This is a genomic window from Shouchella miscanthi (genome assembly GCF_007725405.1).
Taxonomy (GTDB): Bacteria; Bacillota; Bacilli; order Bacillales; family Bacillaceae_D; genus Shouchella; species Shouchella hunanensis.
In genome coordinates, this window is the sequence record NZ_CP042163.1 from 3968622 (window position 1) to 4083964 (window position 115343).

At 40.8% G+C, this 115343-nt stretch carries 112 protein-coding genes (2 of these 112 cut by a window edge); 35 read left to right on the plus strand and 77 right to left on the minus strand.

Translation table 11 applies throughout. From position 1 onward, the window contains the following. The 7 genes from FPV17_RS20265 to prfA form a co-directional block, all read right to left on the minus strand. Positions 1-264: the 5' portion of a manganese efflux pump MntP gene (locus FPV17_RS20265; RefSeq protein ID WP_144560242.1), read on the minus strand. The gene continues 279 nt to the left of window position 1, outside the view; the window shows 264 of its 543 coding nt (coding positions 1-264); it begins with the start codon at positions 262-264; the stop codon falls past the left edge of the window. 148 nt (positions 265-412) lie between these two features. Further along, a complete protein-coding gene (locus FPV17_RS20270; RefSeq protein WP_144560243.1) occupies positions 413-1216 on the minus strand; it encodes a ribonuclease E inhibitor RraB in 804 nt (267 codons plus the stop codon). A gap of 206 nt (positions 1217-1422) precedes the next feature. Then, positions 1423-2445, minus strand: a complete 1023-nt coding sequence (locus FPV17_RS20275; RefSeq protein ID WP_144560244.1) for an L-threonylcarbamoyladenylate synthase — start codon at positions 2443-2445, stop codon at positions 1423-1425. 223 nt (positions 2446-2668) lie between these two features. Beyond that, positions 2669-3115: a GNAT family N-acetyltransferase gene (locus FPV17_RS20280; protein ID WP_035394283.1), complete on the minus strand. Its 447-nt coding sequence runs from the start codon at positions 3113-3115 to the stop codon at positions 2669-2671. Positions 3116-3170: 55 nt separating this feature from the next. Then, a complete protein-coding gene (spoIIR, locus tag FPV17_RS20285; RefSeq protein WP_035394336.1) occupies positions 3171-3776 on the minus strand; it encodes a stage II sporulation protein R in 606 nt (201 codons plus the stop codon). A gap of 79 nt (positions 3777-3855) precedes the next feature. Further along, positions 3856-4695, minus strand: coding sequence for a peptide chain release factor N(5)-glutamine methyltransferase (gene prmC / locus FPV17_RS20290; RefSeq protein ID WP_144560245.1), 840 nt, complete (start codon positions 4693-4695; stop codon positions 3856-3858). Beyond that, positions 4695-5765, minus strand: a complete 1071-nt coding sequence (prfA, locus tag FPV17_RS20295; protein ID WP_035394280.1) for a peptide chain release factor 1 — start codon at positions 5763-5765, stop codon at positions 4695-4697. The genes prmC and prfA overlap by 1 nt, the downstream gene beginning before the upstream one ends. A gap of 156 nt (positions 5766-5921) precedes the next feature. Between prfA and FPV17_RS20300 the strand changes: the two genes are divergently transcribed. Beyond that, complete coding sequence (locus FPV17_RS20300) at positions 5922-7241, plus strand: FAD-dependent oxidoreductase (RefSeq protein WP_144560246.1); 1320 nt, start codon at positions 5922-5924, stop codon at positions 7239-7241. A 46-nt stretch (positions 7242-7287) separates the two neighbouring features. Here FPV17_RS20300 and FPV17_RS20305 read toward each other — a convergent pair whose 3' ends face one another. The 9 genes from FPV17_RS20305 to FPV17_RS20345 form a co-directional block, all read right to left on the minus strand. Continuing rightward, a complete protein-coding gene (locus FPV17_RS20305; protein WP_035394278.1) occupies positions 7288-7713 on the minus strand; it encodes a hypothetical protein in 426 nt (141 codons plus the stop codon). A gap of 83 nt (positions 7714-7796) precedes the next feature. After that, entirely contained in the window at positions 7797-8369 is a 573-nt protein-coding gene (locus FPV17_RS20310; RefSeq protein WP_144560247.1) for a thymidine kinase, read from the minus strand. A 66-nt stretch (positions 8370-8435) separates the two neighbouring features. Continuing rightward, entirely contained in the window at positions 8436-8678 is a 243-nt protein-coding gene (locus FPV17_RS20315) for a type B 50S ribosomal protein L31 (RefSeq protein WP_035394274.1), read from the minus strand. Between the two features lie 99 nt (positions 8679-8777). Continuing rightward, positions 8778-10046, minus strand: a complete 1269-nt coding sequence (gene rho, locus FPV17_RS20320) for a transcription termination factor Rho (RefSeq protein ID WP_035394271.1) — start codon at positions 10044-10046, stop codon at positions 8778-8780. Positions 10047-10316: 270 nt separating this feature from the next. Continuing rightward, a complete protein-coding gene (gene glpX / locus FPV17_RS20325; protein WP_035394268.1) occupies positions 10317-11282 on the minus strand; it encodes a class II fructose-bisphosphatase in 966 nt (321 codons plus the stop codon). Between the two features lie 29 nt (positions 11283-11311). Beyond that, complete coding sequence (gene murA / locus FPV17_RS20330) at positions 11312-12598, minus strand: UDP-N-acetylglucosamine 1-carboxyvinyltransferase (RefSeq protein ID WP_144560248.1); 1287 nt, start codon at positions 12596-12598, stop codon at positions 11312-11314. Positions 12599-12682: 84 nt separating this feature from the next. Further along, on the minus strand, positions 12683-13318 hold the full coding sequence (gene fsa, locus FPV17_RS20335; protein WP_035394265.1) for a fructose-6-phosphate aldolase: 636 nt from the start codon (positions 13316-13318) through the stop codon (positions 12683-12685). Positions 13319-13404: 86 nt separating this feature from the next. Further along, entirely contained in the window at positions 13405-14268 is an 864-nt protein-coding gene (fba, locus tag FPV17_RS20340) for a class II fructose-1,6-bisphosphate aldolase (RefSeq protein ID WP_144560249.1), read from the minus strand. 229 nt (positions 14269-14497) lie between these two features. Then, positions 14498-14854, minus strand: a complete 357-nt coding sequence (locus FPV17_RS20345; RefSeq protein ID WP_060704444.1) for a response regulator — start codon at positions 14852-14854, stop codon at positions 14498-14500. Between the two features lie 132 nt (positions 14855-14986). On the opposite strand from FPV17_RS20345, the gene FPV17_RS20350 reads away from it, so the two are divergent. Continuing rightward, complete coding sequence (locus FPV17_RS20350) at positions 14987-15499, plus strand: DUF2529 family protein (protein WP_035394263.1); 513 nt, start codon at positions 14987-14989, stop codon at positions 15497-15499. 186 nt (positions 15500-15685) lie between these two features. Here the strand turns inward: FPV17_RS20350 and pyrG are convergent, their stop codons facing one another. From pyrG to FPV17_RS20385, 7 genes are all read right to left on the minus strand, one after another. Further along, on the minus strand, positions 15686-17296 hold the full coding sequence (gene pyrG, locus FPV17_RS20355; RefSeq protein ID WP_060704442.1) for a CTP synthase: 1611 nt from the start codon (positions 17294-17296) through the stop codon (positions 15686-15688). Positions 17297-17483: 187 nt separating this feature from the next. Then, positions 17484-18002: a DNA-directed RNA polymerase subunit delta gene (gene rpoE / locus FPV17_RS20360; protein WP_035394261.1), complete on the minus strand. Its 519-nt coding sequence runs from the start codon at positions 18000-18002 to the stop codon at positions 17484-17486. Positions 18003-18142: 140 nt separating this feature from the next. Then, entirely contained in the window at positions 18143-18748 is a 606-nt protein-coding gene (locus FPV17_RS20365) for a TetR/AcrR family transcriptional regulator (RefSeq protein WP_035394334.1), read from the minus strand. Positions 18749-18839: 91 nt separating this feature from the next. Beyond that, positions 18840-19982 carry an acyl-CoA dehydrogenase gene (locus tag FPV17_RS20370; RefSeq protein WP_035394258.1) on the minus strand — a complete coding sequence of 381 codons (1143 nt, stop codon included), beginning with the start codon at positions 19980-19982 and terminating at the stop codon, positions 18840-18842. Further along, positions 19975-20826: a 3-hydroxybutyryl-CoA dehydrogenase gene (locus FPV17_RS20375; protein WP_144560250.1), complete on the minus strand. Its 852-nt coding sequence runs from the start codon at positions 20824-20826 to the stop codon at positions 19975-19977. The genes FPV17_RS20370 and FPV17_RS20375 overlap by 8 nt, the downstream gene beginning before the upstream one ends. Next, positions 20826-22013: an acetyl-CoA C-acetyltransferase gene (gene mmgA / locus FPV17_RS20380; protein WP_144560251.1), complete on the minus strand. Its 1188-nt coding sequence runs from the start codon at positions 22011-22013 to the stop codon at positions 20826-20828. The genes FPV17_RS20375 and mmgA overlap by 1 nt, the downstream gene beginning before the upstream one ends. A 73-nt stretch (positions 22014-22086) precedes the next feature. After that, complete coding sequence (locus FPV17_RS20385) at positions 22087-24177, minus strand: (Fe-S)-binding protein (RefSeq protein WP_144560252.1); 2091 nt, start codon at positions 24175-24177, stop codon at positions 22087-22089. Between the two features lie 142 nt (positions 24178-24319). Between FPV17_RS20385 and cls the strand changes: the two genes are divergently transcribed. Continuing rightward, positions 24320-25513 (plus strand): cardiolipin synthase, encoded by a 1194-nt coding sequence (gene cls / locus FPV17_RS20390; protein ID WP_035394256.1) that lies wholly within the window; start codon positions 24320-24322, stop codon positions 25511-25513. Between the two features lie 63 nt (positions 25514-25576). Here cls and FPV17_RS20395 read toward each other — a convergent pair whose 3' ends face one another. From FPV17_RS20395 to speE, 5 genes are all read right to left on the minus strand, one after another. Then, positions 25577-26059, minus strand: coding sequence for a DUF456 domain-containing protein (locus FPV17_RS20395; protein ID WP_060704439.1), 483 nt, complete (start codon positions 26057-26059; stop codon positions 25577-25579). A gap of 2 nt (positions 26060-26061) precedes the next feature. Continuing rightward, entirely contained in the window at positions 26062-27732 is a 1671-nt protein-coding gene (gene argS, locus FPV17_RS20400) for an arginine--tRNA ligase (RefSeq protein ID WP_144560254.1), read from the minus strand. A gap of 70 nt (positions 27733-27802) precedes the next feature. Then, the gene (locus FPV17_RS20405; protein WP_035394252.1) at positions 27803-28237 is read right to left on the minus strand and encodes a YwiB family protein; all 435 of its coding nucleotides are present in this window, start codon (positions 28235-28237) and stop codon (positions 27803-27805) included. 181 nt (positions 28238-28418) lie between these two features. Further along, complete coding sequence (speB, locus tag FPV17_RS20410; RefSeq protein ID WP_038484162.1) at positions 28419-29297, minus strand: agmatinase; 879 nt, start codon at positions 29295-29297, stop codon at positions 28419-28421. Between the two features lie 12 nt (positions 29298-29309). Continuing rightward, positions 29310-30137, minus strand: coding sequence for a spermidine synthase (speE, locus tag FPV17_RS20415; RefSeq protein WP_035394249.1), 828 nt, complete (start codon positions 30135-30137; stop codon positions 29310-29312). Between the two features lie 141 nt (positions 30138-30278). Here speE and FPV17_RS20420 point away from each other — a divergent pair, with 141 nt between their 5' ends. Further along, entirely contained in the window at positions 30279-32381 is a 2103-nt protein-coding gene (locus FPV17_RS20420) for a transglycosylase domain-containing protein (RefSeq protein WP_246117079.1), read from the plus strand. A gap of 44 nt (positions 32382-32425) precedes the next feature. Here the strand turns inward: FPV17_RS20420 and FPV17_RS20425 are convergent, their stop codons facing one another. Further along, positions 32426-33247 carry a GNAT family N-acetyltransferase gene (locus FPV17_RS20425; protein WP_144560255.1) on the minus strand — a complete coding sequence of 274 codons (822 nt, stop codon included), beginning with the start codon at positions 33245-33247 and terminating at the stop codon, positions 32426-32428. Between the two features lie 848 nt (positions 33248-34095). Here FPV17_RS20425 and pepF point away from each other — a divergent pair. Beyond that, positions 34096-35883, plus strand: a complete 1788-nt coding sequence (gene pepF / locus FPV17_RS20430; protein ID WP_144560256.1) for an oligoendopeptidase F — start codon at positions 34096-34098, stop codon at positions 35881-35883. A gap of 115 nt (positions 35884-35998) precedes the next feature. Here the strand turns inward: pepF and FPV17_RS20435 are convergent, their stop codons facing one another. Beyond that, positions 35999-36544 carry a YwhD family protein gene (locus tag FPV17_RS20435; protein ID WP_055735458.1) on the minus strand — a complete coding sequence of 182 codons (546 nt, stop codon included), beginning with the start codon at positions 36542-36544 and terminating at the stop codon, positions 35999-36001. A gap of 240 nt (positions 36545-36784) precedes the next feature. Between FPV17_RS20435 and FPV17_RS20440 the strand changes: the two genes are divergently transcribed. The 3 genes from FPV17_RS20440 to thmT are packed head-to-tail and all read left to right on the plus strand — an operon-like array spanning position 36785 to position 38792. After that, positions 36785-37870, plus strand: a complete 1086-nt coding sequence (locus FPV17_RS20440) for a processed acidic surface protein (RefSeq protein WP_144560257.1) — start codon at positions 36785-36787, stop codon at positions 37868-37870. Positions 37871-37873: 3 nt separating this feature from the next. Beyond that, entirely contained in the window at positions 37874-38551 is a 678-nt protein-coding gene (gene srtD, locus FPV17_RS20445) for a class D sortase, LPxTATN-specific (protein WP_246117080.1), read from the plus strand. 55 nt (positions 38552-38606) lie between these two features. After that, on the plus strand, positions 38607-38792 hold the full coding sequence (gene thmT, locus FPV17_RS20450) for a 2-hydroxymuconate tautomerase (RefSeq protein ID WP_035394240.1): 186 nt from the start codon (positions 38607-38609) through the stop codon (positions 38790-38792). 310 nt (positions 38793-39102) lie between these two features. Here the strand turns inward: thmT and FPV17_RS20455 are convergent, their stop codons facing one another. From FPV17_RS20455 to FPV17_RS20465, 3 genes are all read right to left on the minus strand, one after another. Continuing rightward, positions 39103-39603 (minus strand): YwgA family protein, encoded by a 501-nt coding sequence (locus tag FPV17_RS20455; protein ID WP_144560258.1) that lies wholly within the window; start codon positions 39601-39603, stop codon positions 39103-39105. An 11-nt stretch (positions 39604-39614) separates the two neighbouring features. Further along, positions 39615-40895: an HD domain-containing protein gene (locus tag FPV17_RS20460; protein ID WP_186370679.1), complete on the minus strand. Its 1281-nt coding sequence runs from the start codon at positions 40893-40895 to the stop codon at positions 39615-39617. A gap of 113 nt (positions 40896-41008) precedes the next feature. Further along, positions 41009-42244, minus strand: a complete 1236-nt coding sequence (locus tag FPV17_RS20465) for a dicarboxylate/amino acid:cation symporter (protein ID WP_144560260.1) — start codon at positions 42242-42244, stop codon at positions 41009-41011. Positions 42245-42442: 198 nt separating this feature from the next. On the opposite strand from FPV17_RS20465, the gene FPV17_RS20470 reads away from it, so the two are divergent. Beyond that, positions 42443-43270, plus strand: a complete 828-nt coding sequence (locus FPV17_RS20470) for a lipoate--protein ligase family protein (RefSeq protein WP_246117081.1) — start codon at positions 42443-42445, stop codon at positions 43268-43270. Positions 43271-43308: 38 nt separating this feature from the next. Here FPV17_RS20470 and pta read toward each other — a convergent pair whose 3' ends face one another. After that, entirely contained in the window at positions 43309-44304 is a 996-nt protein-coding gene (pta, locus tag FPV17_RS20475; RefSeq protein WP_035394234.1) for a phosphate acetyltransferase, read from the minus strand. Positions 44305-44490: 186 nt separating this feature from the next. Between pta and FPV17_RS20480 the strand changes: the two genes are divergently transcribed. Beyond that, positions 44491-45240 carry an enoyl-CoA hydratase/isomerase family protein gene (locus FPV17_RS20480; protein ID WP_144560262.1) on the plus strand — a complete coding sequence of 250 codons (750 nt, stop codon included), beginning with the start codon at positions 44491-44493 and terminating at the stop codon, positions 45238-45240. Between the two features lie 72 nt (positions 45241-45312). Continuing rightward, entirely contained in the window at positions 45313-46062 is a 750-nt protein-coding gene (hemQ, locus tag FPV17_RS20485) for a hydrogen peroxide-dependent heme synthase (RefSeq protein WP_144560263.1), read from the plus strand. Positions 46063-46100: 38 nt separating this feature from the next. Here hemQ and yidC read toward each other — a convergent pair whose 3' ends face one another. From yidC to FPV17_RS20505, 4 genes are all read right to left on the minus strand, one after another. Beyond that, positions 46101-46895, minus strand: coding sequence for a membrane protein insertase YidC (yidC, locus tag FPV17_RS20490; RefSeq protein WP_060704433.1), 795 nt, complete (start codon positions 46893-46895; stop codon positions 46101-46103). A gap of 44 nt (positions 46896-46939) precedes the next feature. Then, on the minus strand, positions 46940-47200 hold the full coding sequence (locus tag FPV17_RS20495) for a hypothetical protein (RefSeq protein ID WP_035394232.1): 261 nt from the start codon (positions 47198-47200) through the stop codon (positions 46940-46942). A gap of 84 nt (positions 47201-47284) precedes the next feature. Next, positions 47285-48538, minus strand: coding sequence for an ABC transporter permease (locus FPV17_RS20500; protein ID WP_144560264.1), 1254 nt, complete (start codon positions 48536-48538; stop codon positions 47285-47287). After that, entirely contained in the window at positions 48531-49433 is a 903-nt protein-coding gene (locus FPV17_RS20505) for an ABC transporter ATP-binding protein (protein ID WP_144560265.1), read from the minus strand. The genes FPV17_RS20500 and FPV17_RS20505 overlap by 8 nt, the downstream gene beginning before the upstream one ends. Positions 49434-49780: 347 nt before the next feature. Between FPV17_RS20505 and FPV17_RS20510 the strand changes: the two genes are divergently transcribed. Both FPV17_RS20510 and gerQ read left to right on the plus strand, forming a co-directional pair. Next, positions 49781-50212, plus strand: coding sequence for a cell wall hydrolase (locus FPV17_RS20510; protein WP_035394225.1), 432 nt, complete (start codon positions 49781-49783; stop codon positions 50210-50212). A gap of 20 nt (positions 50213-50232) precedes the next feature. Then, entirely contained in the window at positions 50233-50739 is a 507-nt protein-coding gene (gerQ, locus tag FPV17_RS20515; RefSeq protein ID WP_060704429.1) for a spore coat protein GerQ, read from the plus strand. A gap of 47 nt (positions 50740-50786) precedes the next feature. Here the strand turns inward: gerQ and FPV17_RS20520 are convergent, their stop codons facing one another. Beyond that, positions 50787-51161, minus strand: coding sequence for a DUF423 domain-containing protein (locus FPV17_RS20520; protein ID WP_035394220.1), 375 nt, complete (start codon positions 51159-51161; stop codon positions 50787-50789). A 108-nt stretch (positions 51162-51269) separates the two neighbouring features. Between FPV17_RS20520 and FPV17_RS20525 the strand changes: the two genes are divergently transcribed. Further along, entirely contained in the window at positions 51270-51875 is a 606-nt protein-coding gene (locus FPV17_RS20525; protein WP_060704428.1) for a GNAT family N-acetyltransferase, read from the plus strand. Between the two features lie 69 nt (positions 51876-51944). Here the strand turns inward: FPV17_RS20525 and FPV17_RS20530 are convergent, their stop codons facing one another. The 4 genes from FPV17_RS20530 to FPV17_RS20545 all read right to left on the minus strand — a co-directional run bounded on the left by FPV17_RS20530 (position 51945) and on the right by FPV17_RS20545 (position 55205). Further along, positions 51945-52238: a YwdI family protein gene (locus tag FPV17_RS20530; RefSeq protein ID WP_035394215.1), complete on the minus strand. Its 294-nt coding sequence runs from the start codon at positions 52236-52238 to the stop codon at positions 51945-51947. 64 nt (positions 52239-52302) lie between these two features. Continuing rightward, a complete protein-coding gene (locus FPV17_RS20535; protein WP_035394212.1) occupies positions 52303-53016 on the minus strand; it encodes an exonuclease domain-containing protein in 714 nt (237 codons plus the stop codon). Between the two features lie 12 nt (positions 53017-53028). Beyond that, complete coding sequence (locus FPV17_RS20540) at positions 53029-53904, minus strand: DUF294 nucleotidyltransferase-like domain-containing protein (RefSeq protein WP_186370680.1); 876 nt, start codon at positions 53902-53904, stop codon at positions 53029-53031. A gap of 20 nt (positions 53905-53924) precedes the next feature. Continuing rightward, positions 53925-55205 (minus strand): ammonium transporter, encoded by a 1281-nt coding sequence (locus FPV17_RS20545; protein WP_035394210.1) that lies wholly within the window; start codon positions 55203-55205, stop codon positions 53925-53927. Between the two features lie 185 nt (positions 55206-55390). On the opposite strand from FPV17_RS20545, the gene FPV17_RS20550 reads away from it, so the two are divergent. Further along, on the plus strand, positions 55391-56029 hold the full coding sequence (locus FPV17_RS20550; RefSeq protein ID WP_035394206.1) for a spore coat protein: 639 nt from the start codon (positions 55391-55393) through the stop codon (positions 56027-56029). Between the two features lie 38 nt (positions 56030-56067). Here FPV17_RS20550 and FPV17_RS20555 read toward each other — a convergent pair whose 3' ends face one another. The 4 genes from FPV17_RS20555 to FPV17_RS20570 form a co-directional block, all read right to left on the minus strand. Beyond that, positions 56068-57102, minus strand: a complete 1035-nt coding sequence (locus FPV17_RS20555) for an AbrB family transcriptional regulator (RefSeq protein ID WP_035394202.1) — start codon at positions 57100-57102, stop codon at positions 56068-56070. Then, positions 57092-57793, minus strand: a complete 702-nt coding sequence (locus tag FPV17_RS20560) for a uracil-DNA glycosylase (RefSeq protein WP_144560267.1) — start codon at positions 57791-57793, stop codon at positions 57092-57094. Before FPV17_RS20560 ends, FPV17_RS20555 begins: the two co-directional genes overlap by 11 nt. A 98-nt stretch (positions 57794-57891) precedes the next feature. Then, on the minus strand, positions 57892-59244 hold the full coding sequence (locus FPV17_RS20565) for a YjiH family protein (protein ID WP_035394199.1): 1353 nt from the start codon (positions 59242-59244) through the stop codon (positions 57892-57894). A 60-nt stretch (positions 59245-59304) separates the two neighbouring features. Continuing rightward, a complete protein-coding gene (locus FPV17_RS20570; RefSeq protein ID WP_186370681.1) occupies positions 59305-60693 on the minus strand; it encodes a methyl-accepting chemotaxis protein in 1389 nt (462 codons plus the stop codon). Between the two features lie 138 nt (positions 60694-60831). Between FPV17_RS20570 and pdxK the strand changes: the two genes are divergently transcribed. Beyond that, a complete protein-coding gene (gene pdxK / locus FPV17_RS20575; protein ID WP_060704421.1) occupies positions 60832-61641 on the plus strand; it encodes a pyridoxine/pyridoxal/pyridoxamine kinase in 810 nt (269 codons plus the stop codon). A gap of 26 nt (positions 61642-61667) precedes the next feature. On the opposite strand, the gene hutH is transcribed toward pdxK, so the two are convergent. Then, on the minus strand, positions 61668-63155 hold the full coding sequence (hutH, locus tag FPV17_RS20580) for a histidine ammonia-lyase (protein WP_144560268.1): 1488 nt from the start codon (positions 63153-63155) through the stop codon (positions 61668-61670). Between the two features lie 212 nt (positions 63156-63367). Here hutH and FPV17_RS20585 point away from each other — a divergent pair, with 212 nt between their 5' ends. Further along, positions 63368-64195, plus strand: a complete 828-nt coding sequence (locus tag FPV17_RS20585) for a hypothetical protein (RefSeq protein WP_144560269.1) — start codon at positions 63368-63370, stop codon at positions 64193-64195. 40 nt (positions 64196-64235) lie between these two features. On the opposite strand, the gene glnA is transcribed toward FPV17_RS20585, so the two are convergent. From glnA to FPV17_RS20610, 5 genes are all read right to left on the minus strand, one after another. Further along, entirely contained in the window at positions 64236-65594 is a 1359-nt protein-coding gene (gene glnA, locus FPV17_RS20590; protein ID WP_035396494.1) for a type I glutamate--ammonia ligase, read from the minus strand. A 370-nt stretch (positions 65595-65964) separates the two neighbouring features. After that, positions 65965-66438 (minus strand): DUF4064 domain-containing protein, encoded by a 474-nt coding sequence (locus FPV17_RS20595; protein WP_186370682.1) that lies wholly within the window; start codon positions 66436-66438, stop codon positions 65965-65967. A 127-nt stretch (positions 66439-66565) separates the two neighbouring features. Further along, a complete protein-coding gene (gene cshA / locus FPV17_RS20600) occupies positions 66566-68053 on the minus strand; it encodes a degradosome RNA helicase CshA (protein WP_038484257.1) in 1488 nt (495 codons plus the stop codon). A 457-nt stretch (positions 68054-68510) separates the two neighbouring features. Then, on the minus strand, positions 68511-68984 hold the full coding sequence (locus FPV17_RS20605; RefSeq protein ID WP_035396491.1) for a thioredoxin family protein: 474 nt from the start codon (positions 68982-68984) through the stop codon (positions 68511-68513). Further along, positions 68981-69409, minus strand: a complete 429-nt coding sequence (locus FPV17_RS20610; RefSeq protein ID WP_035396518.1) for a disulfide oxidoreductase — start codon at positions 69407-69409, stop codon at positions 68981-68983. The genes FPV17_RS20605 and FPV17_RS20610 overlap by 4 nt, the downstream gene beginning before the upstream one ends. 186 nt (positions 69410-69595) lie before the next feature. Here FPV17_RS20610 and FPV17_RS20615 point away from each other — a divergent pair, with 186 nt between their 5' ends. From FPV17_RS20615 to FPV17_RS20630, 4 genes are all read left to right on the plus strand, one after another. After that, positions 69596-71113, plus strand: a complete 1518-nt coding sequence (locus FPV17_RS20615) for an FAD-dependent oxidoreductase (RefSeq protein WP_144560272.1) — start codon at positions 69596-69598, stop codon at positions 71111-71113. Positions 71114-71447: 334 nt separating this feature from the next. Next, entirely contained in the window at positions 71448-72023 is a 576-nt protein-coding gene (locus FPV17_RS20620) for a histidine phosphatase family protein (RefSeq protein ID WP_144560273.1), read from the plus strand. A 126-nt stretch (positions 72024-72149) separates the two neighbouring features. Further along, positions 72150-73079 (plus strand): hypothetical protein, encoded by a 930-nt coding sequence (locus FPV17_RS20625; protein WP_144560274.1) that lies wholly within the window; start codon positions 72150-72152, stop codon positions 73077-73079. Positions 73080-73221: 142 nt separating this feature from the next. After that, on the plus strand, positions 73222-74235 hold the full coding sequence (locus FPV17_RS20630) for a serine hydrolase domain-containing protein (protein WP_052008120.1): 1014 nt from the start codon (positions 73222-73224) through the stop codon (positions 74233-74235). A 72-nt stretch (positions 74236-74307) separates the two neighbouring features. On the opposite strand, the gene FPV17_RS20635 is transcribed toward FPV17_RS20630, so the two are convergent. From FPV17_RS20635 to FPV17_RS20645, 3 genes are read right to left on the minus strand one after another with little or no spacing between them, the layout of a single operon-like run. After that, positions 74308-74571, minus strand: a complete 264-nt coding sequence (locus tag FPV17_RS20635) for a YciI family protein (protein ID WP_035396483.1) — start codon at positions 74569-74571, stop codon at positions 74308-74310. A 48-nt stretch (positions 74572-74619) separates the two neighbouring features. Beyond that, positions 74620-75309 (minus strand): RraA family protein, encoded by a 690-nt coding sequence (locus FPV17_RS20640; RefSeq protein WP_186370683.1) that lies wholly within the window; start codon positions 75307-75309, stop codon positions 74620-74622. Positions 75310-75323: 14 nt separating this feature from the next. Beyond that, a complete protein-coding gene (locus FPV17_RS20645) occupies positions 75324-76253 on the minus strand; it encodes a hydroxyacid dehydrogenase (RefSeq protein ID WP_144560276.1) in 930 nt (309 codons plus the stop codon). A 121-nt stretch (positions 76254-76374) separates the two neighbouring features. Between FPV17_RS20645 and FPV17_RS20650 the strand changes: the two genes are divergently transcribed. After that, on the plus strand, positions 76375-77265 hold the full coding sequence (locus FPV17_RS20650) for a LysR family transcriptional regulator (protein ID WP_144560277.1): 891 nt from the start codon (positions 76375-76377) through the stop codon (positions 77263-77265). A gap of 40 nt (positions 77266-77305) precedes the next feature. Here FPV17_RS20650 and FPV17_RS20655 read toward each other — a convergent pair whose 3' ends face one another. Together FPV17_RS20655 and FPV17_RS20660 are read right to left on the minus strand one after the other, a co-directional pair. Next, the gene (locus FPV17_RS20655; RefSeq protein ID WP_051667688.1) at positions 77306-78625 is read right to left on the minus strand and encodes a 2-hydroxycarboxylate transporter family protein; all 1320 of its coding nucleotides are present in this window, start codon (positions 78623-78625) and stop codon (positions 77306-77308) included. Positions 78626-79098: 473 nt separating this feature from the next. Next, positions 79099-80199, minus strand: coding sequence for a response regulator aspartate phosphatase (locus FPV17_RS20660; protein ID WP_144560278.1), 1101 nt, complete (start codon positions 80197-80199; stop codon positions 79099-79101). Between the two features lie 346 nt (positions 80200-80545). Here FPV17_RS20660 and FPV17_RS20665 point away from each other — a divergent pair, with 346 nt between their 5' ends. The 6 genes from FPV17_RS20665 (at position 80546) to floT (ending at position 85544) form a co-directional block, all read left to right on the plus strand. Further along, positions 80546-81256: an adenine nucleotide alpha hydrolase family protein gene (locus FPV17_RS20665; RefSeq protein ID WP_035396477.1), complete on the plus strand. Its 711-nt coding sequence runs from the start codon at positions 80546-80548 to the stop codon at positions 81254-81256. Beyond that, on the plus strand, positions 81253-81645 hold the full coding sequence (locus FPV17_RS20670; protein WP_052008114.1) for an NUDIX hydrolase: 393 nt from the start codon (positions 81253-81255) through the stop codon (positions 81643-81645). The genes FPV17_RS20665 and FPV17_RS20670 overlap by 4 nt, the downstream gene beginning before the upstream one ends. Then, a complete protein-coding gene (locus FPV17_RS22640; protein WP_144560279.1) occupies positions 81635-82540 on the plus strand; it encodes a DMT family transporter in 906 nt (301 codons plus the stop codon). Before FPV17_RS20670 ends, FPV17_RS22640 begins: the two co-directional genes overlap by 11 nt. Before the next feature lie 11 nt (positions 82541-82551). Then, a complete protein-coding gene (locus FPV17_RS20680) occupies positions 82552-83280 on the plus strand; it encodes an HAD family hydrolase (protein ID WP_052008113.1) in 729 nt (242 codons plus the stop codon). Between the two features lie 271 nt (positions 83281-83551). Continuing rightward, complete coding sequence (locus FPV17_RS20685; protein WP_060704406.1) at positions 83552-84070, plus strand: NfeD family membrane protein; 519 nt, start codon at positions 83552-83554, stop codon at positions 84068-84070. 19 nt (positions 84071-84089) lie between these two features. Next, positions 84090-85544 carry a flotillin lipid rafts scaffold protein FloT gene (gene floT / locus FPV17_RS20690; protein WP_038484289.1) on the plus strand — a complete coding sequence of 485 codons (1455 nt, stop codon included), beginning with the start codon at positions 84090-84092 and terminating at the stop codon, positions 85542-85544. A gap of 44 nt (positions 85545-85588) precedes the next feature. Here the strand turns inward: floT and FPV17_RS20695 are convergent, their stop codons facing one another. From FPV17_RS20695 to FPV17_RS20705, 3 genes are all read right to left on the minus strand, one after another. Continuing rightward, a complete protein-coding gene (locus tag FPV17_RS20695) occupies positions 85589-86920 on the minus strand; it encodes an alkaline phosphatase (RefSeq protein ID WP_144560280.1) in 1332 nt (443 codons plus the stop codon). Positions 86921-87066: 146 nt separating this feature from the next. Further along, positions 87067-89247, minus strand: a complete 2181-nt coding sequence (locus tag FPV17_RS20700; protein ID WP_144560281.1) for a DNA topoisomerase III — start codon at positions 89245-89247, stop codon at positions 87067-87069. A gap of 14 nt (positions 89248-89261) precedes the next feature. Continuing rightward, positions 89262-90458, minus strand: coding sequence for a class I SAM-dependent rRNA methyltransferase (locus FPV17_RS20705; RefSeq protein ID WP_144560282.1), 1197 nt, complete (start codon positions 90456-90458; stop codon positions 89262-89264). Between the two features lie 148 nt (positions 90459-90606). On the opposite strand from FPV17_RS20705, the gene FPV17_RS22115 reads away from it, so the two are divergent. The 4 genes from FPV17_RS22115 to FPV17_RS20720 all read left to right on the plus strand — a co-directional run bounded on the left by FPV17_RS22115 (position 90607) and on the right by FPV17_RS20720 (position 92289). Continuing rightward, positions 90607-90777 carry a hypothetical protein gene (locus FPV17_RS22115; RefSeq protein ID WP_186370684.1) on the plus strand — a complete coding sequence of 57 codons (171 nt, stop codon included), beginning with the start codon at positions 90607-90609 and terminating at the stop codon, positions 90775-90777. A gap of 108 nt (positions 90778-90885) precedes the next feature. Further along, a complete protein-coding gene (locus FPV17_RS20710; protein ID WP_060704402.1) occupies positions 90886-91173 on the plus strand; it encodes a DUF3817 domain-containing protein in 288 nt (95 codons plus the stop codon). A 141-nt stretch (positions 91174-91314) separates the two neighbouring features. Continuing rightward, complete coding sequence (locus FPV17_RS20715) at positions 91315-91659, plus strand: YflT domain-containing protein (RefSeq protein WP_060704401.1); 345 nt, start codon at positions 91315-91317, stop codon at positions 91657-91659. An 84-nt stretch (positions 91660-91743) separates the two neighbouring features. Next, a complete protein-coding gene (locus FPV17_RS20720; RefSeq protein ID WP_035396470.1) occupies positions 91744-92289 on the plus strand; it encodes a YpiB family protein in 546 nt (181 codons plus the stop codon). Positions 92290-92305: 16 nt separating this feature from the next. On the opposite strand, the gene FPV17_RS20725 is transcribed toward FPV17_RS20720, so the two are convergent. From FPV17_RS20725 to FPV17_RS20750, 6 genes are all read right to left on the minus strand, one after another. Next, the gene (locus FPV17_RS20725) at positions 92306-93196 is read right to left on the minus strand and encodes a metal ABC transporter permease (protein ID WP_035396506.1); all 891 of its coding nucleotides are present in this window, start codon (positions 93194-93196) and stop codon (positions 92306-92308) included. Further along, on the minus strand, positions 93196-94119 hold the full coding sequence (locus FPV17_RS20730; RefSeq protein WP_144560283.1) for a metal ABC transporter permease: 924 nt from the start codon (positions 94117-94119) through the stop codon (positions 93196-93198). Before FPV17_RS20730 ends, FPV17_RS20725 begins: the two co-directional genes overlap by 1 nt. Then, the gene (locus tag FPV17_RS20735; protein WP_144560284.1) at positions 94097-94855 is read right to left on the minus strand and encodes a metal ABC transporter ATP-binding protein; all 759 of its coding nucleotides are present in this window, start codon (positions 94853-94855) and stop codon (positions 94097-94099) included. Before FPV17_RS20735 ends, FPV17_RS20730 begins: the two co-directional genes overlap by 23 nt. Positions 94856-94895: 40 nt before the next feature. Continuing rightward, positions 94896-95837, minus strand: a complete 942-nt coding sequence (locus FPV17_RS20740; protein WP_144560285.1) for a metal ABC transporter solute-binding protein, Zn/Mn family — start codon at positions 95835-95837, stop codon at positions 94896-94898. A gap of 238 nt (positions 95838-96075) precedes the next feature. Further along, positions 96076-96870: a Cof-type HAD-IIB family hydrolase gene (locus FPV17_RS20745; protein WP_144560286.1), complete on the minus strand. Its 795-nt coding sequence runs from the start codon at positions 96868-96870 to the stop codon at positions 96076-96078. Positions 96871-97020: 150 nt separating this feature from the next. Beyond that, a complete protein-coding gene (locus tag FPV17_RS20750; protein WP_060704399.1) occupies positions 97021-98397 on the minus strand; it encodes a dipeptidase in 1377 nt (458 codons plus the stop codon). A 97-nt stretch (positions 98398-98494) separates the two neighbouring features. Here FPV17_RS20750 and FPV17_RS20755 point away from each other — a divergent pair, with 97 nt between their 5' ends. Beyond that, on the plus strand, positions 98495-99649 hold the full coding sequence (locus FPV17_RS20755; RefSeq protein ID WP_144560287.1) for a GNAT family N-acetyltransferase: 1155 nt from the start codon (positions 98495-98497) through the stop codon (positions 99647-99649). Positions 99650-99696: 47 nt separating this feature from the next. Here the strand turns inward: FPV17_RS20755 and FPV17_RS20760 are convergent, their stop codons facing one another. Together FPV17_RS20760 and FPV17_RS20765 are read right to left on the minus strand one after the other, a co-directional pair. Beyond that, positions 99697-99981 (minus strand): hypothetical protein, encoded by a 285-nt coding sequence (locus FPV17_RS20760; protein ID WP_144560288.1) that lies wholly within the window; start codon positions 99979-99981, stop codon positions 99697-99699. A gap of 85 nt (positions 99982-100066) precedes the next feature. Further along, positions 100067-102067: a methyl-accepting chemotaxis protein gene (locus FPV17_RS20765; protein WP_144560289.1), complete on the minus strand. Its 2001-nt coding sequence runs from the start codon at positions 102065-102067 to the stop codon at positions 100067-100069. A gap of 136 nt (positions 102068-102203) precedes the next feature. On the opposite strand from FPV17_RS20765, the gene FPV17_RS20770 reads away from it, so the two are divergent. Next, positions 102204-103967 (plus strand): S9 family peptidase, encoded by a 1764-nt coding sequence (locus FPV17_RS20770; protein WP_144560290.1) that lies wholly within the window; start codon positions 102204-102206, stop codon positions 103965-103967. Positions 103968-104011: 44 nt separating this feature from the next. Here the strand turns inward: FPV17_RS20770 and FPV17_RS20775 are convergent, their stop codons facing one another. Continuing rightward, positions 104012-105679 carry a nicotinate phosphoribosyltransferase gene (locus FPV17_RS20775; RefSeq protein ID WP_246117082.1) on the minus strand — a complete coding sequence of 556 codons (1668 nt, stop codon included), beginning with the start codon at positions 105677-105679 and terminating at the stop codon, positions 104012-104014. A gap of 149 nt (positions 105680-105828) precedes the next feature. Then, on the minus strand, positions 105829-107022 hold the full coding sequence (locus tag FPV17_RS20780) for an ornithine--oxo-acid transaminase (RefSeq protein ID WP_437183303.1): 1194 nt from the start codon (positions 107020-107022) through the stop codon (positions 105829-105831). A 118-nt stretch (positions 107023-107140) separates the two neighbouring features. Here FPV17_RS20780 and FPV17_RS20785 point away from each other — a divergent pair, with 118 nt between their 5' ends. After that, entirely contained in the window at positions 107141-108364 is a 1224-nt protein-coding gene (locus FPV17_RS20785; protein ID WP_144560292.1) for an MFS transporter, read from the plus strand. Between the two features lie 20 nt (positions 108365-108384). On the opposite strand, the gene FPV17_RS20790 is transcribed toward FPV17_RS20785, so the two are convergent. The 6 genes in view from FPV17_RS20790 to FPV17_RS20815 are tightly spaced (at most 31 nt apart) and all read right to left on the minus strand, a layout consistent with a single transcriptional unit that may run on beyond the window. Beyond that, the gene (locus FPV17_RS20790; protein WP_144560293.1) at positions 108385-109437 is read right to left on the minus strand and encodes a hypothetical protein; all 1053 of its coding nucleotides are present in this window, start codon (positions 109435-109437) and stop codon (positions 108385-108387) included. A 24-nt stretch (positions 109438-109461) separates the two neighbouring features. Continuing rightward, the gene (locus FPV17_RS20795) at positions 109462-112305 is read right to left on the minus strand and encodes a glycosyl hydrolase family 18 protein (protein WP_144560553.1); all 2844 of its coding nucleotides are present in this window, start codon (positions 112303-112305) and stop codon (positions 109462-109464) included. A gap of 2 nt (positions 112306-112307) precedes the next feature. Beyond that, positions 112308-113207, minus strand: coding sequence for a hypothetical protein (locus tag FPV17_RS20800; RefSeq protein ID WP_246117083.1), 900 nt, complete (start codon positions 113205-113207; stop codon positions 112308-112310). Continuing rightward, positions 113146-113331: a hypothetical protein gene (locus FPV17_RS20805; protein ID WP_035398992.1), complete on the minus strand. Its 186-nt coding sequence runs from the start codon at positions 113329-113331 to the stop codon at positions 113146-113148. The genes FPV17_RS20800 and FPV17_RS20805 overlap by 62 nt, the downstream gene beginning before the upstream one ends. Before the next feature lie 31 nt (positions 113332-113362). After that, complete coding sequence (locus FPV17_RS20810; protein ID WP_144560295.1) at positions 113363-114856, minus strand: phage tail spike protein; 1494 nt, start codon at positions 114854-114856, stop codon at positions 113363-113365. Positions 114857-114865: 9 nt separating this feature from the next. Then, a protein-coding gene (locus tag FPV17_RS20815; protein WP_060704390.1) for a distal tail protein Dit crosses the window boundary here: on the minus strand, positions 114866-115343 show its 3' portion. It continues 272 nt past the right edge of the window; only the last 478 of its 750 coding nucleotides appear in the window; its start codon lies off the right edge, out of view; the stop codon is at positions 114866-114868.

A 115343-nucleotide genomic window follows, 5' to 3' on the forward strand; every position in this document is an offset into this window, starting at 1 on the left:
AAAAGAAGCTAACAGCATTTGCACACCTATAACCAGGAGAAGACCTCCACCTATGTAGGTTGCGATAACATCATACTTACCAGAAAGCCATTGACCCGTAATCATACCGAGTAACGGCATAAAGACGTGAAAAGCACCGATCGTAAGACCAATGCGGAACACTTGCTTTCCCGTAAGACCAAGCATCCCCATTCCTAAGGTTACTGAAAAGGCATCCATTCCTAAAGCTGCTGCCATAATCATTATCGTCACAATCTCGTGCATTGTTTAACTCCTCCCGCAAAAACATGCTATTCGAATGTATGCACGTCCGAGAGATTTTAGACAGGCTAATAGGCATGGTCATAAAAATGGTAACAGCAAAGAACCTCCCATTCGTAAAATGAGAGGTTCCATCTATAGCTAGGTAGCCTTAATCCACCATTGCTCCCCAGCCGTCTATTTTCACTTCGTATTTCGCCGTTATTTCTTCTAAATCGTGTTGTTGCTTCACAATTTCAGCATGAGTGAGAGAAATCACTTTTTTGCACACCAGAACAAATTCCTCATGTCCTTCATCTTCGTCAACGTCAACTACATACCCTTCAAGTTCAACCAACTTCGCTACTTTTCGAGCAATTCGTCGATTAGGACAAAGCAAAATAAACTCCACTTCCCGTGGCTTACTCATATCAACACCAGAGTCTTTTAAACTCTGCAAAACAGCGCCATCATCATCATTAGGGAAATCAACAGGGGTAATATAGGTTACATTGTAAAAGTAAAATGATTGCTGTTCTTCTTCTGAAGAAAGCATTTCTTCAAATCCTAATTCTTCTAGAATCATGCAAAAACGTTCACTTTCAGCTTGTTTATGAGAGACGATAAAGCCAATATCTTTCACATTGGAAAGATAGAAATAGCGCTGCCATTGCTGTAACCAATCTGCAAATGATTCCATCCGAATAATGTCATCACGCATTTGAGGAAACACGACAACGGTATCGAGTAAACGATCGGATTCCGTATAAAAAAACTCAAGCATTCCCAATAAATCATTAACACCGGGCTTGTCTGCAAAAGAATCCTCGTCTACTGCGAATACTTCATCCGATATTAAGTAATATGGAACATCCATCGCTTTTCGATCCGTCATAATCGTTACATGGCCATAAATGATTTCTGTTTCCGGATCCACTTCTGTTTTATAAGAAAACACTTGTTTTGAACGCTCCATTTTCCGCTCCTTTTCATCATAATGTCGTCGTTTTTCTTCATGCAGATTCAGTTGCGTGTGCAACTAAACAGGGAGGCTATCTAATCATTCTTTTCTTTCTTGTTATCGGCAAAAACAGGCTTGTTTGTTAAGGTGTGAAAGCCAGCCTTCTCTACACTATTCACCTTGTCCTTAAACCATTCCTGTTAAGTCCATACTCTTTTTCTTTATAGACGCTTGCCACCCGCTGCTTTTTCGAGTCGATTCATTATAGCGGCTCCAACACCTAGTGTCGGAACTGCTTCTACGAAAATGACCGTTACTGCTTTTTCATCAAATAAACGAAGCGTATAATAGAACGTCTGAGCTAAGTCATAAAGGGAGTGGACCACAATCGATTCATGTGCTTCTTTATAACTCTCGCTCGCCAATACACCTACCCGTAATCCACTTGCTTTTGCCCTTTGAATAGCGGAATGAAAATGCTTTGGCTCCTCCACAATATACACGTCGGCTTCAGGTGCATAATGCGTATACTTCATTCCTGGTGATTTAGGTTGTTCATTTGTGCTTACTAACGCTTTATCCACACCAATTGGTCCAACAACCCCTTCAATTTCTTCTTTCGTCACACCTCCAGGCCGATAAAGTACAGGGGTATCTTCAACGATGCTTAATACCGTCGATTCTAAACCAATGCCTGTTTGTCCCCCGTCAATCACGCCATCGATCCTTCCGTTCAGATCCTGTAACACATGGGCTGCTGTTGTAGGTGATGGGCGGCCTGATTGATTTGCACTAGGAGCGGCAATGGGCAGTTGGCACGCTTTTAAAAACGCTCTTGCCACCGGATTAGACGGCATCCGTATACCTACCGTTTCTAAGCCCGCTGTTACATGGGTCGACAAGACCGGCTTCGCTTTAAAAATTAACGTAAGTGCTCCTGGCCAAAAGGCCTCCATTAAACGATCCGCAACTTCAGGAATGTCTGCTACTAATTCATTCAGCTGTGTTTTATCTCCTATGTGGACAATCAGTGGATTGTCACTCGGTCTTCCTTTTGCATAAAAGATTTTGCTGACTGCTTCATCAGATAATGCGTTCGCCCCTAAGCCGTACACCGTTTCAGTAGGGAACGCAATGAGCTTATTGTCCCTTATCCACATTGTCGGTTCTTGTAATAATAAGGGTTCTCCCTTCTCTATATCATTGTTATCCACATTCCAAACCTTCGTCTGTTTATAACTCACGATCTGTTCGCCTCTTTCATTCTAACGAAACTTTTTTCTTCAAATCTTCAAATGCCTATCCTATAAGGGTTCACTCTATTTTATCAGACTAATCTATCGATTGCACCAAAAGAAAAAACAGTTTATCCACGGCTGTGGATAAACTGTTTATAAGTTGATAAATTCAGCTATAATTGAACTTTTCCGCGCTTATACACAAAACTTATACACAAATCCACAGGTCTTACACAATATGCGAACAGTTATAAGACCATGCAATCGTGTCATCTATGCTCGTTATATGTTGATAATGCTCTAATTGCTTGATTTCTTCAGGAATCGACTGTTTTGATACTTGTTCAAAACCTAATGGCTCAAATAAAGACGCCTTTCCACTACTCAATGCATACACATGGTTTACACCTTCAGAATGAGCAAACGCCAATGCTAATTGAATGAATTCAACTGCTGCCATGGCATGGGTTTTTTCGCTATCAATGACAAGTGTGCGTAACAGCCCTAGATCTAACACTTTGTCTAACCCGACTGTTCCCACTAACATTCCTTCTTCATTCTCGACGACAACAAAGCTATCTATTTGATTCGGCGTTTTAGCAGAGCCAACCCGTGCAAATAAATGTTGAACTGCCAATACATCCGTTTCTTCCATTTTTCGAACCGTTAATGACATATGAGACGTCCTCCTTTTTGTTCATTCTATGAGGAGGCTTGTACATATATGACTATTATCCAAATAACCGATCCCATACAGATTCAAACATATCAACTATAAAAAAAGATGTTTCGACTTCAGGATCTTCTTCGTTGGATTCTGATTCTACCTCTTTCGCTTCTGCATTGTCCATATCTAGAAAACATAATGGTGGAAATAGTACACACCACCAGTTTTCGCCTTCCCCTTCTCCAAGTGTTACAAGAACGGCTTGATAGGCTCCTGCGGGGTAAACAAGGTTACCGTAAAGCTTTGTCGGAAACGCAACCTCTTCGTTAAATTCAACGGTATAGTCTTGATTCTTGTTGTATTTGCTCAACTCACGCGCAACGATCGCTTCCATTTCATCCATGTTGCTTTCAATGATTGCTACTGCTTCCTCAAACGTTTTCACTTCTTGAACCCATTTTGTAATTTCTGCATTTATTTCATCACGGATATCCCGTTTTAACATTTGGTCACTAACGGAATCACTGTTTGCTAAAATGCGTAAGCGAATTGCCTCTTCTTCATTTACTTCTTGATGAAACTGACTAACTGCTTGTGCATTTTGTGATTCCCAACTCATTAGTCCTACAAATAAAGAGATTAATAGATAAATAATTGCTTTTGCCTTCATTACGAGCACCGCCCCTTCCCTCCTAGCATGGTCAGGGCAAGCACCGTTTAAACACAAAATCGTTCGACATTCTCTTTAGCTATAATCGAACATCAATCAATACAATTCGATCTTTTTCATTAATATCAAAACGGACTTCAATAGTGGCTTTTGGAAATTGTTTCTGAAATAACTGCTTGACCGCGCTTCCCTGTCCTGCTCCGATTTCAAGAGCGATGAGTGATCCATCATGGACATACTCATGAAGTTCAAGCGCTAAACGACGATAAACAGCTAGTCCGTCATCTCCGGCAAATAAAGCGAGCTCAGGCTCATATTCCCTTACTTGTTCAGCTAATGAAGCACGATCTCCTACCGGTATATAAGGAGGATTTGACACAATGACGTCGAAATACTCCGCTTTAACGGGTCTACATAAATCACCTAGTTTAAACCGGACCTTCGCACCTAATGTTTTTGCGTTTTCCTTGGCAACGTTTAAAGCCTTTTCTGATACATCGACCGCCGTCACTTCTGTATGTGGAGATTCTAATTGTAGAGTAATAGCAATAGCTCCACTTCCCGTACCTATGTCAACAATTCGTTCCGTTCCCTTTAGCCTCTCAAGAACCGCTTGAACCAGTTCCTCAGTCTCTGGTCGAGGAATGAGCACATCCCCTGATACGTTAAATATGCGTCCATAAAACGATTCAGAGCCAATGATATGCTGCACCGGTATACCTGAAGTTAACGTCTCGACATCTGCTTTAAAAGCTAGCCAAACGTCATCACGCACTTCATCGTGAAAACTGGCTAATAGGGCGGCACGATTTTTGTTCAGATGGTGACGTAGCAACCACTCTCCTGCCGGCTCCTCAAGACCATGACTTCGTAAAAAAGACGAAGCCCAGTTCAGAGCTTCGTATACCGTCTTCTTCATTACGATTCCGCATTCTTCATTGCTTCAGATTGCTCTTCCACAATAAGTGCATCAATAATTTCATCGAGTTGACCTTGCAAGATTTGCTCAAGCTTTTGAATCGTCAAGCCAATGCGGTGATCCGTTACGCGACTTTGAGGGAAATTATAGGTACGAATCCGCTCAGAACGATCGCCAGTGCCGATTGCGGTTTTACGTGCATCTGCGTATTCCGCCTGCGCTTCTTGCTGCACTTTATCGAAAATACGCGCTCGAAGCACTTTCATTGCTTTTTCTTTGTTTTTAATTTGTGATTTTTCATCTTGGCACGAAACAACTGTATTCGTAGGTAAATGAGTTAAACGAACGGCTGACATCGTCGTATTTACACTTTGCCCACCAGGACCACTTGAAGTGAACGTATCCACTCGAATGTCTTTTTCATGAATGTCAATTTCCACTTCTTCGGCTTCAGGCAATACAGCCACCGTTGCAGTAGACGTATGAATACGTCCGCCAGATTCTGTCTTTGGTACACGCTGTACACGGTGAGCACCGTTTTCGTATTTGAGTTTTGAGTAAGCCCCTGTTCCATTGACCATAAAGATGACTTCTTTATAGCCGCCAATTTCATTTGCCTGGGCTTCAATAATCTCTGTTTTCCATCCTTGCATCTCAGCAAAACGATAGTACATTTTAAATAGGTCCGATGCGAAGAGCTGAGCTTCGTCTCCGCCAGCAGCTCCACGAATTTCAACAATAACGTTCTTGTCGTCATTCGGATCTTTCGGTAAAAGCAAAATCTTCAAACGAGCTTCCAATTCTTCTTTTCGACTTGAAAGCTCATCCAGCTCTTCTTTTACCATTTGGTACATCTCATCGTCTAATTTATCTTCAAGCATGGCTTTCGCTTCATTTAATTGTTCGTGAACTTCTTTATAGTCACGGTATGCTTGCACGGTTTCCTCTATTTGTGCTTGTTCCTTTGAGTACTCACGTAATTTATTGGTATCACTAATTACATCTGGATCACTTAGTTGTTCGTTTAAAAAATCATAACGATCTTCAACAGATTGTAAACGATCTAACACGACGTCACCTCATCTTTATTTCCGCTACATATCCTTACTATTATAGTATATGGCACTTCTAATGGTCAATGCACCCTATTCGAACGGTTTGCACGCACTTCCTGTTGGGAATACTACATAGAATAGATTTGAGTTTTCTAAAAAGGCGGGATAAAGGTGAACTATGTCATTATAGGCGGTGATGCCGCAGGAATGAGTGCAGCGATGCAGCTTGTTCGAAACGACGCACAAGCCGACATTACAGTGCTCGAAAAAGGGCTTTATTATTCATATGCACAATGCGGTCTTCCTTATTGGATTGGTGGCGATATTGAAAAGGAAGAAAAGCTCGTTGCCAGAGATGCAGATACGTATCGGATTAAGCACGGCATTGACGCCAGAACAGAGCACGAAGTAACATCAATCGATGTGAACGAAAAGCGTGTCATCGGAAAGAATTTTGAGATTGACTATGATAAATTATTGATCGCTTCTGGCGCTAGACCTTTCGTACCTGATTGGAACAACAACCACCTTAAAGGAATCTATACATTAAAAACAATTCCTGACGCAAAGAAAATTATTCAGCGACTAAAGGGGAAACGACGAAATATTACCGTTATTGGCGGCGGTTCCATTGGGCTTGAAATTGCTGAAAATGTATGTAAAGCAGGTCATAAAGTTCGAATTCTTGAACGTTCAGCTCGACTTGCAATGAACTTTGATAAGGAAATGACCGATCATATCCACGAAAAAGCGATTGAAGAAGGGATTCAACTTGATTTAAATCATGACATTATCGGTTTTGAAGGAGATGAGGAGGGCAACGTCACCTCCGTTATCACCAATCTGTCTACATGCAAAACCGATTTAGTCATTGTTGCTGTTGGCGTTCGTCCAAATACCGACTTTTTAACAAATACAGGTATACACCTCGATGAGCATGGTGCCATTAAAGTGAATCGTTATATGGAAACAAACTTGAAAGATGTTTATGCGGCTGGGGATTGCGCCACTCATTACCATCGTATTACCGACAAAGACACGTACCTCCCCCTCGGTACGCACGCAAATAAGCAAGGGCGTATAGCGGGATTAAACATGTGCGGAAAGCCACGGGTGTTTAAAGGCATTGTCGGCACACAAATTTATCAGTTTTTCGACTTAACGTTGGCGAGAACAGGATTATCTTCCCGTGAAATTGAAGAACTAGGATATGCCTATAAATGCGTGCAGGCCAAACTTCCCCACGTCGCTGCTTATTATCCTACACACGAACCCATTTTGATTCGTCTTCAATACAACGAAAAAACAGGGGAAGTGTTAGGGGGACAATTTATTGGCACAAAAGGTGTCGATAAACGATGTGATGTATTGGCGACAGCCCTCTATCACCGAATGACCATGCAAGATCTAGAGGAATTAGATCTTGGCTACTCTCCCCCATTTAACAGCGTCTGGGATCCACTTCAACAAACCGCAAGAAGACGATCGTAACGATAAAAAACTGACCCGAAGATGAATAATCTCGGGTCAGTTTTCGTTAACGAAGATGGACTTGGTAGCGTGGAATTCCCCTCTCGAGCGCCTTCTCTAATTCTCTCGTATGCTGCTCTTGTTCTGCTTTATCCCATTCATGGTCTGGATGAGCTTTTGCATAGATATGCCCACCATTCACAATGGCAATGCCAGATCTGAATCCATGCTCCTCAATTATTTCTTCAACAAGCTGCCCATCTTCTTCTAACGTTCTGTGTTCGGCACTCGGATTCACATAACTTGCGCCAAGATTCGTTTGTCCTTGCGGGTATGAATCCTGTTCATGCTTCATATGCTCAAAGTTTAAAGGACCTGGTCCAAAGGCACCCATGCCACGATCATGCTTCTCGTGAACATCCGCTGCACCCATGTCACTCCCACAACCTGCCATAACGAACAAAGCAACGAAACCAGTTGCGATCTTCTTCATGCTTCTCCCCCTTTTGCGCCGTACAGTCATACGGCTCCTTTAGGGTTCCACAAGAACTTTTTTTCCATACTCCTATACTAAACTTACAAAGGCGGATGACGGTGACATTTACGGCAGACAGGGTAGTATTGGTCATTGCCACCAATTTGAATTTGATCCCCTGTATAAATAGGTTTTCCATGTTCATCTACACGTAAATTCATAATTGCTTTTTTATGGCAGAACCAGCAGATGGTTTTCATTTCTTCAATTTTATCTGCTTGAATGAGCATTTGCTTACTTCCTTCAAATAACTCATTTTGAAAATCATTTTTTAGTCCAAAAGCCATTACTGGAATTGTCAATTCGTCCACAATTTTAGCTAATTGCAGCACATGCTCTCTTGAAAGAAACTGCACCTCATCAATGAGTACACAATAAGGTTTCTGCTCAGCATGCTTTACAACGTCAAAAAGGTTAGTATCGTTAAACACAGAAATAGCTGCTCTCCTTAATCCTACACGACTTGATACATAGCCGACTTCATCTCGCGTATCAATGCCAGAAGTAAATAGTAAAACAGGTTTATTCTGCTCTTCATAGTTCGAAGCCACCTTTAAGATTTCAAATGATTTTCCACTATTCATTGCACCATATTTAAAAAATAGCTGTGCCATTTGTCCCTCCTCATGCGCGTGCGTCATAAAAAAAGACAGGCATTATGACTGCCTGTCTTTTGCTGCTTATAGGTTGTATTTCTTTTTGAATTTATCAACACGGCCACCTGCATCAGCAAGCTTTTGCTTACCAGTGTAGAATGGGTGTGAATCCGAAGAAATCTCAACTTTAATAAGTGGATAAGTGTTGCCATCTTCCCACTCAACTGTCTCATTAGAACCACGAGTAGAACCAGTTAGAAACTTGAAGCCCGTGCTTGTATCTAAGAATACAACTTTTTGGTACGTTGGATGGATTTCAGCTTTCATTGCATTTCATCTCCTTTTGCCCTGAATCTATTCGAAACAGAGTTTTCCTCACATAATCGAAATTATATCAAGCCCACACCAAATTTGCAAGATCAACTTTTACGATCGACGCTTGCCTGTCATTTCTGCTTGCATTTCCTCAAAAAACTCGACGTTTGTCTTCGTTTCCTTCACACGGCGAATAAATTGATCGGTAAAATCAGGTGATTCGTTCATTGTTTTACGAATTGTCCACAGTTTATCAAGCTGAGATTTTGGCATAAGCAGCTCTTCTTTTCGTGTACCAGAACGACGAATATCAATTGATGGGAAGATTCTTCTTTCAGCAAGACGGCGGTCTAAATGAAGCTCCATATTACCTGTTCCCTTAAATTCTTCGTAAATGACGTCGTCCATTCTTGAGCCTGTATCGACCAGGGCTGTCGCTAAAATCGTTAAACTTCCACCCTCTTCGATATTTCGAGCTGCTCCAAAAAAGCGTTTTGGACGGTGAAAAGCAGCTGGATCAATCCCCCCAGATAACGTACGTCCACTTGGTGGAATGACAAGGTTGTACGCGCGAGCAAGACGCGTAATGGAATCCATTAAAATAACGACATCTTTCTTATGCTCGACGAGACGCATCGCTCTCTCTAACACAAGCTCAGCTACCTTAATGTGGTTTTCTGGCACTTCATCAAATGTTGAACTTACAACTTCCCCTTTGATTGAACGTTCCATGTCCGTTACTTCTTCTGGACGCTCGTCGATTAACAGAACAATCAGCTCAACAGAGGGGTGTTTTTCCGCTATGCTATTGGCGACTTCTTTCATTAATGAAGTCTTCCCTGCTTTCGGCGGCGCAACAATTAGTCCACGTTGACCAAAACCAACTGGTGACACCATATCAATAATACGCGACGAAACACGACCGGGCTTAGATTCTAAATCGATCTTCACATCTGGATATAAAGGGGTAAGTGCTGGAAAATGAGGACGGTCTCTTGATGTTTCAGGCGAATCACCATTAACCGCTTCTACATGTAGCAGCCCGTGATAGCGCTCATTGTCTTTTGGTGGCCGAACCTTTCCAGAAACCTTATCTCCATTTCTTAAATCAAATCGACGAATTTGCGATGCGGAAATATAAATATCTTCTGTACTAGGCAAATAATTAATTGGTCTCAGAAATCCAAAGCCTTCACTTTGAATAATTTCTAATACACCTTCCATAAATAAAAGCCCGTCTTGCTCCGCTTGTCCTTTTAAAATAGCAAAGATAAGTTCTCGTTTTGTTAGTTTGCTGTAATAAGAGACTTTAAACGTTTTCGCTTGTTCATATAGCTCTTTTAACGTCATATTCTCTAATTCTGTTATATTTACGCTCATCAAAGTCACCACGCTTTATCATTATCGTTCTACTTATTCCTTTTTATAGACAATGAACGAAATTGTCTTTGTTCTCATATAAAATTTACTCATTTAACTTTAGTCATGAATTTTTAACAGGGAAGGAAAATGGAGAAAAGTTATTATAGAAGGAAAGTAACTAAACTTTATTTTAACCATATTTAGTAGAATTAATCAATAAAAAAAGGGAGAAAACCTCCCTTTTCACTATTCGACAAAAATTCACACCAGCTTCAAGAAACCGTTGTGTTAGCGCATAACCAGATCAGGCTTCTTTTTCATACTATGTGTTCCCTCGACGAAGCGAACTGTACCTGATTTTGCTCGCATAACAATGGATTGCGTATTGGCTTTTGTCCCTTTATACCGTACGCCTGTTAGCAATTCACCATCGGTTACACCTGTTGCTGCAAAAATACAGTCATCGCCACGCACGAGATCTTCCATACGAAGAATTTTATTTACATCAGCGATGCCCATTTCCTTACAACGAGAAAGCTCAAGCTCCGACTGAGGCAATAATTTCCCTTGAAAATCTCCACCTAGACATTTTAAACCTACCGCAGCCAAAACGCCCTCTGGCGCACCACCCGAGCCCATTAACAGATCTACACCTGTGTCATCAAAGCCTGTATTTACAGCAGCAGCGACATCTCCATCAGATAGTAATTTAATTCGCGCACCAGCTTTTCGAATGTCATGAATTAATTTCTCATGGCGAGGTCGATTTAATAAGACAACAACTAAGTCTTCAATATCCTTATTTTTTGCTTTCGCAACAGCCTTTAGATTATCAAGAACAGGTGCATCAATATCGACATTTCCAACCGCTTCTGGACCAACGGCAAGTTTATCCATGTACATATCAGGAGCGTGTAATAAATTTCCGTGATCTGCAACAGCAAGAACAGCAAGTGCATTCCACTGACCGTACGCAAGAATATTTGTTCCCTCAAGTGGGTCAACCGCTACGTCTACACGAGGACCATAGCCATTTCCTAGTTTCTCTCCGATATAAAGCATTGGCGCTTCATCCATTTCACCTTCACCAATAACGACCGTACCCTTCATTGGTATCGTATCAAAAACATCCCTCATTGCTTCTGTTGCCGCTCGATCAGCCTCTTCTTTATTTCCTCTGCCCATCCAACGACCTGAAGCAAGTGCGGCTGCTTCTGTTACTCGGACAAGTTCCATTGACAAACTGCGTTCCATACTCTGTTATCCTCCCGATTCTAATACCCCTATGATTGATTCACTTGTTCAATTTCTTCTTCATTTAACTCTTCGCGCCATACAATCGCACCTAAGTTTCGAAGTTTCTCTTCTAAATGTTCATATCCGCGATCAATATGCTCAAGACCGGAAATCTCCGTAACCCCTTCAGCCATTAATCCCGCTACGATAAGCGCTGCTCCTGCTCGTAAATCACTAGCACGGACGTTAGCCCCTTGTAATGGAGAGCGCCCATTCACAATGGCGGACCGCCCTTCTACTTTGACATTGGCACCCATGCGCCTAAGTTCATCGACGTGCTTGAAACGCGCATCATAAATGGTGTCCGTCACAATACTAGTACCCTTTGCACTAACTAAAAGACTTGTAAATGGTTGTTGTAAATCAGTAGGAAAACCTGGATAAACAAGCGTCTTAATGTCGACACCTTTTTTGTCCAACATTCCTTCCACAATCATTTGATCATCTTTTTCTTCAACCTTCGTGCCCATCTCTCTAAGCTTTGCGGTAATGGAATCCAAATGAGTTGGGATAACATTATCAATTTGCACTCGTTGTCCCATCGCCGCAGCCATTATCATGTATGTACCAGCCTCGATCCGGTCTGGAATAATGGAGTGGGTGCAGCCCTTCAGATGATTCACGCCTTCTATTCGTATCACGTTCGTTCCAGCGCCTTTAATTTTAGCACCCATGCTTGTTAAAAGTGTGGCGACATCAATAATTTCTGGTTCTTTTGCGGCGTTTTCAATAATGGTTTGCCCTTTTGCTCTGACAGCAGCAAGCATAATATTAATCGTTGCGCCTACGCTGACAACGTCAAGGTAAATCTTCGCTCCTTGTAGTTCATCCGCACGCAAATAAATGGCTCCCTGTTCATTTGTCACACGAGCGCCAAGTGCTTCAAATCCTTTTATATGCTGATCAATCGGTCTTGGACCTAAATTACACCCACCAGGCAAACCAATAACAGCTTTTTTAAATTTCCCAAGCATGGCACCCATTAAATAATACGATGCGCGTAATTTTTTCACTCGTCCGTTTGGCAATGGCATAGCAACCATGTTTTCTGGTTTAATTTCCATCTGTTGATCGTCCATTGTAACCTCTCCACCGATCTCACGTAAAAGCTCCGCTAAAAGCTCTACGTCAGATATAGATGGTAAGTTGTCAATCACAACTGGACTATCTGCTAGAATGGCAGCGGGAATAAGTGCGACTGCACTATTCTTTGCGCCACTGATCTGCACAGAACCTTCAAGGGTTTGCCCACCTTTTATTAGCAGTTTATGCATGATAATCCCTTCCTTTTATACCTAGTCCCTTTTGAGTAAGTATGTTCAGAGTTATTCTTGATGCACAAATCCAATTTTCTCACATTATTTATTCCAGTCAGAAAGAAATTGCTCAATGCCTTTATCTGTGAGTGGGTGTTGTGTCAGTTGTTTGATGACTTTGAGTGGAATCGTTGCAATATGTGCGCCACGTTTTGCAGCCTCGTTTACATGAATCGGGTGACGAACACTAGCAGCGATAATTTGAGTATCCAATCCATGAGTGTCGAAAATGGTCCGAACATCAGTAACTAAATTGAGTCCATCATGTCCAATATCATCTAAGCGACCTAGAAATGGTGACACATACGTAGCACCTGCACGCGCCGCTAATAATGCTTGAGCAGCTGAAAAGATCAGCGTAACGTTTGTTTGGATTCCAGCTTCCGTTAACGCATGAACAGCTTTCAAACCATCGACTGTCATGGGAACTTTTACAGTTATGTTCTCTGCAATCGCTGCAAGCTCTTTTCCTTCACGAATCATTTCTTCTGCCTCTAATGAAATAACCTCTGCACTTACACTTCCTGGAACGACCGCTGCAATTTCTTTGATGCGATCATGGAATTCTACATTTTCTTTTGCTACAAGACTAGGGTTTGTTGTTACACCGTCCAAAATACCAAGTTCGTGTGCTTCTTTAATTTCAGAAAGGTTTGCCGTATCGATAAAAAATTTCATTTCATATCCCCCTATAAAAAAACGGTTACATTCATAAATGGAAATAAAAGCAGTCATGGACTGCTTTTATTAAGTTTCGTCTCACCTTACGCTTTATTTGAAGAACCAAATTCTCTCATTTTTCCAGCGACAGTTGCTTTAATCGCGTCACGAGCTGGTCCTAAATATTTACGTGGGTCATATTGCTCAGGTTGAGCTGCCAATGTTTCACGAACAGCTTTAGCTGATGAAATTTGACTTTCTGTATTTACATTGATTTTGGCATGGCCAAATTCAATCGCTTTTTGAATATCCTTTGTCGGAATTCCAGTTCCGCCATGAAGGACAAGTGGAATACCAACAAGTGAATCGATCGTTTTCATATGATCGAAACCAAGGTTTGGTTCACCTTTATACGGTCCATGTACAGAACCAAGTGCAGGAGCAAAGCAATCAACGTTGGTTGCTTCGACTAGCTCTTTACACTCTTCAGGAATAGCGTATGCCGCTTCCGCATCATCCACAATTAAGTCGTCTTCTTGTCCACCAATACGACCTAGTTCTGCTTCAACAGAAACACCAAGCGCGTGTGCAACTTCAACAACCTTTTTCGTTAACGCGATATTTTCTTCTAATGGGTAGTGAGAGCCGTCAATCATAACAGATGTAAATCCAGCATGAATGGCTTCTACACATTTCTCAAAGCTTGAACCGTGATCTAAGTGAATCGCTACTGGAACAGTTACATTGTACTCTTCCATTAGGTTTTCTACTAATCCAACGATTGTTTTAAATCCACCCATGTAACGAGCCGCACCTTCGGAAACACCAAGAATAACTGGTGATTTCTCTTCTTCTGCAGCTTGTAGGATTGCTTGAGTAAACTCTAAGTTGTTTAAATTAAATTGACCAACCGCGTAGCTTTCTGCTTTCGCTTTGTTCAACATGTCTTTCATCGATACTAAAGGCATGATTGTCCTCCTTCATTTCTCTTACCATAGGTGGAATAAGTCCATCTTCATTTATTGTTAAAATAACCTTATATTCGAAAGTTATGTAAAGAAATAAATATAAAATAACTATTCTACCTAGGCACACGAATCTTTAATCGAATCTATTATAGCATATCTTTTTTCGATTTGACCTAGGAAAGAGTTAGAAATTAAATGTAAACGGATCCATTTTCAAACTTTGACACTTTTAGAGATTATGACGAATTACTTGCCTTACATCTTCAATGTCAAACGGCTTGGCCATATAACTAATTGCTCCGTTTTCCAATGCTTCATTCACCATCTTTAACTCACCGTAAGCTGTCATCATGACAACTTTAATACTTGGTTGGCGTTCTTTCATCTTTTTGAGAATTTCTACACCGTCCATACCAGGAATCTTCATGTCTAACAGAACAATGTCAATTTCTTCAAGTTCTTGTATATCAAGCGCTTCTTTCCCGTTAGCGGCTTGGTACATTTGATAGCCATCTTTTTGCAAGATTTCCGTTAATAATACTCGTATTCCAAATTGATCATCTACAATCATAACATTATGCACCATCGTACACTCCTCCTAGTCATCCTCTCCATTGTAAACTTATTCGTGTTGTTTCGTGGGTTTCCTTTATTAATTTGCATTTTATCTATCAGGAAACTAGAATAATAACAAGTAATTCGTGAGAGAGGTACAGATATGGATAAGATTTACACAACTCAACTTATTGGTTTATTAAAAAAGATAAATGATACTCAACCAGATGAACTCGAAAATGCCGCTAGACTCTTATCACAATCGATCATGGCAAATGGCACCATCTATGTCAAGGGGATAGCAGAACTTAAAGCACTAGAATATGCAACGACAGCAAGCTTTGAATCATTACCAAATGGAGTGATTTACAGCAAGCAATCCTTTTCTTCTACCGACCGCTTCCTTCTCTTTTCACCTGATGCAAGCGACTCTGAAACAAAAGAACTTTTAAAGGTTTGTAACGAAGAAAGCGTACCTGTCGTATTGATTGTCACTGGGGCTTATGGTGGTAGCGAGGTCGATGCTGATAGCTTAATAGAGCTTGGCCTTACAAAAGGGCTGACTCCTAACGAGCAAGGAGAGCGTGTTGGACACCCTGGATTGATTGCCACACTCTTTATGTATAATCAGCTCTATTTAAACACGCTTGATATTGTAAATGAACTGAAAGACTAAAGGTGGAACAATTTCCTTTAGTCTTTTTTTCACTTTTCCAACGTATTGTTCTCCTTTAACCACTGACACCATAGACTGAACTGGGTTAAAGCTTCACCTTAGCTGTGGACGGAACTTTCCGATTAAAAAGAGGCTGAGCCTATAAGGAATGAAACATCACCTTTTGACCCAGCCACTTAACTACTTTTATTGTTGTTCTTTTACCTCTAATGATTTTGCTACGAATTCTCTAAATAACGGTTGTGGACGCGTTGGACGTGACACAAACTCTGGATGGAATTGACTTGCAATAAAATATGGATGATCCGCAACTTCAATAATCTCCACTAAACGTCCATCTGGGCTTGTACCGGAGAAAATAAATCCAGCCTCTTCCATTTGTTGACGATATTCATTGTTAAACTCATAACGATGACGATGACGCTCATAAACGACTTCTTCACCATAAGCTAAACGGGCAAGAGAACCTTCTTTTAATTTACAAGGATAGAGACCTAAACGAAGGGTTCCTCCTAAATCTTCAACATCCTTTTGCTCTGGCAGTAAATCAATGACAGGATAAGGTGTAGTTGGATTTAATTCAGCAGAATGTGCTCCGTCCATTCCAAGTACTGTGCGAGCAAATTCAACAGACGCGAGCTGCATGCCTAAGCAAATCCCAAGGAACGGTATTTTATGTTCTCGAGCATAACGAGTAGCAGCAATTTTTCCTTCAACACCACGATCGCCAAATCCACCTGGTACAAGAATGCCGTCTGCATCCTTTAATCGCTCGGCCACATTCGCGTCATTCACTTGCTCTGAATACACCCAGTCAATTTCGATATCAGCATCGACATTATAACCAGCGTGACGTAACGCTTCTGCTACAGAAAGATACGCATCTTGTAATTCCACATACTTACCCACTAACGCAATACGAACTTTCTTACTTAAGTTGCTTACACGGTTAACAAGTGCACTCCACTCATCCATATTTGCTTCTGGACATTGTAAGTGCAAGTGGTCACAGACAATCTGATCGAGCTTTTGCGCTTGCAGATCGAGTGGAACTTGATAAAGCGTATCTGCGTCCCCTGCCTCAATCACAGCTTCTTTACGAATGTCACAGAATAACGCAATTTTATCTTTCATTTCTTGTGGAACTGGACGCTCGGTCCGTACTACGATGACGTTTGGTTGAATTCCTAATGAACGCAATTCTTTAACAGAGTGCTGAGTTGGTTTTGACTTCATTTCTCCAGCAGCTTTTAAATATGGAATAAGCGTACAATGTAAATAAAGGACATTCTCCATCCCAACATCACTCTTAATTTGGCGGATTGCTTCTAAGAACGGTAAGCTCTCGATATCACCTACTGTACCACCTATTTCCGTAATCACGACGTCTGCGCCCGTTTCTCTACCTGCACGGAGAACACGCTCTTTAATCTCGTTTGTTACGTGCGGAATAACTTGAACCGTACCGCCAAGGTAATCACCACGACGCTCTTTCTTTAATACAGTTGAGTAAACTCTACCTGTTGTAACGTTTGAATTTTGACTAAGGTTAATATCAATAAAACGCTCATAATGCCCTAAATCTAAGTCAGTTTCAGCACCATCGTCGGTAACAAACACTTCCCCGTGCTGATAAGGACTCATTGTTCCCGGATCGACGTTTATATATGGATCAAACTTTTGAATGGTCACCTTTAACCCACGATTTTTTAGTAGTCTCCCTAATGAAGCAGCTGTAATTCCTTTTCCTAATGAAGAAACTACGCCACCTGTAACAAATATATATTTCGCTGACATCCTACTTCCTCCTTTTAGCTTTTAAGGGGATCTTGCTCGAACATGTCTATCAAAAAAAAAACAAAAGTGACACGTCGCCATAGGCATACTATGGGGCGCACTTTTGTTTATTATTTCCATTATATAAGCTCATGATAAGCCCAAAAATGATTTTACCTAGTTATCACGTAGAAGTCAAGCAGACTTTTTAATCTTCCTCTTCTTCGCTTGAAGCTTCCTCGTCATCGTCAAAATCACCTAAGTCTTCATCTTCATCTTTATCCGTGAAATCATCGTCATCGTCTTCTTCTTCGTCATGGTCTTCCTCGTCAGCCAATTCGTCGAGCTCATCTTCCAAGTCTTCAAATTCGTCCTCTTCAAGCTCATCAATCGCATCAAAGTCCTCTTCATCATCGTCTGTTTTACGACGCTTCGGTTTAACAGAATGCGTAATCTCTTCTTCAGACTGCTCGTGTGGGTACCATGCTTTCAGACCCCATTGGTTATCACCAAGCGTTAGAAAACGCCCATCGATATTTAAATCAGTATATAAGAAAGAAATTCTAGCCTCTGCTTCTGATCTCGACAGACCTTTTAATTTCGCTACTTCCTCTAGTAAATCATAGAAATTAAACGCCTTTTTCTGATCCACCATAATTGCAAACGCTGCTTCTACCATGGACATTTCATCGAGCTGTTCTTGATTCAAAGATTGCAAATCAACCATAATCGGGCACACCCTCCATCATCTTCATAAATCGTACCATCTATTAGTGTAAGCCATTTACTGCTAAAATCATACGTTCCATTATAAACAAGATTTACGTTTATTTCTAGCCATAATGAAAAACTCGCAGCAACCAATTACTACGAGTCTAACAAAACATACGAAGAAAGTAACTGTTTAATTTGTAAATCACTGTATTCGTCGATATCCAACTGCTTTTGCATGGACCAACGCCTAAACGTCCACATCTGTCCTAAAACGAGAATATTATGAGCCAGTAAATGCTGCTGCTTCTCACTTATTTGCATATCTCCATTTTGAACACAAGCCCGAATAAAGGATTCCATTAGTGTTACCATCTCTAATTCTTTCTTTAAAACATATGGCAACGTTTCCTTTGGAAGAGACTTTGTTTCTTGATACATAACAAGCACTTCGTCTTGCTTTTCATCGACAACCGCTAAATACGCGCGAATCGCAATTTTTAAGCGATCTAACGGGGTACCGCTCTCATCAAGCAGCCGCTTCACACTCTCCATTACTTCATCGTAAATGGAGTCACAGACAAGATAGAGCACATCTTCTTTCGTCCCAATGTATTCATAAAGCGTGCCTATACTGAAACCTGATTCTTTTGCAATTTCCCTTGTTGTCGTTCGATGAAATCCTTTTTCTATAAAAAGACTTACAGCACCTTTAATCATTTGCTGACGACGTTTTTTTATTAGTTTTTCATCTTTCACCATTGAAGGAATTACTTTTTTCCCAGCCACTACACCCACTCCTGTCAATACGATTCTACCATTTTAACACGGAGGGAATAAGCGCAAATCGTCTTTACGAGGAAAGTTGTCTCGATATAACCATTTGCTGGATTTCACTCGTCCCTTCGTAAATCTCGCAAACCTTGGCATCTCGGAAATAACGCTCTACAGGGTATTCTTTCATATAACCATACCCACCATAAACTTGAATGGCTTTCGTGGCAACATCCATTGCGGCTCGAGAGGCAAATAACTTAGCCATACTCGCTTCTTTTGCACAAGGAATATTCTTGTCTTTAAGAAACGCAGCAGAATACGTTAATTGTTTGGCTGCCTCTGTATCTGTTGCCATATCTGCTAATTTAAACGCAAGCCCTTGATGCTGATTTAATTTCTTTCCAAATTGTTTTCGTTCATTTGCATAATTTGTCGCCGCTTCAAGAGCAGCTTCTGCAATTCCTAGAGATTGCGCTGCGATCCCAATGCGCCCTGAATTCAAGTTAGCAAGGGCAATTTTCAACCCTTCGCCTTCTTCTCCTAAACGTTGGTCCTTTGAAATCCGACATTGTTCTAAGATAATTTCCGTTGTGGACGAACCGTACAGACCAAGCTTCTTTTCTTTTTTGCCAATAATGAGTCCTGGTGTACCGTCTTCTACAATAAAACACGATATTCCTTTTGAACCCGCTGTTGGATCAGTCACGGCAAAAATAAGGTAGGTCCCTGCCTCCCCACCATTTGTAATAAAGACTTTCGAGCCATCTAGCACATAGTCATCGCCGTCTTTTACTGCTCTTGTTTGTAACGCCTTTGCATCACTGCCTGCATTTGGCTCAGTTAAACAAAACGCACCAATCCATTCCCCTGCTGCAAGTTTTGGGACGTACTTTTTCTTTTGCGCTTCTGTGCCATATAAAACAATTGGAATGGTTCCCACTGAAGTGTGCACACTCATAATTAAGCCAATACTTGCGCTTACTTTCGAAATTTCATGAACGGCAATGATATAGGAAACAAAGTCCATTCCTGCGCCACCATATTTCTCGGGTACAGGAACCCCCATTAAACCTAGCTCACCCATTTGTTTGAGAATATCACGCGGGAACCAGTCTTCCTCTTCCATCTTTTCGACTTTAGGCGCAATTTGTTCTCGTGCAAACTCTTGCACCATTTTTTTCATCATTACTTGCTCTTCATTAAAGAAAACACTACTCATATTGGAAGAACCCCCTGCCTGCTTTTTTTCCAAGCCAACCTGCTTGCACGTATTTTTTTAGTAACGGACACGGGCGGTACTTATCATCACCAAATCCTTCATGCAGCACGTTCATAATGGATAAACACGTATCTAATCCGATAAAATCAGCCAGCGTTAATGGGCCCATCGGGTGGTTCATACCAAGCTTCATGACGGTATCAATATCTTCAGCTGTGGCAACACCTTCATAAAGAGTAAAAACCGCCTCGTTAATCATTGGCATTAAAATGCGATTTGAGACAAAACCAGGAAAATCCTCTGAACAAACAGGCACTTTATCAAGCTGATAAGAGAGCGTTTCGATCGTTTGAAAGACTTCCTCGCTTGTAGCTAAGCCACGGATAATTTCAATTAATTTCATCCTCGGTACAGGGTTCATAAAGTGCATGCCAATAACGGCTTCTGGCCGATTGGTTACACTTGCTAAGTCCGTAATTGGTAAGGAAGATGTATTGGTAGCCAGAATCGCGCCCTCTTTGGCATAGCGATCCAACTCCTTAAAGATAAGCTTCTTAATGTCAACGTTTTCTGTAGCCGCTTCAATAATAAGATCAGCCGCTGCAGCTTGGCGCATATCCGAAATTGGCGTAATCTGAGCAAGAGTTGACGTGACATCTGTCTGCTCGATGTACCCTTTATCAACTAGTCGTTGCAGCCTTTTTTCCATACCGTCCACACCTGCTTGCGAAAGCTCTTGCTTTTGATCATGCAGCAAAACGACGTACCCTTTTGCTGCAAATACTTCCGCAATGCCAGACCCCATTTGCCCGGCACCGATTACCATTATTGTTTTTGTTTTCATTAAGCAGTCTCCTCTACGTACAATAGCACGGCATCCCCTTGGCCACCGCCGCTACATATAGAAGCAATGCCATATCCGCCACCAATTCGCTTTAATTCATACGCCAATGTAAGAATGATTCTGGCACCACTAGCCCCAATTGGATGACCGTAAGCAACCGCTCCACCATTAACATTTACTTTTGTTTCGTCTAACTCGGCTAGTTGATTACTTGCCAGGGCAACAGCGGCAAACGCTTCATTAATTTCAAATCGCTTAATATCACTTAAGGACACAGACGCTTTATCAAGAAGTTTGTTAATGACCAGACCCGGTGTTTTCGGAAAATCCTTTGGTTCCACAGCAATACGTTCATGACTAACAATCGTTGCAAGTGGAGACTTCCCTTCTTTTTTAGCACGTTCATCACTCATAATGAGCATGGCGCACGCACCATCATTGACACCTGGTGCATTTCCAGCCGTAATCGTACCGTCACGTCCAAATACTGGTTTTAATTCGTTAAGGCTTTCCACTGTTGTACCTTTACGTGGGCTTTCGTCTTGTTCAATGATTGTCTTCTCGCCTTTACGCCCTTTCACTTCAACAGAAACGATTTCCTCTTTTGTGATACCGCTTTCAATTGCTTTGTTAGCTAATTCTTGGCTTCGTGCAGCCCAGCGATCTTGTTCTTCTCGTGACAGGTTTAGATCTTCAGCAGTACTATTCCCATAAACCCCCATATGGACATTTGTAAATGAACATGTTAATCCATCATAAACCATTCCATCAATAAGCGTGGTATCGCCCATCCTTGCTCCAAAGCGCGCTTTCGGCATATAGTAAGGCGCATTAGACATGGATTCCATACCTCCTGCTAGAACCACTTCAGCTTCTCCAGAACGAATCGATAGATCTGCCATTGTTACTGCACGCATACCGGAAGCACACACTTTATTAATTGTCTCTGTTTTCACTTCCCAAGGAATTCCCGCTGCATGCATTGCCTGTCTGGAAGGTAATTGTCCTACTCCTGCTTGGAGGACATTGCCCATAATGACTTCATCAACAGCTTCCGGGTCTAGCTGACTTCGGTTTAATGCCTCTTTTAAAGCAAATCCACCTAAATCGGTTGCTTTGAATGAAGCCAATGCTCCACCCATTTTTCCAATTGGTGTTCGTGCACCATCAATGATTACCGATTTCATAAGACACTCTCCTTATCGAGCGAACGCTCGGTCATTTTATTAAGCAGATAAGATTCGCTTTACGCGAATCTTATTATGCTGGTTCTTCTAGAGACTTCTCTAAAATTTCAGCAACATCCATTGTCTGTACATCATCTTCTTTTTCCAATGCCTTCGTGCCATCGCTGAGCATGGTTAAGCAGTACGGACATGCACTACCAATCACAGATGGAGCAACTGCAAGGGCTTGCTCAGCCCGGGCAACGTTTACTCGTTGGCCTTTGTCTTCCTCCATCCACATCATGCCACCACCAGCTCCACAGCACATACCATTTTCACGATTACGCTCCATCTCTACAACATTCACACCCGGAATATGCTTCAAAATTTCTCTCGGCGGATCATACACATCGTTATATCGACCTAAATAACAAGAATCATGGAACACAATCGTTTCATTTACTTCTTTCGTCGGCGTCAGCCTTCCTTCCTGCAATAATGTTGCAAGAAGTTCTGTGTGGTGATAAACTTCGACATCTTCCAACCCGAAATCTGGGTATTCATTTTTCAATGTGTTGTATGCGTGCGGGTCAATTGTAACAATTTTCTTCACATTATGCTTCTGAAATAACTCGATGTTAGCGCTTGCAAGTTCTTGGAACAAAAACTCATTTCCTAGTCGTCTTGGCGTATCACCGGAATTCTTTTCTTTATTCCCAATAATCGCAAATGAAACACCAGCAAGGTTAAGCAACTTCGCGAATGATTGTGCGACTTTTTGACTCCGGTTATCGTAAGCACCCATTGAGCCCGCAAAGAATAGGTATTCAAACTCTTCCCCTTTTTTACTTAATTCTTTTACTGTTGGTACATAAATATCTTCACGCCCATCTCGCCAATTTTCACGTTCCTTTCGGCTGATTCCCCATGGATTCCCCTGTCGCTCAATGTTTTGCATCGCACGTTGGGCATCGGGATCCATTTTTCCTTCTGTTAAAACAAGGTAACGGCGCAAGTCAATAATTTTATCCACATGTTCGTTCATCACAGGACATTGATCTTCACAGTTACGACATGTTGTACATGCCCAAATTTCATCTTCTGTAATGACATCTCCAATCAAACTGACATCATAACTAGCAGCTGCTTCTTCATGGCCTTTCGCCGCTAAGGAATTGGCTGCTGTATTTGAAAATGCGTAGGAAGGCATCCAAGGCGAACGTGACGTAATCGCGGCACCTTTTTCGGTTAAATGATCGCGCATTCTTAATAATAAATCCATTGGCGACAGCATTTTTCCTGTTCCCGTTGCTGGACACATATTGGTACATCGACCACATTCAACACATGCATACAAATCAAGTAGCTGCTTTTGATTGAAGTCTTCAATTTTACCAACTCCAAAGCTTTCCGCATCCTCATCTTCAAAATTCACTTTTGCTAGTCTTCCGACTTTATGTGTCCGACCTAGAAAGACATTCGCAGGACCAGCAATTAAGTGCGCATGTTTTGACTGAGGGACATAGACTAGAAAGCTTAATAAAAAGAGAAGGTGCATCCACCAAAAAACAAAGAATAGTCCACCTGCAACCGTAACAGGGATCCAGCTCGTTACAAACGCCACAGAGGAGGCCAGAGGTTCAAAAAACGTTAATTCCTTTCCGAGCCATATCATTTCCATTCCTTTTGCAATCGTCTTTGAAACCATTAATCCACCGATAAAAATAAGCACTAACCCAGCTTTCCAATTCCGCTTGAGACGTACTATTTTTTCAACATAGCGTCTATAAAAGGCCCATACGACGGCAATTAGAATCATCGCAACGACGAGTTCTTGGAATAAGACAAAGAACGGATAAACAGGGCCTAAGGGTAAATGACTACCAGGGTTTAACCCTTTCCATATTAAGTCCATTGCACCTAGTTGAACCATTAAGAAACCATAAAAAAACATGAGATGAATAATGCCGCTTTTTTTGTCTTTCATTAACTTCTTATGGCCAAATACATTTTTCCAGATGGCTTGCATACGTTCGTTTAGCGTATGTTCAAATTCTGCTTTTTTGCCCAATTTAATAAATGTCATTCTCGTCCAGATGAGATTTGCAAAAAGATACACCGCGTAACCGGTTACAAGAAGAAATAAAACCCAATTCACCGTGAGTAGAGCTGTGCTAACTCCCATTATATACCTCCTCAAGTTTCGTTAAGCGTAGTATATCACAACTTTAATGAATGAGCATTCAGTCAACAAAACTTTTTTCTCTATTTTTGGATGGTTTACCTTCTCTTCGGTAACGATAAAGAAGCAGAAAGGAGCATGCCCTATGTTACTATTGCTCATGATTATCACCATTGGTTGTGCCATTTTCTTCTGGCTTCGGTTTGATTACCAGTTCGGACTAACCCATTTACGTAAGCATGAATCGGGTAACATTACCTCTTCTTATCCAAGCACAGCATCGTTACTTTCCGATGGTGAAGCGCTATTCGCCTGTTTACTAGCTGACATTGCAAAAGCAAAAGACCATATCCATATTCAGTTCTATATTTTTAGAAGCGATGGCATTGGTAAACGCGTGATACAGGCACTTTGTGATAAAGCTGAACAAGGCATAACGGTTCGCTTACTAATCGATCAATTTGGATGTAAACTTTCGAAATCAGATAAGAAAGCATTAAAGCAAGCAGGCGTACATTTTCAAACTTCTTCTAGAATACAAACGCCATGGATCTTTTTTTCAATGAACCGAAGAAATCATAGAAAACTTTCCTGTATTGATGGCCGTATTGGCTACATAGGAGGTTTCAATGTCGGGGATGAATATTTAGGTCGTAATCCATTTTTTGGCCATTGGCGAGATTTTCACATTCGATTAACCGGTACAGGTGTGCATGCGATTCAATCACAGTTTATGAGTGACTTTGAAAAAGTAGAAGCAATCCCTAATCAGTCTAGACTCTTTCCCCAATTAGAAGAAGGCTCTCAACACATACAGTTTTTCAGTACTCAAGGAGTGGGACTCGAAAAACAGTACTTAGACCTTATTCATTCAGCAACACAATCTATATCCATTGGAACGCCTTATTTTATTCCAACAAAGGCACTTCAAAAAGCGTTGGTCGAAGCTTGTCAGCGAGGCGTACAAGTAACCATCCTACTACCTGAAAAAGCCGATCATCCTTTTGTGAAACATGCTGCAACGCCATTTATCATTACCATCATCCAAGCCGGGGCTATTGTCCATCATTACTACCGTGGCTTCTATCACGTGAAGGTACTTATTGTTGACCATGCTACTTGTCTTATTGGTACTGCTAACTTTGATCAACGTAGCTTACATTTGAATAATGAGATGAGCTGTGTCACGAATAATGAAGCATTCATAAACGATGTCGAAATACTTTTTCAGCGTGACCTCGAACGATCCATTACCATAACAGAGGAATCGTTAAAAAAGCGACCCAAACTGGATCGCTTAAAAGAAAAAGCTACAAAGCCTCTTATCAATTTCTTATAGCAAAGCGCTAGAGTCAGACGTTCTCAGAACTGAATTCGTCGTCATAGCGCTTTTGTTTCTGCCTTAATTTAACCATACTTCAATAAAGAACCAAATGATCATCACCGTTTGTACAACGGCTTTAGCAAACGATCCGCTTAAAAACGCGAGAAAGGAAGCAAATGCAATTTTAATAGCTTCATTAAACGTTTTTTGCTGTAACAATTCCACTGCCAAGACGAGCACGAAGGGAACGAGAATTAAACCAAACGGTGGATAGATAAACGCACCAATGATTACACCGACTAACGCCATTCGTTCGCCCCATTTAGATCCTCCTGTACGTTTTACAAAGATAACATTTGCTAGAAAATCAACAACTAATAAAAAGAACGTCAACACAGCCATACCGACCCAAAACCATGTGCTTAGGCTTCCCGACAACCCAAAAAGGTAAATAAGGAAGCCACCCCATAGTACGAGGACAGATGGAATAATGGGTACAATCAGTCCGACGTAGCTTGCAACGAAAAAGACGACAATCAGAAGCCACCAAAGGATTTCCATTGTTACATCTTCTCAGGTGCATGAACGCCTAATAGAGCCAGTGCGTTCTTGATCGTTAGTTGTGTTGCTCTCATGAGTGCCAATCGTGCATAAGAAAGAGCTTCATTGTCCCCATCAACAACACGATTGCCGTTATAAAAACTGTGCAGTGTTTGTGCAAGATCGTACGTATAATTGGCCATTCGTTGTGGGTTTTGCTTCTTCGCTGCATCAGCAACAGCTATTGGGAAGTCACCAATTACTTTTAATAACTCGTATTCCTTCTCACCATTAAGCAGTGTTAAATCAGCTTGATTGTAATCGGTCATACCTGCTTCTTCCCCTTGGCGAAGGATAGAAGAGATTCGAGCGTGAGCATATTGAATATAATAAACCGGGTTTTCATTTGATTTTGAAACAGCAAGGTCCATATCGAAGTCCATATGCGTATCAGCACTTCTCATTGCAAAGAAGTAACGCGTCGCATCAATTCCCACTTCGTCCATTAAATCCCTTAGTGTAACGGCTTTTCCAGTACGCTTACTCATTTTCACTTTTTCGCCGCCTTGGTACAAGCTAACCATTTGAATAATCTCAACATCAAAACGGGAGGCATCATAGCCTAATGCTTGAATGGCTGCTCGCATTCGTGGGATGTAGCCGTGGTGATCGGCTCCTAGAATGTCAATTAAACGATCATGTCCACGATCATACTTATCGAGATGATACGAAATATCTGGCGTTAAATACGTATAGCTGCCGTCATTTTTTACAAGAACACGGTCTTTATCATCACCATACTCAGTTGAGCGTAACCATGTCGCCCCGTCTTGCTCGTAGGTTTTTCCTTTTTCTTTCAATACGTCAAGTCCTCTTTCTACTTGACCAGACTCGTAAAGGGATGTTTCTGAAAACCAGTGGTCAAACGACACCCGATACACGCTTAAGTCTTTTTTAATTTTCTCTAGCTCTTTGTTTAGTCCGTAGTGTCGCAAAATTTCTAGTCTTTCCTGTTCTTCTAATGTAGCATACTCATCGCCAACTTCCGCCTTTAACTGTGCGGCAATATCAATAATGTCGGCACCTTGATACCCATCTTCCGGCATAGGAAAATCATGCCCGAGCGCCTGCATATAGCGAGCTTGCAACGACAAAGCTAGATTATCAATTTGGTTTCCAGCATCATTAATATAGTATTCGCGTGAGACATTGTAACCGGCTTTTGCCATAATGTTTGCTAAAGAATCTCCAACCGCTGCGCCACGGGCATGTCCTAAATGCAAATCACCTGTTGGATTAGCAGAGACAAACTCGATTAATACTTTCTCTTGTTCACCAGCATCACTCTCACCATAACGCTCACCTGCAGCAAGCACCGTTGGAATAATGTCTCGTAAATAACTATTGTCTAAAAAGAAATTTACAAAGCCTGGTCCAGCAATTTCCATTTTTTCAATTTTAGCTTTTTCTTTATTTATTTGCGCAGTAAAGCTTTCTGCAATTTGACGTGGTGCTTTTTTCGCAATACGAGCCAGTTGCATCGCAATATTTGTAGCATAGTCACCATGGGCTTTCTCTTTTGGTACTTCCAAAAATACTTCCGGTACCTCTTCTTCCGTTGCTAGCCCGGCCTTTATAATGGCATGCTTAATTTCTGTTTGTAGTGACTGTTTCATTTGATCTAATGGATTCATGTTAGACTTCCTTTCCTTTACACTCATAGAAAAGGCAAGGGAACAATCCCTTGCTCTTTTGACCTGTCATTTATTCTTCTTTGCGCTCAATGTTCAACCGAATCTCATGCTCGCCTGTTGCTTGCCCTTGTAAGAAGAAATGGTAGCGCACATAGATCTTCCCTTTGTTTTTATTTGCTTTAGGAAGTTGCACAATAAGGGTTTCAGTAATCGCTTTTGTTTCCCATGAAGCTTCGGGTGTGACATAACGTCCAAACGTTTCTTGTTTCGGTGCAAAACTCTGACGCATAATAATCCCACCTTGGCGAATCAGCATCAGTTCTTCACCATCCCATTTCATTGTTGAATACACATCTTGTCCATGAGTATGGGCTTCTTTAAAACGCAAATAAGAGGCGTTGTTTTTTATATAATAATCGCCTTCCGTTACAAAAGAGAAGGAATCAGGTGGCTGACCTTCTAAATATGTCATGGTTTGAAAAGAGATCTGGACTTTCCTCTTCATGATTTGTTCATTCCATTCTATTATTCATACAATCATTACTTCCTTATCCATTTTACTTCGTTTATATACGTCTTGCAATTGAATAGAGTTTCCATTCTCAAAAAAAGGGCAATAAATGAAAAAGCGCTAGCAGTAAGTACTCCTCTACCGGAAACCTACCTTTAGCACTTAACAGGTGTATTTATCGTTTGTTTACCCATCCTAATAGCATTTCGCGCACAAACTTACTAGCTGCAATGGTCGTTTGTTCCGTTGGATCATAGGCAGGAGCCACCTCAACAAGGTCTGCGCCAACAATAGAAAGATCTGCTTTTGCTAAATGAATTTGTGCTTCAAGCAATTCTTTTGATGTAATACCGCCAGCCTCAGCAGTGCCCGTACCTGGAGCATACGCCGGATCAAGTACGTCAATATCAATCGTTACGTAAACATGTCTCCCTTTTAGCTTAGGCAATACTCGCTTCAACGGCTCAACAACATCAAACTTAAAGAGATTCATCCCTGATTCCTTTGCATACGCAAATTCTTCACGCATACCCGAACGAATGCCAAATGAATAGACGTTTTCTGGTCCAATTAATTCACACGCCTTACGAATTGGGGTGGAATGAGATAATACCTCTCCTTCATACTCCTCACGTAAATCTGCGTGTGCGTCAATATGAATAATCGCTAAATCTGGATATTTACGATACATGGCTTTAAAAATTGGCCATGATAAAAGGTGTTCGCCACCTAAACCGAGGGGGAACTTGCCGTCATTTAAAAGACCTTCCACGTATTCTTCAACCATGTCTAAACTCTTTGCTGCATTTCCAAATGGAAGCGGGATATCACCAGCATCAAAATACGCAACCTCTTCTAAATGCTTGTCTGCGTAAGGGCTGTATTCTTCTAATCCAAGAGAAGATTCTCGGATGCGGGCTGGACCAAAACGGGAACCTGGACGAAAGGAAACGGTCCAATCCATCGGCATTCCGTAAATGACAGCATCAGCTTCTTCATAAGTTGCCCGGCTCATAATAAAGACCTTGCCAGAATAAGATTCATCAAATCGCATACATGTCACTCCTTACTTCAATAAATCTTGCACAAATTTGGGTAATACAAAAGCAGCGTTGTGAATGTCTTTTGTATAGTATTTTGTGTCAATCTCATGAAAACGAGTCGCTTCCACTTTTAAAGGATCGTGTTTTTTTGAACCGATTGTGAATGTCCACATGCCACTAGGATATGTAGGGATGTTGCATGTATACAAACGTGTAATCGGGAAAATTTCTTGTACATCTTTATATACATTTGTAATAAGGTCTTGATGGAACCAAGGGTTATCGGTCTGCGCTACGAAAATCCCGTCTTCTTTCAATGCTTTTGAGATCCCTTCATAAAAACCTCGTTCAAATAATTTAGCAGCAGGACCAACTGGCTCTGTTGAATCAACCATAATGACATCATATTCGTTTTCTGATTTTGCAATATGCATAAACCCATCGTCTACTTGAACATCCACACGAGCATCCTCAAGGGCACAAGCAATGGTTGGTAAATATTTTTTTGAGTACTCAATTACTTTTCCATCAATATCAACAAGAGTGGCTTTTTCAACTGATGGATGCTTAATGACCTCGCGAATCGCTCCGCCATCTCCACCACCTACTACTAGGACATGCTTTGGATTAGGGTGTGTGAATAATGGAACGTGTGTCACCATTTCGTGATACACAAATTCATCCTTTTCTGTTGTCATCACCATACCATCTAATAACAACATATTTCCGAATTCTTCTGTTTCCACCATATCTAGTTGCTGAAACGCCGTCTTTTCAGAATGCAGCGTGCGTTTAATTTTCATCGTAATGCCAAATCGTTCTGTTTGTTTTTCTGTAAACCAAAATTCCACTATTGTCACCTCATTTAGTTAAAACCATGTGTACATGATTTCTTTGCTAAGAGCAAGTATAGCGGATGGGAGCGGAATTGCAACTCTTGTTTAAAAATCTGCTTTTTTTTCCAAACTAGTAAAGAGATGATGAACGAAAGGGTGAGCAAGTTGATTCCAGCAACAAGAGGTCAAAAAAAACGCTTTAAACAAGTAAAATCGCTGGCTAAATACTGCCTAATTACGATTATGTGCATCATTATAAGCATCCTTGCTCTCTTATCCTATGCCAGAATGCAAGGTCCACCACCAATTGAACTTGCTTTCCCTAATCAATTCTTAGCGAACGATGGTTCCATCATTGATAGTGAAGAAGCAGGTCAAAATCGAAAAACCGTCCCGTTAAACGAGGTATCACCCTATTTAATAGATGCTACAATTGCTGTGGAAGACCGGAAATTTTATTCCCACTATGGATTTGACCTTAAACGTATTGGTGGAGCGCTCCTAGCGAACCTGCGATCTGGTTCAAAAGGACAAGGTGCCAGCACAATTACACAGCAATACGCTCGTAACTTATATTTATCCCATGAGAAAACGTATGTGCGCAAGTGGAATGAGCTTGTTTACTCTCTTCGATTAGAAATGAATTATTCGAAAGACGAGATTTTAGCAGGCTACTTAAATACCATTTACTACGGCCATGGTAACTACGGTATTGAAGCGGCTTCTTCTCACTTCTTCGACAAAAATGCGAAGAATCTCTCTTTAGCAGAAGCGGCTATGCTAGCAGGTGTGCCGAAAGGACCAAGCTATTATTCACCATTAAATGACTTGGAACGAGCGACGTCCCGCCAGCATACCATCTTAAACAGCATGGTGGAGGCAGGCTTTATTACAACCGAAGAAGCTTCCTTAGCGAAAGAAGAAAAACTCCAATTTACCGATCAAAAGGATCTTGAAGCACAAGAGCTTGCTCCTTATTTTCAAGACCATGTAAAAGCCTTCATGAAAGACTACACTCAACTTACAGAACAACAGTTAAAAGTAGGAGGATTAAGCGTTCAGACGACACTTGACCCCACTCTTCAGCAACAAGCAGAAGATCTTGTTGCGCACTATATGCCGGAAAGTGATTTGCAAGTGGCACTTGTTGCAATGGATCCTCGAACAAGCGAAGTGAAAGCACTTGTAGGCGGAAAAGACTATGAAGATAGTTCATATAATCGAGCGACTCAGTCTAAGCGACACCCTGGATCAACAATGAAACCATTTCTTTACTACGCAGCACTTGAGAATGGCTTCACGCCAATGACAACATTCCTTAGTGAACCGACCTCTTTCACATTTGACGAAGGACGGGATTCATACGAGCCTAGTAATTATAACGATATTTATGCGAACGATTTTATTACAATGCTCGAAGCGATTTCCTACTCTGATAACATTTACGCGGTGAAAACCCATCTGTCTATTGGGGAGGAAGAACTGGTTCGAGTTGCAGAAACCGTTGGCTTAGGTAAACTTAAACAACTACCCTCTCTTGCACTTGGTGCACAGCCCGTATCCATTATTGATATGGCAAATGCCTATACAGCGCTAGCAAACGGGGGAAAGATGAGTGAGCCTGTGTTTATTCGTCATATTACGGATGGAGAAGGTAAGAAAATCTTTGAACCAAACAGCCCACAACGGCAAGTACTTCGGGCTGACACGGCGTATATTTTAACGGATATGATGAAGGGTGTTTTTGAACCTGAACTAAATAGCTACACGTCGGTAACTGGTGGCAGTGTAGCAAAGAAACTGACTCATCCGACTGCTGGTAAGTCAGGGTCTACGCCGCGAGATAGCTGGATGATTGGCTATACGCCACAGCTTGTCACAGTTGTTTGGACTGGCTACGATGAGAAGAAAGACATTAATCAATTTACAGAAGGCCAAATTGCTAAACGAATTTGGGCAGATTTCATGCAGTCAGCCATGGAAGATGAACTAACGCTTCCATTCACTCGTCCTCCTGGGGTTGTTATGAAAACAGTCGACCCTCATACTGGATTGCTCACGAATGAATCTTGCCCTGGTGGAAGACCTACCGCTTTCTTAATGGGGACCGAACCGCTCGAACCCTGTAGTAAGCTGGAAGAATCAGAACCAATTGATGAAGAGCCAGAACAAGACAAAGGCATTTTCCGACGCTTCTTTCGCTGGATTGGTGGAAATGAAGTCGAAACGGAGCAATGGGAACGACGAGATCAAGAGTAGCACGAAAAAGAGTATGGATCTATTTAAGATTCATACTCTTTATTTCATGCTTTATAACGATAATATGCTTGGGCACCTTCTACAGTGAACCCACATTTTTTATATAATGACAACGCCTGCTCGTTTGAGGTCACAACATCTAACCAAACTGTTTTTCCGTTTCGAACTTCACGATGGACAATATCCGTTAACACAGCTCGACCAATACCTTTACCGCGCTCCTCTTTCTTAATGACGAAACCGTAAATCCAACTTTCATCTTTTTGACGCTGCACTCTTAATTTCCCAACTACTTCACCAGCAGCTTCAACGATATAAGTTCCATTTACTTCGTCTGGTCTCAAATGATTTGTTTCTTCCATCGATAAACCAAAACCCTCTTTATCTAAGCATTGAATGGATGCTTGATCACTCGAAACAGCTGGACGAATTCGAATGCCCTCCTTTGAACAAGGCATTGGTATTTCGCGACAAACCATTTGATGCTCAGAAAATTGATAGACAGCACCAACTGCCCGACAGAAAGCATGACCACTCGTAGCGTTTTCAGGAGTATTAATGAGAAAAGGCGCTGCCTGCTGATGCCAATTGCTGAGCGCTTGAGTCATTAAATGGCGGGCAATGCCTCTCCGTCTGTATTCTGGGTCAACAAGACACAAACATTCGACTTTTTTCCCAAATGAAAAAACCGCCAAATAACCAAGTAACGTACCTTTTTCGTCATAATGAAAGTAATCTTCCGTTTTCGACTCGGAACGATTTTGTTGTGCAAGCATATCCCAATTCATTTTTAACTTCGTCTTATCATAGTGTTCTACCTTTTGCTGCAGCGCGTGAATTGCTTTTCGTTGCTCTGGGGCAAGCATCCTTTTCACCACCTTTTCTCATCAGTATAGCACAGAAAACAATTGTAATTTTCTTTTTAATTACGTATGTTCATCTCTTTTTCAAAAGATTTGAATGTTTCCGCATCTTTTGTCAAGAGATTAATCTGCCTAAAATGTTGATTTCAGTGAGGCATATTTCCGTTTAAAAGAAACGATTCGTTTCCTTTTATCTAATCCCGAAGCAGTTTTAAAGAAATCTCTAATTAACAGGATTCCATTCTCTTAGTCAGAATAAAAGTTAGGATTTTTTAGCTATCCTTTATTTATCCGTTTCTTTGATCATTCACTTTTTCTTTATGCGCATAGAAAAATAATACGCCATATACTGGGATTACAGATATAAATATCATTATCCTATCTACTATTATTGATATTACTAGTGAAATTACAAGTATTACTATTCCTAAGTAAGAATACATCTTTGCTTTAGACATCAATTAACACACCTCTTTACAATAATGGAATAAGACGTAGATACAGCAGAATGTAGCTAGAGAACCATCAAAAATATTGGATCTATTTAAAATCGTATAGCTTCATCTCGATTCTTCTCACTGACGCAAACTTTTTATTTTTTGCTTTGATTCACTTACACTAGATATTTACGCCTCATAACAACTCTCGAACTTATAATAAAAGTTCAATATGTAACTCATTCAACGATAAAAAGTATATTCCTTTCTAATAAATACAAACGTTCAACAAAAACACTTTTTAGAAGCTGTCAAATTACCATAAATGTTTTTAAAATCTCAGATTCAAACATAATTTACCGCTTGCGTGCTACACTAGAACGAATACGCTATTAACTTCGAAGGGGTGTCTAGATGACGACATATTCAACACGAAAAGAAGTCCCTGATCACGAAAAGTGGGATTTGACCGATTTATTTAACAATGAACAGGAATGGCGCGCTAAATTAGAAGAATGCGAAAGCATCTGTGACAAATTACAAACATATGATGGCGCTATTACTAGTGGCTCCGATTTGTTAGCCTACTTAAAAACACAAGAAGAGCTTTCGTTTCATTTGCGAAAAGTATTTGCGTATACCATGTTTTTAACCGACATTGATACGAGGGATTCTCATGCGCAAACGTTAAGTGATCGCACAACAAAGCTTGGGGTGAAAGTAAGTGAATCAACCGCTTTTTTTATGCCATTCCTCTTAAGCTTAAATGAGGAAACACTTCGTTCTTACTTAAAAGAAGAAAAAGAACTCGAATATTTCGAAGACGAACTATGGAAATCGTTTCGGTTTAAAGACCACGTTCTTTCAAAAGAAAAAGAAGAATTGCTTTCGCAACTGAGCGAATCGTTTCAAGCTCCTGGCGCAACATTTAGTATGTTGAATAATGCAGATATACAATTTGGTGATGTAACCGACGATAAAGGGAAAAAAGTTCAATTAACAAGAGGCATGTATGCAAAGTTGATTGAAGACGAGGATCGAAATAAGAGAAAAGAAGCGTACAAAGCTTACTATAAGCCGTACATTGAACTAAATAATACGATTGCTACAACACTCGGTGCGGAAATTAAAAAGAATGCAACCATGGCGAAAGTACGCAACTATGAGTCCGCTCTGCAAAAAGCTCTTTTTGCGGACGACATTGATCCAGCTGTATATGATCAGTTAATTGAGGCAGCGAGAAACCATATTCAACCATTACATGAATACAGCCGATTACGTAAGGAAAAGCTTGGTGTTGATGAACTGCGCCAATACGACTTAAATGCATCGATTGTACCTGGTGTCAAAGCAGACATTCCGTATGAGGAAGCATACAGCACGATGATTCACGCTTTACAGCCATTAGGTGAAGAGTACGTTGAGCGATTAAAAGAGTTTAAAGATAAACGCTATATTGACGTAAGGGAAACACCTGCAAAGCGTTCAGGCGCTTACAATATGGGCGTTTATGGTGTCCACCCATTTGTTCTTTTAAATCATCACGATGATTTAAATAGCTTATTTACACTTGTTCATGAAATGGGTCATGCACTACACAGTCATTATTCAAGCAAGCACCAGCCACAAATAACCGCAAGCTATCGCATTTTTGTTGCCGAAGTAGCATCAACGGTAAACGAAGTTTTGCTAATTAACTATTTGTTAAATGAAACGACGGATGAGAAAATGCGAGCTTACTTATTAAATCATTTCATCGAACAATTCCGCGGTACCTTTTTCACGCAAGTAATGTTTGCTGATTTTGAGAAGCAAACCCATGAAAAAGCAGAAAACGGTGAATCGCTAAATGCAGAAAACTTAAATACACTATATGAAGAGCTTTTCCGCCTTTATAACGGTCCAGATATTGTATTTGATGATGAGGTGAAATACGGATGGTCTCGCATCCCTCACTTCTATCGTGCCTTTTATGTATACCAATACGCAACAGGATTCGCCTCAGCCATTCAAATTGCCACTAAGATTTTAGAAGGCGATAAAGACGTCCTTGAGTCGTATTTAACGTTCCTTAAAAGTGGAAGCTCAGCCGATCCATTGGAGCTCCTTAAAGCGGTAGGAGTCGATTTAACCACTCCTGAACCAATCGAAGCAGCAATGAAAAAATTCGCAGAGCTTGTAGACGAATTGAAAAAACTATAAAAAAACAGCCGAGGGGTATACGTACACCCTCGGCTGCTTTTTTGTCCTAGCACTAGTAAGCGTAAAACAAAGACATTAAAAGAACAATAGATCTTATCATTTATTCACAATTTGTTCAAATTTTTAACGCTTCTTGCAACGTTGATGATGCATTCCAAATGTCTTCACTATGTCCTTTTAAGAAATCAGCTAACACTTTACGAGAAGAGGCATCCATATCTTCAACCGATACTTTTCCTTTTAATGCTTTGTCCATCTGATTCACATGCTCTGGCATGCTTTTATAGCCACGTTTTGCTCCTTTGTTTACTGTCATATAGCAGGCGGAAACGCCACTGTAATAAGGTTTTTTATCTTTTGTCTCAATTGTAATCCAAACTAGCCAATAACGCTTCATGCCTTCTGTTGGGACATCTTCGAGGGTTGGAATAAACTTCACTCGTTTTTCAACAGCAGAACGTGCATGAAGCGCCCCCATATCAACAAACGCCTCTTGTTCATCAATATTAATAAACAATGGCGTCATATGATCTAAGTTAATGAGACCAGCTCCGTATCCACCATGGCCATCTGTCGCATCAGAATCGTTACTAAGAATCGTAAAGTTTGAAGACTTCTTCGCCTTCTTCAAATTATTATTATTGAGCAAATCCACGATCATCCGCCCTTTCTAGTTTCATCATTCATGATTTCATTGTATCATAAGTTGATTTTCAGATCAGCCAGTATGCCACACACGAATAATTTGGAGCATTTAGAAGGATTTTGTCGCATTTCTGTGCATATGCGAACTAATTCTAAAGTTTTTCTAAAATTTTCGATATTATGATGACAAATGAAGGGATATCACTATATAATTACCTTGCAAGAAAAATATGACAACTGAATATAGGAGGAACACATGAAAAAATTATTGTCCTTATCACTTATTTTTACATTGCTTTTATCTCTTATTGCACCGAGTCTTAGTTTTGCCCACTCATTAGATCAGGACGAGCTAAATGAGTACTTAGCGTACATAGACATGACTGAAGAAGAGCTTGAAATATATTTAAATGATCGCTGGCAAACCGCTTTAGACGAGTTTAGTACAGTCGAAGAATTAGAGGATTATTTAGGTGACTTATTAACTGAAGAAAGTTATTATCAACTTTTAGAAGATTACGGAGTTTCTGAAGACGACTTCTTAGCTTTATTAGAAGAGTTAATGATTTCAATGGATTACTTTATTTTCTATGATGACTTAGATATGTTCCTATGGGCACATTTTGGTGATGATGACTGGTATGAGTTTCCTGACTTATCGGGTTACTTAAAAGAGTTTAGCCTTAGTGATGAAGAATTATGGAACTTAATGATGCACTTCCTTGAAGTAAGAGAAACAAACCCACATTTATCAGCAGACTTAAACGCATTAAAAGAGCGTGGTTTTGCTTTCCGTGATGGCGCTTTTGAATCCATTACAGAATTAAACGCACAAGAAATCGCTGAACTTTTCGCAATTGGCGAAAAAGCAATTGATTTACTAAAATTACAACCAGCTTATTACGTTGACAAAGCTGGACAAGACAAAAAACCAGTCGATTTAGCTGCTTTAGCAAAATCCGGCATTGAAAAAGAATATAAGCTTCTTGTTGAATTGTATAATGAATCTGGCGACTTCTTAGCTGATTTTTATATCACTCCAGAGATGTTTAACTCCCATTTCATTAAAGATATTTTAGATGATGTGAACAACATCGGTAAAGAAGTAGAAGAATCATTAAAAGAAACGCCGAAAAACGGTGGCGAAGCACCAGCTAAAAAAGCACCTGTATCAGGTGGTCAAGATAGTAGCGACACATCTAAAAAGCTGACAAAAACGGTTGATGGTGCGAAAATGCCTAAAACATCAAGCAACTACCCACTTTTCGCTTTACTTGGTCTTGGATTAATGGGCGCTGGCTTACTTGTATTCCGTCGTTCGATGAAAAAAGAGGCTGTATAAGTCGTGGCACGTTTTAAAAAGCGGAAACGAAACGTTAAAAAGACGGTCTTAACGATTTTTGCTGTTCTGTTAATCGCTTTTGGTGCTTATCTTACAACAACAACCGGGTTCAAAATACTACATGGCTATGTCCTTTACAAGTTCATGCCTGCGGAAGAAACGTTAGTCGCCCACACCCTTTCAGGAAAAGGAGAGAGCGAGCCTGCTCTTGCCTCAACAATAAACCCTGAAGTGAGTGAGTGGCAGCCTGAAATCGGTGAAGTTATGGGGAAATTGAGCATTCCAGTCTTAGACTCAAGCTGGCCAATCATTCATGGCACTGGTGATGAGGAGCTTGATCGAGGGGTCGGGCATTTCGATGGAAGTGTACTCCCTGGCGAAAATGACAACAGCGTCTTATCCGGTCATAACAACACCGTCTTTCATCATTTAGGTGATGTAGGTGAAGGAGACGAGATTATCGTCGAAACGAAGAGCGGTGTGTTTACCTACAAAGTCCATACCGTTCGCATTGTTGACGAGGATGATCGGACAGTCATTGTCTCCACAGACGATGCGCAATTAACGTTAACGACTTGTTATCCATTTCACGTTGTCGGTTTCGCGCCTGAACGTTATGTTCTTGTTGCAGATCTCGTTGATTCACAGTTTAATCAGTCTTTAGCCCTTTTTACTGAATAAAAGAAAACTCCTTTCTGGTATACTCAACGTATGCTATAAGAAGGGAGTTTTTTTCATGCCAATTGTAACAATTCAAATGCTTGAAGGTCGCAGTGATGATCAAAAGCGAGCACTCGTGGAGCAAGTAACTGCAGCGGTCTCGGAAACAACACAAGCTCCAAAAGAGCGTATCTCGGTTATCATTGATGAAATGAAGCCGACTAACTTCGGTGTTGCAGGGGTTCGACAAAGCGATCAATAAAAGTAAAAAGGAGCGTTCCCATTATGGACACTCCTTTTTACTATGCGCATCTCTATGATGTTTGCGCACGTAGTGAGATATAAAAAACCAATTTAACAGAATGACCGCAACCACAGTCAATCCCATCATTGGTGACGATAAAATTAAGATTAGAATTAACGGGATGCCCACAGCGAACATAAGTAGCATAAATGTAAAGCTGAGCAAAGATGGCGCCACCTTTCTTCTCTTGTCATGGTGTTCTCTTGCTTTTAGTGTATACAACGATACGCGCCATAACTACAAAACTGCTGTAAAATAAAATGTAAGACTATGAACCTTCATAGAATATTTGACGCTCTCTTAGCATTGTTAAATAGGTTTCTGCATGAAGCCACTCTTGATCTGAATAGCGAGAGATGAGATGAGGATCACGAACACCATCGCCTTCCATTTGTTGAAAATACAGCAATGCCGCCATTTGTTCGAGGGTCGCTAGCGGCTGCTCATTTAACGCTTTATACATAGGGGTAAAGCTGTCTTCTCCTCTCTTTGTACGTAATGTATGTAAAAACCCTTCACCCTCTTCTGTTAGTACATAAACAGAATCAATGTCATGCTGTTCCTCTTGAAGAAAGTGGAGGTTGCACAGCTCTTCCAATCGTACGAATAAATCCTCTGAATATGGACCTAATCGATGATAGCGATATTTTTCCGCAAACGGGGCCCCAAAAGACTTAGCAATATAAATGATTTTCTGCAGTTTCTTATGTTCAATCGTATTCTCACATAAGGAAAAAAGGTTCAATACTTGTGCATGATGGGTTAGCACGTTAGCCCTCCTCACATTTGTTTCAGAATGGATTCGATTTTAAGCCTAATAGACGAATCAAGTGATGCAATCGTATCAGCTGGGTAATAAAGCTTATGATCCGTTCGTTTCTTCCCTGAGATCGATTCAACTACATCTGATTCGCTTGAAAGCTCCTTTAATTGACCGTTTTTCATTAGCAGTTGAATCGGTACCCTCTGTTCTTCTCCTGGCCTGTACACGTCGTATGGCAAGTCTGAAGAGGAATCTATTTCCAAATAATAATCGGCATCCATTCCAGCTTCCCAAAAAAGTTCTTGAAGAGCCATTATATCGGTTAACCGCTCGTTTGGATGGCATTCTACATATGCAAACAAACGACGATTTAAAAACCGATGACATAAGTCTTCTAAGATTGGATCATCTTCTTTTTGCCAACACTGAAAATAATAATGCATGACAGATTCATCTAATTGTAAGTAATCGTTGATTGTCATTGCGCCTGAGAAAATGGACTCAAAATGATGCGGAGGCTGTTTGAATGGATACCCCTCTTCGTGCAACGCTTTTACCCGTTTTAGAATTTTACTCAGGATCACTTCAGAGCTTCTCGTAACCGGATGAAAATATACTTGCCAGTACATTTGGTAGCGACTCATAATATAGTCTTCTACGGCGTGCATGCCACTTGCTTTCACAACGACTTGATCGTCCATCGGTCGCATCACCCGCAAAATTCGCTCCAGATCAAATTGACCGTAGCTCACACCGGTATAATAGGCATCCCTTAATAAATAATCCATGCGATCCGCATCAATCTGACTTGAAATCATACTCGTTACAAGCTTGTTTGCAGACGTTTTCTCAATGACAGCGGCAACTTCTTTCGGGAAGTCTGCATGCACGTGACGGAGCACTTCATTCACCTCTGTATCGCCGAGGATGATTAGCCTCGTCCATTCCTCGTGATCGGTATCAAATACTTTTTCAAACGAATGGGAGAACGGTCCGTGTCCAATGTCATGGAGTAAGGCTGCGCTAAGCGCTAGAAGTCGATCCTCATCATTCCACATCGGTTTATCGCTAAAGTTGGTAATCAATCGCCTCATAATCTCATACACACCTAAAGAGTGATTAAAGCGGGAATGCTCCGCACCATGAAAGGTAAACGATGTCGTCCCTAATTGACGAACCCTTCGCAAACGCTGAAATTCACTCGTCCCAATTAAATCCCATAGTAACTTGTCCTGCACATGTATGTAGCGATGAACAGGATCTTTAAACACTTTTTCTTCTGTTAGCCTTATGGACATGCTTCTCCCCCCTTTTATCCTCTTATTATAAAGTTTCTCCTCCTTTAAAAAAAGGCTTGATCTCATAAAAAAAAACTCAAACCGAAGGATCGGTTTGAGTCTCGTTATTCATGTTAAGCAGAGATTTCTCCCCGCCGCTTTTCGTTTCGATCAACAATAACAGCTAGAACCGCATCACCTGTAATGTTTACAGCTGTTCTCATCATATCAAGTAAACGGTCAATACCAATAATTAATCCAATTGCATCTGGTGGCAACCCTACTGAAGTTAAGACCATCGCAAGCATAATCATGCCGACACCAGGCACCCCTGCTGTTCCGATACTTGCCAGTGTCGCCGTTAAGACGATAATAAGCATTTGAGTGATCGTTAAATCGACCCCGTACACTTGGGCAATAAAGACTGTGGCAACAGCTTGCATAATGCCTGTTCCATCCATGTTGATTGTTGCTCCAAGAGGCTGAACAAATCCAGAAACCTGTTTAGAGACACCTAAGTTTTCTTGAGCAGATTTCATTGATAAGGGTAGCACAGCATTTGAGCTTGACAAGCTAAATGCCATTGTCATTGCTGGCGCAAAGCCTTTAAAGAACTTCACAGGACTCATTTTTCCTAAGAAGTACACAATCAACCCATATACGATAATACCATGGAAAATTAATACACCTGTAACGGTAAGGAAGTAAGACAACAGTGAACCAACTGCTCCCCACCCTGCTTCACCAAGAGCAGATGCAATTAGTGCAAACGCACCAATTGGAGCAAATGCCATGACAAACGTAACAATTTTCATCATAATGTCGTTAGCTTGTACAAAGAATACTTTGACTGTTTCTACTTTTTTACCGAGCATGGCCATAGCAAGTCCAACAAATATAGCAAACGAGATAATTTGAAGCATTTCCATATTCGCCATTGATTCAATTGGGTTATTTGGAATAATATTGACTAACGTATCCATAATTGGTACAGAATCGGCTACTTCATAATCCTCAGCAATACCATCACCAAGAAGGCCCGGTGAACCTGGCTGAACGATTTGAGCGGCAATAATTCCAATAGTTAATGAGATAGCAGAAGTAGCGAGAAAAAAGATAACCGTTTGTATCCCCATTCGTCCAAGTTGCTTTGGGCTCCCTAAATCAGAAATACCTACAACTAGCGAGAAGAATACAAGCGGAACAACCACCATCATTATGAGACGTAAAAAGACCGTACCGGCTGGATCCAGGAGGTACTGGTTTAGCCAGTTAAATGCATCTTGCGAAAAATAAGGTAAAATTAGACCTAGTAATGCACCAAATAATAAACCTAATAAAATATTTCGTGTAAGCTTATTCTTATCCACTTAATTTCCCCCAAACGTATTCGACATTCTTTCTATTCCGTTTACTATTTTCTACAATCTTCACAAACATTTACTAAATCGCTTACTTTTTGTAAAACTTTTTTCAGTATAACGGCTGGATTGAAATTGCGCAACTTCCTTTTTATAGGAAGGCTATTTACATGGTATACTAGTAGCGGCATGAAAGGAATGATTTTATTGGCTAATGTATCACCATTCCAGTCTAAAGTGAGTACGTGGAAGCTTGTTGATCACAGCAAAGAATACTTACAAACCAGTGCTTTACATTCTTTTGCTTATGACGATTTGCTGTGCACTCTAGCCGGCAAAAAAAACCAACCTTCCCTCCGATTTTGGGTTCATCAAAATACAATTGTATTAGGGACACAAGACTCACGCTTAGACTCTATAAACGAAGCAATTACGTTTCTAGAAAAAAATAATTACCAAGTTGTTGTCCGTAATTCAGGCGGTTTAGCCGTTCTGTTAGACGATGGTGTTCTTAATCTTTCTCTTATTTTTCCTGGTGAAACAACATCTTCTATAGATGGTGGATACGAGCGTATGGTTGCGTTGATTCGGGCCATGTTTCCTCAAGCGACTATTCATACAGGTGAAGTGGTCGGATCCTACTGCCCTGGAAGCTACGACTTGAGTATTGACGGCAAGAAATTTGCAGGCATTTCACAACGGAGAATACGTGGCGGAATTGCTGTGCAAATTTATTTATGTGTCACAGGCAGTGGAGCCCAAAGAGCTCACATCGTAAAACAAATGTATGAGCATGGGATTGGACAGTCAAAACCTTCTTATACCGTTCCTTCCATTGATCCAGCCGTAATGGGTTCAATAAATGAATTACTAAATACGACCTATACGGTCGAAGAAATTGTTCAACGTACAATCGACACTGCGCTAACCTTTGGTATTACGCTTGAACACCACGTGCTTTCAGAAGAAGAAGAGCTGCTTTTTGAAGCACAGCTTGAACGAGTAACGCAACGTCAAAATCGTTGTCTTCATTAAGAAAATAAGCTTTCGGAATGTAATCCGAAAGCTTTTTCTTATGCTTTTTGCGTTTCTGTTTGCGTAATAGCTTGCATAGCTGTAATCAAACTTAACTTATACACATCGTCTACGTTACAACCACGTGATAAATCGTTCACTGGTTTATTTAAACCTTGTAAGATTGGTCCAATTGCATCGTAGCCACCAAGTCTTTGAGCAATTTTATAGCCAAGGTTACCTGACTCTAGGCTAGGGAAAATAAAGACATTCGCTTCACCTTTTAACGGTGAATCCGGCGCTTTCTTCTGCGCAACTGCAGGGACAAACGCTGCATCAAACTGGAACTCTCCATCAATAACAAGGTCAGGACGGCTTTCTTGAGCGATCTTCGTAGCCGCAGATACCTTTTGTGTTTCTTGAGACGATGCAGAACCAAGGGTTGAGAATGACAACATGGCTACCTTTGGATCAATCCCAAACAATTTAGCCGTGTCTGCCGTTGCCGTTGCAATCTCAGCTAACTCTTCTTCATTTGGTGAAATATTAATCGCACAATCACCGAACACAAACTTTTTGTCTTCCTTTACCATCACAAACACACCAGATGTGCGTTTAATGCCAGGTAATGTTTTAATAATTTGTAAAGCTGGACGAACCGTATCTCCAGTTGAATGGGCAGCACCGCTCACTAAGCCATCTGCTTTTTCCATGTAAACAAGCATCGTCCCAAAATAATTTACGTCCATAAGAAGTTCACGCGCCTGCTCTTCCGTTGCTTTTCCTTTACGTCTTTCAACGAAAGCTTCGACCATGGCATCAAGGTGTGCATACGTCTTTGGATTATAAATAGTTACATCATCGATCTTTACGTTTATTTTATCAGCAAGAGACGCAATCTCGTCTGGATTTCCAATTAAAATCGGTTCAACTACGTTATCCGCTGCAAGCTTAACCGCAGCTTCAAGAACACGTTCATCGGTTCCTTCTGGCAATACGATACTTGGTTTATGAGACCCTACCTGCTGCTTAATATCAGCAAATAAATTACTCACGTTAAATAACCTCCTTCAGTTTTCGTTCTTCCTCTATTTTAGGATACCCTGCTTTAGAAGAAAAGGAAACAGACTCCTATAAAGCGTTAATTTTAAAAATTGACACATTGATTACGCTTACACATAAATAAAGGGTTTTCATTTGTTATGATCGAATTATGTAGAAAACCATTCTAGGAGGATTTTATGAGTGACCAACTGGTAAAACTAGCTATTAAGAACAATGTCGCAACGATTACCTTAAATCGACCAGAAGTAAGAAATGCTTTAAACGATGAGGCTCACGAACAACTTTATAGAGCATTTGAAGAGGCCGACGAACATAGTGAGGTTCGAGTTATTGTGTTAACAGGAAGTGGAAATGCTTTTTGTTCTGGAGCCGACTTAAAATCCATTGACCCAGATGATCTAGAAAATGTAAATTACGGAAGAATTTTAAGAGAAACGTACAATAAATTAATTACCCTTATGGCTCATATTGGCAAACCCATTATCGCTCATATGAATGGTGTTGCCGTAGGAGCAGGTCTTAGTATCGCACTTGCCTGTGATTACCGCGTTGCAGATAAAGAAGCCAGTTTTGGTTTAGGATTTTTGAAAATAGGTCTTGTTCCTGATGCAGGAATGTCTTACTATCTACCCCGGTTAGTTGGCTATCCTAAAGCATTAGAGCTCGCTATAATGAATACCATTTCTAGTGAGAAAGCATTAGAAATCGGTCTAATTAGTAGTATTGATGATATTGATACAACGATACAAAACTGTTTGGCGCTGCCACCAACGGCTTATCGGCTAATGAAGAACAATTTCAGGGAGAGCTTCGATCATCATTTAGCAGAGCTATTAGAAATGGAAGTAACCGCTCAACGAGAAGCTAGTGAATCAAAAGAACACCGTGTAGCTCTTGACTATTTTGTGAATAAAAGCAAGCGATAACGTTTCTCATTCAGTATTTATCCCTCCTTATGGTATAGTGTATAGAGAGATCGTTAGAGGAGGATTTGTACGATGAATGAAGCAGCTAAAACCCTTGATGGTTGGTATGTTTTGCACGATTTTCGCAAGATCGACTGGAGCTCATGGAAGGCGGTTCCACAAAGTGAGCGAGATGGTATGATTGAGGAATTCACGTCCCTATTAAACCAATGGAGCGATACAGAAGCAAATGGTAAAGGAAGCCACGCATTGTATTCAATCGTTGGTCAAAAAGCAGATCTTATGATCATGCTTCTTCGTCCAACGATGGAAGAATTAAATCACATTGAGCTTGCTTTCGATAAGTCTGGACTAGCCGATTACACGCTTCCGACTTATTCGTATGTTTCTGTTGTTGAATTAAGCAACTATTTAGCAAAAGAATCTGATGAAGATCCTTACGAAAACCCTTATGTTCGCTCACGTCTTTACCCTGAACTACCTAAATGGAAGCATGTTTGTTTCTACCCGATGGACAAACGTCGTGAAGGCAACGATAACTGGTACATGCTGCCGATGGATGAGCGTAAAGACTTAATGCGTAGCCATGGCATGATTGGGCGCAGCTATGCAGGCAAAGTAAAACAAATCATTTCCGGTTCTGTTGGTTTTGACGACTGGGAATGGGGCGTGACATTATTTTCTGACGATGTCCTTCAGTTTAAGAAATTGGTTTATGAAATGCGTTTTGACGAAGTGTCGGCGCGTTACGGAGAGTTTGGCTCTTTCTATGTCGGCAATCTATTAGAGACAGATGCGCTCTCTAAGTATTTTCATCTATAAGTAAAAAGGTTCATCGCCTATGGCGATGAACCTTTCTTTTATGCACGATCTTTTTCAACATCTTCTTTATTCAAATTCGGACGTACAATAATGAAGTAGGTTTGAACAATCATAAAGATGTTACCAATTACCCAGTAAAGCGCTAATGCTGATGGTAATGTTAATCCGGCAATGATAATCATCACAGGCATAATCCACAGCATAATGTTCATTGGATTTGGCATTCCTTCACCTAACGGATTAGCAGGCATTTGACTCATCGACATTTTGAATTGAACAAAAGTCGTTATACCAGCAATAAACGGAAGCACTGGGTCCATTTGTCCGAGATTAAACCAAAGGAAATCACTTTCAGGTCCTTGCCCAATCGCTTCCGTTCGCATTATCGCAAAATAAAGCGCCATAACAATTGGAATTTGCACAAGTGCAGGTAAACAACCAGCGGCTGGATTAACGCCATGCTTTTGGTACATACCAATCATTTCTGACTGCACTTCTCGTTGTTTCTCGGGGTTCCCCTGTGCTTTTTTCATGCGCTCTTGAATTTCCTGCATTTCAGGTCTTAACGCCTGCATCGCTCGAGAACTCTTTTGTGATTTTAACGCAAGTGGCAAGATCAGCAAACGAATCAGGATTGTTACAATGACAATCCCCCAGCCAAAATGACCTCCCGTCAAATCAGAGAAGAATTGAATTAAGAATGACATTGGATAGACGAAAAATGAGTTCCAAAAGCCTTCAGAGTCAGCCGTTATAGGCTCGTCTATTCCACAGGCAGCTAGCACCACTGCCATAAAAAGTAAGCTTGTTGTTAAAAGAATTTTTCTTTTCATACGTTTCTCTATTTCCTCCTTTGTTGTCTCACATCGCTGTTTCTTTAGACAACAAAGTACAGTTCATCGTCATCTTGACAGCTCTTATCTCGAAAGTACGGAATCTTCGGGCGTACGCGAGTAGTAACTGGCGACGGAGGAAGATCAATGATTCTTCCTGTATTTAACGTTTTACGAACAGGACGTTTCATCTTCACATGCATTCTGTGGAGCTTAATATTTTCATATGCTAAACAAGCAAGAATAGGAAGCAATATACCAACATGAATCCATATAAACGATAGCTCTAGAAATAAATCAATCATCCTCCATCACCTCCTCCGATACCTTTTCACAATATTCCCATCTTACCATACTCACTGAGCAAGAACAAATCCGTTTTCATGTATTTATTTTTCTTTTTTAGACATCGCAAGGGCTTGTTTAATATTTTTCTTAAAGGACAACTTTCCGTACATGAGCACGCCACCTTTGTATACACGTGCTGCAATAACATTGATAATAATTGCGCTTATGACCATGATGGCAATTAACAACGCAATTTCAACTGGAGCAATTGAACCAACGCCCACACGTAAAATTAACAGTTGAGGTGTAAAAAATGGAATGTACGAGGCCACCGTAACAAAAGGAGCATCTGGTGAACCTTGACTGAATGACACAATAAAAAATCCAATCAATGCAAGGAAAATTAACGGCTGTACAGACTGATTAACCTCTTCCGTTCGACTGACAAGAGCGCCAAGCATAGCGGCAATCCCACCAAAAATAAAGTAGCCAAGAACAATCGATACAATCCCATAACCAATAAGTGTTAAATCAATCACATCAGATGATAGAAACTCTGTAAGGTTTTCACCAGCAATCGTCATACCAATAACAAACGCAACAAGCAACGTAAGCAAGTTTACGACACCAGCAAGGGCAATTCCTGTTAATTTACCAAACATCTGGACAACTGGATTGACACTTGAAACGAGTAGTTCCATCACTCGAGACGATTTCTCTGTAGCAACCTCTGTTGCAATCATTGTGCTAAAAAGAATAACAATAAAGAAAATCACATACGTAATCCCGAAGACGGTAAAAAAGGAAGCCGCGCTTTCTTCTTCACTTTCTACTGCTTCGCCCTCTTCTATTGAAAGCTGTTCAAAGGCAATCGGCTGATAAACAGCAGCAAGTTGCTCTTCGTCAATATCTAGCTCACTCGTCAACACACCTTCTTTTAATCGCTGGATCTGCTGTTCAACATCCATAGCCACTGTAGTAGAATCATTATATAAAGAAACATTTAACGAATCAGTTGTACCTGTTAGTTGCACGACCCCATCATATGTACCTTCCTCAGCTTCATTTAAAGCGTCTTCTAGAGATTGATTATCCATTAGCACAAAGGTTGTCTCTTCATCAAGTTCGCTCGGTGCTGTTAAACTTTGTGCGATAATACCTGCATCTTCGCTATCATCCACGACTGCGATCTTCGTAGCGCTATCGCCATCTCCATCCGAAAATAAATCTATAATAGTTGTAATATTCGTTAAGCCAATAATAAGAAGCATCATAAATGCCGATGATATTAAAAATGATTTCGTGCGGATTTTTGCGCTTAATGTATGTGCGACAATTGTACCGAAATTATTCATTTGCATCTCCTCCTACTTTGTCGATAAAGATATCGTGTAAGCTTGGTTCTTCCACTTCAAACTTACGGACAAACCCTTTGTCGGCTAGAGTGTTAAAAATCTCTTTCGCCGCGTCTTCATTCTCGACTTGAATTTTTACACCATTCTTCGTTTCCGTATAGTGGGTGACCTGGTGCTGGTCTTTTAAGAAACTCAAATCATAATCAGCAGAAATGGAAACGGTTTTAATACCGTATCCGCGTTTAATTTCGGTTAGATTTCCTTGCAGAACGGCTTTTCCACGTTTTAACATAATAATGTCTTCACACATCTCTTCTACATTATTCATTTGATGGCTAGAGAACACAATGGTTGTTCCTTGATCTTGAATATGTCGCACTGCTGCTTTCAACATATCCGAATTTACTGGATCGAGACCACTGAATGGTTCATCTAATATGAGCAATTCCGGCTTATGTAAGACAGCTGCGATAAACTGAATCTTTTGCTGATTTCCTTTAGAAAGCTCTTCTACCTTCTTTGTTTCATATTCCGTCACTTTAAAACGTTCTAGCCATGAACGCATTTCATCAATAATGACATTCTTTTTCATTCCTTTTAGCTTTCCTAAATAAATCAGTTGGTCTCTAACTGTAAGCTTAGGATAGAGCCCTCTTTCTTCTGGCAAATAGCCAATAAGATTTGTGTACTTGTACGAAAGCTTTTGTCCGTTCCATGTCACCGTTCCGTTTGATGGTTCTAATAGACCAATAATCATTCGAAACGTCGTTGTTTTACCTGCGCCGTTTGCCCCGAGCATGCCAAACATTTGCCCTTTTTCTACGCTTACTGAAATACCATCCACTGCTGTATGATTTCCAAACTGTTTTTCTACGTTATCAATAATTAACGTCATTCAGGTCATCTCCTTCTATTTTTAATTCAGCTATTCACCACATAAACGGCTATCGTTTATCAGCCTTCTTTTGTTATTACGGTTCATTTCCCATATAGGTTTCACTCTTTTAGTATCACTCCTTATTAACACTGCAATTGAAGATGGTCATTTTGGCTTAAAAAATGAATTAGCCCTCTCTATTTTACAGACTATTCTTCTTTTTTTCTATCTTAATTCATTTTTGATCTTTTAACGAGTAGACATATTTGTAACCCTTTATTCATATGATGGAACGAACCTATATGTGGTTTAACTCGACTTCCACTAACGAACAACGTCAGTCTATCTTTGCGGAGGTGTAAGGAATGGCCGTTATAAAAGCAAATTCCAGTGACATTGATGTGTTAGCACGATTAATGCGGGCAGAAGCAGAAGGAGAAGGAGAAGAGGGTATGCTCATGGCGGGGAACGTCATGGTGAACCGTACAAGAGTGAGATGTTTAGACTTTGGAGGAGTTAATAGCATTCCCGACATGGCTTATCAGTCCCCAGGTGGTTTTGAAGCTGTTCAAAAAAGCTATTTTTATCAGCGAGCTCGTGAGCGAGATAGACGTTTGGCGAGAAGGGTTATTAATGGCGAGCGGTTCTATCCAGCTGAATTTGCTTTATGGTTCTTCCGTCCAGACGGCCCTTGTCCAGCCGAATGGTGGGGACAGTGGAACACGGGGCGTTACAAAGCACACTGCTTTTATCAACCAACACCAGCTGAATGCGAAGAAGTCTTTAATACGTTTTAAGATAAAAAAGGAGTGATTACATGTACCAAAATCAGTGGCAAAATCAAGGCGGTCAACAAGGTCAAGGCAGCGGGCAGGAGCATCACCAAGGTCAGCCTATGCAAGGTCAGCCTATGCAAGGCCAACCCATGTATGGTCAGCAATCTATGCAACAGCAATCTCCTCAGCCTTACTTCTCCTCACAAAATTACCAGACTCCAGGCTTTGTTCAACAGCAAATGTCTGGTGTAGACGCAAGCATGTTGCCAATTGAGCAATCGTTTATTGAGAACATTTTGCGTTTAAACCGTGGCAAACTTGTAACGGTTCATCAGACATTTGAAGGCAATAGCGAATGGAATGCCCGAGTTTTTCGTGGGCGCATTGAAGAAGCTGGACGTGACCACATTATTATCGGCAATCCAGAAACAGGAGAGTATTATTTACTTTTAATGGTAAATTTAGATTTTATCACATTTGATGAGCCAATTGACTATACATACCAATATGGGTATGAACCAAGTTTATCCCAATACTCACCTCGATAACACAAAACACCCCCTTCTACATTGAAGAGGGTGTTTCTGCTGCTTTATTACAAGTGCCGCATAGCCGCAATCCCTAGCAATACCCAACCAACAATAAAAGCAAGTCCGCCAATAGGTGTAATGGCACCAAGCTTCGTTATGCCGGTTAGCGCCATAACGTATAGGCTCCCTGAGAATAGGACAATACCAATTAAAAACGCCCAACCTGCTCCATGAACCATTTGATTGCCGAGCATTTTTAACGACAGTATTCCTACAAACAGTAAACCAATACCGTGAATCATATGATACTGTACGCCTGTCTGGTAATTTTTCAACATTCGCTCGCTAATGCGCCCTTCCAATCCGTGCGCGCCAAATGCACCAATTGCTACTGATAACGCCATGACAATCGCACCAATGAAGATAAATAATCTTCCCATTTTCTAGCACTCCTTCACATTCAACACTTTTCACTCTTAAATCCCCATCCGTCGCCTTCCGTCAAGCCCCATGCTATGATAGGAAAAACGAAAAATGGAGGGAATGGTATGATTCGCGTTCGTCCTTATACTGTAGCTGATTTCGATGGTTTATTACAAGTCCAAAAAGAAGCATTTCCACCACCTTATCCAGCGGAGCAACTCTGGAATAAAGACGACATCTCAGCTCATGTTGACACCTTTCCAGAAGGGGCACTTCTTGCTGAATACAATAACATAATTGTTGGTTCGGCTACATCGCTATTAACAAATGCTGCTGACCGTTCTCATTCTTGGAGTGACATAAGTGATAACGGAACCATTCGACAAACCCATGACCCTAATGGTCAGACGTTGTATGGGATTGATTTATGTGTTCGCCCGACGTATCGAAAGCTCGGGGTTGCAAAAGCCCTTTATGATGCAAGAAAAGAAACCGTGCGAACGTTACAATTGCAACGCTATGCCGCTGGTAGTCGGTTACCAGGTTACCATCACTATGCACAAACATTAGCAATAGAAGAATACGTCGAACGCGTACAAGCTGGTAAGAGAACCGACCCTGTTCTTTCCTTTATGTTAAAACAAGGGTTAACCGTTGTTCGCATTGAAAAAGATTATTTACCTGACGAGGAATCACACCATTATGGTGTAATTGTTGAATGGCGGCCTTGAATATCCTGTATATGTAAAAAAGGCGACCATCCACTTAAGGATAATCGCCTTTTTTCCAATCAATCTTGTCTAAAAATCAAGCAAATTGCGTTTTTCTTCTCGTTCATCTGCTTCTGTCGTTGGTTGTTTAAGTACTGGTTTTTGTGGAGCCGGCTGCACAGGAGACTGCATAACTGGTTTTTGCGGTGCTGGTGCTTGCAGCGGTTCATCTACTTGCTGACTGCCCTTTATTACGTGACAGTAACTTTCAATAATGGAGGCTGCTTCTTTAACATCCACCCAATTGTCCCTGTTTGTCGCTCCCTTCATGTTCTCTATTTGTCGTTCCATTTGTTCAATGAGATGTTCAACTTTAATGAGCATAGTGTCCTCCTTTCGAACACAGCTCTATGATAGCATGCTTCAACCGTTCAATGCGAGAGTGTGGCTACTTTTTAGCAGCAAGCGCTTTGTATAAGTCAGATAGAGTTGAGTAGCCAGCATGATCGGCAACCACTAGGTGCTTCACCCATAATTGAGCGGCCATATGCGCATCTGCAAGAGCATGATGACGATTCCCTACTACAATATCGTACGCATGACACCACTCTTCTAACTGTTCAAACGACTGATGTGCTGCTGTAAGCTGCGTCAAAAAGGATGTATCAATTAATCGATGTGTGAACGTTCGACCGAGTTCATGCCATGTAGCATGCCGCATAAATCGTCGCTCATGGGCAGCATGGTGAGCAATAAGGGTTGATGAACCAACAAACTGGTAAAATGCCAATAAAACGTCCTTTAACGCCTCTGATTGTTCTAACTCTGCCGTAGTTAACCCGGTTAGTTGTAAAATTTCTGCAGATGGGGTCCGTTTTGGCTTAATCGTTTTATAGAAATGGTCATGTAAGATTGAAGAACCTTTAATTTTCACTGCTCCGATTGAAAGAATCGAATCACCATAATCTGGCTGAAATCCACTTGTCTCTAGGTCAAAAACAACCATTGGTAGTTCATGTAGCGGTTCATCCAGCACATCCTTTTGCGCTTCCTTTTGATAATGACGAAAGCGCGCCATTTGACTTGCTTGATCGGAGTTTGAGGACGAAACACCTGAAGTAAATCGTGCCGAAATTTGCCGCATGATTGTCATTAAGTTCATCGTACCACACGCCTATTCATGACTTTGTTGAATGCCCCGATAAAACGATCGCCCTTCTCGAATACATGCTTTAAGAAATTTCCGCTCCTCTTTTGTAAGGTTATTCGGAAAAACATGTGTAAATGTTCCATGATTCTCTCCCCATAGCACACGTTTATTTTGAATCTCTAAAAAAGATGCCATTACATGTTGTTCGCTTGTCATAAATGCACTTTGCTGCATACGCGCCCATGTCGATGCCGATTCAATACCTTCCTGCAATGCAAGTAATCGCATCCCATTCACATAAGGAAAAAGCACCTGTTCTTTTAAATTGATCGTCCCTTGATACTCACCATAGTTATCTTCCAGCAATTGACCAAACCCATTCAAACCCTTAGGGATTCTACCTGTATTTTCCGTAAAGCGACTCATCGGAATGTGCCCTTTTCTTATCTCAAAAAAGAGACGTTGCTTTAGGCGCTTGAGCCACTGATCATCACCTAACACAGTCCTAGCATCAAAGAACGTTAACAAATAGCGGACATGCTCAAATTGATTCTCTTTTATCCAAAAGTTAAGTTGTTCATTCCACTCCTCATAGGATCGACACCAGCCCTTATTTGAGGCCATAACCCCTCCTGTACACCGTTCGTATCCCTTATCTTCCAGTGCTTTAACGATCTCCTCTCCTAAAAAGAGAAAATATCGTTGACACGCTTCTTCCCCGTCGTAAATGATGCCGTGATCTTGATCTGTTTGATAAAGCTGTTCCTCTCTTCCTGCACTACCCATAAAGAAAAACGCAAAGGGAGCAGGGATTTCTCCCAGCTCCTTAATCGTTTTATCTAAAGCAACTTGCACAGCATCGTTACGTCGCTGTTCTTGCTCACATAACCGCTGCTTCATTAATTCTGACATCTCCACCATTATGAGCCTGTCTTAGAAGAACGTTCTTGTTCTTGTTGCACATTTTCAGGATAGCCGTACGAACCATGTTCACTCATATCTAGACCAAGAATCTCTTCCTCTTCAGTCACACGTAACGTACCACCAACAAGACTCTTTGTAAGTAAAAGCAATACGTAAGAAGCACCAAATGCAAATGCGGCACATACTACAACGCTTAAAGCTTGCACGCCTAATTGATCGAATCCACCGCCATAGAATAAACCAGCTCGACCACCATTTAATGCTGCAAGTTCTGGTGTAGCGAAAAAACCTGTTGAAAGTGTGCCCCAAACGCCTGCCACTCCGTGTACGCTAAGCGCAAAAATAGGATCATCAATTTTTAACTTGTCAAACATTCTCATACTAACTACTACTATTAGTCCACCAATCATACCAATCACAACCGCAGCCCAAGGATCAACGAAAGCACACGATGCAGTAATGGCAACAAGACCTGCTAAAGCCCCGTTTAATGTAGTTGGAACATCAGCTTTACCACTCATTGCCCAAACTAAGAATAACGCTGCGATGGTTCCTGCACCTGCTGCTAGTTGTGTATTTAACGCAACAAAGCCAAAAAATGCTCCATCAAGTCCACCTGTTGAACCGGCATTAAACCCAAACCAACCAACCCAAAGGATTAATACACCTAAAGCTGTGTATACTTGGTTATGTCCAGATAAATCGTTCACTTTTCCGTTCTTACCATATTTACCGAGGCGAGGTTTTAATAAAATAGTCGCTGCAAGTGCCGCCATCGCACCTGTTAAGTGAACAACTGTTGAGCCTGCAAAGTCTTGCTTCCCTAAATCAGCAAGCCAACCTTGATCTGACCAAATCCAGTGTGCCACTAATGGATATACAAATGCTGAAAATAAAACCGCAAAGATTGCGTAAGCAGCAAGCTTTCCTCTCTCAGCAAATCCGCCGAAGGCAATGGTTAATGCAATCGCCGCAAATGTTAATTGAAAGAAGAAATCGACAGAACCAATTCCATCCGCCGCACTACCGTAAAAGAAATTAGAAAGACCTATAATTGCATTTCCTTCTCCATATATAAATCCGTAACCTACTGCCCAGAATACTAATGAAGCGACCCCTACCGTAAAAATAGTCTTTCCAGCAATATGACCAGCATTCTTCATTCGGGTAGAACCTGCTTCAAGAAGAATAAATCCCCCTTGCATTAATAGAACTAGGACGGCCGCAACCGTTAGCCACAAATTATCTACTAATACCAATGCTTCATCTCCACTCATCTACAATCCCCCTCGTATAAAATGGTTTATCTATAAAGTCATTATAAGCGGATGTCAAAATTGTTCCATAAGTCCGTCAGTTTATCTGACATTCTTTCTTCCTTTTTTTGACCAACATAGGATTGGTTTTGGATACATACACTATACTCGGCTTGATCAACACATTTTGCATAGGGGGCATTTAAATGATGAATCAACAACCATCAGGACACGTTCACTCTTCACAGGTAGCACCTACGTTAAACCACGGAGGACATGATTTATTCGACAGCCACGAAATTATAGCTGGGATGATCAATGTGCTTGATCAATATATGATCTTTCGCACGTTTATGACTGATCAAGAACTTATCTCTTTACTGGATCGTCAATATACCTTTATTGAAAGCCAGTATAATGTTCTTGCTGAAGCGTTCTCCACTGGTCAACCACCAAGCCAGTCAACAGGTGTATATAAAATGACGCTTTCTCACGATGTTCAGTTTGGTCTTACACCAAGTCAGCCGAAAAAGCCAAACCGAAACATTTCAGAAGTGAAAGAGGCAGGGTTGTCTGCTCATATGCTCGGTTTGATTAAAGGACAAGCATCATTAATGGGGATGGCTGCTTCTGAAATTACCAACCCAATTGTTCGCCGAATCGTAGCAGATACGGTACCAAACTTCATCGAATTAGCCTATGAAATTTTTCTGTATCAAAATAAGCATCAGTATTATCAAGTTCCACAGCTCAACGACCGTGATGCCCAAGCTATGACAAGTGCGTATCAGCCAGTTATTGGCCAAAAGGCAACAATGCCACAGCCAAAGACACCTATACAGTAATAAAAACAGCTGCTTTTCTAGGAAAAGCAGCTGTTTCTTTATTGTTTTATTGGTTTCTTCGCAAACCACTTTAATAAAAAAGGTAAGGCTAGAAACAGGCCAAGCACTCGTAACATTTGCAACGTCGCCACAACAGTCGCATCGAGCTGTAATGTCGCAGCGGTAGAGGCCATTTCAGCAGCTCCTGCTGGAACAATAGCTAGTAGCGTTGTATAAAACGGAAGCGGACTTAAAAAGAAGAAGATTAAAGCCAACCCTATACTCATGAAGACATACAACAAAAGCGTCACCGCACTAGCTCCACCAATTCGCTTTAATTCTTTCACTGTTTTCCGGTCAAACCTCATTCCGATCAACGAACCAATTAGCACTTGTGCCATCCCCATTACAACGTTTGGCATAGCATAATCTGGAACAACAAGTTGATGAGCAGTAAAGCCAAACAGAATCGCAACAAACATCGGCGCACCTGGAAAAGAAAGAAAACGACTAAGAAAGAACACCAGAATAGCTAAACCGAAGGCGAGTCCAATTAATCCTCCATCAGTCCACAGCCCTTGTGGCTCTTCTATAATAGGTACAGCGTTAGCCCTTGAACCAACGCCAACGATCAACGGCACCGAAAACACAAATAAAGTAATGCGCGCTGTATGAAATGCTGCAACAATTCGCTGATCAGCTTGGTACCGTTCACTAAGCGCAATGACTTCTGATGCTCCTCCTGGTAAACAACAAAAGAAAGCTGTATTCCCTTCAAGCTTCGTCCATCTACCAAACAGCTTCCCAAGAGCAATACCACCAATAAGCGTGAGTACTAATGATAAAAGGAAAGCTGGTAATAGTGTTCGATATGCCCAGACCTCTTCTGGAACAACCATAAACCCAATTACCACACCAACAAGAGCAAGAGATAACGTAAACAACTCGCTCCGAAAGATGAGCTTATCTATGAAAAAAGACCAAACCATTCCTGTTAACAGGGCACCAAGCAGCCATCCAGCTGGTAGCCCAGCCCATTGAAAAAGCCAACCGATTAAAAAAGATGTTGTAAAAAAAAGCAGCTTACTCCCCATTTGATCCTTTCCCCTCAATCGTTAATGGTAGCTGCCAATCAATGGGGGACTCCTCTATTGACACAAGCCACTCATTAATTTTTGAGAATGGGCGACTTCCAAAAAAGCCTCTATGGGCCGAAAATGGACTCGGGTGTGGCGATTGGATAATAAAGTGCTTGCTCTCATCAATTAACGCTAATTTTGCTTGTGCATGCTTTCCCCACAGTACAAAAGCTACTGGTTTCTCACGTTTGTTTAGTGTAGCAATGACGTTATTTGTAAAGACTTCCCACCCTTTCCCTTGGTGAGAACCTGGTTGTTTTTGACGAACCGAGAGCACGGTATTCAATAACAACACGCCTTGATTGGCCCAGGACTCTAGAAAACCGTGTTCGGGTGGTTGACAACCTATATCCTCTTCTAGCTCTTTATACATATTTTTTAAAGAAGGGGGTGTTTTCACGTCAGGCTTAACGGAAAAGCTTAATCCATGAGCCTGATTTGGTCCATGGTAAGGATCTTGACCAAGAATAACCACCTTTACGTCTTTATAAGGAGTAAGATGAAGCGCATTAAATAAATCATGCATAGGTGGATACACCACTTCATTTGCATATTCGTGCTTCAAAAATTCCCGTAGCTGAACATAATACTCTTTTGAAAACTCTTGACCGACATAGTCGTGCCAATCGTTACGTAAAATCGTCATCTGTTTACTCCTTCCCTATCCGATTCACTTCAATCATACGCCTCTCCGCATATGTTGACAAACAGAAGAGAACTGACGCGATCCGCCAGTTCCCTGTCTTATAAAAGCAAATGCCCCATTAAAACAATAATTGGTAACGTAATAATGGTTCGAACCAAGAAGATCAACACAGCATCTAAAAATGTAATTGGAATCTTAGAGGCAACAAGAACGCCACCTGTTTCCGACATGTAAATGAGCTGTGACACAGATAATGTTGCGATAACAAACAAGGTTAATTCACTTGTAATGCCAAAGGACTCTGCCAAGATAGCAGGCAGTAACATATCAGCAAACCCAATTAAAAGGGTTTGGCTGGCTGCAGCCGCTTCTGGTATGTTCATCCATTCCAAAACCGGTACGAACGGTACTGCTAACCATTCAAAGACTGGCGTGAAGTTAGCAACACCTGCCGCAATCGTGCCAATTGCCATGACAACAGGCAGGACTCCAAACCATAAATCAAAGACCGTTTTGAAGCCTGTTTGAAGATTCTTTCCTTGTTTAAAGCTTTCTTCAGCACGTAAGGATGCCTGAGCAAAGCCATTTTTTATGACGTTTTTTTCTTTTGGCTCTTCTTGACCTTCGCTCCCATCAATATACGTATTGGCTTTACGCGATAACGGTGGAATCCTTGGCGTAATCACTGCCGCTACAAAGCCAGCAATAAATAGTGTTAAAAAGAATTGCCAGAACAAATGAGAAATCCCTAATCGACCTAATATCGAAATACTAAACGTAATGGAAACAACAGAAAAGGCAGAAGCAACGATAGCAGCCTCTCTCGCTGTATACTTTCCTGCTTCGTATTGGTTGTTGGACATCATTATACCTACTGTACCGTCTCCAACCCAAGAAGCCATAGAATCAATGGAAGCCCGACCTGGTAAACGGAACAGCGGTCTCATAACATTCTTTAACAATGAGCCGAAGAATTCCATTAATCCAAAATTCAATAGCAATGGTAAAAGCAAGCCTGCAAACAAAAAGATTGAGAATAGGAACGGTAGTAAGTCAGTTAACAATAATTGCCCTGTATCTTCCGAAATTAAGAATTCGGGACCAACGTTCATAAACACAAGGATAGCTAGTATAGCACCTACGATTCGAACGACAATCCAAACAGGTGTTGTCGCAAAGATGCTTACCCAGAAAGATTCCGTTTGGCTTTGTTTCTTCACACGAGTGGCAATGATGGAAACAATAGCTGTCACAATGAGGAGAATGGTCACAATAATTGTAATGACCTCAACCGATAGCAAGTCCATTAAGAAATCAGAAGCAAACATGACAGGTAGCTGTACAGATCGACCGTCCTCTGTATCAATGGGGATTGGTGTCATAAATAGAAAAATTCCAAGTATAGACGGAATGATAAACATTAATGCATTTTTAACTGTTACGTTATTCATAAAAAGTCCTCCGACCGGATAATAATAAGCAATAATGAATCATTATACAACTTCTTGTCTTTAAGCGCTATGGGAAATCTCATTATTAACGTTTTCTTTTTCTTCACTCTCTTCTGTCGATGTCCTTTTTAGTAAAGCTGTCACCCTTGAAAGCTCTTCCACCGCCATCTCAATTGTCTTAACTTTTTTAATGACCTCTTCCATTATGCCTACTTGTTCACTCGCTAAGGCTACACCATTTCTTGATTCTTCTCCACTTGCTTCACTTGCTTTTTTTAACGAATCAATTTGTTCTACTAACGCTAATGTACTAAAAGCAATTGATTGAGTAGAAGAAGAAACAGAATAAATATCACGATTTAAGCCGTTACACGCTAAATGAATCTCCCCTAATATTGTTTCGACTTCTGTATTAGCTGTAAGTCCATGCTGTATACCTTCGTTCCCACGGCTCACTTCATCTAGCACAGTTTGAACATCTCCCTGTACAGTTTCAATAACGGTTCCCATTTGACTTGCCGCTACTTGCGATTCAGCCGCTAGCTTTCTCACTTCTTCTGCTACTACTGCAAATCCCCTCCCTTGTTCTCCTGCATGTGCTGCTTCAATTTCTGCGTTTAGTGCAAGTAAGTTTGTTTGGTTCGCTATTGCAGAGACAGTTTGTACGGTTTCATACAAGCGCTTTGAGCGCTCATACAGATGATGAACCACTTCATATGTGCGTTTATTATTTTCTGCAATCGCTCCCATGTATGAGGTCGAATCATTTGCCTTTTTGTTTCCATCGGCAACAAGGTTCCGCACGGATTCTGTCGCATTTTCAGCAGCTGCCAACGCAACTGTTATGTGTTCCACCTTTTCTGAAAGATCATCTGTAGAACGTACACTTTCTTGAGACGTTCGTACTTGATCTTGCACTGCATGCATCATTCTTTGATTTCCTTTTTCAATGGTAGCGGCAGATTGTAACGTTTTGTTAGACTGGTCTGTCAGGTAAGTGGTAGAAGAAATAAGGGTTTGTGCTACAGTAGATGCTCTTTCCATTGTTCTTTTTAATTCTTCCGTCATCTGATTAAACGCTTGTGTAAAATGGGCAAATTCATCCTCTCCAACTATTGGAAGAGGTTTGTGTGAGAAATCACCTATTGCAAGTTGATTTGCTCTTCTCACTAGACGCTTTAATGGAACAAGAATCATACGAGCTTGATGTCTCGCTATCCATGCACCAATGATAATGAACGCGACAAGAACGACCCACAAAAATAGCAGCTGTACGGATAATGATTGCTGCAATGTGGTTAATTGCTCTACGTGCTCACTTCCTACTTCCCTAGAAAGTTGCTCTAGCGTTTGGTTCGTTGTTCTCATAAAAAATGTAATGAGTACACCAAACAAGATCAATAGTCCTGCTATCACACTGTACCCTTTCACTAATTTCTTCTGTATCAAGACGTCTCCTCCTTAATCTACTGTTCTTCTCCTATATATCGGAAAATTGATCGATCCTTTCCATATGAGTAACATACTTTCCCTGTCGTTTTTTTTCTACTATAATAGACACAACAGAGATAAAGGAGAGACGAAATCATGAAACGATACAAAGCGTTAACGATTGCAGGATCTGATACAAGTGGTGGAGCAGGTATTCAGGCCGACTTAAAAACGTTCCAAGAGTTACAAGTATACGGAATGAACGCCCTTACGACTATTGTTGCTCAAAATCCATTTGAAGGCTGGGCACACGAAGTCTTTCCACAAGATCCCGCTATTGTTGCTAAACAAATTGATACAGTATTAAAAGGCATTGGCGTAGATGCAGTCAAAACAGGAATGCTCGGTTCGATTGAGATTATCAACATCGTCGCTGAAAAAGTGGACCAATACGGCGTTGATCAACTCGTTGTTGATCCAGTAATGGTATGTAAAGGTGCGGATGAGGCGTTAAATCCAGAAACGGATGCATGCTTACGAGACGTGCTTGTACCAAAAGCATTTGTGGTAACACCGAACTTATTTGAAGCGACACAATTATCTGGTGTAGCCATTTCTTCTCTTGAAGATATGAAAACCGCAGCAAAAGCCATTCATGGGCTTGGTGCTAAGCATGTGGTCATTAAAGGCGGTAGTAAGCTTGAATCCAATCAAGCTGTTGATGTATGGTACGACGGTGAAGACTTCCACCTACTCGAATCAGATGAAATTAACACAACGTATACCCACGGTGCAGGCTGCACATTCGCGGCTGCGATCGCCGCTTCATTAGCGAAAGGACACGATGTAAAAGAAGCGATTTATACAGCAAAAGCTTTCGTTACAGCTGCTATTAAACATGGTAGCCGATTAAATGACTACGTTGGCTCCGTTGCCCACGGTGCTTATAACGTTGAAAATAAGTAAGAACAGAAGAACGCATGATGACACGATTATGCGTTCTTTTCTTCCTTAAGCCACGTAGCAAGGGCCTCAATATCCTTGGCAAACATACGATCTTTTGTAATGGCGGAAACGATCTTCCTCATTTGAACGTGCCACCCACTGGTAGCTGTCGCCATTTTCTCCGTACCTCGATAAGAAGTCGCCTCCATTGCGCAAATTGCTTCAATCGCATAAACATGCCTCACATTCGCAACGATTTCCAATGCATGACGAGCTCCAATTGTCCCCATACTCACATGGTCTTCTTGATTTCCCGAGGATGGGATTGAATCGACACTTGCAGGATGGGAGAGCGTTTTGTTCTCCGACACCAAGGCTGCCGCCACATACTGCATAATCATCGCACCAGACTGCAACCCAGGCTCTGGACTTAAAAATGGAGGCAAATCACTAAGCTGCGGATTCACTAACCGTTCAATTCGTCGTTCAGAAATATTCCCAAGCTCTGCCATCGCAATTGCCATAAAATCCATTGCCAATGCAATCGGCTGACCATGAAAATTCCCTCCTGAAATGACTTTTTTTCCACCTTCAAAAATAAGAGGATTATCAGTTGCTGCATTCATTTCAATGATGAGCTTCTCTTTTACATAGCCTAGAGTCTGCCATGTTGCCCCATGTACTTGCGGAATACAGCGTAATGAATAGGCGTCTTGAACCCGCTTTTTCCCTTGAGTGGTCACTAACTGACTATCCTTTAAATACGCTCTTATACGAGCTGCACAAGCCATTTGCTCTGGATACCCTCTAGCTCTATGAATAGATTCATCAAACGCATCCATAATTCCTTCTAATCCTTCTAAAGTTAAAGAAGCGATCTTCTCTGCATCATAAGCTAGCTTTTCTGCTTCTAAGTACGCTATAACACCTGTTGCAGTCATTGCTTGAGTACCATTAATGAGCGCCAATCCTTCTTTTGCTTGTAAACGAATCGGTGCCATACCAAGCATTTGCAAGACCTCAAGAGTCGGTCTCTTTACACCTCTATACCACACGTCCCCTTCACCAATTAATGGCAGGGATAAATGAGCGAGCGGTGCTAAATCCCCACTAGCTCCAAGGGAACCTTTCTGAGGCACGCACGGATAGACATCCATATTAACAAAATCAAGGAGCCGCTGTATCACCTCTATTCGAATGCCAGAGTACCCTTTTACAAGTGCATTTGCCCGTAACAGCATCATCGTCTTTGTTACAGCCTTCTCAAAGAACGGACCGACTCCACACGCATGGGACACTAACAAATTACGTTGTAACTCTTCTACATCCTCTTTGTCAATTCGGACATCACTAAACTTACCAAAACCAGTATTGATTCCGTAAACCGTCCGTTGTTGATCCACAATTTCCTCGACAGCCGCCCGACTGTTATCAATGGATGGGATACATGAAGAATCAATCGCCACTTGTTCGCTTTGCCGTAAAACCTTTTGCACATCTTCCATTCCTAATGTTTTTCCAGTTAAATAAATCATAGCTTCACCCCTCTAGTTCATTAAAGCTATAAAAAAGAAGCTGCCCGCTGAAATGAACTTCATTTCAAAGCGAACAGCTCCTGTTCCTTATAACGAGATACCGACAAGATCGAACATTCATGTCTTTCACTCCATTTCGATCATTCTAATAACTAAAGTGTAGGGTTTCATGCTACAATTGTCAACGACTGACATGAAAGGGAGAACAACTGATGACTCATCCTAAAAGACGAATTGCACAGCATCATCCACACCAATTAACAAAACAAATTCTTTCAATTGATTCTGCTTTACTCATTGCCTCTGCGACAATCCTCGGTTACTTAGTTGCCTACCGTTATCAAATGGGGCAATTTGACTATTACCAAATCAATGAAATCCTTTTTGGACAAATTTATTTAAATCATATCATCATCGCCATGACTGCGGTTTTTATTTTTATTATTGCCATTCTGGTCATTCAAATTGTACTAAACTGGTATTATAAACAGCTACCTTATTTTTGGTCAAAAGTAGCGCGACACATTTTTCCTTGGTTTCTTTTTTATCCAGCTATTGCGTTTTTGTACGACCAATCGATCTTTTACTTTATTCCTTTTGCCATTGCTGCTTATTATTTCATCGTTCCTTTATTTTATGGACGCATAAAGAATTATAAAACCATTTTTTTAGAAAAATTAATCATCCCATATGACGATTGGAATTGGCGCGATTATGTGCCAGCCTTTATAAAAGATACAAAACTAGAGAAACAGCTCTTATTTAGCATCGTTATTCTAATCCTTCTCCCGCAACTTTCTTTTTTTATTGGTCATTATCTAGCTAGTAATCAGACAGACTACTTGTTATTTAATCATGAAGAGAGAACTCATATCGTTTTGACGACAACGAACGATTCTCTTATTGTCGCACCTTTTAATGCAGAGGACCTTACATTCGAGCAAGAATACACCATTGTTCCGTATAACGGCGTATCAGCGTCTTTGTATTCGTTTGATCCTGTCTCCTTACCATCCGGAATTAAGCCTCAGAGCGAATAAAAAAACCACTGACTCGTGTCAGTGGTTTCGTTAGGCTGTCTTAAAACTTGCTTTGGTAAGCTGTAAGCTCCCATGCATGAACACTTGTGCGGAAATCATCCCACTCGCCACGTTTTAACTCAATATACTCGCCAAACGCATGCTCACCAAATGTTTCGCGCCCAATAGAACCTGCTTCGAAGCGGTCGATAGCTGATTCCAAGCTTGTTGGTAGGTTTTCAATCCCACGCTCACTAATTTCCGCTAGTGACATGTTAAAAATATCTGCGTCAACAGAAGCCGGACATTCTTTTTCATTTTCCACACCGTCTAAACCAGCTGCAGCCACAACGGCAAATGCAAGATATGGATTTGCAGATGGATCTGGACAACGAATTTCTACTCTCGTCCCTGCTCCTCTTGTCGCTGGAATACGCACAAGCGCTGAACGGTTTGAAGCAGACCAAGCAATATAACAAGGCGCTTCGTAACCAGGAACAAGACGCTTATAGGAGTTAACAAGCGGATTTGTCACCGCAACAAAGTCTTTTACGTTATCAAGCAATCCAGCAATAAAGTGATACGCTGTTTTGGATAGTGCGATCTTGTCGTCTTCGTTATAGAAGCTGTTCTCTTGCTTCTCGATATCAAATAGAGACATGTTCACGTGCATGCCATTTCCATTTTCCCCACCAAGTGGTTTAGGCATAAACGTTGCATGTAAGCCGAACTGCTTTGCTACAGTTTTTACGACCCATTTATAAGTTGTCGCTGCATCGGCAGAGCCAAGAGCGTCAGAATATTTAAAATTAATTTCGTGCTGTCCAATCGCTACTTCGTGGTGAGACGCTTCAATTGTGAAGCCCATCATACGTAGAGCTTTATAAATGGCTAAACGAACTTTCTCCCCATCATCTTTAGGTGACGGTTCAAAATAACCACCGACATCCTGTGTGCGAAGCGTTGGTTGACCAAATTCATCTGTATCAAATAAGAAAAACTCTAGCTCAGGCCCGACACTGATTGAATATCCTTTGTCTGCTGCACGCTTAACCGTCTTCTTTAAAATGTTACGAGGATCTCCATCAAAGTCAGAGCCATCAGGCTTTTTTACACTACACAAAAATCTCGCTTCTGAATAGCCTTCTTCCTCTGTCCAAGGTAACACAGCAAATGTCGATAAATCAGGGTTTAAATAAAGATCTGACTGATTGATTGGTGTGAAACCCGTAATAGAAGAACCATCAAACATGGTTTGCCCATTTACAGCTTGGTCCAACTGATCCGCTGTAATGGTTACATGCTTTAGCATGCCTTCAATATCAACGAATTGCATATGAAGTAGCTCAACATTCTTCTTTTCAATTGTCTCCCGAATCGTCTCTAACAAACTTTCTCTCGTCGGCGCTTGAGTTGCCATCTCGAAACACTCCCCTAGATTAGTAGATGTTATGCTCATCTTTTTCTTACTACTACTCTATGACGGATATGACATGCGCGCAATCGTTTTGTTAGATAATCTGACACATTATTCACTCTGTTAAGGTAAAGGATCGCTATTTAAAAAATTTATTCAATGCCCGTCATTAACGTTTTATTTAGACAATTTCATAGCTCGTGAACCTATGAATAAAGCCGAACGTTTCAAAAGGAAGAAATAAATATAAATAATCGTTCGTTCAAATCAGTTTTATGACTACTTATAAAGTTGACTCCTTTGCATTCAAAAAACGCTATAAGCCATTGGATTTTCAAAAAATCACCCGAGCTTATAGCGCTTTTTTCAAATATTAAACTTGATCTACTGGCTCTAACGGTTCTTTCGGCTTACGCACAAGCGCCATAATGCCGGCAATTAAATAGAGGATTAATGGCACTGCTGGAATAAGTACCAAAAATAGCATGAAGCTCGTCGCTCCATAAAAAATTGCCGATCCTAAAAACAAAATACTGGCAACGATGGGCTTTTTCTTCACCATCACGACCGCTACAATACCAGCGATTGCTGGGATAAGAGATCCTGCCGTTAACAATCCGAAGTTCACCATTTCAAGCATTTCAATCGCTGCATTGGCTTCCTCTTCGGTTAGCGGCTCAGTGCCAGACTCCACAAACTCACTATTTTCATCTGTCATTTCAAATAGAAATTCCTCAAATAATCCCTGATCAGCTCCAACAGCTAGCGCACCCAAAAACAATGTACCTAGAAAAAATAAAACGATCCCTATAATACCAAGAACTCTTTCACCTGTTCGTTTAATCACTGTCATCTCTCCTTTTTCGATCCCCATGCTTATGTATGATATAAATTATGCTTTTATGATCGTATCATAATTCTCTATTGCTATACAGAAAAAACCTGCCGAAAAGCGACAGGTTTTTTTCATACTGTTAAGACGAGCGCTTTGCCCATTGGCGCTTTTGACCGCCTTTTGGCTGATCGCTTCTGCTACGCTTCTGGTTAAAAGCGTTACGACGATCTTTGCTACGTCCATCACGACGACGGTTTCCACCGTTTCCGCCATTTCCACCACGGCCATCATGACGCTTTTTCGAACGAAGTGGTGCTTCACTTGTTAGTGCAACAGGCGTTTCATTCGGCTCTTTTGTTAAAAGCTTCAATGCTGCCGATAAGGCAGTAACTGCGTCTGTTTCTTGTAATATTTCTTTTGCTTCCACACGGTAATGGTCCTGATCGCCTTCCGTTGTTAACTCACGAAGCTGGTTGAGTACAAGTTGTTTCTGTCCAGCTAACGCTTCATCGTACGTAGGTTTCGGACGTGCCGTCATACGCTTTTTGGAAACTTTTTCAATTAATTTTACGTGGTCACGCTCTGGCTTCGTTGAAAGAGTAATCGCAATTCCTGATCTTCCAGCACGACCTGTACGTCCAATTCTGTGTACGTAACTCTCAGGATCCTGTGGTAAATCAAAGTTAAATACGTGGGTTACACCGCTAATATCTAATCCACGGGCAGCCACATCTGTTGCAACTAAGATGTCAATTAAGCCACTCTTAAATTTACGCAAGACGCTGTTACGCTTCGCTTGATTTAAATCACCATGTAAGCCCTCTGCACGGTAGCCACGCTTGATAAGTGCTTCTGAAAGCTCATCTACACGACGCTTCGTACGACCAAAAACGATTGAAAGTTCAGGTGTTTCTAAGTCAAGTAAACGACAGAACACATCAAACTTCTCACGCTCATGCACTTCAACATATTGCTGAGCAATATTTTCCATTGTTACTTCTTTTGCTTTAACCGCAATACGTTTCGGGTTTTTCATAAATTTGCTTGCTAGTGACTCCATACGGCGAGGCATTGTCGCTGAAAACAAAAGCGTTTGTCTTGTATCTTGTGGCGTTTCCGCTAAGATTGTTTCGATATCTTCAATGAAGCCCATGTTTAGCATTTCGTCTGCTTCGTCAAGCACAACCGTCTCAATCGTTTGCAAACGAACCGTACCTCTGCGCATATGGTCCATTAAACGACCTGGCGTTGCAACAATGACATGCGGCTTTGCTTTTAATGCGCGAATTTGCTTCCCAAAGTCTTCTCCACCGTATACAACAACGGTACGAACCCCTTTTTCACGTCCAAACTGACGAATCGACTGCTCTACTTGATTCGCAAGTTCACGAGTAGGTGCTAGAACAAGCCCTTGTAAAACTGGTTGCGATGCATCAATACGATCCACCATTGGAATACCGAATGCGCCTGTCTTCCCTGTTCCGGTTTGCGCTTGCCCGATGACATCCTCACCGTCTTTTACAAGTTCTATTGTTTGCTGTTGGATAGGCGTAGGCTCTGTAAAGCCCATATTTGTGATGGCTTGAACAACACGTGTGTCCAGACCAAATTGATCAAACTGTGTCAAGTGTTAAAAACTCCTCATTTTTTTATATTTAAGCGCCTTAAACGCATCGAAAAGGCTGTCTTGATGCAAAAAGCCAGTGAAGTCGGCTCGCTTTGAACATCGAGACAGCCTTAAAGCTCTCTTGATTGCTTAAAATCTACAACTATACATCATAGGCGCTCATCTGTACTCAAGCAAATATCTTACCATACTATTTAAATATCCGCAATAGCTGCTTTCCTTTTAACAGTCAACATTCATCCACTGACTGACTTACGTATCGCTCGTAACAGCGGTCCCTACACTTAGTTTAACCAATTTTAAAAAATAATAACACGGTTTTTTCTGCCCAATGGCTACCCATACATCTTACGACCAGCATGGACTTTACCACATTCGCCGCCTCTTGCTGCAGTTACCAACTGCGTCCGCTCATAAAAGAAAGCATGCGCAACGGCAGCGCATGCTTATTATGTTCTTATGAACTAGGGACTTCTTCACCATTTAAAAAGGCTCTGAATGTCTCTGGCGGCTGGTTTCCAACAACACGACGGACTTCTTCACCATTTTCAAACGCAATTAACGTAGGCGTTGATTGGATGTTATACGTTGCTGAATCGTATTCTAGCACGTTGTATTGGTCAACCGTTATCTCTTCATCACCTGCAACATCCATTAAAACCGGTGTCGCTTCTTTACAATAGCTACACACAGGAGAAAAGAAATAAACAATGGCATCTTCGCCATTTGCAAGTTTTTCTTCTAAATCGTCCGGCATAATAATATTTTGATAGTTTGGATCATCAAGCTGATCAATCGTTGCTGAATCCAAATCATCTGTGTCGTACTGTGTATTATTTTCAAGCTGCTGACTTTGCCCCATATTCTGTATCACAATCAAAATAATAAAAACGGCAACAACAGCGCCACCAATCCAAAGTAATTTCTTCACGCAACTTCCTCCTTACGCTTTTTAATCGTGTATAGACTTGTAATAAAAATAAGAATAAATGCGGTTCCTGCAAGAAATGGAATCGTAATAAATCCTAACCAGTTTATATATTCTCCTGAACAAGAGACAAGGCCACAACCAAGCACATCATCTTCATTTACCGGAAGCTTTTGAATAGCGTAATGGTAAATAGAAATGACCATACCAATTCCTGATAAAATAGCTGAATAGATGGCGACGCCTGTATCTTTACGAATAATACCGACTCCAATTAGAAGAACAAGTGGATACATAAAAATTCGCTGGTACCAACAAAGCGCACAAGGCTCGAATCCTTTAATTTCAGAAAAATAAAGCGATCCAAGTGTTGCGACGAGCGATACAAGCCATGCAAACAAAAGACTGTTTTCAATCTTCTTACTCACAAACATTTCGCCTCCCACGAACCAAACTTTCGTACAATTGTACTCCAATTAAAGCTACTATAACATGTCAATATCTCGAACATTCGATTAGAATTCTCTTTCCTCTCCTGTTTTTCTTCTGTTTCATGTCTAAAAATTGCCAGACTGGTCAATTGTAATAAGAGAAAAAACTTTGGAGGCTCGAATATGAGTGAAATGAAACAACCATTAACATCCATTTGGCAACTGTCTTCTCACGATAAGTCTTACCCCCATTTAACCCAAGATATCGACGTTGATATCGCTATTGTCGGCGGTGGTATAACCGGTTTAACCTCAGCTTATTTACTTGCTGAATCTGGAAAACAAGTGGCGGTTCTAGATGCCACATCATTCGGACGAGGTACCACAGGTCATAGCACAGCCAAGTTAACCGTTCAACACGATTTTATTTACGATGAACTTCTTTCTCATGTAGGAAAAGAAAAAGCACAGCAATACTACCAATCTCAAAACGATGCACTTGCTTACGTACGTAAGCTTGTGAAAGACAAGCAAATAGAGTGCGGATTCTCAGATGAAGACACCTACCTTTATGCAACCACACATCACGGCGAACACCGGTTAAAGCGTGAAAAAAAGGCATATGAACAGTTAGCCATCCCACACGAATGGGTGACAGAACTACCAATCAATCTTACCATACGTGCAGCTTTAAAAGTACCAAATCAAGCGCAGTTTCACCCACTCGCATACATATCCTTCCTATGCGATGAGTTAAACAAAAAAGGTGCCCAACTGTTTGAACACACCGTTTGTCAAAAAGTGAGTCATGACAACGGTTCCGCTATCGTACACACGAAAGACGGTCATACGGTCACTGCCAAAAAAGTCATTGCTGCTACACATTTTCCGTTCATTGATGGCGGCGGGCTTTATATGACACGATTAAAAGCGGACCGCTCATACGTTGTTGCTGGCACAACGAGTGAAGCATGGGCTGGTGGCATGTACCTGAGTGCTGAACAGCCAAAACGATCGCTTCGTAGCGCAGAAATGAATGGAAAAACCTACATTCTAGTAGGAGGGGATCACCACAAAGCCGGACAAGGAATGGATGCTCGAAATCATTACGACGCCTTGCGCACTTTTGCAGATGAACAATTTAGCAATTTTACAGCCGAACAGGAGTGGTCTGCACAGGATTTAACGACTCTAGATAATATTCCATACATTGGACCACTCTCCTCCTTACAAAAGAATGTATTTATCGCAACTGGCTATCGAAAATGGGGGATGACAGGTGGCATATGCGCAGCACAAGTACTCACTGATTTAATTGTCGATGGAAATAGCCTGTATTCAGACTTATACAAACCAATGCGCTTCCATTCCGACCCAAGCATTAAACATTTTCTGACTGAAAACGCAGACGTTGCCAAACACTTGATACAAGGGAAAGTACAAAATGATTATGAAGACGTCACTGAACTAGAAAATGGTCAAGGAGCAGTTGTTAAACACGACGGCAAACGAGCTGGAGCGTTTAAAGATGAGCGAGGGAACCTTCACCTAGTTGATACAACTTGTACCCATATGGGGTGCGAATGCAACTGGAATCATGCCGACCTCACATGGGATTGCCCATGCCACGGCTCCCGCTTTTCCTATAAAGGAGAGGTCATTGAAGGCCCCGCAAAGGAACCACTTAAAAAACTAGATTAAGCTGTGTTGCCATAAGCACACAGTTTTTTCTTTTTTGCTTTTATTTACAGCCAAAGAAGGGTATGGAAAACTACAACTAAAAAGGAAGGTGTTCTAAATGGCCATTGGCGCTATAATGCTATCATTACTATACTGGACTTGGATGATCGCCTTGGCGATTACCGTCATTGCAGTAGGTGTTTACGTTGGCATGCAGACCCATTACCGAAAAGTTAAAAAGATCGAAGCGCAAGAGCGCCACACATCACGTTTGCGTGAAAGGTGAGGAAACGAAAAGTTGAAATAAAAAAACGGCTGCTTAGCTTGTCGATAAAGTTTCATAGGAGTGTTAATTTTGGAAACGCGTATTTACATGATAAGACATTGTGAATCACCAAAACTGGGTGGTAGTGAAGAACGAAGAGGTCTAACTCGAAAAGGAAAAATTGATGCGAGTAAGTTAACTACATTGTTAAGGAATGAAGATATAGAGGTTTTTATTTCAAGTCCTTATACTCGTGCTCTTCTTTCAATAGAGGAATTAGCTACTGAATCTGGAAAGGAAATACTACTATGCGAAAACTTTAAAGAGTGTACATTTTCAAAAGGGGACAAAGTTGTACCTAATGAGCAAGTTTACCCTCTTGTAAAAAAAATGTTCTCGAACCATGAATACGCAATACTAGGCGGCGAAACGTATAATCAGTGTCTAGATAGAGCGATATTTGGATTAGAAAGAGTACTAAGAAACTTTAAAGGAAAAAGAATTGCGATTAGTACTCATGGATTTGTAATGACAATAATGATTCGCAATTTCATTAAACATATCGGTTTTGACTTTCTAATGGAGACTACAAAGCCTGATGTCTTTCTATTGAAATTCGATGGAATGACAGTAACTGAGTTTACTAGAATTTGGCGAGAAGTTTAATTGAGCGGTAACTGTTTTTAAAAAATTATTAAATTTATTTTTGGTCTAGTCTCACATAAACGATTCCAGTTATTGGTTCATGAGGCATGATAGAATAGTTTTATCACAAATGAAAGGTTGGATTAGATGAGAAAGTTCTTGGTTTTATCTTTTGCATGCGGCTTTTTAGTTGCTTGCGGGGGCAATGCAAGTGAAGAAACAAGCAGCGACAATGAAGAGCACTCCAATTCTACTGTTCATGAATCAGAGGAAGAAGAGGTTACAAACAATTCAAATCAAGCAGACTCACAAACAACGACCGAAGGTGATGAGAAAGAACCTACAGATACATCAAATGAAGAGCTTAGTGAGAGCGAATTGGAAGCGCTTCGAATTCCAACCGTACCGATGGAGTCCCCTTACGACGATGATGGGAACATTAAACACGCGCATACTCAAATTGAGATTGTAGATGAGTATATGGACGAGGACGGTCGTATTTATTTTGGTTTAGACGAAGATCCGGTACGAAACATTACAAACCCAGAAGACGAGAATATCGTCCATGTCACCAATTATTCAGATGTTTTTATAAATATAGTAGAAGCAGAGGCTTTTCAACTGGATGAGGACTTGCGTGAAGAAGCCTACAAATTCGTCATGCTTTCACCGCCACAAGAGCTTGAAGGAAAAGATCCCTCAGAATACCGAACATGGGAGGAAGCCACAAACTTAGAAAGAGGCGTCATGCAAATGATTTACCTCACCACTGCACCTATTCATAACATAGACTATATTGTTCACGAAGATCTGTATAACCATGATGCCCTCCCCATTCTATTAGAAGAATTTGAAAAGCTTGGCTCTCCGATGGTTCTCTTCCCTGCACCTCAAACGGTGTATGACATGCAATTATTTGAACTTATACAAGACCTGCATCAAATGTGGGGACAATTAGGGCAATTCGAAAACCCAGCAGAGAATAAAGAAGAATTTGAAGAGCTTTACTTTCAAGTTAGACAAGAAACGAACGACTTAATTGTCCGAATGAATTTCTTACTGAGTGAAGAGATGTAAGACAACGACTCATGTATTGTCGCTCGCTTTTTACATATATCGAGTTTTCTTTTTCATCGTAAGTTAAATCTTCGAGTAGGAATCAAAAAGGGGGTTTTGCTTTTGATGAGGAATAGAAAAGAAAGAAGGGGGTTTTCAATATATGTCTTTACTATCGCGGAACAACTTCTTGATCGTTCGAAATTCAGTAAAAAAATCATTTAAAAAGCTTGATTGCACTGGGGCTGCCCTTATGATTCTACACAATAATGAGCTAGTTGTAGAAGAATACTGGGGAACACACTCTAAACAAGAGAACGCTCGATTAATTCAAGCAGATTCAAAGTTCCACCTTGCATCATGTAGAAAAAGTTACATAGGCTTTGCAGTTGCTTATGCTGCTCATCATGGTTATATTCAATCTATTGATGAAGAAATCACTTGTTATCTTCCTACTTCACAACAAAAAGCTGTGTTTGAAGGAACGACGATTCGTCACCTATTAACGCATTCACATGGTTTAATACAACGAAATAACCAGATAGATCGTGAATTTCCAGCTGGCACTGGGTGGGCATATCGAGGAATCAATATTGAATTATTATCTACAATCGTTAACTATACTACAGGGAAAACAATTGCAGCTATTGTAAATGATGAAGTTTTTCGACCATTAAACCTAACAGAAACAAATTGGTATAATCAATTTGACAACACTTTCGTAGAAGTCATACGTAAACCTAAAGATAAAAACTGGTCCGCAGATAAGCATATAGATGGCAGTAAAATGAATATGTATGCTTCTGTTCGTGAACTAGCAACATGGGGACAATTGCACTTGAATAAAGGAGTTGTAAAAGGGAAACAACTTGTAAACCCTAACATACTTGAATTAGCTACATCGTTGCAAAGCCCAAGGTTTAAAAATCAAGATCTCCCTCAAAATGGCTTTTTATGGTTTGTCAAAGACTCATCAGCAAAACATTCAGAAATAGGCCCGTTAGTACCTAAGGGAGCGTTTCAAATTCTAGGGTATACAGGTGTTACCTTACTAGCTATACCAGAAGAGAAGATTGTGGCTGTACGAGCATTTAATAGTTTTGGGTCCCCTGAAGGATATCATTACTTGGAGGATGTTAGAGATTTCGGAAATGCTATTATGCAATCCTTCAATTGATAAAACAAAACCAGCTAAGCCCGATTGAACGGAAACGTCAATCGGGTTTATTATGGCTGCTCTTTTAATTCATTACAAACCGACCATAGCCCATTCATGGATTTCGAAACCTCTTGCTCCTTTCAATACATAGGGATCGTTCTGAACAATCTCTTTCACTTCTTCTAAAGAACTTACTTGATAGATAACCAATCCACCGGTTCCATCAACAAAAGGACCGTTTACAAAAATCTTGCCTTCATCTCTTTTTTGCTCTAGATAATCAAGATGCTGCGGTCGATATTTTTGACTTTTTTCCAAATCAAGTAAAGGTAAAAACACCGCATAGTAAATCATCCGTATTCGTCCCCCTTCTTTATGATTTAGTAAATTGATTATTCCATATTAATGAATAAATGTATATCCATTCTCTTCAAGGGTTTTTTCAATATTTTTTGCAAGCGTACTCTCTTTCCAATTGCCACTTTGTATGATTTCCATTGATTCATTCTCATTTTTAATTAACGTTTCAACTTTTGCCAAGATACCTTCAGCCTCTAAAGGTGGAATAACTACAATGCCATCTTCATCCCCTAGTATGATGTCTCCGGGATGTACAACCTGACCCCCACAAGAAATATCTACATTTACTTCACCGGGGCCATTTTTATAAGGTCCTCTTCCTGTTACACCGGCAGCAAACACAGGGAAATCTTCCTTTTGAAGGTAATCAACATCACGAATACACCCATCAACAACGAATCCGGCAATGTTCTTACTTTTTGCAATCGAATACATAATATCTCCACATATACTATGATTCATATCTCTTCCAGCCTCCACTACAATGACATCACCAGGCTGCGCCATAAGGAGTGCTTGGTGAAATAACATATTATCAGCAATGGATGCTTTGACAGTTAAAGCCTGACCTAATAGCCTTTTTTGTTTGCCGAATGGCTTGATATAGGCATTCATGCTATACAACCGTTCCATACAATCAGATACATTTGCTGAAGGATATTCCCTAAAGCGATCCACTAAAGCCGGATTCAAATTCTCTCTATTTGTGTAAATTCGCTTCCCTACGCTCATAAACATTCTCCTTTTTAAAGAACACTATAATTTGGTTTTTCATCCCTCAATACAAGAAGCACTTCGTTCACTACGGTAGACCCCATAAGAGCCATTGCTTCATGGGTGTTGGCTCCAATATGAGGTGTAGCAACAAAATTTTCCAAGCTTAAAAGCTTGTTCTCACTCGTTGGTGGTTCTTTTACAAAAACATCACTTGCTGCAGCGTAAATATGTTTATGAATTAAAGCGTTATAAAGAGCTTCCTCGTCCACTACTCCACCCCTAGATGTGTTGATAAGAATTGCACTTGGTTTCATTAATTGAAGCTTCGATTCATTTATTAAGTGCTTTGTATTCTCCGTCAATGGAACACTAATCGAAACGAAATCTGCTGAAGTCATCAATAAATCTAAATCAACTTTTTGAATGCCTAATTGATCACACTCTTCTCTAGAAATGTATGGATCATAGGCAAGGACTTCCATATTAAATCCTTGTTTTGCAATCGTAGCTGCTATTCTACTAATTTTTCCCGCACCCACAATACCAAATGTTTTTTTACTTAATTGATACCCCGTTAGTTCTTTTGGCGCGATTGTTTTATTTTTGTCTTGCTTTCCTCTTTCGAAGCTCAAACTCACATTACGAGCCATGTTCATGGCTAACGCAATAATTAATTCACCTACAGATTGAATATTCGCTTGTGGGGTGTATACAACGTTGATGCCATATTCTTTTGCTGCTTTAATGTCAATGGAATCGTATCCAACACCATGTTTTCCAATGACTTTTAAGTTTTTTGCTTTGGCAATCATATCCCGAGTGACTTTTTCAGCTCTAATAATCATACCGTCAACAACATCAATCTCATTAACATCCTGTGTAATGGTACAGTATTCTTCAAGTGTTTTCATTGCGTTTACGTCAATATGCTCCGTTAAGAGAATTTTAAATGGTTTCACCTGTACACCTCGTCATCTTGATAGCGTTATCATTGTATTAAGTTTATCTAGTAGGTTTATTAATGTAAAATAGGTATTAAGCTTATTAAATAACGATAAATATGTTATAAGGTGGTCTGTTATGAATTTAAATTTTATAGAAACATTTTTAGCAGTTGTTAAAAAGAAGTCATTAAGTGCGGCAGCAAAAGAGCTGCATATCGCACAAACCACCATTAGCCAAAGACTTATGATCGCTGAGACAGAATTAGGATTTAAGTTAATAGAACGAGGAAAAGGCGTTAAAGAGATTAAGCTAACGCCTGCTGGAGAGGAATTCCTGAGATTAGCAGAACAATGGGATCACATTGATAAAGAAATGGATTTATTAAAGAAGCGTGGTCCTAAATCGGTTTTAAGCGTAGGTTCAGTTGATAGCTTTAATACTTTTTTTCTTCCAGAAGTTTATAAAGAGATTAGTACCCTCACATCTTCCTTGTTTTTATCAACACATACCTTACATTCAAAAGAACTCTACGATGAAATTGAAAACCGTTCCATTGATATTGGTTTTTCTCTCGCCATTAGAAACAGCCCGAACGTCAATGTAAGTAAATATTTTGAATCACCACTTGTTGTTATAAGCGCGAAGAAATACCTAGGTGGGAAAAGTTTAAATATTAGCGAGCTAGATTCAAAATATGAACTCTATATGCCATGGGGAGAAGACTATAGAATGTGGCACGAATATTGGTGCGGGGAAATGATTCACCAGCAGTTCAAATTAGATAACATGAACATCCTACTCGGTGTACTGGAAAACTCAAAATATTGGGCGGTTGTTCCTGAATGGATAGCCCATAAGATCGCTATGGAAAGAAAGCTTTATAGCTATCAGTTGGAAAACACTCCGCCACCCTACATTTGTTATCAATTAACTCACAAAAAACCGTTCATCTCTAAAAAACACTCTCTTGAGCTATTTACTTATGTGTCTAAAAAAAACCTTGAAGAAACGAACATTCACAGGTAAAATAACACCCCCTGTCACAAAACAGGGGGTGTTTATTAAACTACGTTGCAGATAATAGACTCATAACGACAATGGTGAGAACGCCACCTATTCTCGTGGTAATCTGAAGAAATGGGAAGAGCTGCATTCGTTCACTTGCTTTTAACACTGCTACATCTCCTACTCCACCCATGTCTGCTAAAGCTAATCCTGAGATAATGGACGATTCCACGAAGTAGAAACCAATAATCCACCCTGCAAAACCTGCAATGGTTGCAATAATTACCACGACCATTACCGTTACAAACATATTTGTTGGATTCGTTATTAAATCTAGTACACGATTTACGTCTATTAGGCTGGCACTTATCGCTACAAGGACGGCAGGAACCCATACTCTACTAATAAAATTAAACCACACTTCGGCCCCACTATTAATTTGATTCGGTAGCAGGTTCGTCAGTTTTAAAATGGCAGCTAAAACAATTAACCATACAAAGGTATGGAAGAAAGGAAAAAGCCCGTTTAGTAGGACACCTGACATGTAAAGACCGCCAGCTACCATTATGCCTATTCCTATATTTTTAATGGATTCAACTAAACGATTTCCTTCTTCCACTTTAAAAGAATCGTTTTTTACTCTTAATGGATTACCATTTCCTGAGAAACCTTTAAAAGGTGTTTTCTTTCTTTTTCCGAGGAAATTAAGAATGGATGCTAATAGAATACAAATAATATTGGAGACCATGACGGCAGGTGCCAGAATATCAAAGAAATCAGAAGGTACACCACCCATATTGTCTGCATATATTTGCGATAATGGAATGGCACCCGTCGTTAAACCACTTGCCATAATGGGAGCGACAATCAATAATATTGTGTATTTAAAACCTAAACCAAATAACTGACCTAATAACCCACCTACTAATGCACCTAATAAAATGGTTGTCATAAGAGGAATAAGCATCTTCAAACCAACTGTAATCAGAACTTCTCTTTTAATACTTAAAATACTCCCAACAATTAATCCAGCTACGATAAAATCTTGAAATCCAAATCCACTATAAAAATTTTGAGCAATCTCTGACATTGATTCTGGCAAGACCCCAACAAATATGAGCACCGCAGGTAAAAAAATGCAGAGTAATGTACCTCCCCCAAACTCTGAAAATTTAGGAATCGAATCTCCAATCCATAGAAACAGCCCACCTAATCCCATGGTAATCATTAATCCTGTAATAATATTTATTGGTAAAATATTTAAATACAAACAAAGAATTGCTGGAATCAATAGAGCCAAATATAAAGGCAACCTTATACCATAGATCTCATCCGTTAAGAATCGATTCCGTCCTGTTTCTTTTAATTTCAAATCACTCATTCCATATTCCCCCTGATTGATAGCGCTTTCTTTATTGATAACTTATTCTAAGGATAATATTATTTTTCTTATTGTAAAGTAGCAAATTCACCTATTAAATAGCACAAATATACATATTAAATGGATTTATTCCACTCTACGTATACATGATCAAAACCAAAAAAGCAGCCCTAATGGCTGCTCTCCTTTAATGATTCTCACGCCTATCATGGCTACATTATAACTACAAAAAGAAAAGGACTCTAACAAGTTAGCAAACACAAGAAAGTATCCTAAGCGCCTATTTTTACATCAAAAAAAGACTGAAGCCTTTTACAAGGTGCAGTCTTTAAATGTAAGTCTTTGTGATAGTTAATGTTAATAACCGCCAATTGGGTGTACATATGTTTGGATATCACCATCGGCTATTGGTTGATTCGTTGATGATAATAAAGCAATAGATCCCACCAGCATCAAAGCTATTAGAAATTTTTTCAATTTGATCCAACTCCTAACGTTAACGATTTTTGTTTGGCACGGTAAGCACGTTTCATGAAATAAAGCGCCTTTTCCATATCCTGCTGTTCCTGAAACATAGCCGATAACTCCTGAGCAAGTTCTTCGCAGGCATATAACATTTTCCGATCTTCTAATAAATCAAACTCATGTTCCAAATCCTTATAATTTTTTTCCACGTATATCTTTTGCAGGATTTTACATCTAATGAGAAATTCTTCGTTGTTATGTTTAGTTACTTCTTGGAAAGCTTTATCTAGTTCTGTTCCTGCTTCTTTATGATTACCTAGTACAAACAGAACTCTTGCTAAACAATAGTGTGCTTGTGCGACTACAAAATAACCAGTAAATTCATCAGAGGAGATATTCTGCTCAAAATAACTTTTTGCCTTCTCGTAATCTTTCTCTCGATAAGCGTTAATGCCCATCGTATTAATAACTAATTGTTTAGCATACGGATAATCATTACTTAAAGATACATTTTCATTCATGATTTCCTTTGCCTGTTCGTGCATATCTGATATTGAATAGATACCTGCTAAAATGTTAGTTGAGAAAATAATTCGCTCTGTATACCCTAATCGCTTAAATGTCACAATGGCTTCTTCTAAGTATGAGCAGGCATAAGCGTTGTGATTTATTTTCATCAGTGCCATACCCATGAAATATTGAAATTCAGCCTCTTCGGCCTCATCTTTCACATATTCGAGCAAACGTTCTGCTTTACGAAATAAGCGAATGGCAGAACGATAACGATGGTGCATAAACTCATGTTGACCGCTCACAAAGTAGTACATATACCGTAGCATATGATCGAGGGATTCACTTACTGCTGGAGATACACGTTCAATCATCTCATCTCCAGCTTTTTCATCAGTTGTTTGATCTCTCATCATCGTATACCGGTACTCTACAAGCGAGTAATAAGCTAAGATGCTGTCACTAGGCTCCATTCTTTTAAGCATCTGCTTAATTTCCTCATGTAATAGAATGGCTTCATCCGATGACCTTGAAATAATGCAACTATACCATTCTACAATTTTGGCACCGACTTCCTCTGATGGTATCGTTATTTGCATCCTACCACCTCCTTTTTGTTATTATGGTTCTATTTTACTGGTAAAATAGAACAAATGTAAGATAAGTTAGATATTTCCCAATATACATTTTGTTAATTTTTGTAACTATTTATGTTAATCTGCTCTTCTACTTTTTCTATTCGTCAAGTTTCTACAGAATCCCTGTTTTTTCTAGTTATCTTTTGCACTCGTTCGTAAGAAGATTACTTTTCATCAATTTAAACCAGTTCAAATAACGTATATAACTAAAGAACCCCTAAAAAACCAAACATTAAAACAACTACTTGAATATAATGTTCGTTTAAGTTAATATTTGGTTATATTACAAAAAGAAGGAGTTGGGTTTGTGGAGAAGAAAAATAGTAAGGTTGCCGTACTGTTTACGGGTGGCAAAGATTCAACTTTAGTCGCAAGTTTAGAGGCGCTTAAGGGAAATGAAGTTCACTTATTAACATGTAATAGTGGTATTGGTATTAAAAGTGAGTTGTCGGAATTAAGGGTTAAAGAATTAAAAGAAAGGTTCCCCAATCAAATCCATAGCCGTACAATTTTACCTACCTATGGTTTATTAAGAGAAATCGCAATATTGAATATTGAGGAAGATTTCAAAAAATGGGGTGTGAATTTAGTTCTTTTAGGAGATAAATTGGCTATTCACGCTGCTGCAACTGTTTATTGTTTGGAGAAAAACATAACAAATATAGTAGACGGTTGCGTTGGCTACCAGGAGGAATTGGCTGAACAAAAGGAAGTAGCCATATCTCTTTTTTCGGATTTTGAAAGAGAATACGGGATTCGTTATCAATGTCCAATTTATAATTACGGAAGTAAAATGGATGTAAAATACTCACTTATGAAATTAGGTTTATCCACAAAATCATTAGAGGGTGTTTCCATTTTTGGAGATGCTTTTAGTGAACCTACTAACCAAATAGTTGAGGAGTATATAAAAGAAAAATTACCCATCTGCCACGAGCATGTTAATTTTATGACAAGGACAAGAGAAAATGCTTCTAGTTATTCACTAATTTTTAAACAGGAGAACCATTTGGTATGATTCGAAAAATTGGAGCGGCTATTGTCGAGGGTGGGAAATTATTAGCTGTAAGTAAGGATGGTTCATCGAAATTCTTCATGTTACCAGGAGGTAAAATAGAAGAAGGTGAATCTGAGATAGATGCTTTAAAGCGTGAGTTAAAAGAAGAAGTTTCAGTTGAACTCCAATCCTACGAACACCTTGGAAATTATTCAACAATTGTATTGGATGGTAAAGAGGAAATTGAATTAAGTATCTATGAAGCCACATACACAGGAAATCTCCAGGTAGATAATGAAATAGTTGCAATGAAATGGTTACCATTAGATACCAAAAAGTCACCGTATATTGGAACTGGCATCACTGAATTTACACTCCCAGCACTACGAAAAAAATATCATGCAGAATAAAAAATATACTTTGGGTGCATGGGCAGCTTTCCTAGCGGGATTAACATTTGGTATTAATTCAATTGTAGTCAAATCTGCCAACAACGTTGGATTACACACGTTCGAATTATTAGCTTACCAGATGATTATTCCACTAATATACTTTGCTATACGTTCTATTATTAAGAAAGACAATCAAGTTGACACAAATAAAAAGTCAATCGTAAAAAATATCTATAATTGGATTGCTGGAATAAGCGTTGTAATGACTAGTTTGTTTTATTATATAGCTATTCAGGAAATGGACCCTAGTTTAGCGTCAATTGGATTGTTTCAATATCCATGGTTGTTTATTTTATTTGGCTATTTAATTTACGGATTTAAGATAAGAAAAATTCAATTGATAGCTATATTTATATTATGGGTGGGCTCCATGTTATTAGTTAGCGCATCTTTACAAGAAATAACATTTTTAGGATCTCTTACAGGTATTTTAGCTGGCATATCGTTTGCGGCGTACCTTTTCAGCCTTAGATATGTGAGTCATCATAAATATACAAAGCCTTTTGTATTTCTTATTGCGACAATGATTGCATTACTAATAATTATCTTCAATAGATCGAGCATTAATATTCTGAGTTTAGAAGCGCTTTTATTCGGAATGATTACTGCTACATTAGGACAAATTATTACTTTTGAATTATTGTCATTCGCAGCAAAGAATAGTCGTCCAGTCATAATGGCAGCATTAACAACTGTTGAATTGCCAGTGGCCATGGTTGTTACGTGGATTATTTGGGGACCCTTTCCTTCACTAATTAAATACATTGGATTAATTATTATGGTTGTCTCAGTAATATGGTTGAAGTTAGATGAGAAGGCACCAAAAAAAGCTAAACTTAAAAAAGCGATTTAGGAGGTATAAATGTGTTAAAGGACATACAATTAATCTTATTTGATCTTGATAACACACTTTATGATTTTAATGAAAAATGGAATAAAGGAACCTATATTACATTTAATAACTCCAAATTGACAAAAGGTCTCAAATACGAGGAATTTATTACTCAATATAGAGCGAACGACCTTCATTATTGGAATTTGCACCACAAAGGTCAAATTGGATTAGATGATGTAAGGAGATTTAGACTGATTGATACCTTGAGTTATTTTGAAAGAAATGTAACTTTAGAGCAAGCTGACCAATACTTCAATCAGTTTATTCGAGAAGTTTTTAATCTAATTAAGCCCGACTCTAAAGTAAATTCATTCCTTTTAGATTTAAATAGGCGCTACAAAATTGGATTAATAACAAATGGAAAAGTATCTGAACAAAGATCTAAGATCAGTAAATTAGATATAGATAAGATCATACCTTATGAGGATATATTTATATCTGACGCTATTGGTCATGCTAAGCCGCATCCCCAAATCTTTCTTTCTGCGTTAGCCCACTTTAACACGAATCCTGAGAAAACGATTTATGTTGGTGATTCATGGGAAAATGATGTTATTGGGAGCGAAGCTGTAGGAATTAACCCTATATGGATTAATTCTGAGCAACAAGTTTCTAAGAAACTAGAAAAATCCTGGACTTATAAAAATATATATAGCTTGATAGAGGATTGGCAAAGTAATACGATGAGCCTAAACTAACCAATTCACAAGAAATTTACCAACCTTTTAACGGTAAAATAAAAGGTTGGTAAAATTTCTTGTCCTCAATAAAAAACAGGGTTTATTCGGCAAGTTATTTTGGGATACCTTTATGTAAAGAAAGAAGTATACCCTCGCACACCCCCTCTTTAAATATCTTTATACCTTTTATGAACGAATCCGTACTTCTCCACAATTTTTTCATTTTCTTGAAACTTCTTGCCCTCCTGGAGGCGTATATAAAGTAGACTTAGGTAAAGGAGGAATTTATATGGAGCTCACAACGATTTACTTCACAATCCTTCTAGTTAGTGGTGGGTTGACCGTTTTATATGTCTTGTTGTCAGACGTATTGGATGGCATTTTTGACATCTTTGATGGCTGGCTCTCACCGACGTTAATCCTTTCTACACTTGCTTTCTTTGGTGCTTCTGCTTACATATTGGAGCGATTTTCACCGTTTGATAGCCTTGTAGCCGGTCTTATTGCTGCTGCAATTGCGTTAGGTTTGGCGACATTATTTAATTTGTTTATTTTGACGCCTTTGCAGCATACAGAAGAGTCTGTTGCTTATAGTGATGAGGACTTGGAAGGAAAGCAAGGCGAGGTGATCTTGACGGTTCCAGCAGATGGTTTCGGAGAGGTTGTCATTCGTAGCGACAGCGGAACCATTGCGAAAACAGCGGCCTGTCTGGATAATCAAGTTATTCCATCAGGTACTGAAGTTGTCATTGTCAAGATGGAGAATGGGATTGCCTATGTCACGATGTTGGCACTCGATGATCTTTAATTTTTAAGGGGGAATTGTTTTGGGTATGGAAATTATTATTATTGTTGGAATTGTCGTTGTCATTCTAGCCGTACTCGTAGGGGTGTTTGTCACAAGATACCGTACGGCAGGACCAGATGAAGCACTTATTGTAACAGGAAGTTATTTAGGCGGTAAAAATGTAAACATGGACGATGCAGGTAACCGTATCAAAATCGTTCGTGGTGGCGGTACGTTTGTTATGCCGGTTTTTCAACAAGCAAAGCCATTATCGTTGCTATCAAGTAAATTGGATGTACAAACACCTGAAGTGTACACAGAGCAAGGTGTTCCGGTTATTGCCGATGGTACAGCTATCATTAAAATTGGTGGTTCCATTGGTGAAATCGCGACAGCGGCAGAGCAATTTTTAGGAAAATCAAGAGAAGATCGGGAACAAGAAGCGAAAGAAGTGCTAGAAGGTCATCTTCGTTCGATTCTCGGCTCTATGACAGTAGAAGAAATTTACAAAAACCGTGAGCGCTTTTCTCAAGAGGTACAAAAAGTGGCTTCACAAGATTTAGCAAAAATGGGTCTTGTCATTGTTTCCTTTACCATTAAAGATTTACGAGATACGAATGGATACTTAGAATCTCTTGGTAAGCCAAGAATTGCGCAAGTAAAACGTGACGCAGATATTGCCACAGCGGAAGCAGAAAAAGAAACGCGTATTCGCCAAGCGGATGCGAACACGCAAGCGAAACGTTCTGAAATTGAGCGGGCTACAGAAATTGCTGAATCAGAAAAGAATAATCAGTTAAAAGTAGCGGCTTATCGTAGTGAGCAAGAACAAGCGAAAGCCCAAGCTGACCAAGCGTACCACTTACAAGAAGCACGCTCGAAACAAGAAGTAACTGAACAACAAATGCAAATTCAAATTATCGAGCGTCAAAAGCAAATTGAATTAGAAGAAAAAGAAATTGCGCGTCGTGAGCGTCAATACGATGCAGAAGTGAAAAAGAAAGCCGATGCGGATCGTTACTCTGTTGAACAATCAGCGGAAGCAGAGAAAAGCAGACACTTCGCAGAAGCCGATGCAGATAAATACCGTGTGGAAGCGATGGCAAAAGCGGAAGCGGAGAAAGTTCGTGTTGATGGTCTTGCTGAAGCCGAAGCGGTTCGTGCCCGCGGGGAATCAGAAGCGGATGTTATTCGTCTGAAAGGTCTTGCCGAAGCAGAGGCAAAAGAAAAGATTGCCGAAGCATTCGAGAAATACGGCGAAGCAGCCAAGCTTAGCATGATTATCGACATGCTACCTGAGTACGCAAGAGAAGTTTCTTCTCCATTATCAAATATTGATAAAATTACCGTTGTGGATACTGGATCTGGTGAAAATGGTGGTGCGAATCGTGTCACTGGTTACGCAACAGATCTCATGGCTGGCTTGCAAGAATCATTAAAGGCATCTAGCGGCATTGATATTAAAGAGCTTGTTGAAAATATATCGAAAAAATAATGTTGAAAACCGCCTCTTCTTAACAGAAAGGCGGTTTCTTTCACTTAAAGTCCAGATAGACCAAGCGCTTCAAGCATTTTTTTCGGAACATCGGTGTTGTCCATTGTGCCGTTGAACGACTCTGCTCCTGCCCCATAAGCGAAAAGTGGTACATCAATACCAGTGTGATCGTAGGAAGACCAACCAAAGCCTGTCTTCTCGCTGATTGCCCCGTTAATGGCAAGCTTTAACGATTCCGCTTCTTTTAAGTCATCCATTTCTTCTTCCGTCCATTCAAACGATGTTTTCTCTTTAAGAACGTCCTCTAGATTAGCGTAATCATGGGTAACTGCTTCAGCAATATCCATACCTAATGCATGGACTTGGTTTAACATCGTTGGGTGTGCTTCTTCAGAGGCATGAACAGCCATTCCACCTGTATCGTGATCGCCTACCATGACAACTAACGTATCTTCATGGGTGTCTGCATAGTCTACCGCTATCTTTACGGCTTCTTCAAAGGCTTCTGTATCCGTCATCGCATAGAGAGGATCGTTGTCGTGACCAGCCCAGTCAATTTGGCTGCCTTCCACCATTAAGAAGAACCCCTCCTCCTCTTTTGATAAGAAATCAATGGCTGTGTGCGTCATCTCCGCTAAGCTTGGCTCGTCCGTTCGTTGGTTAAGAGACGGCTCTAATGCTTCCTCTGCAAATAATCCGAGTACTTTATCACCTTCGCCCTCCCATTGCCTAAGCTGTCTTCGGGTTTCTAAGTATGTATAGCCACTTTCCTCTGCATATGTCACTAAGTTTCGATCATCGTCACGAATACCCCCTTCGCTCTCCGGTAAAAATTCGGTTCTCCCCCCACCGAATAGTAAATCAACGTTTTCGTTTTCCATCATTTGTTTCGCAATCTCTGTGTAGCTTCCTCGAGATTCTACTTTTGCTGCAAAGGCAGCGGGGGTCGCATGGGTAATCGTTGATGTTGCTACTAGACCTGTACGTTTTCCATTTTCCTTTGCTCTATCGAGAATGGTCGGGAATGACTCGCCATTTGGCCCTAACCCGATCACACCATTATCTGTTTTATGACCTGTTGCTAAAGCTGTTCCTGCTGCAGCAGAATCTGTAATGGCCGCATTATTAGAACCCGTTTTTACCATAGCAGCAAACATCTCTTTTTCTTCCCATATTGGAAGAGCATCTTCTTTATAGAACCTGTAGCTGCTTGCATAACTTTGGGAGAAACCATCGGGTATTAAGAAAATGACATTTTTGGCGGGTCCGTGACTTGGTATACTTCCATCGTCACTGGCAGAAACACCTGTTGTTGTAGCGATTAACCCGATTGTCATTGCGCCAACTAAACCATATGTAATGAACTGTTTTTTCATTTATCCTCCACCCCTTGTCCAATTTTATTTCCTACACTTTTACCTTATAGGAAAATTGTAAAGCGCACATTATGCTCCGATGAAGGTTTATAAACAAAATGTAAACGGCGCAAAAAGCCCACTGATGTGAATCAGTGGACTGTGACCTACTTCTCTTTATTTAACCCTAATTTCGCTAATTGATCTGCTAGTGCAGAGTTTGCAAAATCGTCTTGCTTGTTTTGTTTCTTCATATAATTATTTACTTCACGCTTCGAAACATTTTTGTTTTTACTTTGTTTACGGCGTTCCTCAAATTGAGCTTTCTTTTCTCGATGGCCACACACACAAGCGAAAACTTGAGCATCTCCTTGCCCTCGTAGTTCCAGTTTCTTTTTACATTTCGGACAGCGTGCATTTGTTGTCATCGCAATATTTTTGCGGTAGCCGCATTCACGATCTTGGCAGACACGCATTTTGCCTTTTTTCCCGTTCACTTCAAGCAAGAATTTACCACACTCTGGACACTTCTCTCCAGTTTTGTTGTCATGACGGAACTTGGTTGTGTCGGCTTTTACTTGTCCAACAACAGAATGAGCATATTTCTTCATGTCGGCAATAAACGCACTCTTCTGCTCTTTCCCTTGCACAATTTTCTCTAGACGTTGCTCCCATTCAGCGGTTAGTGCTGGCGACTTGAGCTCTTCTGGTACAAGATCAAGCAGCTGCTTCCCTTTTGACGTCACAAAAAGGTCTTTGCCTTTTTTCTCAATTAAGAAGCTAGAAAAGAGCTTCTCAATGATATCTGCTCGAGTTGCTACCGTACCAATTCCACCTGCTTCCGCAAGTGTTTTAGAGATCGTTGCATCCTTTTCTTCCATAAATTGAGCTGGCTTTTCCATTGCTGTCAACAAGGTTGCTTCATTAAAACGGGCAGGTGGCGTTGTTTCGCCTCGCTTTAGTTCTGTATGATTGACCGACAGCCTCTCCCCTTCTGTTAATTTAGGGAGCTTGCTTTCTTTTGCTTGATCCTCATCTTCATTTTGACGCCAGCCAAGAGAAATCATTCGCTCTCCTTTTGTACGGAGTGCTTCGCTTGCAATCTCTGCTTCTACAACCGTTTGCTCTGATTCACTTGCCGGGAAAAAGTTTGCTAAAAAGCGTCGCACAATCAAGTAATAAAGCTTCGTTTCTTTATCATTCATAGCGCTTATTGGTGGTGCTTGTTCGGTTGGAATTAAAGCGTGGTGATCCGATACTTTCGCATCGTTAACCATTTGTTTTTTCGCATGATGTACACCTAGCTTTGATGCTTCAAGCACTGTTTTGCGGAATGGCTGCACATCAATGGCTTTTAAACGGTCTTTGAATGTATCAACAAGATCAGAAGAAAGAAAGCGCGAATCGGTTCTTGGGTACGTGACCGCTTTATGCTGTTCGTACAGCTTCTGCAAAGCACCGAGGGTTTCTTTTGCTGAGTAACCGTAACGTTTATTCGCTTCACGCTGCAACTCTGTTAAATCGTAGAGCTGAGGTGCAGGGGTAAATTTTTTCTTCGCTTTCACGCTTGTAATAGCGATGGCTTTTCCTTTTATCCTCTCTTTCAAGGCTTTCGCTGCTTCTTCATCGAAAATCCGCCCATCACCAGATTTTCGATTATACCAGCGAAACGTTGCGCCAGCGTCCACACTTACTTGCAGCGTGTGATAAGGCACCGGCTTAAAGGATTGAATGGCTTTTTCTCGTGCCGCCAGAATCGCCAGGGTTGGCGTCTGCACACGACCACAAGAGAGCTGGGCATTATGCTTTGTTGTGAGCGCACGGGTACCGTTAATACCTACATACCAGTCGGCTTCTGCTCGGGCTTCCGCTGCGGCAAATAAGTTTTCATACTCGCGACCATCTTTTAGCTTCTTAAAGCCGTCTTTTATCGCTTTATCTGTAACAGATGAAATCCATAATCGCTTGATTGGCTTTTTTACATGGGCTTTTGCAAGAATCCAACGAGCTACAAGCTCTCCTTCTCTTCCTGCATCCGTTGCGATAATCACTTCCCCAACATCTTGACGATTCAGTACTTTTTTCACGGTATGAAATTGCTTAGAGGTTTGTTTAATGACAACGAGATCAAGGCGCTTTGGTAGCATTGGTAGCTCCTCTAACCGCCACGTTTTATACTGTTCTCCGTAATGCTCAGGATCAGCATGCGTGACAAGATGCCCTAGTCCCCACGTCACAATAACGTCTTTGCCTTCAAAAAATCCGTTTCCTTTTTGGTTTGCGCCTAGAACGCGGGCAATGTCGCGACCAACAGACGGCTTTTCTGCTAAAATTGCTTTTTTCTTCATCTAATCACCCTTTTTTATTTACGTACTTGTATCATTAAGACCTTTAAATAGCTTCCTTTTGGGTAGGCACGGGTTGTTGCAAAGTCTGCTGGTACCCGGTGCTCTTCTACCACCTCATAGTGAACACCCGTCGCTTCAAACGCCTCTTCTACAAAACGCTTAAATTGCTTCGTTGAAACAGTTGCAGCATTGGTAGAAGCGATAATCACACCGTCTTTACTTACTAACGGAATGGCTTCTTCTAAAAGCTTCGAATAGTCTTTTGCTGCACGGAACGTTATCTTTTTAGACCGTGCAAAGCTTGGTGGGTCTAACACGATTAAGTCATATTCTAGCTCTTTCTTTTTCGCATAAGAAAAGTAGCGAAACGCATCCATTACAACGATACGCTGTTCTGTTGGATCGAGTCCATTCACCGCAAATTGTTCTTCTGTTTTTTCCCTACTGCGGTTGGCTAGATCAACACTTGTTGTTTCACTTGCGCCTCCCATTGCCGCTGCAACTGAAAACGCACCAGTGTAGGAAAAAAGATTTAATACACGTTTTCCAACAGCATACTGATCCATAATTCGTTTACGCACGAGACGTTGATCTAAAAAGATTCCAGTCATTGGACCATCATTCAAGTAAGTAGCATATGTGATTCCATTCTCTTTAATAAGAAGCGGAAACTCGCCTCGTTTTCCTTCCACGTAATCGTCTTCACCTGTATAAGAACCATCTTCTGCGAATCGCTTCTTTTCATATATGCCTTCATAAGACACTAGCTTCCTAACACTGTCTAACACCCATTCTCGAAACGTATAAATACCCTCACTATACCAAGTAATGACAATGTAACCAGCATAATAATCGATTTGTAATCCACCTATTCCATCACCTTCACTATTAAATAAACGAAAAGCTGTCGTATCTTCTGACCGAAAATAAGCCTGACGTTTTTCAATAGCCTTTGTCAGCTTTCCCTTAAAAAAAGCAAGATCAATTGGCTCTTGTTGATCTGTTGATAGAACCCAACCGTTTCCTACATTTTGCTTACCAACATACGCCTTGGCAATAAAACGATTTGATTGATCCTCTATGGTTAAAAGTGTCCCTTCTTGCAAGTCTTCTGTTGAAAACCAGTCTTTTTCAAGAAGAGGATAGCCGTTCTTTAGTTGTTTGGAGACTTTCTCATTTACTACTTGTTTGCTTTCCGTACGATTGTGCATGCTTTCACCTCAACAGTAGTATAGCATATCGTTTTTTCAACAGTGAAATGAGCTACGTACGAGTATTTAAGGAGCGAGCAGATGAAATCCCTATCTATTTATTTATAAAAAGCGCATAATAAAAAAAAAGCTCCTTAGGAGTGATGACATGTATAAACTGATCTGCACAATAAACGGAATAACGAAAACACTTAAAGACGTAAATCGCGATAAAGTGGTCATTTTCAACGATTTATTTGAAGCTGAACTGTACGCAGAGCAATTAAATAAAGATCGCTCCTATTCCTGTCATTGGGTACCCGAACCACTATCACCATAACAAATGTGAAGAACCTTTGACTTTTGCTTTTAATGATCTGAAAATGTTCTCCTCCCCCACATATTGTCCAGAAAGATTGCTATACTAGAGAAGGAAGGTGGGATAAGAATGTTTAAATGGGTTAGCTATATTGAGGGGATTTCTTTACTATTATTGCTTTTCCTTGCGATGCCGCTCAAGTATATCTGGAACATTCCAGAGTTTGTCAGCGTGATTGGCATGGCGCATGGTGTACTCTTTATTATGTACATGCTTTTCGTTGCAAATTTCTTCTTTAGTAAACAGTGGAATTTAAAAACATCGATTTTTGCTACACTTGCATCAATCGTACCATTCGGACCATTTATTTTGGAGAAACGCATCATTAACCAAAACGAACGCCCTCCAGCTGTTTAATAGGCTTGGGGCTTTTTTTATAGGAATGGGACAGCTACTTATTCTATTTTGGATTGAGACTTTTTTGATTCTTATGACCTATTTATTGGATGTTTCATTCAAAATTGTCGAGGGTACTTAAGTACACAGGAGGCGATATCAATGAAACCTGTATACAGAGAATTTTATAACGATGAAGAAGTCGTGAATGTAGTGAAGGCATTAAAGCAAAAGAACATCATGGAAGACGACATTTACGTTATCACCCACGATGATGATCGTACAGATCGTGTGGCTGATAATGCAGACGCTAATACGATTACAGCATCCGAAACAGGTCTTGGTACATCCATAAAGAACACGTTCCGCAGTAAAGGGGACGAGCTTCGTTCGAAGTTTGAGGAAATAGGATTCTCCGAGCCTGAAGCAGAACAGCTCGAAGAAGAACTAGACCAAGGAAAAATCATAGTCGCTGTTACAAACCAAAATGAAAGCTTTACATTTTAATGATCTGATTAACAGCCGCCCTCTTCACTAGAGATGCGGCTGTTTTCGTGTTTTAATAGAGAAAGGAGAGGAGGGCTGCGCTACATGAGTGATCTCATAAAGAAGCAATTTTTGCAATGGTTTGTCCATCATCATTATTTAAAACATCGTGGCGCACGAGCGCTTCTTGTTCACATTCAGTCGTCACCACATTTGTTAGCCAAACTACGGTTTACGGAAACAATTGATCCAAAGAGACGAACACTCATTGTTGCGAGTACCCAGTCGGATGAAATTGGATTCCAATACGTGAACCAAGGCAAAAAGACCGAGGATGTTGCAAAAGCACTTGACGACATCACGACTCATCCCTCAAGCCCCATTCACCTTATTGTTCATTTTTATGGACGTGACATTCATCACACGTATCGCCAGCTTGTTGAGACACCCGTTCATAAATCCTACCGTCAATACAAACAAAATCAAAAAGACGAGCAAGAAACAAACGCGTTTCTTCAGTATATCGATGCGGAAAATGAACGATCTCGTTTGCGATCAGCTATTGACAAAGCCCTTGATGATCGTAATCATGATGAATTCGCCAGGCTTTCTAAAGAGTTGCGTCAGCTCCAAGAAAAGCAAGCCCAATAAAAAGAAAAAGCTCACGTTACGCATGAGCTTTTTCATCGTTTTTCTTCTTATTTGGTCGAATCCATTTCGCCACCAATCCATGTGTAGGCGAGAAAAGGAAACTAAGCAGAAATACAACACCAGTCATCATTGCCATTGACCCCGAAATCGAACTATCGATCCAATATGCTACATAATAGCCACTAATTGCTGAAAGGGCACCAAATAATGCACTTAGCACGATCATAACTGATAGTCGTTCCGTCCATAAATAAGCTGAAGCGGCTGGCGTTACTAACATCGCTACGACCATAATGGCTCCAACAGCGTCGAATGAGGCAACCGTAGTAATGGAGACTAGCCCCATAAACAAATAATGGAGAAATAACACTGGCAATCCAAGGCTTAAAGCGAGTCCTGCATCAAAGGCTAGTAGCTTCCATTCTTTATATAGAAGCAAAATAAATCCAAGTACAATGACAAAGACAACAACCAACATGAATGTAGCCACTGGTATTTCTAAACCAAAAAGATTGGTTGTATTAAAAGGAATAAACGCAATTTCACCCATTAAGGTATGCTGGACATCTAAATGAACATTTCCGACTGAAGTAGAGATTAAAATAACACCAATCGCGAAAAGTGAAGTGAAGACGACCCCGATGGAAGCATCATGCTGCACACCTTTTGAATGAAACCATTGAACGAGGAATGTTGTTAATAAGCCTGCAAGCGCAGCACCAATTAGCATATGAATGCCATCTAATCGTTGAGTGACGAGAAATGCAAGCACGATTCCTAATAAAACCGTATGGCTGATCGCATCAGCCATCATCGCCATCCGCCGCAAAATTAAATAAGCACCTACAATTCCACAGGTCATACCAACTAACGCACCCGTTATGAGAATCCAACCTTCGTATGAAATCATTTATGGCCACCTTCTTTCAGTACACCAGGCGCTTCATTCTCACTAAGTGCTTGCCGTTGCTGAGCACGAAACTCCATTTTCTCTGCAATAAACCCTTTTTCTTTCCCAAAAAACAAAGAAAAAACGAAAAAGATAGACGCAGATAAAACGATAAACGGCCCAGTAGGCCAACCTGCACCTTGTGCACTTAAGAATGTGCCAATGGCGCCAGACAATCCGCCGAATATCCCTGACAAGAGCAACATAACTTTGAAAGATTGTGTCCAGTATCTTGCACTCACAGCAGGAATAATTAACAATGCCGCCATTAAGATGACACCTACAGCTTGAATACCGATAACAATTGTCGTCACAAGGCCGATCATATAGGCAATATCCATCCCTTTAGAGGATAAGCCAATGCCTCTTGCAAATTCAGGGTCAAATAAAAACAGTTTCCATTCTTTATACGCAAGTGTAATGAGGATAATGATGGCAATCGCAAGTACCACCATTGTATACACATCTAACCGAACCATGCTTGCCGCTTGACCAAAGATAAACGTGTCTAACCCACTTTGGCTTCCACTACCAGATCGATTAACAAGAGTGAGCAGTACAATTCCCGCACCAAAAAAGACAGAAAGAATAATTCCCATTGCTGTATCTTCTTTAATCCTAGACGAAGAACGGATTACATGAATAAACCACGCACCTAATAGTGCACTAAGAGCAGCTCCTATAATAAGGATAAAGAAATTTTTCTCATTTATGACCATAAACGCAACCACAACACCAGGGAGAGCGGCGTGGGAGAGTGCGTCACTCATAAGGCTCTGTCGTTTCCAATATGCAAGGGTACCAAACATTCCAGCTGCTATTCCTAAGAACGTCGCACTTAGGAGCACCCACTGGAAGTTAATCGACGCTAGAATCGCCATCGACAAGTGCCTCCTCTTTTATGATGTGCACTGCTCCCCCGTACGCTTTCGTAATGTTACTGGCAATAAAGATTTCTTCCGTTTTACCATGCGCAATAATGGTTTTGTTTAGAAATAGTACATGGTCGAAATAATCCTTAACCGTCTGCAAATCATGGTGCACAACAAGAACGGTTTTTCCATCTGCACGTAATTGCTTTAAAATCGTCATGATCGCTCTCTCTGTTGCAGCATCTACTCCGGCAAACGGCTCATCCATAAAATAAAGGTCTGCATCCTGCACTAGTGCACGTGCTAGAAAAACACGCTGTTGTTGCCCACCGGAAAGTTGGCTAATCTGTCTTTTCGCATAGCCTTCCATACCGACTTTTCTTAAAGCATCCATTGCTTTTTCTTTATGTTTCTTTTTCGGCCACTTAAGCCAGCCGATGCGGCGGTAAAGTCCCATTAAAACAACATCTAGCGCATTTGTTGGAAAATCCCAATCGACCGATCCTCTTTGTGGTACATAGCCTACGCGAGATTTTTGCCTTTTCAAGGTTGAATTAAAAAAATGTACCTGCCCATTTAAAGGGGGATGCAAGTTAAGCAATGTTTTGATTAACGTTGACTTACCTGCACCGTTTGGTCCAACAATACCTGTTAATGAACCCTTTTCTACAGTAAAGCTGACATTTTTTAAAACTGTATTTCTGCGATAGGCTGCACTGATGTTTTCGACATGCAGTACGCTCATGATCATTCATCTCCTTGTTCTGCCCAACACATCATAGAAGTTATTCGGAGGCTGTTAATGCTGAGTAGATCGTATCAACATTATGTCGATACATCCCAATGTACGTTCCTTCTTCTGTACCTGCTTCACCCATTGCGTCTGAATACAGCTCACCGCCTAGTTCAATGGAATGTCCGGCTTGATTTGCACCTTCAATGACTGCTTGAACCGTTGAGTCGTTCACACTACTTTCGACAAAGACAGCTGGAACTTCTTTTTCAACAATGGTATCAATCGTCGATTGGATATCTGAGATTCCTGCTTCAGACTCTGTACTTAAACCTTGTATTCCCATTACATCAATATTGTTCATTTCTCCAAAATATTGGAATGCATCATGTGCCGTTACTAAAATACGCTGTTCTTCTGGAATTTGTGCTAACGTATCAATGGCATACGTGTGCAATTCTTCTAATTCAGCAAAATAGGCTTGTTTATTTTCTTCTAACTCATCTGCATGATCAGGAAGTAATTCTTTTAATTCTTCAACCGCAGCATCTAATGCTTGTTCCCATAATACTACATCAAACCAGATATGTGGATCATCCATACCTGCATCTTCTTCATCTTCTAATAAGTTGCCTGCGTCGATTCTTTCACCGATCGCATGAGCATTTGTATCTACACTGTTAAACACATCTGAAAGCTGTGCTTCTAAGTGTAATCCGTTGTAAAAGATGATATCTGCCTGTTGAAATAAGCGAATATCTCCTTGAGATGCTTCGTAAATATGGGGGTCCACGCCTGGCCCCATTAACGTCTCAACATTGGCAAAGTCGCCAGCGATAACAGATAGAGGCTCCCCAATTTGAGCAATGGTTGCTACAACGTCAATCGACCCATCGGTTGAATCTCCTCCACCTGTTTCATTCCCGCTGTCATTACAGGCAGCGAGTAAAACAGCTACAGATACAGCTGTCAATCCGAGAGTATGCTTTTTCATTCTTTGTTCCTCCTTCATCCACTCATTATCTTTATTTGTATGCTTAAAACAGAATTTATTTCCTGTCCACAATAAAGTTTCTCTAATGCAACTTTAATTCCCTTGTCCAATATTGTCAAGAATTTTTGTCTTCGTTCTTTTTTACGTACCTATTCCCTCTCTTATCTTTCCGAATCGATCTGGCATTTATGTAAATAAAAACGCCGCGCTAAAGGATTAGCGTGGCGTTTTATTTATTCTACATACCAGTTTCGTTTGTCTTGTCTCTCGTTCCTTCTTTTCTCGGCAATATGACCCATCGGTGAATGGCTGCAGCAACGCCGTCATTTGCATTCGTCGCTGTAATCCAGTCTGCTTTACGCTTCACAAGATCTTGTGCATTCCCCATGGCAACACCTAATCCCGCTTCTTGAATCATTGCGATATCATTCAAGCTATCTCCAACAGCCATTACATGCTTCATCTCAATTTCTAGTTCATCACAAACCATCTTTATCGCATTTGCTTTATTAATTCCAATTGCATTAACTTCGATGTTTGTTGGACTAGAATTCGTAATTTCTGTAAGACCACGTTCTGTTAGCTCCGCAACAATGTCTTTACGCACTTGATCGTCAGTTGTATCAAAACCAAATTTTAGCCAATTGTAATTGTGACGATCCTCTGGCAAATCACCACGAAAAAGTCCGTTTGAAGAAGCTGCCCATACATGAGCGCCATAACGTTCCCTTAATTCATAAACATGGTCTACAGCATCTTCATGTAAGTGGGTTGCGTGTATTAACACACCATCTTTATTATAAATTTCTCCACCATTTGCAGTTACTAAAAAAGTCTGTAAACCTAACGACTGCGCGTAACTTCCGCATGTTGCGCGCGTTCGCCCTGTCGCAATCATAACAGGAACATTTAATTCCCTTGCTTCCATAATGGCTTCTCGATTCCCTGCAGATATCTCGTGATTTTCGTTTAATAATGTACCGTCCATATCAAGAGCAATTAACTTAATGACTGGTCTTTCTACCGTTGACATGATACCTGACCCCTTCCAGAATGCACTCTTTCCTTCCTTAGTGTACTACAAAATGAAATGAATTGTCGTGCCATGAACATCCGGCTTCCATTCCTATATTTGTCAAACCAAAGATAAAAAAATGGACGGGTCCCACCCCATCCACTTTTATTAGCTTAATTTACTGTATTCTTGCCAAAAAGCCAAAATCGTTTCAAGTCCCTTATCAAAATTTTCTAGATGAAAATGTTCATTAGGTGCGTGGAAGTTTTCGCTTGGCAAACCAAAGCCCATTAGCACAATCGGAACATGTAGCTGCGCATCAAATGTTTCCACAACTGGAATCGATCCTCCCATACGCGTATAAGCTACTTCTGTTTTATACACCTTTTCATACGCTCGTGCAGCGGCGGCAAAGGCTGGATCTGTAACCGGAGCCGCAAAAGGTTTTCCTGTGTCATGACGATGAGTTGTTACCGTCACTCCTTTTGGTGTATGCGTGTTAATGTGCTGCTCGATTTTGTTTAAAATATCATCAGGATCTTGCCCTGGGACGAGACGACAAGAAATCTTCGCCGTAGCTTCAGCCGGAATGACTGTTTTGACACCTTCTCCTTGGAATCCTCCAAATACACCATTCAACTCAAGAGTTGGACGAATCCATGTTCGTTCACGAGATGAATAACCTTCTTCCCCTACAAGAGCGGATACACCGGTTTCCGACTTCATGCTGTCATCGCCGCTTCCAAGAGCCGCTAAGCTTTCTTTCTCTTCATCAGCTAGTGCTTCAATTCCATCATAAAAGCCCGAAATCGCAATTTCACCAGCTTCATTTCGAAAGCTAGCTAATAGCTCAACTAACGCGTGAAGCGAATTCGGGACAGCACCCCCATATAAACCGGAATGCAAGTCACCTTTTGCTCCCTTTACTGTTAGTTCCATTGCAGCAAGCCCTCTTAAACCAGTACAGATAGCAGGTCGTCCAGCTTCGAGCATCGGTGTATCTGAAATGACAAGTACATCCGCTGCCAATCGCTCTTTTTCTTTCTCGACAAACGCATCTAAATTAGGCGAACCAATTTCCTCTTCACCTTCAATAAGGAATTTAATATTAAACGGCAATGCACCTTCTGACTTAAGCATTGCTTCCACTGCTTTAATATGCATGAAGGTTTGACCTTTATCGTCACTCGCGCCTCTTGCGTAAAGCTTGTTCTCTCGGATTGTCGGTTCAAATGGGTCCGTTTCCCATAAATGAAGCGGATCTACAGGCTGCACGTCATAATGACCATAGACTAAAATCGTTTTTGCTTCGTCTCCAGCCTTTAACCACTCTCCATACACGACTGGATGTTTTGCAGTCGGGATGATTTCTACTTTTTCTAACCCAGCATGAAGCAACTGACGCTCTAGCCAGCTTGCCGCTTCTGCAACATCTTGCTTATGTTCAGAAAGGGAACTAATGCTTTTAATTGTCAAAAACTCATTTAATTCATCTAACATTGCCTCTCGGTGAGCTTGTACATAATCAACCGCTTTACTCGTCAACTTCATCACTCCAACTTATTCTTTTTTTGATTGTATCATAGTCTCCTATTCATCACGACTCATGGTACACTTAATAGAAAAAAAGGGAGGGATTTAATTGGTCATTAAGACATTGGACGCTCGTCATTTTGATGAGGCGTTCGCATTAAGCTGTTACGCCTTTCAAGCAACACCAACTGATGAACAGACGGAAGCGGCTCGAACAACGTGGTCACATCATAACGCTACGCATTTTGCTTTAATGGACGAGAACCAACTCACATCGAAACTAACGTTACTGTCTTTATCTATTCAGTTATATGGTAGGACTGTACCTATGGGTGGAATTGCTAGCGTTGCCTCTTATCCTGAAGCGAGACGCCAAGGCGGTGTTCGCAAACTGCTCCACCATAGTTTAGAGACTATGAAAGAAAACGGACAACTCCTTTCTTATTTGGCTCCCTTTTCGGTATCCTTTTATCGGAAATTCGGCTGGGAAATCGTATTTGATGAAGTGCATTATAATGTTGAAAAAAATCAACTTCCCCGTCCTCTAGCAACGCTTGAAGGAACATTAACCCGTGTCCCCTATCAAGATAACCGCATAAAAGATGTCTATAAAAAATGTTTATGTCACGGGATGCTAGAACGAGATGAAGTATGGTGGGAGAGAAAGCAAGAAGAAAACAAAGAGTATCACACAGTACTTTACGAAGATGCTGAAGGTACTCCAAAAGCGTATATGGTTTATCGCTTTTCTGAATCAAAATGGACAACCAAAGAAATGATTTATCATGATGGATCTGCATTAAAAGCATTGCTCCACTTTATTGGACAACATGATTCTATGCTGAACGAAGCAACCATAACGGTTCCTGGGTCTAGTGCCCTTCATTACTTCTTGCCAGATCCACTCACAAAAGCGACAACAAAACCCTATTTCATGGCGCGGATTGTTGATTTTCAAGCCTTTATTGAAACGCTTCCTTTCCTAGCAGATGGACAGTTTACGATCCGCATTCAAGATGACTTCGCAACGTGGAATGATACAACATTCGCGTTAACAATTGAAGCTGGTCATGCCCGATGTATCCCAACAACGGAGCCCCCTTCTATGTATATGACGATTCAGACAGCCTCAAGCTTGTTAATGGGGTATAAACGCCCGACTTTTTATAAGCAGGCTGACCTTGTGACTGGAAGCGAAGAAGCAATTGATAGGTTCTTCAGGACACTACCTGATCAAGAGCCTGCGCTACATGACTTTTTCTAAAACAAAAACCCGTAAACCTTAAGGGTCACGGGTTTTTTGTTTCTGATTCATTTTACTCGCTTCTTCAAAACGCGAACAACATTTTCCTGTTGTTCTCCTTTTAAGGTAATGTCTCGAATGTATGTGTGAGGTTCTTCTCCATCCACTGGTTCAAGCTTTAACGTAATATGAGGCTCGTTCTTTTCTTTTGCTTCAACTTTAAACTCGTCAAATTCAGCTGCAATGGCTTCAAACGTCGTATTATTATCTTCGTCGCTTGCTTCTCCACCAACCCAAATCTCCTTCGGCTGGGTTAATTCTTCATCTTTGTACACAAGCACTAGTTTATTCATTGTCTACGTACCTCGTTTCAAAAGGATATAGGGTACCATTCCTTTTTCAACGACTCCTTAAACGTCATAACAATGTCAAACGTGACTAGTCGTTCCATTCAAACTTCGCAATCATTTCTTCTAATTCATCAGCAAGTTGCGCAAGATTTGTTGTTGAGCTTAAGATTTCTTCCATAGATGCGAGTTGTTCCTCGGTCGATGCCGATACATTTTGAATACTAGCAGATGTCGTTTCACTTGCAGTGGCAATCTGTTCATAAGAAAGCATAAATTGCTCGGTTTGATTGGCCATTGCTTTCACTTCATCTGTGACAAGATGTATTTTTTCGGTTACTTGATTCATGTGATTCTGAATGAAAGCGAAGGATTGGCCAGTTTCTTCAATAATATGAACGCCTTTTCTTACTTCTCCTTCTCCCGCATTCATTTCCTGCACAACGACTTTCGTTTCGTTCTGAACGGTATTGATTTGGTCCTGCACGGTTTTTGCAGCATTATTCGATTGCTCTGCAAGCTTTCGTACTTCATCCGCAACGACAGCAAATCCTCGACCATTTTCTCCAGCTCTAGCCGCTTCAATAGAAGCATTTAGTGCCAGTAGATTCGTTTGTTCCGCTATATCGGAAATCATTTGACTGACCTGGTTAATCGTTGCTGCCTGTTTCTCTAGGTTCTCCACCGTTGTGGCGATAGAAGATACTTTATGTTGAATCGCATTCATTTGTTGAACACTGCTTTTAATCCCTTGTTGACCAGTTTGTACAGCAACAACAGCGTCATTTATTGCTTTTGTTACTTGTTGAGTCGACTGCTGCACATCCATAATTCCTCTAGAAACCGTCGTCGCAGCTGCTTTTCCTTGATCCATACTCGTCGTTTGCTCATCCACACTGCCCGATACTTCTTGAATGGCTAATGTAATTTGTTCAGTTGCCTGCATATTCTGCTCGGTACTTGCCTGTAATTGTTCAGACGACGCAGCTAAATAGGTTGATTTATCTCGAATTCCTCTAATGGTTTGAATGAGAGATTGTCGCATGTCTTCAAACGAATCAGCTAACTGTCCGACTTCATCTTTGAAGGTAGACTTTACGCTGTACGTTGAACTTAAGTTCCCTTGACTAATAACCGTTGCAACGTTTGATAGTCCGGAAATAGGGCGTACAATCGCACGAACGATAGCGAAAATAATAACGGATCCAATCAGTAATGTGACAATGATTACGATTAACATTGAGTAAAGAATTGGCTGTACCAGTTGACTCACTTCATTTGGTAACATCGCTCCGGCAAGCACCCAATTCGTTGGTAAAACGGTATCATATGTGATTTGCCGTGGATCTTCACCATCTACTTGAAACTCAAACTGTCCTGATTCTCCACCCTCTACAAACTGAGCACTGAGGGTTGCTGGGACGTACTCGCCAGAATTTAATACAGGATGATAGACAACTCTCGAAAGGTGGTCTACTAAAAACAAGTAGCCTGTACTTCCAATCGAAGCATCTGCTACATAGGATAGAATTGGGTTGAAATCGACTCGCATTGCTAAAACGTTTCCTCGATCGCTTGTCAAGGATGCAAAAAGAATATCTGTCTCGTCTTCATTTGAAAAAATTGGTTCACTTACCGCTACATCGGTTTGCCTCCCAAAAAGATCTCGTAACCAAGTGAATTCTAATACACCATACTGTTCAGAAAGTTCTTCTGTATTTGCTACTGATTCAATGGAGCCATCTGCTTGGTAAACGGTTCCCTCACCCTTGTTGTTGACAATGTATACTTCACGCAGACGATTATCTTCTCCAAATAAAACTTCTAATTGATTTGCTATGTCGTCAGATGAAGCATTTGCATCGATGGTATCGCCAGTAAAAGCAGCTAATTCGGTTTGCAAACCCATGTATTGTTGCAAGGATGCATGAACATTGGCTGTCATTTGCTCTGCTTGAGCATTCATTGTACTTTCAACATTTTCCCTTGTTGATAAATAAGAAAATACCCCAATGACTAAACTCGGTATGACAAGCATTAAACCAAAAGCCAGCATTAATTTCCATTTTAAGCTTACCTTTTTTTGTTTCATCTATTTTCACCTCAATCTTCTACTTTTTATTTCGGCTAGTTGATCGCTTTTCTAAAGACTCTAGATTGATATTTGAAGAATTGTGCGAAAAAAGTTATCATTTTACCTAAACAGAAAATGAAAGGGTGACTTTTTTATGCAGCTTACTGACTTTTTAAAAGTGGATACAGCAACAAACCCGCACTTTCACCCACATCACCTAACGAAGCTTGTCTATCTAAATAATGCTACTGGGCTTCCGCAAGCTTATGAGTACGATATTGAATCGCAACAAACGACTCGCCTAGTTGAAACATCAGAACGAATGATGCTCGCTACATATATTGAGAATGACCTCCTCATTGGAATGGATTATGGGGTAAATGAAAAGCAACAATTGTATTTATGGAAACATAAAGAGGACCTTGTTCCGCTAACAAACGACCCTTCGCATATTCATCATTTCGGAGGGGTATCCCCAAATAAAGAATGGATTGCCTGGAGTAGCAATCGCAGGCATGAACAATTTTTCGACGTGTATATTCAACATGTATCGACACTTGCCATTCAGTGTGTGTATGAAGATGATGCTCGTCATGACCCTGTCTGTTTTCATCCAGATGGCCACCATTTGTTAATAAAGAAAACGAATACGAATTTAGATAATGACTTAGGTCTATTACATTTAGAAACAAAAGAAATAGAATGGTTAACGCCACATGACAATGAAGCCTCTTTTACAGATGCGGCTTTTAGCCATGATGGCAAGTTTCTTTATCTTTTGACGAACGTCGGACGGGAATATAGTGGCATTGCTCGCTTACATCTTCAATCGAAAGAGTTGGAATGGCTCTATACAGGCAATTGGGATTACGAAGCCTTAACACTTAGTCATGACGGTACCTATATGGCTTATGCAGTAAATGAAGGAGGCGTATCACATGCTTATCTTACTCACCTCCCGTCACAAACAGAGAAAAAGCTTCCAATTAAAACAGGGGTTGTTACAAGTTTCACTTTTTCTAATGACGTAACTCAACTCGTTTTCTCTCTCGATGGCGCTGCAAACCCTGCTGCACTATGGTGCTACCACCTAGAGGAGCAGACTGTAACAAAGCTCGAAAACAGCACACGGAAACATACTGTCCAAGAGATACTACGAGAGCCTGAACAACTTTCATTCACCAGCTCTGATGGGGAGACCATTCCATCTTTTTACTACAAACCAGACGGGAATGGTCCTTACCCAACCGTCATTTTTGTACATGGCGGTCCTGAAAGCCAAATTCGTTCTGTCTACAATCCATTTTTACAGTACTTTGTTTCGAAGGGATTCGCCGTATGCACACCGAATGTGCGCGGCAGCACAGGCTATGGGAAACGCTACCATCACTTAGATGATAAGCGAAAACGTATGGATGCTGTAAGGGATTTACATGAGCTTGCAGAATGGTTAAAAACAGAAGGATTTGCTCACCCTGACAAGATCGCTGTAATGGGCAGAAGCTACGGAGGGTTTATGGTGCTTGCTGCTATTACCCATTATCCAACACAGTGGGCGGCTGCCATTGATATTGTTGGCATTTCCAGCTTTAAATCGTTTCTCGAAAACACAAGTATTTGGCGACGAAAAGTACGGGAAGATGAGTACGGTTCCCTTGAAGAAGATCGTGACTTTTTCGATGCGATTGATCCCATTCATAAAGTAGATGACATTAAGGCTCCCCTTCTTGTGCTGCATGGACGGAACGATCCACGTGTACCCATTTCAGAAGCCGAGCAAATCGTTGAACAGCTAAAGCATCGTCATCATCCCGTCGATTCGCTTTACTTTGAAAATGAAGGGCACTTCTTCGTTCGCTACGAAAACAACGTCGCTGCATATGAGAAGTCGTTTGCATTTTTAACGGAGTGGCTTTGAAAAAGGAAAACACCTCCACCTTAATTAAGGCGGAGGTGTTTGGTTTATCCTTCCCGTTTCTCATGAATCAGCTGGTTTTTCATATCTGTCAAGTCGTCTGATAAAGAGACAGGATAGACTTCTGGTACTTCTAAACGTAAATATTCTTCCCAAAACGATTGCTTTTGATACGCATGGTAGTCTCGCACTTCTTTCAAAGAAGGCACATCGTAGACAAGTTCCCCATTCTCAAATATCGGTTTTAGCAATTCAACCGCTTTAAAATCCCGAATTCGTTTCGCTTTTAGTGGGTTGCGTGGGTGCTTCAAAAGTATTTCATTTTTTCCATCCAACGTTTCATGATCCAAGCAGACATAATCGCCCTTTGCCATCCCATCGTCGCCAAAAAGACGGTACACTTTTTTGCGTCCAGGATTTAAAATCTTTTCAATACTTTCCGAGATTTTAATCAGAGCGACCCAATCTTCTTTCTGATAGCTACCAGATTCAATCTCTGAATCGAGGGGGCGTCTTGCTACAATTTTATGAACGCCTCCTAATGCTGGGTTATCGTAGGCCGTAATAAATTTTGTGCCAACACCCCAGATATCTACTTTTGCCCCTTGTTGCTTTAGAGAAGCAATTGTATATTCATCGAGATCGTTCGTCGCAGCAATCTTCACATGCTCTAAACCTTCTTCATCAAGACGCTTACGTACTTTTTTCGATAAGTAGGCTAAGTCTCCGCTGTCTAATCGGACAGCCGTCATTTCATAGCCTTTTTCCTTAAGGCGATGCGCTGTTTCAATCGCATGAGGCAGTCCGCTTCCAAGTGTATCCGTTGTATCAAGAAGGGGAATGGTCTTTTGCGGGAAAACATCTGCATACGCAAGAAACGCTTCTAACTCAGATGGATGGAACATAATAAACACATGCGCTTGCGTACCTGTAATAGGCATAGAAAATTTCTTTCCTGCCTTCACGTTACTGGTAGCGTCAAACCCAGCAATATAAGCCATTTTTGCTCCATACACACTCGCATCTCTTCCTTGGGCACGTCTTTTTCCCATTTCAAGCAAACCATCTTCCCCTGCGATGGTTTTAATACGGGCTCCCTTTGTCAGAACTAGAGACTCCGCATTCACAATGTTTAACAACATCGCTTCAATCCAAATACATTCCCAAACAGGGGCTTCAATGCGAATAAGAGGCGTATTAGGAAAGACCAAGTTTCCCTCTTCAACCGCATGCAAATTCCCACTAAAGCGCAAAGAACGTAAGTCATCTAGAAACGCTTCGTCAAAGCCCTCTGATTGTTCTCTTAAATAACGGATATCACTTTCATTAAAGTATAAGTTCTGTATCGTATCAATCAAATGGCCAAGCCCACCAAACGCGACATAACCGCCTAATTCCGTGCTAAATTCACCAACACCGCGAACAAAAGGGGCTTTCCGATAGAAATCATCAAAAACAACTTGAGTTTGATGAAGTCCTTCTTTCCATAAGGCATACATCATCGTAATGGCATAATAATCCACATCAAGCCCATAATCCTCTGAAGGATTGTAGTATGGGGTCACATGATGAGCGTTTCCGCCACATCGAATGCACACTTCTTCACTGGAAGACTCGTTTGAAAAACTTGGTTGGTCACACTCTTTACATATATGTACATAGCGATAACGAGTAGGCTTTACAAAATCAAAGATTGTTTTCATATGTTCAGACATCTTTCTGCTCCTTTGTGATCTACGCTTTTCACGCATATAAGTCATCAAAAGTATACTCTTGTTTCCCCTTCATTTCAAATCCATCGTCCCTCTACGTGTTTATACACAAAAAACGCCCTGCATTCTGCTAGGGCGTTTCCTCATGACAATTAAGCAGAGAGAACGTCTTTTATTTGTTCGAGTGCTTGATCAAGCTCTTCCTTCGTAATGATTAAAGGCGGTGCGAAGCGAATGACATTCTCATGTGTTTCTTTACACAATAACCCCCGTTCCTTTAATTGTTCACAATAAGGACGGGCTGATTCTGTTAATTCAATTCCAATAAATAAACCGCGTCCACGCACCTCTTTAATTGAAGGGTGTGTTAATGTTTGTAACTCATTAATAAAATAATCACCGAGTTCTTGAGCATTTTTTACTAACGCTTCTTCTTCTAAAATTTCTAATGCAGCAACAGAGACTGCACAAGCAAGTGGATTTCCGCCAAACGTTGAGCCGTGGGAGCCAGGCTCAAAGACACCTAACACATCTTTATTCGCCGCAACAGCTGAGATAGGTAAAATCCCTCCACCAAGAGCCTTACCGAGAATGTACATATCTGGTTCCACGTTTTCATGGTCGCATGCAAACCACTTGCCCGTTCGGCCAAGTCCCGCTTGTATCTCGTCTGCTATAAAGAGAATCGTATTGTCTGTACAGATGTCTCGTACTTGCTGCAAGTACCCATTAGGAGGTATGAGTATCCCAGCCTCTCCTTGAATAGGTTCGACAAGAAAGGCCACCGTATATTCGGAAATGGCTTCTTTTAGTGCCTCTGCGTCACCATACGGAATGACTTTTATGCCTGGTAGCAATGGTCCAAAACCTCGCTTATATTCTTCACTTGAAGAAAGGGAGACAGCAGCTAATGTTCGTCCGTGAAAATTATTTGAGCAGACAATGATTTCAGCTTTATTGGTTACAATTTTTTTGTTTTCATATCCCCACCGCCGCGCGGCTTTTAAAGCGGTTTCAACAGCTTCCGCACCTGTATTCATTGGTAAAATCATTTCTTTATTCGTAAGTGAAGCCACTTTTTCATAAAAAGGCGCCAGCTGATCATTGTGAAATGCCCGCGAGGTTAACGTGACTCGCTCCGCTTGGTCTTTTAATGTTTGGATTAATTTCGGATGGCAATGACCTTGATTTAAGGCGGAATAGGCACTTAACATATCAAGATAGCGATTACCCTCTGCATCCCATACCCATACACCCTCTGCTTTAGAAATGACGATTGGCAATGGATGATAGTTATTTGCACCGTATTGCTCTGTTTTCTTAATAATCTCTGTTGACTTAGACATAGTCATCCTCCTTCAGTACTGTGCTTCCACTTATGTCTCTTCGCTTTAAAGAAATGAATTCCTGCTACATTTGTCAGGAAAAAAGGTGTTAAGATGAGATGAGTAGGAGGTACAGCGTATGAATTCTGATATAAGACGCGTGCACCATGTCATTTTTTTGGCATCGGTTTTTTGTTTTTGGCTTGCTACGTATAGTTACGTACCGATCTTTAGCCTTTATTTAGAATCCATTCCATTCAGCTACGGGTCGATTGGGATCATTTTAGGAAGTTACGGTGTAACACAAGTGCTACTTCGCTTTCCTTTAGGTGTTTTACTCGATAAACTTACCACGCTACGCAAGCATTTTTACGTTGGTGGGTTTGTTGTAGCCATTGTGAGTGGCTTTATCCTGTTGTTCTCAAGCTCTTTTTTATGGATTTTAACTGGTCGCCTCCTCGCAGGTGTCACTGCTGCCATGTGGGTAATGGCAACCATCATGTACGCAGAGTATTTTCAGTCGAACCATACGAGTAAAGCGATGGGCTTGCTACAATTTTCAACAGTCATGCCCCAGTTTCTTAGCATGTTAACAGCGGGATTACTCGTTGAATGGATGGGCTTTGCTCTTCCATTTTGGTCTGGTATTGCGGCTGCATCCGTCGGTCTCTTACTCGCTTTGTCAATAAAGGTTGTACCTAGTCATATTGAAAAAAGACAACGGTTATCGATCGCTCTCATCATCCGTTCTACCGTTACAATGAGGTCATTACTACCGATTACGCTCGTCTCTCTTTTTGCACATGCCTTGCTCTTTATTTCCATATTTGGCTTTACCCCTGTATATGCCGGTTCTCATGGCATAGGTGAAGGTGCAATGGTTTGGATTATGACTGCCTTTTTCGTTCCTCATGCAGCTGCATCCATCTTTATCGCTCTTATAAATTTGCCGCCTAAATTAGAGCAACTACTAATGATTAGCAGTTTAATGGTTACAACCATTACATTCCTATTCCTACCGTTGGCTACTGGAATACTTTCCATTAGTCTCCTGCACGCCATTATTGGCTTAACCATTGGGATTCTCTTGCCCCTTTTATTATCACAAATTGCAAGCTTACCACCGGCTTCATTAAAGACATCTGTCATGGGATTTTATCAATCTGTTTACGCTATTGGCATCTTTATTGGTCCCTATCTAGCTGGTTTTGCTGCAGAACAGTTTGGTCTAAAGCACGTGTTTACTTTGGCAGCCATCATTAGCTTCATCGCATTAGCCATTGCGGTCCTTACTAGATTAAGAGAAGGAAAACGACAATCAGCAGAGGCTGCTTCTAAAAACAAAAAGCTGAATCAGCTTTAAGGCATGATTCAGCTTTTCCTTTATCCTGTTATTAACCACGGTGAAGCATAGAAATCTCTTCTAAAAAGCTCACCTGATTCTGGGAAGGAAGTAGGCATTTGCCCATAAGGAATATTGGTTGCTCGATAGCCGCCAAAGACCGTATGAGGATTAGGACGCTCTGCTAAATTTCGTAAAAACACTTCTCCATTGAATCGTACGATAGGAATAACACTTCTTTGATGAAATCCATTCCAATAGGCAGTGCCACGATCATGACGCGCAATCCAATATAAACCTTCTTCAAGTTCTTCATCAAGGGTTACATATCCCCAGCCACCGTTTGAAGAAATCTCAATATCCTCTGATTCAAAGAGTAAGTCTTTTGGTCTTCCCGTGCCATCGTCTGAATAAATCCCTACTTTTGCTGCTACTGTATTCCCTGCGCTCCCTAAGCTCATCCCTGCACGTACAACTTTTGTTTTTCTTGTAACAGGAAACGGAAACGCATCTAATGTATCTCCATAGACAAGGATACTAAATGCAGGTACATGACTATTCACGTTGTATCCTTCTGCTGTAAAAGGATTGTAATCTCGTCGAAAATGAGATAAATAGGTCCCTGCCGTTGGATAAAATGGCTCTACTCCCCCGCCAGCACTTGCCATAGCGTCAATTTTATCTTTTAAGTCCTCAAGGCTTTGTTTTGTTTGAAGGACATCATCCGATAGCTGAGCTGTATTGGCTACCGCTTCATAGTCTGCAGTAATGACTGAATCGGCATGTTGTTGTGCTGCAAATACTACCGCTCCATAGGCAGGATACAATTCGTACTCGCCTGCATCAATTAACGCCCCGTCACGATAAAGAACAGGCACAGGTTGGTCTAGCCAGTTTCGCTCTTCCCCTTCATAAATACGAAAGCGAAGGGTTGGGTCTGTTTGATCGCTAACTGGAATTAAAGGTGCATTGCTTCTTACAGTCGACTTCATGTTCAGAACTTGTTGAATTTTATTAATATCCTGCTGCACTCCTGATAGATGCGCAGATAATATTGCTTCGCTTTTTAAATCCTTATAAGGCGTTTGTGCCATTTTTTTCACATCCTTTTTTGTTTTTTACGCTCGCGGTAAATACGTAAATACCGTTGGATCTTCTTGCCCTAACGTCCACATCGCCACACCTTTACACTCCGCCTCTTCGATTAGTTGCAGTGTCGTAATAAACCCTTCAATATCACTATTCCATGCAAGGGAATAGCCTTCGGCATCGCCAATATAAAAGTTTCTTAGCCAAACACCTGCATCCACCACACGAAGCTGAATCGTCTTAGCGCCTTCCCATGAGTCCACAACTGCAACAGTTAAATTCTCGTAGTCATTGCTTATGCCATAAGAAGTACCAGCGTCAGGGTTCAGCCCCGCATACGTCAAATACCCAAACTCATCGTACTCATAGGGACGGTCTTCCTCTAATGCAATTGGTTGAGGTTCTCCATCTACAATCGCTTGCACCTTCTCCATAGGTTCATAACGATTAAGCGTTGCAATATGAAGACGATGGCACCTCACTCTAGCTCCTTGTGCAAAGACGCCATGTGCGCCTTGCGCTCTGTTTCCTTGTACCCTGTGACTGATCACTTGTGTTGTGCCATTAAAGCAAAGAATCTGCCCTTCAAAAAAACGTACCCTGAGGGAATACCTTGTACCTAAATAGATAGTAGCTGGAACAGAAGCCAACACTTGTCTTTCCCCATTTTCCTCTGATAGTAGTAGAAACTGTTGTTGGGTTGCGTCTAGTAAAAACAAGTACCCATCGTTCGTTGATCCTACATTCGATGCCATGAACCGAATGCCGGCACTTCCTCGATCCCATAATGAAAGGTCTGCTTCAAGATGAGGGAAGAAGTGTAGCCGCTTATTTAACAGCAATTGATTTTGTCTTCCTCTGGCGTCTGTTTCGACGAAATTTTCTCGTGACGGTACCCATTCTCCAGAAGAGTAACCGACCGCTCTTCTACTAGATATACATTGCCTATTATCATAGTTTCCACCATGCACGACCTGGGTTCCCGCTTGTAAATAATAATTCGTTTCTGCTAGATTCACTCTCTCTTGATTTCCGCTTTCATCGTACACAACATGAGAGCCAAATAGGTCTTCCCAAAAAATCGCAGGACGAGGGGGTCTACGCAGCAATTCAGCTGTTAAGGCCATTTTCTTAGGCATTTTAGCATCCACTTGATTGACAATACCCTCTGTTACTGTTCCTCTTTTTTTAGGTGGCTGTAAATTCACATTGTACTCCACCATCCCACCGCTCATATTGTGAGAAAAGCCCGTACCTACAACCAAACCTAGTAGTTGTGCAGAATCTTCTGTTCCTGTAACAACGATTTCATTCTCCCCTTCTTTAAACGAGAATGTCCCACAATGGTAAAAATGTCGATCTGGGTTTACTAAGAACGGGTACCAACTTGGGATCCCTTCTCCTATCACATAAGGTGTACCGTTAACGAGCAAATGAATTTTCGGATTCAAATAAGGGAAATAAACAGGTGCAATTAATTCATAGGTTCCTGCTGCTGGCAGTGAAAAACGATAAACCGCTCTTCCAGCGTCAACATCTTTTACACAACGCTCCAAATCATGGTCTGCCAGATATTGAGCGCCTCCAACCGCCACTCCTTGAAACGTTTGTGGAAATTGTTCCGCACGCCAGGTCGTATTGGTTCTCGTTGCATTTCCTGTTAACTGGGTAGGTTGATGTAGAACGGCGTGTACGTGTTCAAAAGTTGCTCGCTGATGCTTACTATAGCTTGTAATATACTCTGTCCCTTGGTAGGTTGAACGATAAATAACAGGACGATTATTGTACGGTAGCAAGTGGGCATACGCCACGCGAAAGCGATCATAACAATGGGAGAATGTTTGCTGGTAGCCAGACTCTTCATCATGTAAACCTGTGTAGGGAACGTAAGATTGATCGACCCATGTAAATGCATCCGTCTCTGGATCTCGCCCAATATGGTGTTTAAAAATGCCGTTTTGCCACATAAGCATTTGCCAGTATCGAACCGCAGTACCAGATCGTTTGCTTTCAAGTGGCCAACGTCGTCCATAAGCCGCATTCCCTATCCAAACCGATTCGGACGGAAACACATCTTGAACGTGGGCTAAGACTTGTTTTAGCCACCAAACAGGTGTGGATGGACCTGGAGCAGAATTGTTATGTGCGAAATCATAGGACATAATTTGCCATTCATCACAGATCATTTGCCCTCTTTCGTCTCTTCCTTGAGCAAGCGTACGGTAATCAGTCCATTGATACCAATATGGCGCAAAATCACCGGTCATAGCATGCAAATTAACACGCACTTTTAATTGGAGAGGGATCGCAATTTCATTTTTCACTCGCGTTAAAAAATCTCGGTATTTCTCAGCTTCCCGAGCCTCTCTTGGCCGAGAACTCGATTTCTCAAAATCAATTTCAATTCCTTTTATCCTCCCGGGAAAACGCGTCATGTATTGAGAGACAATCGATCGGAATTGCCGAATAAAAGTCGATTGATTTTCCTCTTGATCGAGCATGGTTTCAACAGGACTTCCAAAACAGATAGCTTGTAAAAACCATTCCACGTTTGGATAGTGGTCCATTAAATAGAGAAGACTATTCCGTGCCCAATACTGAATGGCGCCATCTTGATTCAAAACAGGATATGATGTTCCTGCTTTATAGTGATAAACCGTACCATTTTCGCGCACACCAAAATCATGTAGACCAAATGAAGCGATTTTTTCATTGTGTTGCTGAAACGCCGTCCAAAAGTTCCGCTGATCACCTGGCCAATCTAAGTATGCATCGCGATTGATGATCGTCCATTCACCAGGCGCATCTTCTTTTGCAAACTCAAGAAATTGTGCGTTGGAGGGCTCGTTTAAACTCCACGACATAAACTGCATGCTCACAACAACGACCTCCCTTCTTTCCAGCGTATAAGCTCAGCTATGCCATAATAGCCAATACCGACATCTTGAAGTGTGTCGATTACTTCTATTTCACCGAATTCATTCTGTTGCCGCATTTGTACAAATTTATACCATTCCAATCGAATCCTTCCTGAACCCATTGGAATACCGAATAGTCGCTGTTTTCCTGTTTGAATGTGAATTGAACCAATTGTTAATGTCCGCGCTTTTCGGTCTAACGGAATTTCGTTTTTTGTTGCTTTATTTAGCGAGGCATGAAGATGAATGTTGTCACCCGCTCTACCACCCTGAATATAAAATTCTCTCGTATATGTTTTGTTTAATGGGTGCTCTTCTTCATTCGGAAACGGCATTGTAAAGGCGTCTCTCTTTTCCCCTATATTTGTAGATACACGCAATAAATCAAAATCATCTTTTGGGATCAGTGTTAAATCAACAGGTGTTACAAACGTTTGTCGATCAAATCGTTTTTCGTCAAGATTGGGAATCGTGATAATCTCGTTTCCACGACCTACTAGATTGTAAAAGCGATTTTTTAACTCAGGGAACCTTCTCGGTTGATCACCTTTTACAAGCAAAGGTTCAGCAACGCCTTCAGTTGAATCTCGTTCATCCAACTCTCTTAACACCGGAGACAGCCACTCACTCGTGTGAGCCACTGTCCCTGTCACCTGTTCACCGCCCTGAAGCTGTAGATCAGTTATATTTAATTGCCCGCTGATCTTTTCAGCGATTACATGAAGATCCACTTGTTTCACTTTTTTCGTTTGATCTTTCTGTATTGGTTGTGCAACGAAGCGAGACCAGTCTAACTTACTCATTAGACCAGCGATGCTCACTTGGATGGCCTGTCCAGTTGGTACTTGTCGTGCCACCTTGCAACATGGCATCGGTTATTGAAGCTTGCCCTGAAAAGTTGGACGCTACAAACCGTACCTCTACCTCAGAAACCGACTTTGACGAGTCGGTTTCAACCAAAACTGACTTTGCAGAAAACATACGCACCCCTCCCTTCGTCTTGAATAAAACATTAGGTTAACGATATAAAGGTCGGTTCTTCTTCTGTACCATCTTCATAACGAACGATCACTTCCACACCGACCCTACCGTCTTCATTCACAGCAAAATTTTGGACTGCACTACGAAAAGAGAGAACATAATGGTCACGATTTGCCGGATAGACGGTTTGACTTAAACGTTTTACACCTGAAGTCGTTTCTGCTTTAAACGATGCGCTACCGCTAAAACCATTAACTGGATCCACTTCCCATCCACTATTCGACCAATAGCGAAAACCGTCATCTGCTCTGCTGTTGAGCAATAAGTTAAATACAGAAAGCTCTAGCATATCGCTTGAATCAATCGTATCTTCTGATCGCAAGAAACTTGTCCCATCTTGTACGCCTGTAAGCAGGTCAGAAAGTGTAGGTGCCTTAGATTCTAGTACAATCTCTGTCTCCCAAGGTTCAACTAGGTTATAGCGCCAAGCGAGAATGCGCGTTTGCCGATCAATACCAAGCTCTTTATCGTACACTCTGACAAGATCGCCAAGTTTAAATTGTTCATGTTCCATTCCTGATAATATCGATAAATCGGATGCTTTAATTTGATAGGATGTACGCGGTAAACTAAGGTTTTCCAATGCAGCTTGCGCTTGCTCTTTTAAATGAAATGGATTCGTAAACCGGTCATCCTTTAGCACCTTTGCTCGCAGTTTCGTCGTGAATGTGTAGTTGGGATCGTCTCGAATATCTAAATAGGGAACTTGGTCATTCACTGAATCAATGGAAAGATTCTCTCTCCCATAAGGATACAGTCGTGTAATGAGTTCATCTGTATCATACGTAGCTTCAATCGATTGGATGTTCTTCTCATAGACAATAGCTGCTCCAGATATTCGACCAATCGGTTCAATGAAATCAATGGTCATCGTATCGGAGTGGTAGACTAATTCGCCCCCATACACATCTGGTAATTGTGTTAACGCCTGCAGCCTGTTCGTTAGTCCAGATTCAACACTAACGTTACGTGTAGGAAAATTTGAAACGACCCCTAGCCGCCAATCTGTTCCTTGCAAGATATCCGACAAAACCACAACAACACTCTTGTCTTCCCATTCTGAAACAGATAAAGGGTCGGAAAATTGCAAATCATACCAAAGTGCTTCAGCAAACACTTCTGTTTCAGGAACACCACTTCCTCCGCGACTATACGTAATGCGTCGAATGATATAAAGCTCATCAACAATTTGAATTAAATGTTCATTTTGCAAGTGCTCGTTTTTTTGGTCAGAGAAAGGCAAGACAAACGAAAGTGTATCGATACCGTTAACTTCCTGTTCAAGCAAAATATCATAGGCATTATCTAACACAGCTAGCTGCTCTCTTTCAGGTGAAAGAACGACTGGCCGAGCCCCTGGTAAACGGGAGAAAATGGCTCTCTGCATTCGACTGTAAGAATGGTTATAAAAAACCGTATGCAACTGGTTATACTGGGATTCATTCACATTATTATATTGAATCATACAACCACCCTATACCCAGCGACTTCTTGCTTGTATTGTTAGTTCTTCCACTTCACCAGTTCCTTCAAATGCAAGAGATAATTGATTCGCACCAGGTTGTAAAACAGGAAATTCAATACTATTTAAATGGTTCAGTGCTGATACTCGTTCACCATTCGGCTTTACTGTATACGCCGTCACATATTGGCTATCCAAACGTAACTGCTCCCCTGATTCAAGTGTTCCATCGTAGACCATTTCCGTGTCGTTAAGAGTTAGTCGAATGAAACCGTTTTGTAACTGCCCTTTTACTTGTATTAAAGGAAATGAATGAATACTGCCTTTTTCTCTTGTGAAATGATGGGTTCCTTCTGAATGGTAGATAAAAAATTCATCTTCAATCGCATAATAATAAGGATCTGGACAATAGAAGATTAAATCGCCTCTACCCGAAGCTGCTAATTCGTCTAACTCTGATTCTTCTGCCAAAAGCCCGTATATCACCTTG

Bases quoted from the DNA above. Each gene is read 5' to 3' on its own strand.
- mmgA (WP_144560251.1), bottom strand. From the start codon at position 22,013: ATGAAATCGGTAATCATTGATGGTGCACGAACACCAATTGGAAAAATG.
- FPV17_RS20710 (WP_060704402.1), top strand. From the start codon at position 90,886: ATGTTTAAATGGGTTAGCTATATTGAGGGGATTTCTTTACTATTATTG.
- hemQ (WP_144560263.1), top strand. From the start codon at position 45,313: ATGAATGAAGCAGCTAAAACCCTTGATGGTTGGTATGTTTTGCACGAT.
- FPV17_RS20635 (WP_035396483.1), bottom strand. From the start codon at position 74,571: ATGATTTACTATGCGGTGTTTTTACCTTTACTTGATTTGGAAAAAAGT.
- FPV17_RS20525 (WP_060704428.1), top strand. From the start codon at position 51,270: ATGATTCGCGTTCGTCCTTATACTGTAGCTGATTTCGATGGTTTATTA.
- FPV17_RS20350 (WP_035394263.1), top strand. From the start codon at position 14,987: ATGGATAAGATTTACACAACTCAACTTATTGGTTTATTAAAAAAGATA.
- yidC (WP_060704433.1), bottom strand. From the start codon at position 46,895: ATGAAAAGAAAAATTCTTTTAACAACAAGCTTACTTTTTATGGCAGTG.
- speB (WP_038484162.1), bottom strand. From the start codon at position 29,297: ATGCGATTTGATGAATCTTATTCTGGCAAGGTCTTTATTATGAGCCGG.
- murA (WP_144560248.1), bottom strand. From the start codon at position 12,598: ATGCATAAACTGCTAATAAAAGGTGGGCAAACCCTTGAAGGTTCTGTG.
- FPV17_RS20740 (WP_144560285.1), bottom strand. From the start codon at position 95,837: ATGAAAAAGCATACTCTCGGATTGACAGCTGTATCTGTAGCTGTTTTA.
- FPV17_RS20530 (WP_035394215.1), bottom strand. From the start codon at position 52,238: ATGCTCATTAAAGTTGAACATCTCATTGAACAAATGGAACGACAAATA.
- FPV17_RS20310 (WP_144560247.1), bottom strand. From the start codon at position 8,369: ATGGCACAGCTATTTTTTAAATATGGTGCAATGAATAGTGGAAAATCA.
- FPV17_RS20365 (WP_035394334.1), bottom strand. From the start codon at position 18,748: ATGGTGAAAGATGAAAAACTAATAAAAAAACGTCGTCAGCAAATGATT.
- FPV17_RS20495 (WP_035394232.1), bottom strand. From the start codon at position 47,200: ATGATTGATTTATTTCTAGAGCTATCGTTTATATGGATTCATGTTGGT.
- FPV17_RS20770 (WP_144560290.1), top strand. From the start codon at position 102,204: ATGCAGCTTACTGACTTTTTAAAAGTGGATACAGCAACAAACCCGCAC.
- FPV17_RS20550 (WP_035394206.1), top strand. From the start codon at position 55,391: ATGATGAATCAACAACCATCAGGACACGTTCACTCTTCACAGGTAGCA.
- FPV17_RS20500 (WP_144560264.1), bottom strand. From the start codon at position 48,538: ATGAATAATTTCGGTACAATTGTCGCACATACATTAAGCGCAAAAATC.
- FPV17_RS20545 (WP_035394210.1), bottom strand. From the start codon at position 55,205: ATGAGTGGAGATGAAGCATTGGTATTAGTAGATAATTTGTGGCTAACG.
- FPV17_RS20705 (WP_144560282.1), bottom strand. From the start codon at position 90,458: ATGCACAATCGTACGGAAAGCAAACAAGTAGTAAATGAGAAAGTCTCC.
- FPV17_RS20785 (WP_144560292.1), top strand. From the start codon at position 107,141: ATGAATTCTGATATAAGACGCGTGCACCATGTCATTTTTTTGGCATCG.
- FPV17_RS20480 (WP_144560262.1), top strand. From the start codon at position 44,491: ATGAGTGACCAACTGGTAAAACTAGCTATTAAGAACAATGTCGCAACG.
- FPV17_RS22115 (WP_186370684.1), top strand. From the start codon at position 90,607: ATGTATAAACTGATCTGCACAATAAACGGAATAACGAAAACACTTAAA.
- FPV17_RS20385 (WP_144560252.1), bottom strand. From the start codon at position 24,177: ATGGGAGTTAGCACAGCTCTACTCACGGTGAATTGGGTTTTATTTCTT.
- FPV17_RS20805 (WP_035398992.1), bottom strand. From the start codon at position 113,331: ATGTTTTCTGCAAAGTCAGTTTTGGTTGAAACCGACTCGTCAAAGTCG.
- FPV17_RS20435 (WP_055735458.1), bottom strand. From the start codon at position 36,544: ATGATCGTGGATTTGCTCAATAATAATAATTTGAAGAAGGCGAAGAAG.
- FPV17_RS20765 (WP_144560289.1), bottom strand. From the start codon at position 102,067: ATGAAACAAAAAAAGGTAAGCTTAAAATGGAAATTAATGCTGGCTTTT.
- FPV17_RS20460 (WP_186370679.1), bottom strand. From the start codon at position 40,895: ATGTCCATAAGGCTAACAGAAGAAAAAGTGTTTAAAGATCCTGTTCAT.
- FPV17_RS22640 (WP_144560279.1), top strand. From the start codon at position 81,635: ATGCAGAATAAAAAATATACTTTGGGTGCATGGGCAGCTTTCCTAGCG.
- pepF (WP_144560256.1), top strand. From the start codon at position 34,096: ATGACGACATATTCAACACGAAAAGAAGTCCCTGATCACGAAAAGTGG.
- rpoE (WP_035394261.1), bottom strand. From the start codon at position 18,002: ATGGTTGATTTGCAATCTTTGAATCAAGAACAGCTCGATGAAATGTCC.
- FPV17_RS20375 (WP_144560250.1), bottom strand. From the start codon at position 20,826: ATGAAAACAAAAACAATAATGGTAATCGGTGCCGGGCAAATGGGGTCT.
- hutH (WP_144560268.1), bottom strand. From the start codon at position 63,155: ATGATTTATTTAACTGGAAAAACATTAGGAATGGAAGATGTGCAAAAG.
- FPV17_RS20745 (WP_144560286.1), bottom strand. From the start codon at position 96,870: ATGTCAACGGTAGAAAGACCAGTCATTAAGTTAATTGCTCTTGATATG.
- FPV17_RS20555 (WP_035394202.1), bottom strand. From the start codon at position 57,102: ATGGGGAGTAAGCTGCTTTTTTTTACAACATCTTTTTTAATCGGTTGG.
- FPV17_RS20345 (WP_060704444.1), bottom strand. From the start codon at position 14,854: ATGGTGCATAATGTTATGATTGTAGATGATCAATTTGGAATACGAGTA.
- FPV17_RS20720 (WP_035396470.1), top strand. From the start codon at position 91,744: ATGAGTGATCTCATAAAGAAGCAATTTTTGCAATGGTTTGTCCATCAT.
- FPV17_RS20685 (WP_060704406.1), top strand. From the start codon at position 83,552: ATGGAGCTCACAACGATTTACTTCACAATCCTTCTAGTTAGTGGTGGG.
- FPV17_RS20700 (WP_144560281.1), bottom strand. From the start codon at position 89,247: ATGAAGAAAAAAGCAATTTTAGCAGAAAAGCCGTCTGTTGGTCGCGAC.
- prmC (WP_144560245.1), bottom strand. From the start codon at position 4,695: ATGAAGAAGACGGTATACGAAGCTCTGAACTGGGCTTCGTCTTTTTTA.
- pdxK (WP_060704421.1), top strand. From the start codon at position 60,832: ATGAAACGATACAAAGCGTTAACGATTGCAGGATCTGATACAAGTGGT.
- FPV17_RS20630 (WP_052008120.1), top strand. From the start codon at position 73,222: ATGTCTTTACTATCGCGGAACAACTTCTTGATCGTTCGAAATTCAGTA.
- FPV17_RS20520 (WP_035394220.1), bottom strand. From the start codon at position 51,161: ATGGGAAGATTATTTATCTTCATTGGTGCGATTGTCATGGCGTTATCA.
- FPV17_RS20280 (WP_035394283.1), bottom strand. From the start codon at position 3,115: ATGTCATTAACGGTTCGAAAAATGGAAGAAACGGATGTATTGGCAGTT.
- FPV17_RS20535 (WP_035394212.1), bottom strand. From the start codon at position 53,016: ATGAACTTAATGACAATCATGCGGCAAATTTCGGCACGATTTACTTCA.
- fba (WP_144560249.1), bottom strand. From the start codon at position 14,268: ATGCCTTTAGTATCGATGAAAGACATGTTGAACAAAGCGAAAGCAGAA.
- FPV17_RS20660 (WP_144560278.1), bottom strand. From the start codon at position 80,199: ATGCAAATAACGATACCATCAGAGGAAGTCGGTGCCAAAATTGTAGAA.
- FPV17_RS20305 (WP_035394278.1), bottom strand. From the start codon at position 7,713: ATGAAGAAGATCGCAACTGGTTTCGTTGCTTTGTTCGTTATGGCAGGT.
- FPV17_RS20735 (WP_144560284.1), bottom strand. From the start codon at position 94,855: ATGAGCGTACTGCATGTCGAAAACATCAGTGCAGCCTATCGCAGAAAT.
- FPV17_RS20565 (WP_035394199.1), bottom strand. From the start codon at position 59,244: ATGAATAACGTAACAGTTAAAAATGCATTAATGTTTATCATTCCGTCT.
- FPV17_RS20370 (WP_035394258.1), bottom strand. From the start codon at position 19,982: ATGAGTAGTGTTTTCTTTAATGAAGAGCAAGTAATGATGAAAAAAATG.
- spoIIR (WP_035394336.1), bottom strand. From the start codon at position 3,776: ATGAAGGCAAAAGCAATTATTTATCTATTAATCTCTTTATTTGTAGGA.
- FPV17_RS20510 (WP_035394225.1), top strand. From the start codon at position 49,781: ATGGCCGTTATAAAAGCAAATTCCAGTGACATTGATGTGTTAGCACGA.
- FPV17_RS20795 (WP_144560553.1), bottom strand. From the start codon at position 112,305: ATGCAGTTTATGTCGTGGAGTTTAAACGAGCCCTCCAACGCACAATTT.
- fsa (WP_035394265.1), bottom strand. From the start codon at position 13,318: ATGAAATTTTTTATCGATACGGCAAACCTTTCTGAAATTAAAGAAGCA.
- FPV17_RS20315 (WP_035394274.1), bottom strand. From the start codon at position 8,678: ATGAAAGCTGAAATCCATCCAACGTACCAAAAAGTTGTATTCTTAGAT.
- FPV17_RS20715 (WP_060704401.1), top strand. From the start codon at position 91,315: ATGAAACCTGTATACAGAGAATTTTATAACGATGAAGAAGTCGTGAAT.
- FPV17_RS20425 (WP_144560255.1), bottom strand. From the start codon at position 33,247: ATGCTTGCCCCAGAGCAACGAAAAGCAATTCACGCGCTGCAGCAAAAG.
- FPV17_RS20790 (WP_144560293.1), bottom strand. From the start codon at position 109,437: ATGGCACAAACGCCTTATAAGGATTTAAAAAGCGAAGCAATATTATCT.
- FPV17_RS20405 (WP_035394252.1), bottom strand. From the start codon at position 28,237: ATGAAGAGGAAAGTCCAGATCTCTTTTCAAACCATGACATATTTAGAA.
- FPV17_RS20695 (WP_144560280.1), bottom strand. From the start codon at position 86,920: ATGAAAAAACAGTTCATTACATATGGTTTAGTTGGCGCAATGACAATC.
- cls (WP_035394256.1), top strand. From the start codon at position 24,320: ATGTTACTATTGCTCATGATTATCACCATTGGTTGTGCCATTTTCTTC.
- FPV17_RS20625 (WP_144560274.1), top strand. From the start codon at position 72,150: ATGAGAAAGTTCTTGGTTTTATCTTTTGCATGCGGCTTTTTAGTTGCT.
- FPV17_RS20585 (WP_144560269.1), top strand. From the start codon at position 63,368: ATGACTCATCCTAAAAGACGAATTGCACAGCATCATCCACACCAATTA.
- FPV17_RS20655 (WP_051667688.1), bottom strand. From the start codon at position 78,625: ATGAGTGATTTGAAATTAAAAGAAACAGGACGGAATCGATTCTTAACG.
- argS (WP_144560254.1), bottom strand. From the start codon at position 27,732: ATGAATCCATTAGATCAAATGAAACAGTCACTACAAACAGAAATTAAG.
- gerQ (WP_060704429.1), top strand. From the start codon at position 50,233: ATGTACCAAAATCAGTGGCAAAATCAAGGCGGTCAACAAGGTCAAGGC.
- FPV17_RS20395 (WP_060704439.1), bottom strand. From the start codon at position 26,059: ATGGAAATCCTTTGGTGGCTTCTGATTGTCGTCTTTTTCGTTGCAAGC.
- FPV17_RS20730 (WP_144560283.1), bottom strand. From the start codon at position 94,119: ATGGCGATTCTAGCGTCGATTAACTTCCAGTGGGTGCTCCTAAGTGCG.
- FPV17_RS20640 (WP_186370683.1), bottom strand. From the start codon at position 75,309: ATGAGCGTAGGGAAGCGAATTTACACAAATAGAGAGAATTTGAATCCG.
- FPV17_RS20650 (WP_144560277.1), top strand. From the start codon at position 76,375: ATGAATTTAAATTTTATAGAAACATTTTTAGCAGTTGTTAAAAAGAAG.
- glpX (WP_035394268.1), bottom strand. From the start codon at position 11,282: ATGGAACGCAGTTTGTCAATGGAACTTGTCCGAGTAACAGAAGCAGCC.
- thmT (WP_035394240.1), top strand. From the start codon at position 38,607: ATGCCAATTGTAACAATTCAAATGCTTGAAGGTCGCAGTGATGATCAA.
- FPV17_RS20670 (WP_052008114.1), top strand. From the start codon at position 81,253: ATGATTCGAAAAATTGGAGCGGCTATTGTCGAGGGTGGGAAATTATTA.
- FPV17_RS20270 (WP_144560243.1), bottom strand. From the start codon at position 1,216: ATGGAGCGTTCAAAACAAGTGTTTTCTTATAAAACAGAAGTGGATCCG.
- FPV17_RS20440 (WP_144560257.1), top strand. From the start codon at position 36,785: ATGAAAAAATTATTGTCCTTATCACTTATTTTTACATTGCTTTTATCT.
- FPV17_RS20540 (WP_186370680.1), bottom strand. From the start codon at position 53,904: ATGAAGCAGCGGTTATGTGAGCAAGAACAGCGACGTAACGATGCTGTG.
- FPV17_RS20505 (WP_144560265.1), bottom strand. From the start codon at position 49,433: ATGACGTTAATTATTGATAACGTAGAAAAACAGTTTGGAAATCATACA.
- FPV17_RS20560 (WP_144560267.1), bottom strand. From the start codon at position 57,793: ATGACGATTTTACGTAACGATTGGCACGACTATGTCGGTCAAGAGTTT.
- glnA (WP_035396494.1), bottom strand. From the start codon at position 65,594: ATGGCAACTCAAGCGCCGACGAGAGAAAGTTTGTTAGAGACGATTCGG.
- rho (WP_035394271.1), bottom strand. From the start codon at position 10,046: ATGAGCGTAAATATAACAGAATTAGAGAATATGACGTTAAAAGAGCTA.
- pyrG (WP_060704442.1), bottom strand. From the start codon at position 17,296: ATGTCAGCGAAATATATATTTGTTACAGGTGGCGTAGTTTCTTCATTA.
- FPV17_RS20810 (WP_144560295.1), bottom strand. From the start codon at position 114,856: ATGATTCAATATAATAATGTGAATGAATCCCAGTATAACCAGTTGCAT.
- FPV17_RS20780 (WP_437183303.1), bottom strand. From the start codon at position 107,022: ATGTCTAAGTCAACAGAGATTATTAAGAAAACAGAGCAATACGGTGCA.
- FPV17_RS20775 (WP_246117082.1), bottom strand. From the start codon at position 105,679: ATGTCTGAACATATGAAAACAATCTTTGATTTTGTAAAGCCTACTCGT.
- FPV17_RS20615 (WP_144560272.1), top strand. From the start codon at position 69,596: ATGAGTGAAATGAAACAACCATTAACATCCATTTGGCAACTGTCTTCT.
- FPV17_RS20760 (WP_144560288.1), bottom strand. From the start codon at position 99,981: ATGAATAAACTAGTGCTTGTGTACAAAGATGAAGAATTAACCCAGCCG.